The following is a 113,540-nucleotide window of genomic DNA, read 5'->3' as shown; positions in this document are numbered from 1 at the left end:
TACCCGTTCAGTGGTCACTCCGAAAGAGCTCACTGAGCCGATTTCATCCTGCCTCTGCGGGGTGAAATGGCAGGTCAGCAGGGTGTGCAACGAGACGAGGCTCCTGGTCGTTGCGGTGGTGTTCTCTACGCACCACGCATCGTCCGATTGGCGCCTTTCACGGCGAGCATCAACTACCCGTTGAGCCGAAGCACGATAGTTGTCACGTAGGCAGGCTTGTTGTCACCGGCACCCCTGGCCGGAGGTCAGCGGTTGAGTAGCGAGTCCGCGATCGCGACGGAGGACGGAGCGAGCCTGGTCTCACCGTCGTCGATATCCCAGAGCGAGTTCTGCAGCAGCCGTCCCAGGGTCCAGCCGGTCGCGCGTGCGCGGTCCAGGTCGAGGACATCGGTGAGCAGGTCGAAGCGCCGCTGCACGATGCGTAGGGTGTCGCCCTTCGCCACGACGTCGTCCCACCTGCTGTCCAGGGCGGGCCACAGATCGAATCCTGGGTCGCCGGCGAGTGGCTCGGGATCGATGGCGATCCACGGCTCGCGCTGTGCGGCGAGAACGTTGTCATAGTGCAGATCCCAGTGCAGCATCCGGTCCCCGGGCTCACCGGCCAGTTCGGCCACTGCCGATGCCCAGCTCCGCAGGAGCTGACGGTCGGCCGGGTCGACCAGCCTCATGATCGCCTGTGGGACCTGCTCCAGCATCTCGGAGGCGATGTCGCCGAGACTGCGCAGTCCCTGCGGCGCGGGGACTGCGACCAGCCGCGCGTGAAGCTCGGCCAGGGTGCTCATCGCCACGTCGTCATTGTTGATCGAGGCCAGCGTGCGGGATCCGTCCAGGCGCTCCAGGAGCATGCTGCTGCTCATAGGGTCGTGATCGAGCAGTCGCACCATCCCCTTGCCGTTCCAGGCACGCAGGCCAATCAGCGCGGCGGTGGTCTCCTGTCTGGGCATCTGGAGTCTGAGGACCGCGGGCGTACCGTCGCGGCGCAGCACCGGCAGCACCAGTGAGGCTTCCCCGGCTCTTGCAGCGCCGTCCCGTTCCAGACCCCAGCGTTCCAGCATGTTCGCCGCCAGAGTCGGCAGTCCGGCGATCCAGACTCTCCCCTCCTCACCGAAGCCCGTGGCGTACGACGCCGTCAGGTGACGCGGGACCTCGTCTGCTTCTAACGTGCTCACATCGGGCCTCCTTCGCAGGGAATCAGGTTCGCGCCGCAACCTACCGAAGGTCGACGGACAGCCTGCCATCGCGGCGCACCAGCCATCTCGAAGCCAGGGCGGACACCGGCCGTGGGGATGTGAAACCGCCGCAAGTAGCAGGACCCCGCTCTCTGCCACCGGTGACAGAAGGTCTGCTGAACGCGCAGGTGTGACAAGCCGCGTGCCTGAGTGGTGACAAGCAGGCTGCCTCGTTCGGCCCCATCGGCACGTCATCCGGCTCTGCCAGTGACAACTAGGGGGTGTTTTAGAACGTGCTGACCTGTCTGTTTGGCCGTCCGGGGAAGTCGCGGGCGGCCATCCAGATGGTGAGGTCGCAGGCGATGTCGTGGATGCTGGTCGCCGTGGTGACCTCGTGCTCGTTGCGGGTGGTGTCACGGCGGACGATCTCGTAGCCGCCTTCGTCCAGGACGGCCACGGAGGCGAACCAGACGGGGTCGTCCTCGTCGGGTTGGACGACGACGAAGGTGTTGTCGGAGTCGTTGAGGTCGCTGATCAGCATGAACAGCGCGTCCTCGGAGGGGTCGTCGATGCGGTCGCCGTTCTCGCTGTCGGCGCCGTAGTACTGAGCCCCCATCGTGGTCTCTCCCTCACCCTGTCGGCCCTGGTCGCGGTCAGCATGGCATGAGGAACGGACAGCCCAGGCCGGTCATAACCATTCGCCAATCGCGGCGATCAGGACGGTGGCCTCGAAGCGGACGGCGAGTTTGTCGAACCGGGTGGCGACCGCCCGGTTGCGCTTGAGCCGGTTGATCCCGCACTCGACCGCGTGCCGGGCCTTGTAGTCCTCGCTGTCGAAGACCGGAGGCCGTCCGCCGACCTTCCCGCGCCGCTTGCGGTGGGCGGCCTGGTCGGCAGGCTCCGGGATCGTCCAGCGGATCCCCCGCTTTCGCAGGTAGGCCCGGTTGGCCCGGGAGGAGTACGCCTTGTCGCCACGCACTCGGATGGGGCGGACACGGGGACGGCCAGGTCCGGTGCGGGGCACCCGGATGCCTTCCAGAACGGCGACGAACTGCGGGCTGTCACCACGCTGACCTGCGGTGACCAGCAAAGACAGCGGCCGCTGGCCCTGCTCGCAGGCCAGATGAATCTTGGTGGTGAAGCCTCCCCGGGACCGGCCCAGTCCATGGTCGTCAGGCTCGATAGAGGTTCCGCCCGGCGGTTCGTTCTGGGCCTGGCCGTCGCGGCGGGCACCCGCGGCGTGCTGATGGGCCCGGCAGATCGTGGAGTCGACGTTGACCTCCCACGTGATCAGTCCTGCGGCATCCGCCCGAGCCTGCAGCCGGGTCAGCAGTCCGGGCCAGGTGCCGTCGCGCTGCCAGCGGCGAAAGAGTCCGTAAACCGTCTGCCACGGCCCGTACTCCGACGGCAGATCCCGCCACGGAGCACCAGTCCGCACCCGCCACCGGATCCCGTCGATCAGCTTCCGCCGGCCTAACGACGGCCGCCCCAGCGCCGCGACCGGCAACAGTGGCTCCAGCACAGCCCACTGGTCGTCAGAAAGATCCCCTCGTCCCACACCGAGATCATCGCGATGCGGGACGAGGCACAGAGCCGATTTTCAAAACACGGCCTAACGGGCTTCGGCACATGTCCTGACCGGCTCGCCACCGCCGACTTCGAAGCCGCCGGCGAGCTCGCCGCGTTCCTCCCCCGCGCCATCACCCTAGGGAGCCGGGCATGAACCACGGCCCAGAGGTCGCCGCCCTCTGGGAGGAGCACAGCGACATCGGCCACCACTACGAGGAACTGCGCGCCGACGGGGACGTCGACGCCTGGACCGATCCGCCCTTCGGCGAACCGCTCTACCCCGGCCAAGGCGACCCCGACTACAACCCGATCTGCTACTGCCCCTGGCCATGGCCACACACCTTCTGCCTCGGCTGCGCCGACTGCCACAAGTGCGGGCAGTGCGACTGCTCCCCCCCCCCCCCCCCGCGTCTGCTGTGAGGTTCACACTGAGCGACGACAACACCTCACAACACCCTGGCGGCCTGCCTGTGAGCTGTGAGCCGAAATGCAGCTTTCTGCGCCGTTTACCTATGAGGTGGCGGACCGTTCTCCCTGGTGAACAGGTTTCGGATCAACCGTCCTGTGAGCTGTGAGGCCCCAGACACGAACCTCGCCGTTGTCCTCTGACAGATGATCTTGACCGATTGCCAGGTGAGTTTGACCGTCCAGCGGTCAGCGGCGGCAGATCCAGTGGCTGTTGCCAGCCGGGTGCCTGCGATGCTCGCCGGTCGGGCGAGTCACCACGACGGCGCCACCCTCGTACGAGACGCGGTCGCCCACCGTGACAAACATAGGCCGGTCCAGGACGACCTGGAAATCGGAGTTGAGCTGGAACTCGCTGAGGAGCAGCATCCGTGGCACCGGCGTGACGCCGTCGAAGTCGATACACATGGGGCCAAGCGTCCCGGAGACCCAGTGCGACCGCGATAGGTTTCCCGGCCTCCGAGCACACCGCATCCGCCAGCGGGCCCGTAGCGGACGGACCTCTGGCCAAGATCAAGTGGCAGGACCCCATCGGCAGTCAAGATTGGGTGGCAATCGGTCAAGATCACCTGTCAGAGGACAGCCGTTCGTCACCCTTGGTTGCATACGGGGTGCAACGCTGCCGTGCAACGCACTCGCGCAACACATTGCAACAGACCGCCTGTTGTGGGCCTGACCCGCGAAGATGCCTCCGCTGCATCGCGAGAAGGGGTGTTGCACCCCCGCGTTGCACCCCGCCACCGCGCCCGGATCCGGATTGCCACATGCCGCTGCCCGTCACTCCCGCCCAATCACGGACGTTGTGCGGGGCATGGACTGTACGCAGCTGCTCAAGGACCTCGCGGACGCGGTGGAGCTACGCAATCGCAGGGTGGCGAGCCTGCGCGCCGCCGGGTCCACCGTGGCCGAGCTGGCAGCGCAGGCCCTCGCAGCCGGCGCCCCGGACGCGCCCCTGCGCCGCATCCTGGCCACGATGGAACCGATGATCGAGCACGAGCGCCGACCGCAGCAGTCCACGACTGCGCCCGAGCCGCCTACGGCAGCTCCCAGGTACTCGCTGACGGAAGCGTGCGCGAAGAAGATCCTGCCCTGGACGGCTCCCACGGCTCGCAAGTACATGCGAGGGTATTCGCCGAGGCATGGCATCGCAGTGCCGACCGGAAGCCTGGAGGGAACGCGACCCGCTATACCGAGGATGAGCTCACCACCTGGCTGTCGGCCTGGCAGCAGCAGGTCGATGTCCGGTAACAAGAAACTTGGACCGATTGCCATCGAAGTTGGACCATCACACGGTTGGTCGAGCGGGTCTCCTAGTCTGGCTGAATGATCGACGACGACACTTCTGATGGTCTGGTCGTCCGGGTGGGGACCCCCGGGGTGCAGGCGGTGCAACTGCTGTTCTCCGAGCCCACGCGGCCCTACGGAGAGGAGCCGACCCTCGACTTCATCGTGCGGGTACGCAGCCGATGGGTGAGCATCGAGACTTCGGTTCGGACCTGGGACGGCGACGGCCTCCACTCTTTCCTCTCCTCACTGGCGGAGGACTTCCGCGGCTGGCAGGGAGTACGGACCTGGCACTCCCTCGAGTACGACCTGACCCTCTCGGCAGAGCACCGTTCTGGTGGCCATGTACATCTGACGTGGGGCATCCACAACCGGCCGCCCGCCGAGGAGTGGCACTTCGAAACGACCACGGTGCACGCTGCAGGCGAGGATATGCAGCATCTTGCCGCCGAGATCCATGCCCTTCTCATCAGCCCGGCCGAGTAGCCGGAGCGTCTGATACCTCGCGGACCGGTCCAACTTCGTTGGCAAACAGTGAGGACAGCGGCTGGTGTCACGCGCAGCCCCAGACCAGTGAGCCTGTGAGCCTCGCAACCATTTTCCCAGGTAGACGCGGTGAGCTGTGAGCCTATGAGACTGTGAGGGACTGCGTGACACGACGGGCGATACCGCGCTGTCCGACCCGGTCACCCCTGCCCGAAGACGTCGCGCCGCCACTCTTCCGGGTGAATCCCGTGCCCACGGCTCCGCGTTCCTACCTCGTGTGGGTGACACTGTGTCAGTGGAGTTTCCTACCGTCCGAACCCTCCCCTGCGCCCCCGCGGCGCCCGACGGTGATCACTCCTTGTCCCTGACTGACGGGCTGCGTAGCCCCCACTCCCCCCTGCGCCGGTTCCTGGACCGCGAACTGTCCGCTGGCCCCAGCACCGCACCGACCACGTTCCGCTCCCGCCGTCCGGCGTCGGCACCGAGGCCGGCACCGTCGGCACGGCGATCGACCGGCGGCTGCGCCTGGCCTTCACCGCGGCCGCGCCCGTCGACGACGCCGCCCTCAGCGGCATCGAGCGCACCGGACGGTTCGGGGGCCACGGCGAGGGGCTGCGGATGCGCGCGGTCGGCAACGAGCTTGCCGCCCGCCTGACCGAGACGGTCAGGGACCTCGACCTCGACAACCGTGACCTACCCCTCGACCGCGCCCAGGAAGAGGCCGAGCTGGAACTTGTCCGGTCGATCTCTCAGGCGGGTGTCCCACGCATCTGAATCTCGCTGTTGAGGGGCTTGCCGAGTAGAGTACAAAGGCGACATGGACACCGCAGAACTTCAGCAGACGCTGAACGAGACCATTGAACACCCTGTCGTGCATCACGGGTACACCTCCTACATGCGTGACTACGAGGTCGTCATCAACCTGTGGAACGGCCCCCAGAGTCCGCAGACCTACCTGCGATATCTCTTTCGCTATTGCGTCGAAGCGCGGTGCGAGACGTTCCAGTCTGCGGACGTTTGGCGGGCTTCCTTGGACGACAGTCTTCTCGACCGCGAAACCGCTGACCCAGACCTCGGCGGGTACGTCTGGGGCGCGAAGTATCACGAGATGTACGGAGCCGAGCTTCGCCCCCACTCGGAGGCTGCCCGTCGTTGGTCGAAGGCTGTGGGGATCGACTTCCATGAGGTTCACATAGAGACTAACGCGCACGACCTGACTTTGCTCTTCTCGGACCTTGAGGTGAGCGAGGTCCCGGTCGGATACGCACCCTTCGTCGCGGACTGATCACAAGGATCGTGTGATCTTGTGACTCGCGCGGATCGGAATCGTTCTGTCTGTCATGGGGCGGGGTGATCTGAGTAAGGGCTCACAGAAGAACAACATGCAGGTGACCAACTTGCTGACCTGCTATGTCAAGGCCCAAAACCCACAAGTTAATTCTCTGCAAGCCCTAAGAACTCTTAACGGAATGAGTTGTTGGGGGGTCAGTTCCTCGCCGCGGGGTGCTGTCGGGCAGCATGGGGCGATGGACTTCGATCAGCCGCTGCCTCGCGAGGTGAAAGTCATCGACTCGGCCTCGCTGTTCAAACTGGAGGAGCGGGCGTGTGACCTCAGCTTGAACTCGCGACTGGACCCGGCGTGGGTGCGGGCGAGTGTGGCGCCCGATGGAACCCATTACCTTTGGCCGGCCCTGTGGAACAGCCTGTCCCACCGGCCGGATGTTCCACGTCAGCTGCGGTGCGAGCTGTTGATCACTCTGCGCACGGGAGACCGTGTGGTGAGCTGGCTGGATGTGCTTCCCGAGGACTTCACCCCTCTACCGAGGGTGACCTCAGGCGAAGAAGGCATGCAGGTCAGCCAGCTCCTTGACCGTGCTCCTTCGGTCAGGGAACGGCTACTGCGGCAGGGGGAGGGCTCGGATCGGCTGTGACAGGCGCCGCCAGCAGATGAGTGCGCATCCCAGGGTGAGGAAGGCTTCGTGGATGTCGTCGCGGATCTCCCAGCGGATCCGCAGTCGGCGGAACCAGTGCAGGTGAGCGAATGCGCGCTCGACAACCCAGCGTTGGGTGCCGAGTCCGGAGCCGTGTTCGGTGCCGCGTCGCGCGATCAGTGGCTTCATGTCGAGCGCGCGGACCAGGCGGCGGTACATGTCGTGGTCGTAACCGCAGTCACCAAGCACGGCATCGGGCCGTCGCCGTGGCCGGCCGCGCTCGCCCCACACCGGCGGCACTGCCTGGAGCAGTGCGATGAGCTGGGTGACGTCGTTGCGGTTGCCCCCGGTCAGGGCGACGGCGAGCGGGATGCCGGTGGCATCGGTGATCAAGTGGTGCTTGCTGCCCGTCCTGCCCCGGTCGACAGGGCTTCGTCCCGTCTTGGGGCCCCTTTCAGCGCCCGGATGTGGGAGCCGTCGACCGCCGCCCGGGAAAGCCAGGGCGTCCGCGCTGCGGAGCTTGGCCAAGAGCGCTTGATTACGCGCCAAGAGTGCAAGCAACGCGAGGACTTACTTCACCCCCTTCACCTGCTGCGACGGCTCTGCCGATGAGCACCGGCCCGTCCCGTCGGCACATGGTTGCGCACTGTGTACGCACGTGCATACAGTGTGCGCGTCGGCGTAGCGGGCGCATTCTCCAACCTGTGCGTGAACGTCAGGTGCAGGGATGTCGGCTGCTTTTCGCTCAAGTCCCGGGCGGCTGCGTGCCGAAACCTCCGCCGTCCGGCCGCCGGCCGGGTCACGGTGGGGGCCGGATCTCACGCTGATCGGCGAAGCACCCGCCGTCCCGCTCACCCAGACCCCACTCACCCGGGCCCGCTTGCAGCCGCGCTCGACTCCTGCCACGCACGATCCACCGTTTCACGAAAGGCAACTCTGTGAACGCCATGAGCGATTCGCCTTCGTCGGCCGCGCGGCCTGTGGACCTCGAAGGGCTGCTGGTCACGGCGGAAGATCTGAGCGTCGCGGGGCTCGATGAATTCACCGAGCTGGAGTCCCCCTCGTCCGACGAGGACCCGCCGCCGATGACCGGTCCGACGCAAGAACTCACGACGCTGCTGAACAGGGCGTTCCAGGACAAGGCCGCGAGGGAGGTCAGGACCTCCTTCATGAACGCCGACTCCACGATTGTCGTCGACGAGGGAGTCTCGGAGCGGGCGGCTGGGGCTGCCCTGGCCTGGATGGCTGACATGCGAGCGGTGTACACCCATTGCTCGGCTTGGACGATGAGCGTCGGTGGTGAGGAAATCACCGTTGGGCTGCTGGACCCTGCCGATGATCCGAGCGAGCCACTGAAGGTGGAGCGGAAGTTCGGTGACGAAGCCCTGATGCGGACGATGCTCGCGGGCGCGGCCGGGCAGCAGGCCCGGATCACCACACTTCTGGTGCGCGACGGTGACCGGGCTTTGGAACTGACGTTTCGTAGCCTGGCTGGTGACCCCGATGGCCCCGAAGAGGCTCGCCTCGCCACTGTGATGTCGAAGTTCCTCGCGCTGGCTCCGGCGAGGTTCCTTGGTCTGCCTGTCGGGGAGGAAACGCACGGCTGAAGCGGTAGCGCATCAGGACGGCAGACCTCCGATCAGGGACACGATGTCCTTGACCGGAGGTCTCGTTCCTGGGTGGACTCCGACGGCTGCAACGACGTCCTGGGTCCGTCTCCCGGACTGGGATATGCGCCGCTGCATCCCCGGCTGCAAGGCCGCCGCTCTCACGCCCGCGCACAAGGCACTGGGCAGGGGCCGGAACGCGTACGACGTGATCACCAGTCCCGGTGACCTCAACGAGGATGGCTTCCCGACCTGGTCGCCCGGGACCCGGAGGCCGACCTCCTCTTCCGGTACGACACGGGCTCGGCCGCCGGGCTGCTGTCCGCGAGGACCTCCCTGGGTACCGGCTTCAAGGGGTACAAGAACTCGTCGGCTCGGATGACCTGACCGGTGGCGGCATCAGTGACCTGCTCCTTTCGGGACGATTCGAATGAGCTGTGGCGGATGGACGTCACAGGGGCACGTTCAAGGCCCGTGTGCTCGTCGCCGGACACCGGGTGGGACGCGTCGTACGACTCCCTGGTCGACATCAGCGAGCTGCCCGGCGACCGCCGCAACGACCTGTTCGCCTGGCCCGACATCGCGGCCGCGATGGCCCAGCTCGACGCCAAGGGCATCGACGTCACCCGCATCCTCACCGACGCGCACGCCGCCGGAACGGGCGTCGACCAGGCCGTTGCTGCCGTCACCACCGTGGCCCCTGCCTAAGCAACCGCCCCCACCCCCACGGCGACCAACCCCCACCCCCGCGCTGGCTGACCCCCGCGTCCCCGCACCCGCCACCGCACCGACTGCCACACCCGTGCCCATCCCCGAGGCGCCCACTCCCGCCGCTGCGCCGGTGCGGGAGGCTGCCGACCCGTGGGCGCCACCCGCGAGTACGGAAGCGAAGCGCTCCTAGGGCCCGCTGGCCGAGGGCCTCAACATCCCCTGGAATCTGGACCTCGGCGACCGGACGAAAGCGCTGGAACAGCTCGGCGATAACCGGCTCGCGCACGCCGCGATCGTCGGCGCCCTCAAGGACACCCTCCCCGAGACACAAGCCGACCTCCTCATCAGCTTCCGCCAGTGGCCCCTGCTCGCCGATCGCATGAACCAGATCCATGACCAAGGCGGCACCACCCTCTTCACCGCACACCTGGCCCGCCTCACCACCGACACCACCTGGCAGGACGGCCCGCCCTCCACCACCGCCGGACGCCTCGTCGACGCCACCCTCCACTCCCTCACGACACCACCCTCCCCCCCCGACCACGCCCACACCCCGAAGCCGCGTCGCACCGACAGCCGCCCCGCTCCCGCTCCACCCACCACACCCACGGGACAGCAAGCCCCGACACAAGCCGCCCTCCCCGCACAGCGGCAGCACACCGCACCGGCCAAGAGCGCAGGGCGCACACGCTGACGGCAGCCAACTCCCACCCGGAGGCCGCAGGCGCGGTGCCCGGGCGTGGAAGGGGTCCCGTACAGCCGGGGCCGGGCCGGCGGGCGCCCACCGGCACGCCTGCACGAGCCGTGCGCGGGGTGCGCGTACGGACGCGCGGCCCCTTACAGGCTGCCCCGAGGACCAGGCCGTCACCGTCGACCACACGGCCGTCGCATCGCGCTGGAACGTCCCGTCGCCGGACCGGTGAGGGCTCGCGTACGGCTTCCCCGCCAAGCCTTCGCTCACGTCCGCGCACGCCGCACACGGACAACTGCCGCTGAATGCCTGCAACCTTTCGATCTGTCGTGAGTCTGAACGGGTAAGGCGCACGGTGCGCTTGCGCTCCGGAAGGAATACGAACGTGGCTCACGTCCACTCGACCCGCCCACGGCCGGTCGTCGCCATTTCCACAGTCCTTGCCGTCACCCTCGGCGTGGGGGCGCTTGCCGTCCCGGCGTCCGCTGCCCCGGTGCGGCCGCCGACGGCCGTCGCGTCGGCCACGCCTGCGGCCCCGATCCCGTTCCCGAAGCAGCACAAGCTGGTCGACGCCGGGGTGAAGGGCTTCCTCACCCAGCCCGTGGGCAGCACTGCCACGAGTCGTTTCGCCTGGTACGCGAACGGGGCCGCGACCGGCTACAGCGGCCGGCCCTATCTGCGGTCCACGCGGACCGGCGATTTCCTGGTCTTCGCGGACCACTACAAGGTCACGCTCCGGGACATGACGACGATGGGCATCCGTGAGGTTGCCCTCGACCCTCTGGCGAACAAACCGGCGTTCGCCGGCTCGGCGGCGGACGCCGTGTTCACCACCGACGGCAGGGATCTGCGCAAGCACACCCTCGCGGTCGGCACCGGTCATGTGACGGGCCTGCCTGCCGGTGCCGCTTCGGTCTGGGTCCAGCCCGGCACGGCCGACGACGCCCTGGTCCAGTTCACCGTGGACAACGTGCGCAAGTGGGCTCTGCTCGACCTCGCCACCGACACGATCGGAAAGAGTTACGACGTTCCCGCGGGGGCCACCAACAGCGCCGTCTCCGACACACACGTCCTCTGGTCCAAGTACGACGGCCGGACCACCCCTGAGATCTTCATCCTGGACCGGGCCACGGACACCGTCCAGGAGGTCCCCGTCAGCGGGACGTTGCACGGCGACTTCCTGGTCCGCCTCGTCGGCGGCTGGGTCGTGTACGCCACCACGGGCGTCTTTGACAGCATCAACGTCTCCTCCCAGCTGGCCGACGTCACCGCGTACGACCCGGCCACGAAGACGAAGACGAAGCTGCTCGACCACATGACCTCGGCCGCCATGGCCGGCGACGGCAGCCTGTACGTGCGGGGCGGCAGCGTCACCCAGGGCGAGGGGATGTATAAGGTCACGGCGACAGGGAACGACACCCCGGCCGTAACCCTGGTGGCGAGCACCGGCGAGCCCACCGCACTGCAGGTCACGGGCCACGACGTACCCGCCAAGGTCGACCTCGACAAGAACTCCGGGTGGGCGAGGTTCACCTGGAACCTGTCCCGGCCGCCCTCCCACGCGGTGCTCGAGATACGGCACACCCGCACAGGGGTGGGCTACAGGGACTACGACCACTCAGACATCGCGCGGACATCGTTCGACTGGCAGGGCCAGTACAACGGCACCTACACGTGGGAGCTGACCGCCGTACCGTCCAACTTCATCGGTCCGGCCGTCACCGCGACCGGATCGTTCACCGTGATCCGCAAGGCCGCGCCGCACGACTTCGACGACAACGGCACCCCTGACGTCTTCCTCCGGGACGCGCCTGGGCAACTGTGGCGAGCCGACACCGCGTACACGCAGCTGGAGTCCGAGCACGTCATGCTCAAGGCCGACCCGCACCGGCTGATCGGCCCTGGGTGGCAGATCTACGACCAGATCGAGGTCACCGGCAATGTCGCGGGCTCGGAGGTCGCCGACCTTGTCGCACGCGACAGGACCGGTGTCCTCTGGCTGTACCAGGGCGACGGACGCGGCGGATTCTCCGCCCGCGTCCGCGTGGGCGGCGGCTGGCAGGCGTACCACCACATCGCGGGCGGCAGCGACCTGACCGGCGACGGCCGAGCCGACCTCGCAGCCGTCGACAAGGCCGGCGACCTCTGGCTGCACAAGAGCACGGGCAAAGCCGCGACCCCGTTCGCAGCCCGCAAGAAAATCGGCTCCGGCTGGGGTATCTACAACCAGCTGGTCGCCGTGGGCAACGTCGCGGGCGGCGCGGCCGGCGACCTCTTCGCCCGGGACCGGGCCGGCGTTTTGTGGCAGCACCTGGGCAAGAGCGACGGCACGCTCGCTCCCCGCACGAAGGTGGGCGGCGGCTGGAACACCTACCTGCACCTCGTCGGCCTCGGCGACGCCAACCGGGACGGCCGAGCCGACCTGCTCGGCGTCGGCACGCACGGCGCATACCTCTACCGCGGTACCGGCAACTGGAAGAACCCGCTGCTCGCCCCGCAGCCCGCAACTCTTTCCTCCGACGGCGGTGAGTACAACAGCATCTCCTGAACCCGAACAACACTGCACACGAGCGAAGGCGCACCCGGCAGACCGGGTGCGCCTGACACCAGGACAGGCCGCCGAAACCTCACACGCCCCGACCCGGCATCGACCCGAACTGCGCGATGCCTCGCCCCTACTCGACGAGCTCGTGCACGCCAAGACCTGCCCGGGCGATCTCTGAGCCGACGTGTGCCCCACGCACCGAATCTCGCTGTCGAAGGGCTTGTCAAGTGAGGTATTGATCAGAAACTCATGGGGTTCTCGTCCAGGGTGTAGCGGACGTGCGGTCCGCCGAAGTAGCCGCGGACGATGTGTGGCTGACGCTGGCGTCTGCGGAAGAAGCGGCGGGTCTCGGCGGCGAGTTCGGCCTGATCGCGGGCCCGGTGCTGCTTGGGCAGGCTGTGCTTGAGGTCCGCGTTGACCAGCTCGTCGGGGTTCAGCTCGGGCGAGTACGGCGGCAGGAAGTGCAGTTCGACATCGTCGGGGTGGGCGGCGAGCCAGTCGCGGACCTTCCTGGAGCGGTGGGCGGAGTGCCCGTCGACCACGAGATGGACCTTGTGGTCGAAGTGGCCGGCGAGCGGTCCAGGAAGCGGCACATCACCTCGGCGGTGAAGCTCTCGGTGAAGACCATGAAGTGCATCCGGCCCTTGGTACTGATTGCCGACATCGCGTTCACCGAGAACCGGTTGCCGCTCCGCCGTACCACGGGGGTCTTCCCCTTCTCGCCCCAGGTACGGCCGGTGGTGCGGGAGGCGAGGGCCTGGTCCGTTCGCGCGGCGGGGTCACCACCAGGTTCCACCAGTGTGCGGACGGCCGCTGCCGCCCGCTGTCTCTCATCGTCACCCCAGGTCAGCGGGCGGACTGTGCCCAGTTCAAACCGGTTCTGGAGGAGGTCCGTTTCGGGGTGGATTTCTCGGGTGAGCCTGCGGCTCGTCTGGTCGATCATGGCTTCGGGGCGGTGGAGTGGGCTTCGTATTCGCGGGCGGGGCGGCGGTGATGCGTGAGCCAGCCGAAGGTCCGCTCGACGACCGGGTGCCGCGAATCACCTTGAAGCCCTTCTGGGCAGGGTCGCGGTGGGGGACTTCGACGTTGATGCCGAGGCGGGCGCCGTGGTCGATGACCGTGGTGCGGTAGCCGCGGAGGGCGTAACCGCTCGCTGTGCATGGTGTTGCTAAAGGCGGGTGCTGAGTCCGTCGAGGAAGATGTCGAGTCCGGCGGTGAACTTTTGGTCGCGGACGGCGACGGGGTCCTGGACGAGTCGGTGGTGTTCCTCGGAGGTTTCGGGTGTGTGGAGGATTTGGGTGAGGAATTCGGTCTCGGTGAGTCCGGAGGCGGCCACGGTGGAGAGCCAGGCGGACTCGGTGGTGCTCATGCCGATGGCGTAGGAGAACACGGCGTCGATCGCACCAGGCACGTCGGACAGGCCGATGCTCTCGAAGAGACCTGTCAGTCCCGCGGAGAGCGCGGACAGGTTCGGCCCCTGGTAGACCAGGCCCGCCCTTCCGAGTTCGGCACACAGCCAGGGATGGCGGAGCGCCGTCGCCCGGAAGGACTGCGCGCACGCTGACACAGCCGCCCGCCAGTCAGCCCCCTCACCGCCCGCACCGTCCTGCGCCTCCGGGACGACCACTTCACCCAGCACCTCGTCCACGGCCAGTTCCAGCAGCTCGTCCTTGTTCGCCACGTGCCGGTAAGCCGACGTGGCACCCGCGTTCAAACGGGTTCCGAGCTTGCGCATCGTCAGCGCCTCGGTCCCCTCCGCGTCCAGCATCAGGACCGTCTCCCGGACGATCATCTCCCGGCTCAGGTTCATCTGGCGCGGCGCGGGCTGCGAACGCGCCCAGACGGACGGCACGGAACGGGACTTTGCTGCCACGGGTGGTTCCTCCAACGCCAGTGCTGCGCACGATGTACGCATCGAGAGTACAAGCACTGTGAGGACCGCCCTCACCTGCCGCAACAGCTTGCCGATGAGCCTCGGACCATCCCACCGAAACCTTGTTGCGCACTGCGTACACAGGTGCGTACATTGTGCGCATCGGCGTGCACGACACCTTCTCCGGCCTGTGCCGGAACGTCAGGTGCGGCGATGTCGGCCGCATGTGGTGGAGGTCCCGGCCTCCCGCGCGCCGACACCCCCGCCGTCCGGCCGCCGGCCAGGTGACTGTGGCACCAGGCCGCCGCGAACCGACGTCAGCGGCGCGGACCGTCGAGGGCTGCGGGGGCGAGCTGCACGCAACCCCCGCTGCCAGCACGCGACGGACTTCCCGGACCAGGGCATCCGTCGCGTGTCCGCTCAGGCCGTCCACGGGGGAGACGGCCTGAGCGCTGGGGGCCGGCAGTCGGCTGGAACATCTGGCGGAGTCAATCCGCGCACAACCGTCCGGGAGACCTGTGAGTCGAACCGGTGATCGATATAAGTCGTAGGGGAAGGGAACCTGCCTGATGGGCGTATACAGGGGAACGCGAGGCCGGCTGGCCGTCGCGGTGACCATCGTGGGCACACTGACCGGCGTCGGACTCGGAGTGCCACTGGCCTCCGCGGTCCCGGCCCTGCCCGCCTCAGCCGTACCCGCCGCCGCGGTGGCCCCGGGGCAGCTCCCGCCGTGGAACCAGGCGCGGCCCGTCAGCGACCGGATCGTCAGCTTCGTGGGGCGGCAGCAGATCGTCGTCGCCTCCGACGGCTCCGCGGTGGCCCTGTGGAAGGACGCGGAAGGCGGAATCCCCTGGACCTACAGCCTGTACATGGCCGTACGCGGCCCGAAGAGCAGTACCTGGAGCGCTCCGCAGAGGCTCTCCCACATGCCCACGGCCAGGGGCGAGATCCAGCTGGTCGCCGGATCCGGTGACGAGGTCATGGCCCTGTGGGCGGAGTCCCCGCACCACGACGCCAACAAGGGGAGTGGCCTGGAGGCCCGCGTCGTGGCGGCCACCGTGAACACCAGGACCCTGGCCTGGTCCGCGCCCGTCGAGCTGCTGCCCGTCTCGGCGGGCGTGAAGATCGGCAGGCTGCGCGGGGCTGCGGGCTCCGACGGTTCCTTCGCCGTCGCGTGGTCGGGCGGACCGGAGGGCCGCGCACCGGCCGAGATCTCCGCCGCTGTCCGCGGCGCGGACGGCACCTGGGGAGGGACGGCCGAGGTCGCTGCGGCCGTCTCGCCACAAGACGTCCTGAAGGACCCCGATGTGACCGTGGACGCCACCGGTTCCGTGGTGGTCGCCTACATCCGTGCGGCCGGCCCCGGCGAGACGGCCAATCGCCTGGAGACGGTCACCCGGTCCGTATCCGGCACCGCGTGGAGCGAGCCGGTTCCGCTGACGCCCTCCATCGAAGGCGTCAGCCAGCCCGAGCTGAGCACAGGCCCGGACGGCACCACGGCCATCGCCTGGCGGGTGGACCAGCCGGATGCGGACGGCAAGCGCAGTACTTCCGTGTACGCGAGCGTGCGCGCTCCGGGCTCCGCGGCATGGGGCCCGCAGCTCAAGGTTTTTACCAACGGACATGCCGGCTTCTACTGGCGCACCCCGAAGCCGCTGGTCTCTCCGGACGGAACCGTCACCCTGGTCTGGCTCCACCCGACGGCCGACGCCTCCAGGACCCCCCTTTATGCTTCCGCGCTGGGCCGCACGGACTCCAGCTGGTCCACACCGATCAACATCTCCACCAGCCTCGGCACCAAGTCGCCCTCCCGCTACGGCGCCGCCATCGGCACGGACGGCACCCTGCGCGCGACGTGGTCGCAGACCCTCCCCGGTTCCGGGAGCGCGGACCTCGTCCCCATGGAGACAGCCCGCAACCCGAGGACCGGAGCCTGGACCGCGCCCGTCCGGCTGAGCCAGAACCGCGATGTGACGGGGAACCGTTTCGCCGAGATCGCCGTCGGCGCGGACGGTGCGGGCGCGGCCCTGCTGGTCGGCGGCGAGATGGAGCGGGCCGACCAACTGCTCGCGGCCCGCACGAGCACCGAGCCCGCTGCCGCGCTGACCGGTTCAAACGTGCGCGCCACGGCCGTCGTCGGCGGTACGGGCCCTGCCTGGGACCCGTCGTGGACCGCGAACCAGGCGGTCAGATGGGCCCTGACGCTGAAGGACCCGGCGGGCCGCACCATCCGGACCCAATCCGGTACTGCCGCCGCCGGTGAGCCGGTCCGGCCGCGCTGGGACGGCCAGACCTCCGCCGCCCGCCCGGCCCCCAACGGCCCGCTCGGCTGGGAACTGGCATTCGCCGGTACCGAGTTGGCGTCAGATCCGGTGGTCCTGGCCCGAGGTACGGTCTCCGTGCGCGGCGGTGCTGCGGTCGACCGGGACTACGGCTCGGGTACCGCAACCCCGGACGGGACCGGGGACTTCTTCCAGACCACCGCCTCCGGCTCCCTCCGCATCGCGTACGGCAACCGGGCCACCGGCAACTTCAGCGGCAGCAGCACGTCCACGGGCTGGCCGGCGGGCTTCCGCCCCGTCCCCTTCGGCGACACCAGCGGCGACCGCTGCAACGACACCCTCGTGCGCCTGGCCACCGGCGAGATGCGCCTTTACACCCCGGCCTGCGGCGCCGCCCTCAAGCCCACCACCCAGCACAAGGTGCTGGGCAAGGGCTGGAACGCCTACGACGTCCTCACGGCGGTCGGCGACGTCAACAAGGACAGCCGCCCCGACCTGGTCGCCCGCGACCCCAAGACCGGCGGCCTGTACCTGTACACGACCACGAGCACGGGGATCCTGTCCCCGAGGGTGTCGCTGGGCACGGCGTTCAAGGGGTACAAGAAGATCGTCGGGGCCGGTGACCTCACCGGTGACGGGATCGGTGACCTCCTCCTGCAGGACGCCTCGAACGAGCTGTGGCGGATGAACGGCACTGGGACCGGCACGTTCGCGGCCCGAACCCTGGTGGCCGAGGACTTCAGCCCCTCCTACACCACCCTCGTCGTCCCCGGAGACCTCACCGGCGACGGCCGCGCCGACCTCCTGGCCCGCGACAGCGCGGGGACCATCTGGCGCTGGAACGGCACTGGCAAGGGCACCTTCGAGGCTCGCACCAAGCTCGCCACCGGCTGGCAGGTCTACAACAGCGTCCACTAATACCCGACCGATCAGGAAGTGGTGCGACCGACCGGCCCCCGGAATCGGTCGCACCAGGTCCATCTGCCCGGGCACGGTGACGGTCATCTCAAGGGGCACGAGGCGACCCTCACCATCAAGACCCAGGGGGCTGCTCGCCGGCGCGCCGCACGCCCAGCACTCCGCATCGGCGCCAAGGGCCCATGTCCGCCCGCGTCCGCGGCCACGAAGCACTACGGTCGGCTGACCATGAACACGACCGCCGGACTGCCGTTCTACGGCAAGATCGGCGCCTCCCTCACCACTACCGGCGACGACTACAACGGCGAACGGCAAGAACGACGACGTCCTCGATCCTGGCGACCCCGACGCCGCGCTGCCCTGCGAGGCCACCAGCCCGGCCCTGTGCGGACCACTGAGGACGGGGCCCCTGCCGGGAGGCGGTGGACGGAGGCGTGGGCGACACCCAGGACGGTGACACCGTGCCACTCACCGCCGCCGCAGGCGTGCCAAAGCGACCGCCCCGGAGAACTGATCCACCACTATCTCAGGAAGCTCGGGACGGCGGGGCGGATACCTTGGCGCTCCAGTTCGGACGGCGGCGGCCTTGGCGACGGCGGCGAGCGTTTGCACGCACCTCTTCTGACAGAGGGCGGCAAAGCCGGCTGCGCCGAGACTCTTGCGATGTTCAGGTCCCGATGCCGAGAACTGGAGGGCTCGACTTGAACAATGCCCAAGAGGCGCCTTGAACTTTGTACGAGACGCTCGTCCAGCCTTATCGTGAGAGCCATGCCACGTGACACGCTGACCCGCGAGCAGATCATCCGGACCGCCGTCGAGCTGCTCGACGCCGAGGGTCTGGAAGGCCTCAACATGCGCGCCCTGGGTAAGCGGCTCAACTCCGCCGCCACCGCCGTCTACTGGCACGTCAAGAACAAGGACGACCTGCTCGTGCTCGCCGGGGACCGGGTCTGGGACGAGATCCGCCTCCCCGACCTCGACGCGGTGGACTGGCGCACCGCGGCCACCACGATGGCCGGCGACCTGTACACGATGTTCACCCGCCACCCCTGGCTGGTACAGGCGTTCGCGACCCACCTCTTCCACGGCGCCGGAAAGGCCCGCCACGACGACCACAACCTCGCCGTGTACGAGAAGGCGGGCTTCGTCGGCCCGCAGGCCGACCTGGCGGCCGCCGCCGTCTTCACCTATGTACTCGGCAACGCCGCGCCGACCGCCGCCACCACCTCCCTCACCCGCCGGATCGAGCGCGAGGGCGGCGACCCCGCGGAGGTGTTCGGCGCGGTGATGAAGGAGGCGGTCGAGGCCGCAGCCGGGTTCCCCCGGCTGCGGGCCCGGATCGACTCCGCCGCCGACTCGTCCGCCGGTTACGCCGAAGCCCCGGACGAGAGCTTCGAGTTCGGGCTCGGGGCACTGCTGTCCGGCCTGGCGGCAGGACTGCCCGGCCAGGCGGGCTGACGGACTTCCGGTTCGGGGCCCGGGTCGGCGACCCGGGCCTTTCGCATGGGCGCCCGAGTGGGGCCGGGGGGAAGGCCGAGAACTACTTGCACAGCGTACAAGTCTCGCGTAGCGTTCCACTTGAACACAGTGCAAGTAGCTGGGGGTGACGCTGCCATTGGGTGTGGCGCGCGCCGAGTTCAAGAGGGGGAGATGTCATGTCGCAGAACTCGCTGGCCGCCTTCGTCGCGAAGACGGCGGAGGAGTACGGCCTGCCGGGCGCCGCCGTCGGCGTCTGGGCCGCCGGACAGGAGACGTACGCCTGCCACGGGGTGACCAGCGTGGACCACGCGCTGCCCGTCGACGAACGGACGCTGTTCCTGCTGGGCTCCGTCAGCAAGACCTACACGGCGACCGCGCTGATGCGCCTGGCGGCGAGCGGCCGGGTCGACCTGGACGCGCCGGTCCGCCGTTACGTCCCCGAGCTGACACTCCCCGACGAGCAGGCCGCCGCGGAGATCACCGTGTTCCAGCTGCTCAACCACACCGCCGGACTGGACTGGCGGATGGCGGTCGACACCGGGGAGGGGGACGACGCCCTGGCCGCCTACGTGGCCCACATGGCCGACTCGGAGCTGATCGCACAGCCCGGCACCCGCGCCTCCTACAGCCAGATCGGGTACAACCTGGCGGGGCGGATCATCGAGAAGGTCACCGGCCAGACCTACGAGCAGGCTATCGCCACGCTGCTGTTCGAGCCGCTCGGGCTGGAGCACACAGCCTTCTCGGTCGACGACGTCATGACCCGGCGCTTCGCCGTCGGCCACAACGTCGGCCACGACGGCGAGCCGGCCGTGGTCCGCCGGTGGAAGGACAGCCGTGCCAACAACCCCGGCGGGGGCGCCGCGGCCTCGGTGGCGGACCTGCTCCGCTGGGCCCGCTTCCACCTCGGCGACGGCCGGACCCAGGACGGCACCGCCCTCCTGCCGGCCGAGGCCGTACAGCGGATGCGACAGGAGAGCGTCGAGCTGCGCGGCTCCACACTCGGCGACGCCTTCGGCGTCTGCTGGTTCCTGCGCGAGGTGGAGGGCGTGCGGACGGCGGGCCACGGCGGCTCCGCCAACGGCCAGTTCGCCGAGCTGCTGATCGCACCCGCACACGACTTGGCGGTCGTCGTCCTGTCCAACGCGGGCCCCGACACCGGCCTCGCCTTCAACCAGGCCGCCCTCCGATGGGCCCTCGAACACCACCTGGGAGTCGTCGAACAGGCCCCGGAGCCACTCCCGTACGACCAGGCCCGCGCCCACGAGGTCGTCGGCGGCTACGAGAACGAGCTGATGAAGCTCACCATCGCCACCGACGGAACCAAACTGACGATCGCCTGCGACATCAAGCCGGAGATCCGCGCGGCCGCCGACACCGAGCTGCCCCCGGACCTCCCCCCGGCCGACCTCGGCCTGCTGCCCGGCGACGCCGACGAGTACCTCGTCACCAGCGGCGGCCTCGCCGGCCAGCGCGGCTTCTTCACCCGCGACGACGACGGCACGATCACCGGCGCCGACCTCGCAGGCCGCCTCTTCACCCGCACCCCGGCCGACCGGTAACCCGACCCCGGCGACTCCCGCACACCGACCGAACGGCGCGGTGAACCGACGAGCGTCCAGCCCGCCACGCCACGTCCAGGACCCACCACGGAGCCTGACTGGCGGGACGGGCGAACTCGCCCCCGCTTTCCTGTCACATACCCGAGCGCCCGTCCGTCAGTGGATTGAAGAGACACCGACAGACCCACCACGAAGGAGACACACCATGACGAACCCCTCGATCTCCCGGATGTCCAACCCCGCCGAGTTCGTGCCCGAGCTGAACGACATCAGCGCCGCCCTGTTCCGGGCCACGGGCAACCAGTCGGTGCCCCGCACCACGATCAACCTGATCCACCTCCGCGCCGGACAGCTCGTCAACAACACCTACCTGACCATCCTCAACACGGGTTTCCTCCGCAAGGCCGGGGAGACCGAGGAGCGCATCACGGCCGTGTCGTCCTGGCAGGACGCCCCCTACTTCACCGACGCTGAGCGCGCCGCCCTCGCCCTGGTGGAGGCCACCCTCCAGCCCGCCCCGCACGGCAGGGAGCGGGTCACGGACGAGCTGTACGCCAAGGCGGCCGAGCACTACGACAAGAAGGCGCTGGCCACCCTCACCATCGCGATCGGCCAGATCAACTTCTTCATCGCCCTCGCCGTCATCGGCAAGCCCCAGCCGGTCACGTCACTGGCCGACGAGCAGTGGGACTGACCCCGTACGTCGTCCGACAGGGTCCGGGCCTCAGGACCCTGTCAAGGGCGTGGGCGGCAAATACCCGCCACACGGGCAGCCACGCAACGCGCGCCAGCACTGGTGGTAGGGGCCGCCGGGACACGCGACCGCCTCGTCGATCGCGCACGCGCGATCCGTTACAGCGTGGAGCGCGCATGGCGGTCCCTTCTGGCGGAGGGTGCGCCGCTAGGGCGTGTATCGAAAGTGGATCTTGGCGATACGCTTGCCGTACTTCGCAGGTAATCGTCTCAGCGTGGCCGCACTTGCAAGATTGGTGATCTCTCCGCGTCGGACGACGCGGACCAGGACGGAAGGTCAGCCATGCCCATAGTCACACCTACGAACACACGTACTGTGGTTGAGGAGTTGCTGCGCAGAATCGGCGAGGGCGACCCCCAGCGCATCGCCGAGCTGTACGCCGAGCAGGGTGATTGGAAGCTTGACTGGCCGGAGGCCGAACACGGCCGTACTGCCACGCCCTGGATCCGTCACCGATCCACCCGGGCCGACGCGGCTGCCCACTATCGTGAGCTTGCCGAGTACCACGTGCCGGAATTGGTGGCGACTGAGATCGAGCGCATCCTTATCGATGGAAGCGACGCGGTCGTACTCGGCGAAATCCGTCAGACCGCCCGGCCCACCGGACGTGCGTATAAGGCGCGGTTCGCTCTGCATCTCACCGTCGAAGACGGCCTTGTCACCCGGCACCATGTCTACGAGGACAGCCTGGCCGTCGCTCAGGCATTCGAGGCGGAGAAGTAAAGGGCCACGGGCCAATCGCGAAGATGCTGCTCACAGCCATTCGTTGATGGCCGCGACGAGGACGGTCGCCTCGTAGCGGACCGCGAGCTTGGCGTATCGCGTAGCCACGGCGCGGTGTCTTTTGAGACGGCTGATGCCGCACTCGACCGCGTGCCGAGCATTGTAGTCCTGCGGGTCGAACTTCGGTGGCCGGCCACCGCGCGAGCCGTGTTTCTTGCGGTTGCGTGGCCGGTCGGCCTTGTCCGGGATGGAACAGGGGATCCCGCGCCGCCGCAGATAAGCACGGTTCTTCCGTGAGGCGTACGGCTTTGTCGGCACGCACGCGATCTGGCCGGGTGCGCGGCCTGCCTGGCCCAAGTCGCGGGACGCGGACCTTCCCGACGTCCCTGCCCTTGAGACCGGTGCTGCCCACGGCGTGCCTTCCTGCGCTGATCGGGATGCCGACGCCCGGCGGGACGACCGACGGCGACCCCGACACCCTCGTCGGCCCGCTGCGCCTCCTCTTCAACCTGCGGAGCAACGGCGCGGCCCACGCCCGGAACAAGAAGTGGCCCTCCTTCCTTACCCAGGCCGACCTCAACAAGCTTCAGCCGGACAAACAGTTCGGCCGGCTGATGACCAGCACTGTCGAAGCTCTCGATGCCCTCGCCAGCCATGCCGAAGCGCAGGTGCAGCCAACCTCTGGCGAGAGAGATGACGAGTAGCCAACCGACGAGAATCGGCCGGTCAGCTGTCCCAGGGGTCGGCGAGTTCAGAGCTGGGCGCGGCTGGGGAGGTCGCACGAGCAGACGCTGACGGACGCTCGACTACCCCGACGGCCACGACCTCTACCGCGCCCAGGAGGCCCGCGCCGACGCGGAGGACAAGCAGCGCCGCGCTGCCAGTTGCCGCAGGCCGGCGGCGGGCGCAGGCGGAGCTGGACCGCGAGTAGCCGTCTCAGTGAAGTTAGTCCGACCAGGTCAGTCGCCTGCCATCGACTGAGCTCGTTGAGAACGAACAGCATTCCCGCTCGGCAGTTGCACGACGGTGGGTACTGCTTCCCCCTTGCCATGGATAACAGGGACGCTTCACGTACGGCCCGGAGAACGTCACCGCAGGTGACGAACCAATTGGTTGGTAATGGCGGCTATTCGTGAGGGGCGAGTAGCCCCCTCCGTAGCACGCGTGAGACCGGCGTCCGTGCACGGCCGTCCCTCTCGTAGCCTGTCGACGTGACCCGCCATACACCGCCGCGACCAGTGGACGTTGAGCAGCTGTTTCCCGAGGTGGCCCCCTTCCGGAAAGAGACCGTGCGCCTTCACCCACGTGTGGGTGAGCCGACTTGCCGAGACAGCTCGGTCGGAGGCCCGCTGCTCTGGCCGGCCGAGGAGGCCTGGCCGTTGTGCCCCGAGCACGAGGGGACGCCGATGGTGCCGGTTGCGCAGATCTACCGCAACAGTGTTCCTGGCATCGTCCCGTTTCCCGAAGGGTGCGATCTACTCCAGGTTCTGTGGTGCCCACGGAAGCACAGCGGCCATCGTTGGGTCGTTCCGCACGTCAAATGGCGAAAGGCGGGCTCGGTCGGCAAGGTGCTGGAGACTCCTCCAACCCCGGCCGATCTGTGGGAGAACTATGTCCCCCGTCCCTGTGTGGTGCATCCAGAGCTGGTGACGGAGTACCCCTATTGGGACCTTCATGACGACATGTGGGACGAGTTGGAGTTCCGATTCCTGGACCTGGACCAGGAGACGGGATGGGACTACCAGAGCCACCTCTCCACCGCGCCTGGGACGAAACTGGTTGGATACCCCGGCTGGTGCCAGGACCCAGAGTGGCCGGATTGCGCCGAATGCGGGAATCGAATGGAACACCTGCTGACAGTGGAGAGCACGGAAGCCGACGCCGTGTCCCGGCGTGCCTGGACTCCTGTCGAAGAGGGGCACACTCCCTCCGCGGGTCCGGGCCTGATGTTGGGCGACCTGGGTGGTGTGTACCTTTTTGAGTGCCACGTCTGCCCCGGGCGTCCATTCACACACCGCTACGACTGCCCGTAGAGCACGACGCCCGGTCCTGTTTCCATCGAGTTCACGAGTCATCGGAGCCCGCTGGCCTGCGCAGGGTCGCATAAGCCGAGTAGTCCGTTCCGGCTCGTTCGGCGTTGCGCATCGCGGCCTTGGGACTGATGCCGAGAGCGTCGGCGAGGACGGACAGAGGGTCGCGCAGTCGATGAACCAGGTCACCCACGGGCATACCAGCTCGCCCTCGACATCGACCTCGACCGGAACCCGCTTGTGGTCCCCTTCCCACACGGCGTTGCGATGGGTCGCAGGCCGACGGGCGAAGACATCATGAGTGCGCCTCGCCTTCTCGCCGTTGCGGAGTCCTGCCCGCTCACCGGCTGTCCAGTCTCGTCGTATCGCCCGGTGCAGGGTGGCCAGGGACGGTACCGGCCCCCTGGGACGGATCGGTCCGGGCACGCTCGACGAGTTCGGCATGGACCTGTGAGGCGTTCCCGCTCCACAGTGCCAGCAGCGCGCGTACCTCCGCCGTCACGGTGAACCGCCTTGCAGGCACGCGGCTGTGCCGGCCTTCCCGCCCCGCGGCGAGCCACCGCCACACCGTCCGCTGCGAACGGCCCAGAGCCTGTGCCACAAGGCGGACGTGAGCCGATGTCAGCACACCGGCGGCCTCCAGACCGAGGAGACGTTCGACGGCAGCCTCACGCTGGGCTCCGGCAGGTGCTTTCGACACCTCCCCGTCTTCCCACACAGACCCATGCCACCGGGCGATCTTGGGCATACCCGCGACAGCTACAGGGGGCGTCTGCTAAGACGGAGCCTTTTCCAACCTGAGGTTGCAGGTCACAAGCCTCGCGTGGGACGGGGCGGGACGCTCGGGCTGGCCGGGTCCTTGATCGACAGCATGTGATGGTCCGCCAGCGGGACGGGTCGCGCCAACACCTGGATCGTGCTGCTCTTTCGCGTGTCCTACCAGTACGTGGCCGGTCCCGTGATGACCCAGCCAGCGTCGGTGGACCTGACCCAGAAGCCCAGTGCGACCTCGATTATCTGCGAGCGGTAGGTGATCTCAACGTAGACATGGCTGCCGGTGTGGCCCCAGTGGAAGTCCGCGAGATTCAGTTCGCCCAGCCAGGACAGATCCCGCTCCCACTCGTCGGCAGGAGGGCTTCCGCTCGCCTCGTCCCCATCGGCGCTTGCTTCGACGGACGAGGTCCACAGCGACTTGAGCACATGACGGACCGGGTTGTGATCGATGAGCCGTTCGGCCTCAGGGATCCTCCCGGCTCGGAGCAGGCTGAAGTAGCGGCCAACGACAGCTTCGACGTCCGCCTTGGCAGGGTGCTCCGTCCAGATCCTCACCGCGAGATCATACGAGCTCGGTAACTGCCTCAGTCTGAGCTAGCCAGTTGGAGGGTGAGGACGGCTTGGACGACGTTCGTGATCCGGGTCGTTGAACAGCGGAGTTTGCGCAGGAGCCGCCAGGACTTGATGGTGGCGATGGCTTGTTCGACCAGTGCCCGGATCTTGGCCTGAGACCAGTTGACGGCCTGCTGGGCGATGGACAACTTCTCCCACCGGCCTCGGAAAGGGTGACGCACCGTCCCGCCTGCGCCCTGGTAGCCCTTGTCCGCCCAGCAGGTGATGCCGGCCTGGGCGAGAGCGTCGATGATGCCGTGCTCGCGTGCAGCCCGTACATCGTGGACCGCTCCGGCCAGGGCCGGTGAAGCCCACAGCAGGCGGCCCCTCGGGTCGGCTATGACTTGCACGTTCATGCCGTGCTTCTTGTGTTTGCCCGAGTAGAAGGGCCGGTCGGCGGCGATCCGGTCGATCGGCAGAAGTGTCCCGTCCAGGAGCAGTACGCCTTCATCGACGCGGCCCGTACTGCTTCGGCGAGCGTGGGGGCGAGGGCGGCCAGGAGTTCGACGGCCTCGGTGATGTACCGGTAGACAGTGGTGGTGCCGATCCCGAAACCGGCTGCGAGCTGGGCGTAGGGCTGGCCATTGCGGAGGTGGGCGAGAGTGAGCAGGGCCTGTCGGCCCGCGCTCAGGCGCCGCCATCGGGTCCCGATAGCGCGTCGGCGTTCCTTCAGACGGGCGGCGAGGAAGCGCAGGGCAGAGCTGGACACGTCAACGCCGGACGGCATGCGAAGCCTCTGGTGGAGACGGTTCTCTTGGTCGAAAACCCATCTACCAGGGGCTTCATCCGTCTGTCAGGCCAAATACCCAGCCCGCGCGAGAGGTTGGAAAGGGTTCACGGACTCACCTTCGGCGCAACCAGGGACTGTTGAGAATCCGGAAGAGCCTAAAGATCCGTAGTTTCGAGACAAAAGAATCGGATCCCTGAACAGGAATTATTTTGTGAGAATTGAGAAATCGACAGAAAGCCGAAAAGCGAGCAGCCGGGACACCCTAGCCAGCCGCTTTTCTGGAAATCGCGGAGCGAATTCCAGCGGTTGGATCGCGGAGCGATCCAACCAGGCGTCACGGAGTGACGCCCCATCAACTGCACTGCGGAGCAGGGCAGTTGAACCGCCGCGTAGCGGCGGCGCGTCGCGTCTGCGGAGCAGACCGCGCGCATGCGCGCGGTCTGCTCCGCAGACGCGACGCGCCGCCGCTACGCGGCGGTTCAACTGCTCTGCTCCGCAGAGCAGTTGATGGGACGTCACTCCGTGACGTCCTGTCGGATCGCTCCGCGATTCGACAGGTTGGCCCGCTCCGCGGTCCAGCCCGCTGGAATTCGCTCCGCGAATTCCAGAAAGGCGGCTGGCTGCGGCATGGGGGTCGCTTGATTTTCGGCTTTCCCTCATCGCATCACCTGAATAAATTCATATTTCGCGAGGAAATGCAATTCCCTCGCAGGATATTCCCTATTGCCCGGTTGGAATTCTCAATAGCTTGCGTTTGACGGGATGTGAGTCTTTTTTAGCAGATGTGCCCTGCCGCTGTCACCGATACGTCTGAAGCAGCCGGCACCGCTTGGCTGTGTGCGCAGAGACGGCCCATGACTCTGCTGATGCGCGGCGCGGGGCTGCGGTCGGGCCTCTTCTGGGGCTGCAGGCCCTCTGGGGTGAGCTGACGTGAGCTCATGTCCGCCTCGTAGCCGAGGGTCTGGGCTGTCGGAGCGTGTCGGGCGTGGAGGCGGGTGCGGCGGATCCGTGTCTATCCCAGTCGGCTGAAGGCCCATCGCAGTACCTCTTGGTCGGCTCGGGGGCGTCCGGTTCGCGTGAGTGCTCGGTGGGTGTGCTTGGTGAGGCGGGCCCAGTTGCGGAAGTTGCCGTGGGCGGCGTGCTGGTCTGCGTAGGCGATGGTGTCGGGGTCGGCGTTGGTCCAGATGGGGTGGTAGAGCGGGATGACGTCGAGGACTTCTGCGGGGGTGAGGTGGGTGAAGTGCTGCCAGATGAAGATGCGGGAGGACAGCATGGGTTCTTTTCGCAGGGTGGCGTGGCAGCCTTCTCCGCCGACGAAAATGACGGCGAGTTGGGTGCGGGGATCATCCCAGAGGTAGCGGATGTATTCCAGCTGGTCGCTGGAGAGCCACTGCGCTTCGTCGAAGACAATCGTGAGTGGCCGAGTAGCGAGCGCGATTTTCAGGAGGTTGTCGAATTCGCCGGTGTAGCGCGGAGGTTGGCCGGGGAGTTCGAGTGCGGTGAACAGTTCGTGGCGTACGGCGCGGGTGGTGGGGCGGGCGTGGAAGGTGATGCGTCGGATGTCTTCCTCGGGTTCGAGTTCACGCAGACAGCTGGTGACCGCGACGGTTTTACCGAAGCCGGCGCCGCCGTGGACGCACATCATCGCGCGGGCCTCGATCGTGTCGGCGATGTTCTCCCGGGCGGTGAGCAGTGCGCGGGTGGTGACGAGGCGGGCTTCGGGGAGGTGGACGTACTGGTCGGTGGGTGGGGGTGGAAGGTGGCTGGTCACGGGGTGTCCTCGTGGGGTTCTCGTCCGGGTGGGTTGGCGGGCCGGGTGTGGGCTTTGAGGGCGTCGGAGGTCGCCCAGGCGGCTGGTGGTGGCATGGGCGGGATGAGGTCTGGCAGTGCCAGGGCGGCCAGATCGGTGTGGTGGTGCCGGCCGAGTTCGCGGGCGGCCTCGGCGGCGGTGATGGTGTCATGGCGGCGTGCTTCGGTCGCCTCGGTGGCAGGAGCGAACCTGGTGCGACGTAGTTGCTCGGCTGCTTTGGCCTCGGCACGCAGGCGGTGGGCGCGCTGGGCGCGGGTGCGGCGCAGTGCGTGGAGCTGCTCGGGTGTGGCGTGGTCGGCAAGGTGGGCGGTGCCGAGGTGGTGGCCGTGGGGTGTGCAGACTTCGATCTCGTGGTGGTGATGGGGCATGAAGCGCACAGTGATCTCGCGGCCGGCCTGGCCGGTCATCCAATCGGCGATGTAGTCGCGGTTGTTGAAACGGACACCGTGGCTGGTGATGGTGCGTGTGCGGCTGTCGGCTTCGAGCGTGAACGACCACACGTCGGAGGGTGGGATGTCTGTGAGCGGGGTCGGATCGGCCTGCCAGGTCTGGAGCGGGGTGTTGCCGTTCAGGGCTGTGGGGCGGTGTTCGGTGTTCCACCACGTCACCCACGCGAGGAGCTGCTCGGTGAACGCCTGGAACGACAGAGGCGGTGCGGGCAGGCGTCGGTCGGGGCCGCGGTGTGGCTGTGTGGGGGTGTAGCCGGGCAGAGCGGCGAACAGCATCCGTGTCGCGCAGCGGTTGAGGTTCTCAACGGTGCCTTTGAGGTGGGGGCTGTAGGGCGGCAGGGTGGTGACGGTGGTGCCCAGGGCGCCGAAGGCGGCGGTGACGGTGTGGGAGAGAAAGTCTTTGCCGCGGTCGATGCGTACCTGTTCGGGCCGGCCTCCGAAGGGTCCGTACGGTTCGGTGCGCAGGACGGCGGAGCGCAGGGCGGCCAGGATCGAGGCGCGGGTGGGGTAGCCGGGGGTGATGGCGAGGCCGGTGATGGCCTTGGTCGCGCAGTCGATGAACCATGTGACGTGGGGGCGGACCAGGACGCCGTCGGCTTCGACACGTAGCGGGGCTTGGACGTGGTCGGTCTCCCAGACGTGGTTGCGCCAGGTACGGGAACGTTTACCGAACACGTCCAGGGCTCGTGCGGCTTGTGGGCCCTTGCGGTAGCCGGCCCGCTCCCCTGCGGTGAGATCACGACGCACCGCGCGCAGGAACGTCGACAGCGACGGGAGTGGGTCCAGGAGCGGGACAGCCTTGTGGGGCGCGCCGCTGGGGAATGGGCTTACTGGATGGTGGCGGGGTGGAGGTGGGGGTGGTGCGTTCTGGATGTGTCGGCGGGGTGGTGGCTGCTCGGGCGCGGGCGGCGAGATCACGGTGGACCGCGGAGGCGTTGCCGTGCCAGTACGCCAGCAGCACCCGGATCTGGGGGGTGATCTCGAACCGGTCGGTAGGGCGTGCGCCTGGTCGTTGGGCGGTGGCGGGTGTGGTGGTGGCGTCCGCGAGCCATCGCCATACGGTGCGTTCCGACACGTCGAGGCACTGGGCCGCGGTGCGGACGTGAGCGCGGGTGAGGCGGCGCTCGGTGCGCAGCACGAGGAGACGGCGTACGGCCGGGGCGCGCAGAGCGGTCAGCGAGATGGTGTCGAGGACGGGAGCGGTCGGGGTGGTGTCAGGGAGGTCTGCGTCCATCTGGGTCCTTTACCACTCCCTCGGTGGGGGTGCGGTTGGTGGTCGCGGTCAGGGGTGGGGGCTGAGGCGGGAGCAGGCGGCGGTGAGCAGCTCTCGGTCCGCGGTGTGATGGGGGTGGCGGGCCAGGGCGGCGTATGTGTGGGAGGTGATCTTCGCCCAGGTGCGGAAGTTCCCTCGCGCGTGTGTCCCGTCGGTGTGGAGCAGATCGGTGTGGGTGGCGGAGTGCCACAGGGGGTGGAACAGGCGCAGTGTGGTGGGGATCTGGGTGGGTTCGAGGCGTGGGGTGTGGTGCCAGGTCAGTACCCGGGAGGCCAGCGCTGGGGCGCGGGCGAGGGTGCGTTCGGCGCCGGTCCCGCACAGCAGGAGGGATGTCTGAGTGGCGGGTGCGTCCATGAGGAGGCGTAGGTAGTCCAGCTCGGGTGCGGCGATCCGCTGGACGTCGTCGATCAGCAGTACGCCGGGGTCTTTGAGGGCATCTGTCAGGACTCGGTCGGCGAGGTCGGCCCGGTGTGCCAGTGACTGGGCGGGGAAGCCGAACGCGGTGAGGAGCGCGGCACGCAGCTGCGGCAGGGCGGGCTTGACCGCGACGAGCGCGCGGTGCACTGGAATACGGCGGGGTAGCAGGCGCAGGGCCTCGTCGACCGCGATTGTCTTGCCGTGCCCGGGATCCCGGTAGATGCAGATGATGCCGCGGGCGGCGATCGTGTGGGTGACGGCTTCGGTCACTCCGCCCAGCTGCCGGGTTGGCACCACATGCGCGCCTGGTGTGTACAGGCGTGCGCCGGCCATGGGCGCAGAGGGCGGTGTTGGGGTGGGCGTGGAGGATGGGCCGGCCACGTCGGCGGGTTCGGGGATGGCCGATGGACGGGCACGGCCGGTTACAGGGGTAGTGCCCGGCAACGCCAGTTCTGCCAGTGCTTGGTCGTAGCGCTCCGGGGTCTTCCGTGCGTGGGACGGGCTGAGTACCTGAAGGACTCGGCCCGCCCGGAGATCGGCGCGTACGGCGCGGTGCATCGTTGCCAGCGAGGGGAGCGTGGCGGGTCGGGTGACCATGGTGGTGTGGGTGGTTAGTTGACGGTGCAGTTCGGAGACGTTGCCGCCGAGTTCCTCGAGGCGGGTCCATAACGCCTCGTCCAGCGTGAAGGCATTGTGCCGGTGGGCCGGGGAGTCCCGGGCCTGGCGGGCGGTGGCCAGCCAGCGCCATACCGTTCGTACTGACACATCCACAGCTTCGGCAGCAATATGGATATGGACCGAGGCCAGGGTTCCCGCCTCGTCCAACGCGAGGAGGCGGTGGACCACGGCCCGACGGGCCAGGCGCCGCTCCTGCGACCGAGAGCCGAGTCCCCACATGTCGGCAGTGGGTGGTCGCGACATCGTAGTGCCTGCGTCCGGGTCGTTGGCCGGTGTAGCGGTCATAGATTCCAGGACACCGTGGCTGTTGGGCGAGGAACACCGGAATGGGCATCCTCATGTCAGCCGACTGTCTGGTGTGCTCCGTCCCTTGTGTGGGCCACGACAGCCATCTGGTCACCCCATGACAGCCAAGATCCCTGCGTCAGAATCACGAGGCAGGCAGCTCATGAGGCCTTCAAGGTAGCCGGGGGTCAGTGCCACCCAACCCGCTGACACCACACCACCCACTCACAGCTGGAATTCGCTCCGCGATTTCCAGAAAACCCACCTGCCGGTCAACAGCGGCGCCGAGGACATGGTGCGCCTGGTCGCACCGACCGACCCTGACGAACAGGAAGGAGTCCGGCTCCTGGACCTGCCGGCATGGCTGGAACAGCGCATCGCAACCCTGCCCGTCGGAGCCGGCTAAGCACTGCTGGCGCCCCGAGCAAACACAGGGCCACGCCCGGACAGCGCAAGCGGAGCCAATGTCAGCCGTGATGCCACCGGCCGGTCCAAGTGAACTGCGCCCGTTGACTCCCTACATCCTCGTCTGCGGCACGGTCGGGCGCCGCCGTTGACCCGTCGCGCGCCATGCGGACAGGGCGCCAAGCGCCTGAAGGTGCCCGCAGCCGCCTTCCGGCGGGCCCGGCACACCGGCTCCTGATCCCGGCCCCGGACGCGTCGTCCTGCCCGTGGTCCCGGGCCACCGTGGAGGCGCTGGACGCCGACGCCACCCGGGCCGTCGCAGCATTGGGGCGTGGTGATCCTGCTGCGCGGCTTGCCCCGCTGGATGTCGCAGGAGGCCAGGGATGTTGTCGGTGGCGGCCGGTACGTTGCGACCATGGGTGTCTATCTGGTGAGCGTCACCGCGCAGGACTGGTCACAGCCCGGGGAGGACGGGTACGGGGACGTCGCCGCCGCGTTGAACACCGAGCTGAAGCGGCGCGGGCTGCCCCCTTACGAGCTGCAGGCCGCAGGGGAGGCGCCGGGCTGGTTCGAGGAAAAGGTCAGCCCGTCCATGGACGGCTTCGTGGCGCTGTGCAGGACGCGGCTGACCGATGCGGAGCTGTCGGCACTCCTCGACTGGAGCGTGCTCATGCCCTTCGCACTGGAGGAGGAGATCGTCCTTCCTGTCGGCACCGCGTACTCCGGCGAAGAGACCGTGGTCGCCGGGGCCCCGCAGGTGCTCGCCCTGGCCGAGCGTCTCGCCCGCGTCGTCGAACTGCCCGTGGACGCGATACCGACGGACGAGAACCTCACACTCAGCATGTGGTTCCTGGAGGGCGGGGTGGAACGAACCGCCCGGGCGCGGCCGGGACCGTGGGCAGAGGACCGGGACGCGGCCTTCTACGTGGCTCTCTACCTGCGCGCCGCGCAGTACTCCATGCGATACGGCTGTCCCATGACCTACTCCTGAGCCATCACGTCGGCCGACGATCGAGGGTCGAGGGTCGTGCCCTAGACATCTGCTTTTTGCGGACCGGTCTGCTCAAGGTGGCCGACCCGAGGTTCTTCGCCCCCCGGGCCGACTCACCGGGCCTTCATACGCCCCCATCGTCCGATCTTCCAAGCACACACGGCGCACAGAGAACCCGCATCATCCGCTTGCCAGGTGCTGTGGTGCCGCCACGAGCCCCCGTGCAGCTCCGCGGGGGTCGCCGTACGAAGCCTCTTCCAAGACCGTCAGAAGGAGCTGGAATTCGGCGTCGCCCAGCGCGTGGGTCACCCTGCCGAGCTGCACGGGGCACCGGCTCACGAGAGACGCGGCGAACCGCAGCACGGCCGCCTTGGCTCCTGGAGGCCCCCTGGGACCACGTCGGGGTCTTCAGGAGGTGGCCGACGCCGTCCCAGTCGACCGCCGGATACCGGGCGGAGAAGTCGATCACCGGATGGTCGACCGCGGCCGCCAGTTCCTGGTCATGGATGAGACGCCGCAGCCAGTAACCGTCGCTGTGAGCCCCCAGTAACTTCGTCGCGGCCCGCATCGGCTCATTCACCACCCCCTCCAGCAAACTCTCAGCAAGCTCCTCCTCCGTCGCGCTGTCACTGACCACAGTCATCGGCATCTCCATTCGTCATGAACGCGAACACGCCGGACAATGCGAAGTCATGGACCGGTGGTACTAACCGCGTCTTTCCGGCCGTCGCCGAGTCGACGTCCTGCCGTGCCCATCACCACGACGCCGAGTCAAGTCCTCGCCGCTGCGATTGTCTCTCCCTCGACGGGTCAGCGGCGAGGGCCGAGGGCAAGCTAGAGAGGGAGTCCCGAGACGAGCGCGTTCGGGTGGTGTACATCCCGACCGTCATAGCGTCATCGGCACGACCATCTGTCCGCCGGTGCCGAGCAGAGCGACGCATGCGGTTGCCCACCAGGCTGCGACTGCCGCGGCTGAACCGAGTCCACCGAACGCGGCAGGCCCCGGCGAGCACCAGGCCGGATCCCGCTGCCGCCCGGGAGCTCCGGCACGAACCGGCCGAGGACCACTTCGGTGGCAATCGGCCCAAGTTCCCTGGCACCGAACAGACTGAACGACGCCTGCGGCAGGAGCCGTCCGCCGCAGACGGCACCACACCGGTGAAGACAGACGAGGCCTGGCAGTTAAAAGTCCGCGACGCCCGTCAGTCTGAGTTCAGGCCCCGCCTGTTTGCTGATCTGGTCGAGCGCTGCCGGGGTCGACTGTCGTGGTGGCGATCTGTGCGAGGGCGTCCTGGAGCCGGCGGACGGCATCTTCCGCCTCTATGTACTCCTCGGGAGTCACAAGGACCGTGCCGAAGGTGCCGCCCTGGTCAGCCGGCAGGGCGCGCCAGCGCGGAACCGGTTCGAGTGCGTGGAGGGCGCCGGAGAGGAACCAGGCCATGCGGCCGTGCGTGCGTGCGAGGGCGATGGCCAGGACGGCGAGGGTTTCCCGCAGGTGTGCGAGCCGGTCGATCCGCGGCAGCGCCTCTTGGGTGTCTGCCGGGCGGATGACGTCACGCAGGCCGGTCTCGGCCTCAAGGGCGAGTGCGCGGTCGCCCGGCTCGAGCTTCCACACCTGGTCCTGGATCTGCTGCTCAGCTTCCTCGGCCAGCACCGCGACGATCCTTCGCATGTCCATACGGACCACTCTATGGAACGGATCCCACCGCTCGATACCGCCGTTGTCCGAACGCCCCGGACTCGAGCGGACCGGGGAGCAGCGCGGGCGGGTACGGGGCGCCGGCCCCACGCCGGGCACCGCCCGGACGAGCGTCGACCAGGACCACGGGCACCACCAGGACGTGGCCGATGCACCGCCGGGCCGGGCCGTGGAGGGTCCCTCACAGACTCACAGCCTGCCCGCCCACCAGGCAGAACAGTCTGTGAGTCGTACAGGGGTGGCGTGTCGTGTCGGCCGGGGTTGGTCAGTCGGCCGGCTCGATGGGGGGTGGGGCCGGGTGTTTTCATACCGCCAGGTGATGGCGTGTTCGACCTGGGAGATGGTGAGCCCGGTCTTCTGCGCGAGTTGTTGGGTGCTCAGGCTCGAAGCACGATAGTTGTCACAGGGGCAGGTCTGTCGTCACCGGCGAAGCTGAGGGGCGTTGTCGTCTGCTGAGCCGAGACACGCTAGTTGGAACCTGGCCAAGATTCTTGGAACCGAAGGTCAAGGCGGAAGCCGCGCGGCTCGAACGACGAGGTCGACGCTTCGGGTCGGTCCCAGGTCGAGTACGCGCTGGTCACCGCTGCCGGGTGGTTCCAACTACCGCGTCCCGGCACACGTCTGCGACCGGTCGCTGAGTCGAGTGCCGGGGTGTGTCAGCGTGTGAGGCCGGCGTCGCGGGCCAGGAGTGCGGCTTGTACGCGGTTGGTGACGTTCAGGGCGGTCAGGATGCGGCTGACGTGTGCTTTGACGGTACTTTCGCGCATGCCGAGTGTGTGGGCGATGTCGGCGTTGGTGTCGCCCTCGGCGAGCAGGGCCAGGACGTCCTTCTCGCGGGGGGTGAGGGGCTCGACGCGCTTTCGTGCGGTGGTGGCCTGTGGGCGGTTGGTGTGGTGGTAGCGGTCGATGAGGCGGCGGGCGGCGCTGGGGTGGAGCATGGCGGAGCCGGTGGCGACGAGATGGACGGCGCGCAGGATTTCGGCAGGGTCGGTGTCCTTGAGCAGGAAGCCGTCGGCTCCTGCGGCGAGGGCGTTGTAGACGTATTCGTCGAGGTCGAAGGTGGTCAGCGTGATGACTTTCGGCGGGTGGGGCAGGGCGCGCAGGCGTGTGATGGCGGTGATGCCGTCCATGCGGGGCATGCGGACGTCGACCAGGGCGACGTCGATGTGGTGGGCGGTGGCCTGCTCGATGGCGCCCAGGCCGTCGGCGGCCTGGGCGACGACTTCGATGTCGTCGTCGCCCTCGAGGAGGTCGGTCAGACCGAGGCGTACGAGGGCGTCGTCGTCGACGACCATGGCGCGGATCATGTGCGGGAGCCGTTCTGTTCGGTGGTGGGGTGGGGGATGCGGGCGGCCAGTCGCCAGGTCCCGGCGCCGCCGGGGCCGGCGTTGAGGTGGCCGCCGAGTGCTTCGACGCGCTCGCGCAGGCCCACCAGGCCGAACCCGGAGGGCACCGGCGGAGCGCCGGGGGCGCCAGGAGGGTTGGTGACCTCGATCAGGGGACTGCGCGGACGTCCCCGCCGCAAGCCCCGGCGCCTGTACGCCGACCGTGGCTACGACTTCGACAAGTACCGCCGCCTGCTGTGGAAGCGCGGCATCAATCCGCTGATCGCCCGCTGCGGCGTCGCCCACGGCTCAGGACTGGCAAAGTGCGGTGGGTCGTCGAGCGAGCCTTCGCCTGGCTGCACCAGTTCAAGCGACTCCGCACCCGCTACGAACGCCGAGCTGACCTCCACCAGGGCCTGCTCGATCTGGCCTGCAGCCTCATTTGCCTGCGCCGGCTCCAGAGGGCGGTCAATCGCGCCAGTAGCGGAGACGGGCCTCAGACCCGTTGATACGCACGATGCAGTCCTTGAAGAGCTGAAACTGAGGCTGGCCGTCAACTGGAGCCAGCGTGAGCCCCAGATCCTGCAACGGCTTGGCCAGAGCGACGAACCTGAGCCCATCAGGGTCAGAGCCCTCGTAGGCCGCCCATGCCTCGAACAACGACCTCACGCTTTCCCAGCCCGGCCCCGGAGCGAAGCGCGCCAGGAAGAATGGCTGATCACAGCCGTACTCACTGAGCTCACCGACCAAGACGTCTCCATGCAAGAGCTGCCATCGCGTCATCTGGTGTCCCCCCCACCACCCAGTCGAGTCCGCATCATCGCAGCGCGCAACTTTCTGGCCAAGCGTTCCATTCTGAAACGATCAGTAAAAGAGCGTTTTATCCCGTCCAGGGTTTTTGGCGGTCTTCTGGGTAGCAGGCCGGGCTGGGACTGCCGAGGTCAGGGTCGCTATCCGTGACGTGAGGGGCGGCTGACGCCATTACCGGGCACGTTTCCGCCCTTTCGCTCCTGTCTGATCCCAAGACGCCCCCACTCACTCCCGTTTGCGCCCTGTGGCGGGATGTCGCTCGGCGGAACTATCGAAACATGTCTCGACAGCGCCCGTATCCGAGTGACCTGTCCAATGCCCGATGGGAACTGCTCGAGCCCATTGTGTCGGCCTGGCGGGCCGACCGGCGAGGGAAGGGCCTGGATATCGGGCGGCCGCCCGAGCACGACCTGCGCCGGATCATGGACGCGGTGTTGTATGTGGACCGGACCGGGATCCCCTGGCGCTACCTTCCCCACGACTTCGCTCCGTGGGAAACCGTCTATGGATACTTCGCCGCCTGGCAGAAGGACGGCGTGTTCGACCAGCTCAACGGCCTGCTCCGCCGACTTGTCCGGGAGGCTGCAGGCCGGGACGCCGAACCGAGCGCATGCGTCCTGGACGCCCAGAGCATCAAGACGTCCGCCAACGTCCCGGCCACTGGCCAGGGCATCGACGCGGGTAAGAAAATCGCGGGCCGCAAGCGCCATATCGGCGTCGAGACCCTCGGCCTCCTTATCGCGGTCTGGGTCACCGCGGCCAGCGTCTCCGACAACGCCGGCGGTATCCATCTGCTCTCGCACATCGCCAAGGCCCACCCCAGAATCACCAAGGCATGGGCCGACAGCGGTTATCGAACCAAGGCCATAGACCACGGCGCCACCCTCGGCATCGACGTCGAGGTCACCCGCCGCGACCCGGGCCAGAAGGGCTTCAAGGTCATCCCGCGGCGCTGGGTCGTCGAGCGGACGTTCGGCTGGCTTATGAATCACCGCCGCCTCGCCCGCGACTACGAATCCCACCCGCACCGCTCCGAAGCCATGATCCGCCTCGCGATGATCGACCTGATGAGCCGCAGGCTCACACGAGAGTCGACTCCGAACTGGAAGGACTCATAGCCGCCGGGCCACACTGACCCGCGCGTCCTCGCCCCTCATAGCCTGCGGCCAGCGGTCATCAATGACACCCGCCGCTTCCCGGCAAGCGCGACAGGCATTCCCCAGCTGCGGCAGCCATCCGTAATCAGACGGCGACATGCCGACTTGCTGGACTCCGCACAGCGTCCTGTCGAAGATGCCGAAGGCGTGGGAAACGTCGAGGGGAAGGCCGTCCGCGACCGCCCTTTCCCAGCGCATCTCCACGGGCAAATACGGCTGGAAGCCGATGGCCAGGCCCTCATCGGGCAGGTTCGGGGCGGTGCGGGGGCTCACGTCATCGGCTCCATACGGGTCGCTCGGGCAACAGGTGCCACCCCATCTACGCCCGCCCACAGCCGCCTCGGGCCCCCGGCCGCCGAGGACGCCGTGGGGCGGGAGGATGCGGCGCACAACCAGGCTGCGCCTCCCGCCCCACGGACTGGGCGGCCCCGGGCAGTGCCGCCACGCCGGGCACCGGCCGCCTCCCGGCCGATTCCGCCTGCGGGGAGGGCGGGGGCAAGTCGCGGAGCCAGAAGGTGGGACCGCGGCCACCTGCAGGCCCCGGCACTGCTGTTCCCGCTCTGCGGACCGGCACCCCAAGTTGCCGTTGCAGGCCGCGGGAGCCGGGCGGCCGAGCCGATCACCGGCCGCGACCAGATGCGCAGCTTCGACCCTGCCAGGCCACTTCCGCGCCACATTCCTCGAAAGGCTCCTCGATGATCCGTGCTACGCGCCGCGCCGGTGTGCGGTCCGCCGCCAGTGACACCCCGTGGACCGCGTGCGGTGGTCGGGGCGAGTACCGCTCGCCCCGCCGGTTACGCGCAGTTATGGCCCTCCGGGATGGCGAAGCAGCGGGGCTGCCAGCTGGTCCAGTAGCCGTTGGAGTGGCGCACACGGGCCCAGTCGTTGCCGTCCGAGCCGGTGGCGATGATGTAGAGGAGCGAAGTGCTGTTCTCCTGCTCAGGGGTCGCGTAGATGCGGCTCTGGACCCACCCGCCCATGGACATCCAGCCGTTCCAGGATCCGTCGGACCTGGTCCAGTTCGTCCACACCGCGTGATCGGCACCGACGACGAACTCCTCCTTCGTCCCGTTGGCGAATCTCATGGTCGAGACGCCGTACTCACAGATGTATGTCTGCCCCTTGGTCGAGCAGTAGGTCGCCGCCTGTGCCGGCGACGCCGCGACCCCCACCCCCGCGAAAGCGGCCAAAGCCGCGACTGTCGCGAGGGCACTCTTGAATCCGCGCATGTCCATATTCCTTTGCCGAGTGGCGTGGTCATGTCGGGGAGCGGGAAGAACCAACCCCCCTGCCACCCGACGTGGATATCCTCGCCCTCTCCTCTAACGTCCCACTGGCGCTTCGCTTACGTCCTCGAGATGGAGGGCGGCCTGCCGCAAGCCAGCAAACCGATTGTGCGATACAGAGCCGGCTACACCCTCGCCGTACTGGACCGCATCCTCAGCGAGGACCCATCACAGCCGGGACTCCTGAAGGCCCAAGACGACAAGGTCACAGACCCCACGGGCCGCATTCCGACGCCGCGGGGGCCCGTGGCGGTCGAGTCTCTTCGATCCCCCCGGCCATCAAAGGCTTCCCATCACTGATGACGAAATCGTCGACAGAGCTGTGGAAGCTCAGACATTGGCGGGCAGCCCAGTCACCCTGATCACCTGCGACACCGGACAGGCCATGCGAGGACGCGCAGCCGGCCTCAAGGTGTGCAAGCTCAGGCTCGAACTCGGGGAAGAGCCTCCCTCGAACCAGAAGTAGCCAACGCCTGTGGCACGCCGACAGCGTCCTCGTGAGCGGTCACTTTCTCCCCAGTCGGAATCGGTCAGCGATTCCTCCGAAGAGGGCTTCGGCAGCGTCGACGTGGGCGGCGTTGCGCTGGCCCCGCTCTGCCGGGTCGAGCCCAAAACCGTCCCAGGCCGAGCCGTACTGCTCATCCAGGCCCAGCATCACCGCAGGGGGCCGCTCCCGATAAGCGACGAACGATGGCACATTCCGCACCCCCTCAGACGTGTTGCAACTGGTGCACAGCAGGCCCCGCACGAGACCAGTCCGGTGACAGTGGTCGACCAGTAGCCGCTCAGGGTGCGCGCTGCACATCGCGCAGGCGCCAGCTTGCCAACGCCGGACCGCCTGCGTGGCAGAAAGGTGCACTGGCACCTCTTTGCCGGGGACCCTCCATGTGTGGCAAGACGGCACTCCCTGGCGATCGAAGGTCTCGGCTTCCGAGAAGGTCAGCCGGCCCCGCGTTACGCCTCCCAGCCACTCGCGCTCGACTGCTTCTCGACGGCGCATCTCCTTCATCGCCGACTCGTGGTCCTTGCTCATGAACGCTCCAGCTCGGCGCGCGATGCAGTGGTTAGCTGCTGTCGGCGTACTTGCCAAACACCCCAGACGGGATAAAACGCTCTTTAAGGCCACGCCCCTCCTCGTCCTCTTCTCTGCCTCTGCTGCCTCCCGCCCGGCACACTCGACCTCGCCTCCGGCACGGGTACGGCTCGACGCGAGGCAGGCTGACTCCCAGTCGCTGACGTGGGCTTCGCAGAGTAGAGGTGGCTACGCCTTCCGCGCGGACGTCCAGCCCTGGCGGCGGAGGTTCTCGAAGCCGTCCAGGAGGAGGTCTAGGGCGAATTCGAACTCGAACTGGTCGTCGCAGCCGCCACCGACCGCGGAGCCCCCGTCGTGTGCGGCCGTCGCGGACAGTTCCGCGATGTTCGGGTAGTGCGCCACCAGCCCGGGGTCCGGCGAGCCGGAGGGGCCCGAGGCGTCGAACAGTTCCTGGCTGAAGCCGAGGAGGCGGCTGCCCATCGCGTGCATGACGTGGTGCGTGAGGTCGGCGGAGAGGCCGCCTTCCCGGAAGCTCCCCGCCATCGAGTCCAGGTACGCAAGGACGGCCGGGGTGGGGCCGGTCCGCGACTCGATGACCCGGACCGCCCAGGGGTGGCGCAGCAGGACCCGCCGGGCCGAGAGGATCCGCCCGCGGACCACGTGCCGCCAGTCGGGGCCCGCGGCCGGCGGGTCGATCTCGCCGACGACGACGTCGGCCATGCCGTCGAGCAACTCCTCCTTGTTGGCCACGTGCTTGTAGAGGGCCATCGGGACGACGTCCAGCTCCTGCGCGAGCCTGCGCATGCTGAGCGCGTCGATGCCGGTGGCGTCGGCGAGCGCGACGGCGGCGTGCAGGACGCGTTCCCTGTTCAGGGGGATCCGTTGCGTGCGCGTGGCCTCCTGCCGGGTCATCCGGTAGTGCTCCTTCCCTCCTCGACGGCCTTCTCCTTGACGAGTGTACGCCGTACACCTATGGTCGCCGTCAGGTGTACGGCGTACACCACCATCGAGCGAGGGGTAGTGGAGACCATGAGTCCGGACCGGAGAACCGCGGTGGCCGCCGGGTCGCTGTTCCTGCTGACCGAGGCCGCCGCGATAGCCGGGGCGATCCTGTACCGCCCTCTGTTGGGCGCCGCGGACGGCCGTCTCGCGCAGGGCGCCGACACGCGGGCGCTGCTCGGCGTGCTCTGTGAGGTGGTGCTGGTGGTGGCGGTGGCCGGCACCGGGGCGGCGCTGTTCCCCGTCCTGCGGCGCCACGGCGAGGGCCTCGCGCTCGGGTACGCCTTCGGGCGACTCCTCGAGGCGGCCGTCATCGCCCTCGGGATCGTCGCGGTCCTGGCGCTCGTCACCCTGCGGCGGGACGCGGGGGCGGCGGACGGCGATGATGCCGCGCTGGTGGCCGTGCACAACTGGACGTTCCTGCTCGGGCCCAACATCACCCTCGGGCTGAACAGCGTCCTGCTCGCGTACCTGGCCTACCGCGCACGGCTCGTACCGCGCTTCATCGCCGTGCTCGGACTCGTCGGAGGACCGCTGATCTGCGCATCGGCGGTCGCCGTGATGTTCGGGGCCTACACGCAGCTCTCCGCGGCGGGGGCGGCCGCCGCGCTCCCGGTGTTCGCCTGGGAGCTGGGGCTGGCCGGGTGGCTGATCCTCAGGGGGTTCGGGCCCGGCTCAGGCGCCGCGTCCCGGACAGACGGAGAAGTGGCTGATCCGGCAGGTGTCCGTCGGTGAGACCGACCCGAGCTTCGTGCCGGTGTTCCTGGAGCCTGGCGAGGACCCGCAGGACATGGTCGCCAGCGCCTCGTTCCGCCCCCTTGTGGCGGTTCTCCAGGGTTTGCGTTCGCATGACGAACGTCTGGTCGAGCAGCTCGCTTCCCGGGCGCTCACGAGCGGGAAGCGCAAGGTCCATGTCCGGCGCGACGAGGACGGGCGGATCATTGGCGCCGGCGGCGCGGGCGACCGCGAGGACCAGGAGGACGACGACACGCAGGCCGCCGCCGAAGCGGCCCTGCTCCACTTCTCCAGCCCACGCGACGCCGCGACCATCGCGGCCTTCCTGCGCACCCGGGTCTACCGGCCGGAGTCGCTGGTGTGGCTGGAGGGCTACCAGGCGTTGCTGCGGTGGCGGGCGGAGAACGAGATCACCGGCCTCTACGCCGTGCCCTACGACGTTGAGGTCGAGGTGGGGGTCACGAAGGATTTCCCGCTTGGTCGATGGGTGCATCAGCAGCGGAAGGCGCTGCGGGCAGGTGAACTCCAGGAGCGGCGCAAGGTGCTGCTGGACGCGCCGGAGGCCGGGATGGTGTGGGAACCCGGCGAAGAAGCGTGGGAGAACAAGCTCGCCACGCTGCGATCCTACCGGCGGGCCATGGGACACCTCGCACCCCGACAAGAAGCCGTCTGGGGCGAAGGCGAGGGAGACGGCGAGCAGCTGGCCATCGGACAACTCCTCGCCAACCTCCGCCGCAAAAACGGCCTCGGCAAAGACCCGCAGCGCGCGGAGACCCGGGCCGCGCAGCTCGCGGAGATCGACCCCGACTGGAACTTCCCCTGGCCCCTCGACTGGCAACGCCACTACAAAGTGCTCGCCGACCTCGCCGCCGACGAGAACGGCGGGGTCCTACCCGACATCGCCCCTGGCGTACTGATGGACGGCGACGACATCGGACGATGGCTCCAGCAACAGCAGAAGCCGAGCACCTGGAAGGTGCTGTCCACCGAGCAGCAGCAACGGCTGACCAGGCTGGGCGTACAGCCCGACCAAACCCCGGCCCCCGCCCCGGCGACCGGGCGCGCGGCGAAGGGCCAGAGCAAGGCACAGCAGTCGTTCCAGCGCGGCCTGACCGCCCTCGCCCAGTACGTCAGCCGAGAGGGCGAGTCCACGGTGAAGCGAACCCACCGAGAGAAGATCGTCATCGACGGCCAGGAGCACGATCTGGCCCTGCGGATCTGGTACTCCAACCAGAAACAACGCCGCGACAAACTCAGCGGGGAGCAGCTGGGTGCCCTCCGAGGGCTGGGAGGCGAGTGGGCGTAGGGGCCTTGGTAAGCGGTGCTCTTCCGTTCTGCGGGTCGGCGCGAGGCCGGGTCGGGACCTGCGGGTTCCCAACCCGGCCTCGCGCTGGTTAAGCCTCGCGGTTGCCGAGGGCCAGGAGCAGCTCGGGGAGCTCCCGCAGATGCGGCAGCAGCGCGGTCACCTGCAGCGCCGCCTGCTGAGCGCGGGCCTCGGGCAGGGGCTGGTCGATGTGGGCTGCCCTTGCGTGTGCCCGCATCTGGGCGACGATGCCCGGCAGCAGCTTCACCCCTTCCTCCAGCGAGGTGAGAATCTCATTGAGCTCCCGGCGCAGGCGCTTGACCGCCTGGGTGTCGCTCTCCGGCGGCGCCGCGGTCGCGCCGGGGGTGTGCTGCCCGGTGCTAACGCGGGGGGGGCAGTGGCAGCGGTCTTGGGGAAGGCCCGGTTAAACCAGGCCCGGGTAGCGACCTGCTCGAGGCGGGTGCCGGACTCGTCGACCTGGAGCGGGTCGCGGTCGCCCTCGTCCATGGCCAGGGCTAGCTCCCGCAGCAGGGCCACGGCACGGACCGGGTCGTTGCGCATCGCCGCGATGGGGTTGTTAACGCCGCGGCGGATACGCAGCGACTCCTCGCCGTCGACTGTCTGGTCAGTCGCGCTGTCTCGCAGAGCGAGTCGCTCGTCCAATCGACGATCGTGCGGGCCCGCCAGCACTTTGCTGCCCGGTACCGGCCGGTCGGCGTCTCGTTATTGACGGGAGGGTCGCCCGCCCATGGTCGGTGGGGAGGTGATCGTCGGCCGCGCTGCACGGTGCGGTGTGCTGGCGACGGCGTGGTTGAAGGGGAGGTCTGTGCATGACGAGTGGTGAGACTTCGTTTGGTTCGTCCGAGTTGCGTGAGTCCTACGAGCTGTGCGAGGCGGTGACCAGGCAGTCCCATGCGCCGCTGTGGCGGGCGGGTGAACTGCTGCCTGCTCCGGTGCGCCCGCACATGCATGCTGTCAACGGCTTCGCTCTGTGGACTGACGCCATCGCGGACAGGGGCGGAACCGCGGCGGAGCGTGAGCGGCGGCTTGCCCGTTGGTATTCCGCCGTCCGCGAGGGGCTGCGGTCGGGGGGCAGCGGGCATCCGATGCTGCGGGCGTTCGTGGACACGGTGTGGCGGTGGGATCTTGACCGTGCGGTGATCGAGGAGCATCTGGGCGTCCTGGAGACCGATTGCGTCAGTCCTCCTGTCTTCGAGACGTTCCAGGACCAGCGGCGATATCTGAGGGGGGTGGCGGGTGCGCACTTCGAGCTGTGGTCCCCGCTGGTGGGTCTGAGGGGGCCGGAGGTGCTGGCGCTGATCTCTTTGCTGGGCGAGGCGGGCCAGGTGGTGGACCAGTTCGAGGATATGCCGGAGGACCTCGCTGCCGGCCGGTGTTACCTGCCGCGCGACGATCTGCGGGCACTGGGACTGGAGGTGAGTGACCTTGTGCGCGGTGAACGTCCCGGGGCGCTGGCGGAACTGGTGCGCATGCAACTGGGCCGCTGGAAAGTCCTGCTGGAGCAGGCGGCGCCGGTGACGGGAATGGTGGAGCGCGAGTATCAGCCGTTCCTGCACGTGCTGGTGCTGGGGGCCCATCTGCAGTTCGACGAGGTCGCCCTCCGCCAGGAGCGGGTGTTCACTCAAGGTCTCGAGCCGCTGGTGTCTGCCGACGGGGCCTCCCGCCGCCCTGTATGGGCGCACGCGGAGGTGGACACGGTGCCCGAGCATGTCGCGGTCATCATGGACGGCAACCGCCGATGGGCCTCGGAGCAGGGCCGGCCGGCCTCCTGGGGGCATCAGGCGGGTGGGTGGTCCGCGGTGCGCCTGGTCAACGCCGCACTGCGGCTGGGAGTGCGGCACCTGACCTTCTACGCGTTCTCCACCGAGAACTGGACCCGTTCTCAGGACGAACTGGACGCTTTGTTCGAGAGCATGGGCGATGCGATGGCCCGGGGGGGTGCGGAGTGGCTGCACGACCTGGGGGTGCGGGTGCGCTGGTGCGGGCGGCGTGACCGCATCGACCCGTCGCTGGCCTCCGCACTGACCCTGGTAGAGAGCATGACGTCGAACAACGAGACGCTGACGCTGACCGTCTGCGTCGACTACGGCGGCCGCGAAGAACTGGTCGAGGCCGCCCGCGCGCTGGCCGCCGAAGCAGCCACCGGAGCGATCCGGCCCAAGGACATCGGCCCCGCCGACCTGGACCGGCACATGTACGCACCCGGCCTTCCGGACGTTGATCTGCTGATCCGCACCTCCGGTGAGCAGCGGATCAGCAACTTCCTGCCCTGGCATCTGGCCTATGCCGAGATGGTCTTCGACCCCACTCCCTGGCCCAGCTTCGGCCTGGAACAGCTACGGGAAGCGGTCACCGTCTACGCCGGCCGCCAACGCCGCTTCGGCGGCACTCTCCCCGGACCCACCCGGCCAACAGAGCCAGTCCGCTCAGCAAAGCCGGCTTAAGCCCTCCTGAGCCAGGGCCCGGGCGTCCTGAGCCCGGGCCCAGGCTCACCTCACGGCTTCGGCGGCGTGTACGTGCCAGCTACGGTCACATACCCCAGCACCGTGTCTTCGCTGAACGTGGACGTGCCGAACGTCGCGGTGTACGCCTCGAGCATCTCAGGGGTGGCGTACAGCGGCACCTCACTGAGCCGAACCTTCAGCGGCTTGCCCACCGGAACCTTGTCGGTGGACAGTTTCCCCTTCTCCGCCCCGCACCGGAGGGCCGAGGTGTGTTCGACAGCGAGGCCGTTGACCTTGCACTTTCCCGACGCCAGTTCGTCCTTCAGAGCGCCCTCCAGGTCGGTGAGCAGAACGTTGCCCAGCGGTGTGCGCACCGAGACTCCGCCGTCGAGAGCACCGTCGCCCTTGGCCTTCGGCAGCTTCGTCAGCGAGGGGTCGCCTTTGCCGGAGCGCACGGGGAACCGCACCGCCGGACCACCGGAGGACTTGACCATCTCGGCAGGGGCCACGGCCTCGACCACCGCTCCCAGCCGGTCCAGCTCCGCCTGGACCGGCTGGGACCACCGGACCTCGACCCAGCCGTCGGAGACCGTGCCGTACTTCTCATCCGCCGCGGACGCCGTCCCGGCGAACTGCGCCAGCAAGGGCGCGGCCAGAGCGGCACCCAGAACGTTTCGTCGTGTCGCACTCATCGATGCGCACCATCCTTCCCCGGGCCGTAGGGCACGACCCGCAAGGAATCCTTCAGGCACCCTGCTGCCTGGTCTGCGGAGAGCCCGCAAACCACCCGAAAGGACGCAAGGAAACTCCGGCCGATGACGCGACACCTCAAACGCCAGGGGACGCCACCCTCGCCCAGGACGATCACCTCCCGTGACCTGAGCTTGCCAACTAACGTGCGCCACCCTTGCCAACTACTCAGCGTCACATCCGCCTGGCCAGTGCAGGTCTATACCGTTCCTTGCCAAAAAGACTGCGTCGTCACAAATCTGAAGGGGGGGAGAGTCTCCCCTGCCGGCGCCGGACTCTGTTCACAGGGCCGCGATCCGAGCATCGGTTCCGAGGCGCCGCGATCAGCGGGGCGGCCCGTACGTTGAGGAGCGGACATGCCCGACACCACGCCGCTCGCCGCGATGACCCCGCACGCGGCGATCAGCGCCTTCAACTACCTCCGGGCCGTCCAGGCCGACCGGTGCCGCCCGCGAGTTCGCCGCCACCGAACCGCGGATGCCCGAGCTGCTCGTCGACGTCGCCGAACGCATCGTCGTCCTGGTCACCGCGCTGCCCGGCCCGGAGGCCGGCGAGCCGTGCGAGGACACCTTCGCCCTGGAGGCCCTCGGGCGCGTCTTCGTGACCTCGCTGCGGATCTGGGCGCAGGCAGGGCCGGACACGGCGGAGGGCATCGCCCGCGCCGTCATCGACTTCGCGCAGCAGTTCCTCACCGACTACCACGAGGACGTCGCCGACACCCTGCGCCAGCTGGAGGCCGTCGGCGTGGGCCAGGCCCTCGCTGCGCACCCCGCACCGACCGGTGCGCACCCGGTGCGCCTCACTGCCGTGTACACCCCCATTGACCGCGACCTGATCGCAAGCCGAAACCGGCGATGTCAAGGAGAAACGTCGCGGTAGCAGAGCTGGACAAGGGGTGTAGCGGAGCCGGACAAGGGGGTCGCGCGCGTCCGGCCGCACCCGGACAAGGGGTCGGCCGGTGGCGGGCGCACCAATGCGGTGCGGGCACCGGGTGCAGTGGACCGGCGCGCGAGAGAATGCCGGGCATCGTCGGAAAGTGGTGCGGTGCCGGACGCGGTGGCGCACCATCGCGGTGCGCACCACGGTGGAGTCCATCGTCGTCCGGCGCACCGGAGTGGGGTCCACTCGGTGGAGCCCATCGGGTGGAACCCACTGATTGGAGTCCACTCGATGTTCTGCATCCGGTGGCAATGCGCGACATCGGGGACTCCACTCAGTGGACGGTGCCGGGCCTCGTCACCACAGCCAGGCGTTGGAGTGCCGCACCCGGGACAGGGCGCGGGCATCGCGGCGCGCGGCCGCGTTGCCGATCCGGTTCTGCCGGGAGCGGGGCCGGCGCGAGTTCCTCGCGGCGAGGCGGCGCTTGGCGGCGTCCTGGAGTCGCTTCCGCTGCTTGCGCAGCTCCTCCTTCTTCGCCGCCTTCGACTTCGGCTTCCGCGGGCGCTTCCAGATCGGCTGCCACCCCACGGGCTCATCAGCCTCGGGCTCCTGGTCCTCGTCGAGCGCGGCGGCCATCTGCTCGCGGGCGGCACGGGCGCGGGCGAGGGCTTCGTCGGGGTTGGGCTGGTATTCCGGGGTGTTCACGTGACTCCTCCTGTGGTTCGGCCCGGTGTGTGCTGGGTGCCGGGCTGCTGGGTGTGCTGCGGCGGGACCGCCGCCGGGGCGGGCTGTGGACGCAGGCCGTGGGCGGCTTCGCGCGCCCGCTGGCTGTCCTGGAGCGTGGCGGCCACCTTCGCCGCGGCGGCTTCGAGGGTCTGGCGGGTCTGCTCCACCGCGTCAACGCCGGTCTCCGGCTTCAGGAGGAGGCCGTCTTTCCGGCCGTCGCGGAACGGCCGCGAGTGCGACCTCGAGGCGGCGGGCACCGCGACGGTGTACGGGCGAGGGCGGGAGCCCAGGCGGTCCGCACGGCGCACCGCGTGGGCCCGGACGGCCAGGGCGTCGGCGGCAAGGCGGGCCCGCTCGTACGGGGCCGCCGTGCGGCTGCGGGTCAGCGGGCGCAGCACGGCCTGGTCCTCGGTGTCGCCCGGGTACAGGGCCCGCAGATCGGCGGTCATCCTCCGGCCGCGCCCGACAGGGCGGGTGTAGTCGTCGACGACCGCCTGCACGATCCGTTCGTCCAGGCCCGGCTCGTGGGGTCGGCCGCGCAGGACGTAGGAGAGGTGACGGCGCGCTTCGGCGAGCAGGTGGTGGCGCGCGAACGCGCCGCGCATCACGTACACCACGGCGACGACGTCGATGGCCGCCAGGGCGATGGCGACCACCGGTCGCACCCGCGCCCACACCGCCGCGGCCGCCGCCCGCGCCCGCTCTGCGATCCGGTAGAGGGTGCAGGCGCCGAACGCCCGGATCGCCGAGGTGCGCCAACGCGTCCGCAGCTCGGTCAGCGACAGCGGCTCGGTGCGCTTCGGCGGGCGAGTCTGGTCGGCGGCCTGGCAGGCCAGCGCGTAGGCGGCCCGCTCCCCCGGCGCGTGCCCTTGGCGTTCCTCGTACCTGGCGGTCAGGACGGGCAGCGCGTCCTCGATCTGCTGGCGGCGGGTCGACTGCCAGCCGATGAGCCGCCGGTCGATCCCGGCGATCTCCATCACGGGCCGGCGGCCCGGAGTCACCTCGCGCGGCTCCCACGCCCACCCGAGCCGAGCCGTCACCTCCTCCATGAACAGGAGGGTGTAGAGGGTGTCGGCTGCGACGATGTGGGCGACCATCGAGTCCGCGGAGAGGTTGCCCCATGTCCCGTCCGGCCGCCGGGCGCGGTTCGTGCCGCCCGTGTGGCGCCGGATGCGGGTGCCGTCGTCATTCTGGGGACGGTAGGTATCGGTGCCGGTCTCAGCGTTGGCGGTCGAGGCGTCGTCGCGCACGAGCTCGGTGGTCTTGCCGCCGAGTGACATCACCGCGTTGTGGGACACCCAGCACAGGTCACTGGTGTTGGCCGTGTTGTTGGGCGTTCCTGCGGTGAGGGTTTTGGTGTCGTCCTTGCAGGAGCGGTAGCGGCGTTCGATGTGGCCGGGGTCGTAGTCCCAGCCTTCGCCGATCCACGAGGCCTGGGGAGAGGAGACGGATGTCCTTCCGTCCACGGTCTGGGAGTTGTAGTTGAACGAGATGTTGGGGGCGGGGCCTGCCGGGGCCGGGGGGATGGCGAGGGGGTAGCTCCAGGTGAAGGCGCCGGAGGAGCCTCCCGCCGACCAGTTTCCGCTGGAGGCGAGCGGGGTCGCCTTGAAGGAGTCGGCGCTGCCCGCGCCGGAGTCGACGGCGCCGACGACCGCCTTGTCACCGCCTGTGGCTACGGGTGTGGCGGTGGTGTAGGAGGCCTGCATAATCGCGGGCCCGGAGTAGGGGGTGCTGCCGGGGGGCGGAGGCGGGTGTCGTGGTGCCGTCGGCGGCCGGGTCGACGGTCGCGGTGATGGAGTTGGTGGTGCTGCTGCTGACCGTTTCCAGTTCCGTGTAGGCCTGGCATGCCTCTGCGCGGGGGTTGGTGAGGTAGCACTCGGGGAATTGGACGAGGCGCAGGCGGGTGGACCAGTCGGCGCCGTAGAGGTTCTCGAACTTGCCGTAGTCGAGTTCGACCTTGATGGGGACGGATCCGGTGGCGGGGGCTTCGACGGTGACGAGGGTGCCGACGGTCAGGGCGCGGTCGATGCCGTCGTTGATTTCCTTGGTGCGGTCGATGACCGTGGCGGCCCAGGTTCCGGTGGGCATGGGCTGGCCTTCGGCCTGGCCGAGCTTGACGGGGACGTTGGGTACCGGCTTCGGGACGCTGGCCGCCGCGGCAGCGGCCTCGGTCCTCATTGCCGCGCTGAGGGCGGTTCCGAAGGAGACGGTTCCTGTGCTGGCCGGCGGTGGCGTCGTGGTCCCGGCGGGGGCCTGCTGCAGGTCTGTGGGGACTTCTACCTTGAGGGTGTCGAGGTCCTTCTCGAGTGTCTCGCCCTCGACGGCGTACACGTGAACGTGCAGGGCCGCGTACGGATGAACGTGCAGGGTTCCTGATGTGCTGAGGTTCAGGGTTCGGCACTCTGCTGGCTGTTGGTCGAGGTCGCAGAGATGGGATGGCCGTGGTCCTGGATCCTCAGCGCTGGCTGGAGCTACGGCGCTTTCGTGGCCTGGTCGAGTCCGGAGCGATGAGCCTGACCGAGGTCGCCAAGGAGACGGGCCTGAACTGGCGGACGGTCAGTAAGTACTCGGCAGCCGACGGACCCGCCGCGCCTCCGCGCCGCTCGCCGAACGGCCGGTCACGGGTCAGAGTGATCGACGAGTTCGCGCCGCTGGTCGACTCGATGCTGCGGGCGGAGATTTTGATGAAGGCCGCGGTGATCCACGAGCGGCTCGCGGCGGAGTACGGGTTCACCGGCAACTATCAGCGGACCAAGCTCTACGTCCAGGAAGCCCGGCCCCGGATCGCCGAGGAACTCGGCATCACGCCGAATGAGCTGGCGGGCATGCACCGCCGTTTCGAGGTGATCCCCGGAGCCCAGGCTCAGGTCGACTGGGGCGACGAGGGAAAGATCCTCGCCCACATGGGCATCCCGAAGGTCTACTCCTTCCACATGACGCTGTCGTACTCGCGCGACCCGTTCTGCTGCTTCACCACCAGCCAGGACCTGCAGACGTTCTTCGACTGCCACCGCCGCGCGTTCGCGCACTTCGGCGGGGTGCCGATGACGATCGTCTACGACCGCACGAAGACCGTCGTCCGCCGCCACGTTGCCCCAGGCGAGGCGGTCCCGCTGCACCCGGAAGCGGTCGGGTTCGCCGGCCATTACGACTCCGACATCGACGTCCTGGCCGCCTACCGGCCCACGGGAGAGGGACGTGTCGAGCGCCAGGTCTTGATCGTCCGCGACCACGTCCTGTCCGGCCGGTCGTTCTCCTCCGTCGAGGAGATGGACGCCGCCTTCATCACCTGGGTCCCGCAGCGACGGGCCCAGGCTCACCGGACCCACCAGCAGATCATCGGGGAACGGGCGGCACGTGATCACGTGGCTCTCCGGCCTCTTCCGCCGACTCCGTATCTGGTGGCCGAGCGGCATCTGCGTCCGGTCGGCAAGGACGGCCTGGTCGCCTTCGGCGGCAACCTCTACTCGGTGCCCGCCCGCAGGGTCCGCCCCCGGCGGCTGGTGGAGATCCGGGCCACAAAGTCGCAGATCATGCTGCATTCCACCATTGCCGACTCCAGCGGCGAGACACTGCTGGCCACCCATCCCCGGGCGATCGGCCGCGGGGTCCGCGTCGTCGAAGAGGCCCACTGGGACGGCCTGCCCACGGGCAAGGGACGCCGGACCACCACCGGCGATGTCCTGCCACAGCCCCGTCGTGAACGTCCTCGGGGCGAGGAGACAGGTCCTCTGCAGGCTCTGCTGAACCGGGCCGCGGCCACCCATATCGAGGTCGGCCGACGGCCGCTGTCGGTCTACGACGAGCTGACCGGAACCCGTCCCTTCACCATCCACCCGAGCACGAGGGAAACGTCTTGAGCGAGCTGGTCAGCATCCGCATTCGCAACACGGCCGGCAAGCTCGGCCTACCCCACCTCGCGGAAACCATCAGGGAATACACCCGACGGGCCGACGAGGGGAAGATGGGCTACCTCGACTTCCTCGACCTGGTTCTGTCCGAGGAACTGGCCGTCCGCGATGACCGCCGCTTCCGCCTGGGCCTGCGGCTCTCGAAGCTGCCGCACCACAAGACGCTCGACGAGTACGACTTCTCCGGTGCGACACGAAGTCGCTCCGATTGAGTAAGGGCGGTCACATGAAGGAGGGATAAGACGGTCGTCCTTCGGGCCAGTATTCGGGCCCGTCTCCGCGCTCACATGCGTCGCTGGTAACGGCGGGGTGTGAAGCTGAGCGCTCAAGCCCAAGGGCACCCTGGCCATCGGGGAGCCACAAGGCGAGGGGAAGGCTGGACGGGCGAACGCAAGTGAACCCCTGATGATGCCTCGTCATCGTAAAACCACTGGATGGCATGCAATCCATGGTCAAGGACCCGGTGCTGAGATGCGCCAAGCGCCCCCAGGGCAATGAGACCCCGGGTGGGAATACCGCTGGTCCCGGGGTAAAGGGGGCGCCCACCCCAGTCGATTCTCAACGGAGTGGAACGTGGAAACCCCGTCGAGGTCCAAGCCAAGGCTTGGTAGGCCGACCGCAAGGAGAGCTGAACTCCCCGGCGGGAGAAGGATGATCCAAGAAGCGAAGGCCGGCGGGCCGAAAGGCCAGAGGAAACCGGGAGACGGGACCTTCACTCGTTTCGCGCATAACTCGTCGGATACGGGCCCTGGTGGCTCGGCCCGAAAGGGCGCCCACGTGGATCAGGTGAGCCTTTGAAGCCACCACCGCAAGAGCGCTGGAACCGAGGGGCAAGTTAGATGCCGGAGGTGCACATGGGAGTCACGACTACCGTCGAGGCACTCGCGCCTGCGGTGAACGGACCCGAGGACGCGAACCTCGACTGGCACAGCATCGACTGGGCAACCTGTGAGGGAAACGTACGGCGGTTGAGGCAGCGGATCTTCAAGGCGACGCGGGATGGGGACCTGAAGAAGGTCCGCAACTTGCAGAAGCTCATGCTGCGGAGCCGAAGTAACACGCTGGTCAGCGTGAAGCGGGTGACGCAGCAGAGCAGTGGCCGCAAGACCGCTGGCATCGACGGGGAGCGAGCCCTCACCCCCATGGCGAGAGGCACGCTGGCGACCGAGATCCATCGGTCGTCCCACCCCTGGAAAGCCAGGCCGGTCAAGCGAGTATTCATCCCGAAGAGCAACGGGAAGCAGCGGCCCCTCGGGATCCCGGTCATTCGTGACCGGGTCCTCCAAGCGCGGGTAAAGAATGCGCTGGAGCCCGAGTGGGAAGCACGGTCCGAGCCGAGGTCTTACGGCTTCCGGCCCGGCACCGGACAGTCCACGGGAGTGGATCAACTGGTTCGCGGCCTCGAAGAAGATGCTCCACAAGCATCACTTCACCTACCGGCGAGACGGCGGCACGGACGAGCGGAACAACCTTCGCCTCGTGCACTCCGAATGCCACCGTCAGCATCACGCAGGCGATGGCAAGCGGGCCACACAACCCTGCTGACCTGCGAAGCCCTCGCGGCTTGCTTGAGCCGGATGCGCTGAAAGGCGCACGTCCGGTTCTGAGGGGGCCGGATCACGGCAACGTGATCCGGCTACCCGACTCCAGCCCGACCTCGACCCGCGCAAGGTCAAGGATCTTGCCACTCTCTCGTTCGTCGAGGGCAAGGCGAACGCCGCTCTGCTCGGGCCGCCCGGGGTCGGCAAGACGCACATCGCCGTCGCCCTGGCCGTCGCGGCCTGCCGGGCCGGCTACTTGATCTACTTCACCAGCCTCGACGACACGGTCCGCAACGTCAAGGCCGCCGAGACCGCCGGGCGTCTGACGAACAAGCTCGGAACGTACCTGCGGCCTGGCGTTCTCGTGGTCGACGAGGTCGGCTACCAGCCCCTCGAACGAGCCGAGGCGAACCTGGTCTTCCAGGTCATCTCCAAGCGCTACGAGAAGGGCTCGATCATCCTGACCTCGAACAAGACCTTCAGCGAATAGGGCCAGGTCTTCGGCGAGGTCCTCGCCACCGCCATCCTCGACCGGCTCCTCCACCACTGCGAAGTGATCTCCATCAACGGCCCCAGCTACCGGCTGAAGAACCGTCTCCAGGCCATCGAGGGAGAGAACGACGTGGCCTGACCGGCTGCGATCAGGACGCCGGATCCTCGCCCGGCGGGATGAAGGCGTCGGCACCATCAGCGTCCTCGACATGCCCCTGGGCATCGACCGTGATGGCCGTCGCCCGCCCCTGCGACGTGATGAGCCAGGCCAGCACCTGTTCCGTCAGCGGCGTTCCCCCTGGTCCCTCGTCCTTCCAGTGCACCCGCCACCCTCCACCTGGCACGGCGGCCACGACCTGGTCGGCTCGCTCCAGGTGGGAGAAGTCCTCATAGTCCGTCACCGCACGCAGGGCGCCGCGCTTGGGATCGACGACCAAGGCCGTCCCGGTCGCCTGGTCCCAGCCCTCCACACGCACCATGCGGCCGATCTCGGTGTCGGTGCCGTTGAAGATCGCGGTCCAGCCGGTCTGATTGAAATAGCGAAGAGACACCGCGCCATCATCTCGAACCACGACGCTCGCGCTTCACAGGGCTCCTTGCTCTGCACGTTCATCCGTACGCAGCTCTGCACATAGACGAGTACGCCGACACCGGGCTGGAAACATGCACACAACGGGTCTCACAAGCAGGTCCGCGCCCGCGTCGACCATGTCTTTGCCCGCATGGAGACCTGGAAGATCCTCCGCGACTGCCGCCTCAAAGGCGACGGAGTGCACCACGCCATGCTCGGCATCGCACGGATGCACAACCTCGCTCTCGCCGGATAGGCCACAGCCGAACAGCCGCCCACCATGCCCGAGACCACTCAGAGATCATTCACGGGACAGCCCTTAGGCCGTGTATCGAAGTTGGATCTTGAGCTGTGGATGATCGTGGTCCATGGCGCGGGGAGATCTCACGGACGAGCAGTGGGCGGCGCTGGCGCCGTTGTTGCCAACGGGCAGGAAGATGGGCCGGCCGCCGGTCTGGTCTCGGCGGCGGCTGATCGATGGCATACGGTTCCGGGTCCGGACCGGTGTTCCGTGGCGGGACTACGACCTGTTCCGCCGGTGGCAGCGGAACGGCACCTGGCACCGGGTCCTCACCCGGCTGCAGTCCCTGGCCGACGCGGAGGGCGGGATCGTGTGGGACCTGAGCGTCGACTCCACGGTGTGCCGTGCCCACCAGCATGCGGCCGGGGCCCGCAAGCGGGGCGACCTGCAGAAGGAACCACCCGGCGGTGTGCATGAAGAGCCCCGTGATCACGGGCTGGGGCGTTCGCGCGGTGGGTTCACCACCAAGCTGCACCTGGCCGTCGAGCAGGGACAGAAGCCCATGGCAATCGCGGCGACCGCGGGCAGCGCGGGGACTCGCCGCAGTTCGAGCCGGTGCTGGAGAAGATCCGTGTGCCTCGCATCGGGCCGGGTCGGCCACGCGTCCGTCCCGATCGCGTGCGGGCGGATAAGGCCTACGCCTCCCGAAAGAAGCGCGCCTACCTGCGCCGACACGGGATCCGCTGCACCATCCCGGACAAGGCCGACCAGGCGCGCAACCGCCAGAAGCTCGGTTCGCGCGGCGGCCGGCCTCCGCATTTCGACCCGGTTGACTACCGCGAGCGTCATGCGGTCGAGTGCGGGATCAATCGCCTCAAGAGGCACCGCGCTGTCGCCACCCGGTACGACAGACTTGCGGTCCGCTACGAGGCGACGTGCTGGTCGCGGCCATCAACGAATGGCTGTGATCACCACGTGGCCACGTCTCAAGCCCATACCGCTTTGACCACCGCGTGGCCTGCCGAAGCCGCCTGCCCGTAGAACTCTTGGAGGTCCCTGTGATGTTCGATGTGTTCCTGTTTGGTCCAGCCGAGGGCACTGAACCTTGCCTCGACGACGCTCCACAGCTCGTCGAAAGAGACAGCCGTAAGGAACTGCGCCGCCTGTGACACCTCGGGCGGCTCCAGAAGCATCAGCGGGGGATCGGAGGGGTCGGCGTCAGCGCTGTGGGGTACCGGGCGGCCGCCGTAGATCGGCAGATTCCAGGGCTCGTCGGCGTCTGTAGAGAGGGCATTGGCTGCGGTGTAGAGGTCGTGGACAGCGTCCCAGCTCTTGTTGATCGAGTGGGCGATGCCCAGACCGGCGGCGGTGAGTATCGCGGGGACGAAACGGGCAAATACGTCGCGCAAAGTGCGCTCGCCCGGAGCCTTGAACCGGTCGGTAAAGGGGTCGAAGGGGCAGCCCAGCCGGGCCAGGACATCCTGGTCGCAGCGGCGTACCCACTCGGCAATGGCGGTCAGGAGTTGTGTCCGGCGCTGGTGAGTGCACATACGCCGACCGCGAGCAGCGTTGCCAGCCGAAACCGCACCCCACGCGGATTCCTCGGATCTGGCACCTGGGCCAGTGCGTCGAGCAGACCGGAAGGCACCACCACCTCGGGCCGTGACACTCCAAACGCGGCCTGTGGCAAGTGCAGAGCGGACGGATCAGATGATGGTGCAACGAGCACGGCGACCTTACCGGAACCGGGTTGGTTCACCGGTCGGCGCCGTGAGTTCCTTGGTCATGAAGACGCGGCTGGCGCCTGGCGGATCGCAGGGCACCTCTCCGAGCCGCTTCCAACCGTGGTTCTGGTAGAAGCCGGGGGCCTGGAAGGTGATCGTGTAGAGCACGGCCATGCGGCAGCCACGGGCACGGGCCTCGTCCTCGGCCTGCCGGAGTAGTTCTGTTCCCAGCCCGCTACCACGCAGCCGGGGCGGCAGGTAGAAGAGGTCGAGGAAGAACAGCCCGAGCGAGGTACGCCCGGTCAGTCCGCCGACCACCTGGCGCGTTTCGGGATCACGGACCAGGACGGCCAGAGGTCTGCGGTCGGCGATTCCCGTATGTTCGATGTTGAAGCGGTCCAGCGCGTCGGAGATTGCCGCGACGTCCTCCGATAGGGGGGAGTCGGTGAGCACCCACTCCGTCTGGGGTTTGGGCTGGTGGGAGGCGGTGACGGCAGTGTCGGACGCAGGCATGGTTGCTCCAGTACGTGAGCGGATGTGGGTGCAGGGCCGGTGAGCCCGGCGCACGAGCCGACGCTAGGACCCGGACGCTTCGACGGACGCCGAAGGGACGTCGGCGACAATGGGCGCCGTGGACATTCAGCGCGCAGACCAGGATGTGGGTGTGGACCTGGCGGGCGTGGCCAAACTGGTGGCCGACAACACCCGGGCCGCCTTCTGCCTCGCAATGCTCGACGGCCGGGCGTGGACGGCGAACGAGCTCGCGCGCTACGCCGGAGTCGCACCGTCCACCGCGACCTCGCACCTGAACCTGCTCGTAAACGGCGGACTCCTCGTCGAGGAGCGGCACGGACGCCACCGCTACGTACGGGTGGCCGACCGCAGAGTGGTCGAACTGATCGAGAGCCTTGCCGCGCTGGCCCCTAAGCGCAGCCCCCGGCCACGCTCGCTGGCGGCCTCCGGCCGGCAGCAGGCACTGGCCCGCGCCCGGCTGTGCTACGACCACCTGGCCGGAACCACCGCGCTGGCTATCACCGACGCGATGATCGAACACGGACTCCTGGAGTGGGGGCCCGAGCAGGGCCTGACCGGCAAAGGCTCCCTCTGGCTTGCCGAGGTCGGCATCACGGTGCCCGTCGGCTCACGCCGGCCACCGGTGCGCGCCTGCCTCGACTGGACCGAGCGCCGTCCCCACCTGGCCGGCGCGGTGGGCGCCGCCCTGTCCGCCCACGCACTTGCCACCGGGTGGATGACGCGCATCGGAACCAGCCGCGCCCTCCTCGTGACACCCGTCGGCCGCCGGGCGCTGCACGACCACCTGGGCCTGCCACCAGCTGAACTCTGATCCTGAACCGGACCTGACCCTGCCACACCGACGCGTGATCAAGCCGGGCGAACAGGACTCTCCCCGAGGCCCTGGGGGGTGCCGGCTGCCGGAATACGGGTCCTTCCGACATCCGGTCTCGATTCCGGGGCCCTGTGTCCGCGTTCAGGCGTTCGGTGGGGGCAGGTCAGGAGGCGGCGAGGCTGATCTGGTCCTTGAAGATCACCCAGCGCTGGCCCGGGTCCTTGGTGTCGCACGGCTTGGTCGACACGTTCGGGGTGTTCCAGGCGTTGGTGAAGCAGTAGGCCGGCGCGTAGGCGAGGGTGATCTGCTGGCCCGAGACGTTCCAGTACTGTCCCTGGTCCTTCGGGTTGCACGGCTTCACCGAGACGTCCGAGGCGTTCCAGGTGTTGGCGAGGCAGTAGGCCGGGGCGTTGGTCAGGGAGATCTGGTGGCCCGAGAGGGTCCAGTGCTGGCCCTGGTCCTTGGTGTCGCAGGGCTTGGTGGAGATGTTGGGGGTGTTCCAGGCGTTGGCGAGGCAGTAGAGGCCGGGAGCCTTCAGCGTCGGGGCTGCGGCACTGGTGGCCTGTGCCCCGGTGGCCGGCAGGAAGGAAGCGGTCAGCGCCAGTGCGGTGAGGGCGAGCGTCTTGCGGAGGGTGATTGCCATGAGGACGAAATCCGTTCCTGCCGGAGAAGTGGGATTCACGCCCGGGGGCGGGATGGATTTCCATCCCGTTTCGAACGCAGGGTAATTGGTAGCAGCAGCCGAGAGTTGGCCAACGGTTTCTGCGCGGTATTTTCATTCCAATGAGCCGCGATATGTGATGACCCGACAGACGCTTGAGAGGGCAGTCGGGCCACGTGTGTCTGCGAGGCCCGCGGGCGGGTCACTCGCAGGCGATGCCGTCGCCGTCACGGTCGAGATGGGATCCGAACCCGGGATCGCCCCGCCGGATCGGAGCCGCGTTCGCGGCACGGACCGCGGTGCAGTTCCGGTACGAGACGCTCCCACCGCTGCCCGAGCTCCCGGAGCCCGTGCTGCGGTTCGCGCCTGATGACGCGCGGGCTGCCGGGGCGCGCACGGGGTTCCTGGGCTTGGCGTCATCAGCCGCCGAAGCAGCCGGCTCCTGTGGCCGCTGCGCGGGAGCGGGCGGCGCCGGGATGTTGCCTGACATGGATGCGGGCGCCGGCACGGGCGGTACGGGGCCGGTTGAAGCCTGCGGCGCGGACGGTGATGCCGTCCCCGGAACCGGCACGGTGGAAGCCGCGGCTGGGCGGGCGGGGGGCGCGGCGGTGACCGTGACCGTCACGGCCGGGGATGGCGGCCTGGCGTCGTCGTGCACGGCTGGAGGCCGCGGCCCTCGAGGACGAGGACCGCGAACCAGATCGACGCCAGGACCACGGTCACCAAACTCGATCCAGCCGGTCAGCTGCTGCCGCAGGGTGTCCTTTTCCGCAGCGACGTACAGAGCGTGCTTCTGGCCCGCTGCGCGGTCGAGGCGGAACCAGTCGGGCATCTCCAGAACGAAGGCGTCCGCGACCGGCCAGGCCGGCGGGACGTGGACTTCGTGGAGGGTGTCGATCAGATCGGGGAAGCGGCCCTCCCTGCGGGCCTGGGCCAGCTGCGAGGACAGCCGCCGGTACATCGGCGGTGTGTGCGGCAGCACGCCCTCGGCTGCGAGCCGGTACATGACCTGCCTCAAGGTCACCTTGAGCGGCGCGTACCCGTCCACGATCTCCCGAGCGCGGTCCACGACGAGGGGCCACCGGATTCGTTCACGAGCCATACCGGTACGTGTACCCCTCCGTGCGGCCGCCGGCCCCCCGGGATACGGATAGACCTCTCCCCTCGGCTATCGCGAGGTAAGAGGTGTCGTGCTGTGAAGGGGGCTTGCCCACAGTCTCTGACCTGCACGAATGGAAGATCACCAGTTTCGGGGGGTCTCACCTCCGGTCACGCCTGCGATCCCCCGCCTAGTGCACCCCTCCAGACACCTCTGCAGCCCCCTTCCGGTGCAACCCTCTCCGGGGCGAGCGCGGCCTCACCGGCTCGCCGCCACCGTTTCCGGGCCGGCTTCCTCACGCTGGGGCAGGCGCGGTGGGGACCAGACAGGGTTCCAGCGCCAGGACGCCCACCGGTCGGCGTCCGCGAACGGCCCGGTGCGTTCCTCGAGCATCACGAGGACCTGGGCGCGGGCGTACTCCACCGCCTGGTGCTCGGTGTCGGTGACAATGCCCAGGCGCCGCACGTGGGCGTACTCGTCTTCGTCCTTCCACGTCCACGTGCTCAGGTCGGGGTCGATGACGAGGTCGACGGTCAGGTCGAAGGTGTCGAACCCGGTCTCGGTGCGGCGGGTGGGGTGCTCGAAGTTGACGTGCCAGCCTCAGCCCGGCCGCGGTGAAGAAGGCGTTGATGCTGAACCACGCCGTCGGCGGCTTCCGCAGCAGCAGTTCGGTCTGCTGCCACACCCCGGGTGCGAGCTCCCACTGTCCCGTCGCCATCGCGTCGAACGCCTCTGTGCGTACGGACCGGTCGCCGCCGGCGCGGGCCTTGGCGTACAGGGCCGGCCACAGCGCCTGCGCTCCGGGCGCGCAGGCGGTCACCAGCGCCTCGCTGGTGTCGGCGAGGACGCGTAGTGCTTGCGCGCTCCACACGTGCCCGGAGCGGTGCACGTCGCGCCGAACGGCCGTCTCCCCCGTCGTGAAGGTCTTCACCGGTGCCTCCCTCGCGATCCCGGCCGGGACGTCCATCCGGGCGGGCACCACCTCAGCGCGCCGGGGGCGGGGTGGGCAAGCCGCCGTTCGGGGCGGCTCGCCCAGGCTCCCCTTGGGCTTTCCCAGCCGCTCAGGCTTGCCCGGCCGCCGGCTCCCACAGCGGGCGAGCACACCCGGTCCCGTCGTAGTGGAAGCACCGGCCTCCCCCAGGCGTGCTGCGGGCGCCGAAGGTGCCGGCGGCGTGGCGGAACAGCCGGGTGAGACCGGTGGCGTGCGCCGCGTGGATCGGGAGCTCCTGCCGTCTGCCGAGCGTGACCGCCAGCGCGACGCCGGGGCCGGTGAAGTGGGCGTGGGGAGGTTGCCGGTCATCGCGCGGAGCGTCTCGTTCACTTGGTGCATCGTCTCCGCGCCGGTCAGCTGAACGCGGGCCGCGAGGATGGTGTCGGCGGCCGCGGTGAAGGACAGGAGTCCGGCCGGGCGGACGAGCGGCCCGACGCTGCCCACAGGGTCGGGATGGGTGTGCTGGAGCTGGACCAGCGCGTGCCACACGCTGCCCGGCAGATCCTGGGGCGCGGCCTCTTCTCGGGTGCGTCTCATGAGCCCTGTCTATGGCCTGGGACTGGTGCGCGGCCGGGCTCGGTCCTTGCCGTCCCGTACGGCGACGTGCCGACCTCACAGGCCGTCCCGCCGGGCGGGCGGGGCGAGGCCGGGGGCGGGCAAGCCACCCATCGGGGCGGCTTGCCCGGGCTCACCTCGGGCTTGCCCGGGTCAGGTCCGCCGGCGGAACCAGCCGCGGCCCCGATCCGGCTCCGGCACGTCCTCGGGCTCCGGCGCGACGGCCTGGAGGCGGGCGGCTGCGGCGGCGGCTTCCAGGCGGGCGACGTCGTCGGCGTGGCAGGTGCCGCACAGGGACGCGTCCCCGGCCGTCCAGGGGCCACCGCGCGCGGTGGTCTCCTCCCAGCGCTGGTCGGTGAACTTCGCCCCGCACCGCTTGCACACGGGTCGCTGCGCCTCCCGCTCAGCAGCACGGCGCCGCTCCTCCGCCGCGTCTGCGCGGGCCTCCTGGTCGCGGAAGAGGGCGTCGCCGTCGGGGTTGTCGAGCGCGGCCGTCAGCTTCTGCTCGCCCTTCCGTCCCAGTCGCCGCCACACCGCCGCGTCCGCGCCGTGCTCCGTCAGCTGCTCCAGGGTGGTGACGACGACGGGCACCGCCTGGCCGTAGTCCCGGGCCGTGATCCCCCGGTGGTAGGTGTCGTACCGGCGCGGCGCCCAGTAGCGGCGACCGGCTTCCTCCAGCACGGCGACCGTGTTGGCGACTTTCGCCTCGGTGGTGTCCGCGAACACGAACGCGAGGGGCACCAGGCCCTCCCGGCCGGTCGGTGGGTAGACCCGGCGCCACAGCCGCTTCTCGTGGTCGACGTGCTCGATCGCGTCCGGCCGCGAACGGACCCGGTCCACGATGCTCTTGTCCGCGTCCTTCGGCAACAGCCGCCCCACTCCCAGTACCGGCGCAGCTTGGCGACCAGGTCGTGCGCGTCCTCGGTGCGGCGGTCGATCTCCAGCAGCAGCGCCGGCACCCCCGCCTCCGGCGCCCGCACCACCAGGTCCGCCCGCTGCACGTACCCGTCCGCGAGCCGGTGCCCGATCTCCGTCTGGAATCCGAGCCGGTGACCGATCCCGGAACGGTGGAGGTCGGCGGCCGTCGAGGTGACCGCCGCGGCGTGGTCGTCATAGCCGGTGCCGAGCAGCTCCCCGGTGTCCGGGGCGTACTCCTGCTTGCGCAGCACCGAGACCCGTATGCCCTTCGGCTCCAGCAGCTGCTGCGCGTCAGCATGTCCGCGCCGGGTCAGCACCCACACCTGCCGCTGGTCCTCCTGCACCGACTCGGTCCTCACCAGGTGGTGGTCCTCCAGATCCAGGAGGTTGTCCCGCGTGAGCCGGTCGTGCCGGTTGTCCGGACGGGTCAGCTTCCACAGCTGATCGGGCGTAGCCCTCTGGAAGATCCCCAGCGCTCGCAGTAGTTCCCGACGTCGAGGCTCGGTCGAAGTCCTCCTGTGCTTAGGCCTCCTTCGTACATGAGGGGTGTCGGCGCTGCGACGACCCCCCTTACGCCCTGCCTGGCCTGCGGAAACGCCCGACCCCGGGCGTGGAGGCGCGGAGGGGGTGACGGAGGGGTCCACGGAGGGGGTCTCTCCGGCCTGTACAAGGGGCTGCTCAGGCTCGTCGGCGGTGATCGCCACAGGGTGCTCCTGGAGGTGGGGCGGGCCTGTCCCGCCATTCACCTTCTACAGGTGTGGTTTTCGGCTCCCGTGTGACGCCGGCCTTGGAAAACCTCCCCGCGGTGACCGCATCGTGATGCACCGCGATGACCTGTCGCAGTCAAGGCTGGTCGTTTCTCACGGAAGTTGAGCGTGTTCGAGCATGGGGCCGGAATCACCGGTTTTTGAGTACGCATTCCAGAGGCGTTGGGCTAGGCGTTGCGCCATCGTCGAGGCAGACCCGCACGACCGGAGCGCCGCCGGCAACGTCTGCCGGCACATCGAAGCTGAATTTCTGGCTGTCACCGTTGCACACCGCGAAGGGGCTAATCCTTTTGTCCAGTTGATTGCCCGCCGAGTCGAGGGTGTAGGCCGTAGTCCCCCGGCAGCTCGCGACCGCCTTGTGCTCCCCGGCCACGCGGACCGACCTGTTGTACCAGGTGATGGTTCCCTTCGTGTACGTGTTCCCCACGACGACCTCAAACGACTTGACCGGATAGGCAGAGGTGCTGGCGCTGGCCAACGGCGCGCTCACGAGCATGCTCGTCGTCAGTGCAACGGTGCCAAGAGCGGCAGCAAGATGGTGGCGCATGCGGTCCCCCTGAAGGTGAGCCTGTCGCAGCTGTCGATGAAGAACCATCAGTCTCTGGGCGCCGCATCGACAACGTCCATGCCATATCGGGCCAACCACCCAGCGGCTGAAAGTGTGGGGCGAACCACGCCCGATCCGCTCATCAAGACGGAACGGCTTCTGTCCCGTCTCATTAGATCTTGCAGAGATAGAGCCGCTGACTTGCGGGCTGACAGGTGGAGTCGAGACTCAGGGCAGGTGGAACGGGTCGTCTCGGGAGAGCCGTGGACGGAGTCGAGTGCTCGTCTCACCGATCATGGCGAGGGAGGGGAGCCCTGAGTAGGACTCTGTCAGGATGGTGAGATTTCTGGTCCCATGATTCGCAGTGAAGGTGGCAGTTTCGGACCAGGCCGATGACCAACTTCGGCACTGGAAGCTGGCAGTACCCATTCCGTCGAAACCGGTCAGGAAGGCGACGACTCGGGTTCGTCACAGTTCCAGCCGGTTTCGGGGAACTGTTCGAGCAGGGCGGAGAGCGACTTCGCCTGCTGGATGGCGGATGGCCAGTCCTGAGCGGAGACGTCGCGCAGGACCAGCGGCGGGGGTGTCTGCCGGAAGTCGTAGGTAAGCATTTCGCGGCTTCCGTCCCCGCCGATGACGACGCTCCCGGGGAAGCGCTTCCGGAACTCGCCAGCCTCATTGACTTCGATGAGCTCCGCGGCGGCATTGATCATCAGGAAGTCGTCCCCCAGACCCGTCTCCACCGCCGCACACTCTCGTCACTGACCCCCAGCATCCGCGCGATATCAGCACCCGAACGTCCCTGGTCGAACAACTCAGCCGCCCGCACACGCCGGGCCTCGGCCAACTGCGGCCGCGTCAAAGGAGGAACAACAGGCGAAGGCTTGAAAGACACAGCATCAGGATCCCACCAACGACTCCACCACACCCACAGAACTAACGAAAAGATCAGTAGTCAGTCAAAGGGCTGCCTGCGTCAGCATCACAGCGGACCGCCACGCCCAGCAGCACTGTCCCCCGCCAGCCCCGCCGACCTGCAGGAGCCCCTCTCAACCGTGGTCGGGATCTCGTACGAGCGGCTACTGCCCACGCTGGTCGTGGAGCGGATGCTCCGTCCGCGCCGCGGGACGGGGTAGATGCTTCAGCAGATCGGCCGGCGCGGGCGGAAGCCCCGAACGGCTCCGCCCGCCCGGGCGGTTCGGCGCGCGCCGCGTGGGTTCCACCGTCCATACCCGGGCTGCGGTCACCGTCTGTCTTTCGGCTTGCTCCGTGTGGCCGCGGCTTCAGCGTCTTCCAGAGCCCTGCAGAAGGGGCACAGCAGGCGTTCGTGGCTGTCCCAGTCGGCGGCATCCGTCCAGTACGCGCCCAGAAGCTCGGCGCGCACTCCGGATACACACTCGTCATGCTTGCGTGAATGCTTCGTCATGACCGGGGCAACGTCCGCGTCCGTGGCCGAGGTGCGGACCGTTACGACTGCCAGCACAACGGAGACATCCACACACGCGAGGGCCGAGGTCGTCACGATCTGATCACACAGGGTGTCCGTCGTGGCCGTGGCGGTTGGATACTCCCCGTCGCCCCGTCCGGCCTGGATGACCAGGGCGACGAGGACGAGGAGGACTGCGGCGAGTTTGATGACGTCCGCCGCGGACCATCCTTCGTTGAACGCGTAGACGAGAACGGCGGTGACGGCGTACGGCCAGGTCTTGCGCCTGGGAGAGTTGAGTGCGGGCTCAGGCCCCGTCAAGGGCGCAGACGACCGGCACCGGTCCCATCCCCGACATACTCTGGGCGTCGGGAGGCTTGACGCCGGCCGCCTCACGCAGTGCCATGAGCACGGACGGAGGGTGCGGAATGAGCGACGAGGACAGCGACACCGAGAGCCAGGGCGACGTTCCCCCACGACGCCCGAGCCTCACAGATCTCCCAGGCACTGTCTGGACCGTGCTGCTGGTTCTGCTCGTGCTGGGGCTGTTCCTGTGGGGCCTCACCCGGGGCGAGAGCGGCGGAGGGCACCCCGACGGGTACACCGGTTGGCACTGAGCGGATGAACGCGGGCTGCATCTAGCTAGTTCCGGGAAATCCTCGACCGTGGTGCGCACCTCGTCCCTGGTGAGGAGGCTGGGCATGATCTTGGCGAGCGAGCCTTTCCCGCGGTGCAGTACCGGGTGGCCCTCGACCGCGCGGGACGGCACCTCCTTCCACGACATCTCGCGGCGGGCGACGTCCCGGCGCCGCTTGTCCTCCTCCTGCTGTGTTTCGAGCTCTCGGATGGTGTGCTCCGCCTGGACGAGCTGCCACGGCCGGCGTCCTTCTCCAGCGACGCCCAGTACGGATGCGTTGACACGGCGACGGACAGCCTGGGGAGGGATCCCGGCCGCCCGTGCCCTCTCCCGTGTGCGGGTGAACGGCGCCGGGCCAGCCCGGCAGCGGCACCACCGACCGAGGCGGCGCCCAGCACGGGGCCGGGGCGGGGATTCCCCGTTGTAGGTGAATGCCACCAGTTCTGGCCCGTCCGTGGATACAATCTCGCTTCCGTGCTCATGACATGTGGTCGCCGAAAGGAACCTGAGGTGGGGGAGCCGCGGAGCGGTGCGGACATCCAGCCTTTGGAGGACGATGATCCGGCCCGGCTCGGCCGATTCCCGTTGATCGGCCGCCTGGCAGCCGGTGGCATGGGGCGGGTTTACCTGGGCCGCTCACTCACTGACGGCATGCTGGTGGCCATCAAGTCTCCCCTGGCACAGGCTGAAGTCAGTGCTGTCGACCGCAGGCGCTTCGCCCGTGAAGTGAAGGTGGCCCGGCGGGCGGAAGGCTTACACACCGCACGTGTGCTGGGAGCGGATGCCGAAGCTGAACGGCCGTGGCTGGCCACCGAATACATTCCGGCGCCCTCGTTGGCGGAACTGGTTTCAGAAGCCGGAACGCTGGCCGGCACAGCGGCCCGGTGGGTGACGCGCGGAGCTGTGGAAGCGATCGCGGAGCTCCATCGACAGGGAATCGTGCACAGGGACGTGAAGCCGCAGAATCTGCTGCTGCCTCTGAGCGGACCACGGCTGATCGACTTCGGGATCTCCCACGCGGCTGACCTGACACGTACGCAGCTGACCTTGGGGACGGTGGCGTTCACCTCTCCAGAGCAGGCACGTGGCGAGCCTTCGACAGTCGCGTCGGACATCTACTCCCTGGGTGCGACCCTCTTCCACCTCGTCGTCGGCCGCGCCCCGTACCCGGCCGGTATGGAGATGCTGGCACTGCTCACGTACGTGGCGGAGGCGGACCTCGACCTGGCGGGTCTGCCCGGTGAACTCGCCCCGGTGGTGCGCAAGTGCCTCGCCCTGAGGCCCGGGGACCGGCCGACAGCCGAGGACCTGCTGGACAGCCTCACCACCGAACTGGCCGAGATGCCCACGCTGGCGCGTCCGGAAGGCTGGCTGCCCCGTCCCTGGACCGCGCTCATCGAGGTCTACGCACGCCAGGGCCGCGAGCTCGCCGCCGATCCGCGCGCCGTCGGCACCGCGCCCGAGCAGTCCGCGACATCGCTGGGAAACGCGCTGCCCCCAGGCCGCCCAGCGGCCCACCCCGCAGAGACCGCCGTCGAACGCACGGCACACCTGCCCGCCTCCCCCGAGGACGACACGCGGCAGCCTGGCGACCGCCCCACAGGATCGCGGAGCCGTCGTGAGAGTGTCTTCGTGCGGTCCGTACAAGGGGTGATGGCGTCCGCACTCTTGTTGCTGGGCGGCGGACTGGCCTACGGCTACTACCAGCACCGGCAGGCCGAACAGCCCGGGCCGGTCGACCGTGCCTTCGCCGACATCAGGACCGGCGACTGCGTCCGGACCGGCCTCGATCCCGCGGGACGCTGGCTCGCCCCTTCACCCGAACCCACGCACTGCGCCGCACCCGGCGCTCACTGGCGCGTCGTCGCATCCACCAGCAAGGTGGTGCCGGACCGCTGCGGAGCGCCCTACGCCGCGGTGGCTTGGACCCGGTCCAGCCGCGCGGCCACCGTCGGCCTCTGCCTCGAACGGCTCTTCCACCCGGGCGAGTGCGTGATAGGCGCCCAGCCCAACCCCGCAGTCCTCACCGAGGTCATGCCGCTCAGGGACGGGACCGTCTTCGCCACGACCGTCCAGTGCTCGGATACGGCCCCGGACACCCTCGCAGTCCTGCGCGTGCTGCAGTACGGACTGTCCGATACGACCTGCCCGCCACGGACACAGGTCCGCTACAGGTTCCCCGACCGGGGGCGGATACTGTGCCTGACGACCACCTGATCCTGCGTCCGCTGCACCGGGCAGACCCCACCTCGCTGGGCCCGTACCAGCTTCTCGGACGCATCGGTGCGGGCGGCATGGGCCGCGTCTACCTCGCGAACCGGAACGGGACCGAAGGCCTCTATGCCGTCAAAACCCTTCTGGCCGACGGCCTGACGACCGATGCGGACCGGGCCCGATTCGCCCGCGAGGTCAAGATGGCCAGACGCGCGGCCGGACCCCGAACAGCTCGCGTGTTCGATGCGGACCCGCACGCCCCGCTGCCCTGGCTCGCGACGGAGTACGTCGCGGCACCTTCCCTGGGCGACCTCGTGGCGCGCTGCGGAACGGCTCATCCCGCCGCCGCTGCCCGCATCGTCGCCGACTGCGCCACCGCCCTGGAAGCACTGCACTCCACCGGCGTGATCCACCGCGATCTGAAGCCGCACAACATCCTGCTGACCTCCCAGGGCATACGACTCATCGACTTCGGTATCTCACATGCCACCGACCTGACCCGCACCCGTGTCACCCTCGGCACCGTCGCCTACATCGCTCCCGAACAAGCACGCGGAGAACCCGCCACGGCCGCCTGCGACATCTGGGCCCTGGGCGCCACACTCAGCGCGCTGGTGGCCGGTCGTCCCCCCTACCCCGACACCGGCGACCCGATACGCCTCCTTGCACTCGTATCCCGCGCGACGGTCGATCTCAGCGACCTTCCCGCCGCGCTCCGTCCGCTCGCGGAAGCGTGCCTGTCCCCCGAGGCGGCCGACCGGCCCACCTCGGCAGAACTGCGCGTCCTGGCCGAGGAATGTGAAGCCGCACACCGGCCGTTCCGAACCGGAGCGGCCGAGCCGCCCGAGAGCTGGATCGCCCTGATATCCGACTACGAGACCGAAGGGGAACAACTCAGGGACCAGCACGCCCCCGATCTGCCGGCACCTGGCCACGAACGAACTCAACGGATCGCAGGACTGACGCCACAGGGCTGGAAAGCCGCCATCAGTTTTGTCTCCAACCTCACCGCTCTGATCATCCTCGGGGCCGGAGGCCTGCTCACACTCATCATCACTGTCGCGGTCATCGTGGTCGCCCTCTCGCCGTAGTCATTCCGGATGCCTACGGGGCCGAGACGGATGAGTTCCGCGACACCAGGAGCGGTTCGCCTGGTTCGTCGACCGCGGCCCGCCTGGGAAGCATGATTCGCAAGTTTCACCGCGGAGCTGCGCCATGAGGCGCTGACGGGGTTCCAGCTTCGATCTCCCGCAGCAGTTCCCCGTCATCGTCATGGAGCTCAAGACTGAACCGCAGACCGAACCGGGTCAGCAGCACAGCCAGATCCTCGAACCGTTGAGGATCAACAACTCCGTTCAGGAGCGTGTCCCGTCGGTCGGGTCGACCTCGATGCGGCACCAGCCGGTCTCGACCTCATACGACTCCCACGACGCCGATCTGGAACTCCAGCCAGCCCCGATGAACCGCTCGGCCACCCACGATGCACTCGGGGCTCCTGCCAGGCCGCCACACACGTTGTTGTTGATCTCATGCCAGACGGGATCGAGCGGCTGTCCCTCATCGGATATGTCCACAGCTGGATTATGAAGCAGACCCCGCAACCCGTGATCGCACAAGCCAAGCGGCCAGGGCACCGCGCGGCGACGACGACGCTTCGATGTCGCAGGCCTTCGGCGACATCGCGGACGCGATCCTGCACCTGCGCGCCACCGGCCAGGTCCCGCCCTCCCTCACGACGGAGGCACTGTGAACCACGCCGGCGGCCTGCGTCCCGCGCCGGTCGCCGAGAGCGACATCGAGCTGGCCCGCAAGCTGAGCCTGACGGACACCGGATTCACCGACCTCCTCTACGGCAGACGCGGACAGGGCGCGGGCCATTCCGTGAGCGCCCGCGACCACGGAATGGCCACGTCGGCATGTTCCTGACCTGGGCGCGGCCGGGCCGGTACCTGGAGGGGGACGAGATCGGTCTCCTGATGGTCATTCGCGCGACCGGCCGCGCCCACCGCCGCGACCTCACCAGTGATCTCATGCCCGCCGGCGTCATCATGCTCGGCGTCGAGATCGCCGCCCGCTACCTCCACGAGGACTCAACCACGAGCACGACCCCCGGGGCTCGAACCGCTCGCCGCCGCCATCAGCACCCTGTGGCCCCTGCCCGACGAAGAGCCCCCGCACGTGGACGGGCACCTCTCCATGGCTCTCGTGCGCCTCGTCAACGGCCCGCTGAGAAGGTCGTTCACCCCGGCCGACGTTCAGCCCCTGCGGTCCCTCGCCCGCGCCCTGCCCGCCTCAGGCAGAGATCAAGAGATGCAGCTGAGGTACGCGGCCCGGATCTGCACCAGCGTCTCCCGCCGCGCATTCCGCAGTGCCAGCATGCCCGCCGTCCGCGAATCCGTTCTCACCATCCGCACGCCCCGGCACATCTAGGAGCTCCGACGCGACGACGCCGCCGCCCCGTCGGCCCAGGAGTAGCCGCCGCAACACCTCAGCAGCTGGACACACGCCCCGCCTGGTTCCACCGATGCTGTTGGCGAAGCCGGGACTGCGCTCTGTTCCACTGGCCATCGCGTGGAACAGAGCGCAGGCAGAACCAAGAGGGGCTACAGGGGGCGGATCATTTCCGCCTGCGGACCCTTCTGCCCCTGGGTGACCTCGAACTCCACCCGCTGATTCTCTTCCAGGCTCCTGTATCCGTTGGTCTGGATGGCTGCGAAGTGCACGAACACATCTGCGCCGCCATCGTCCTGGCTGATGAAGCCGTACCCCTTGTCGGCGTTGAACCACTTCACAGTGCCTGTTGCCATCGGTCCCGCTCCTCCATCCGGTGCTACGGAGCGATCTTGACGCCCCGGCCGCAGCTCAGTCGTAGCAGACTCCGGCACTTGATCATGGCCTCCCGCCGCGGGTGAAATCCTCCGTCATTCCTGCACCTCACCCATGGGGATGAACCCCTGGCCGCGCGGTCCTCCCTGAGGGCTGCTGCGCACCGACCTGCCGAGCCGGGGTACAGAATTCTACCGACCCCTTGTTGTCTGCGACTGTGCGTCAACTTCTTTTTCTAGATTACTTCTGATGCTGGCTCAGTGGCCGTCTGTCACGGTGCGAGAGGGAGCCGCTGATGATCCGTAGCCGCAGGCGGCATGTCCGGAGTTCAGCGCGTACGGCACGGTGCGTAGTTGCCAGGGAGGGGAGCGTGGCGGGCCGGATGGCCTCGCCGGTGTGGGTGGTGAGTTGGCGGTGCAGTTCTGACAGGTATCGGCCGAGTTCCTCAAGGTGGGACCACAACGCCTCGTCCAGGGTCGAAGCGTCGTGCCGGTAGACCGGGGAATGTCGGCCCCGGCAGGCGATGGCCAGCCAGCGCCATACGGCGCGTACCGAAACGTCCACAGTTTGGGCACCGATCCGGATGTGTACCAAGGTGAGGGGTCCCGCTTCATTCATGGATTCCGGGACACCGTGGCTGTCGAGTGAAGAGCATTGGAATGGGCATCTGCGTGTCAGCCGACTGTCTGGTGTGCTACGTCCCTCGTTCGGGCCACGACAGCAATCTCGTCACCCCCATGGCAGCCAGACCCCCTGCCCTGTGTCATGTGAGAGAGAGCAGGTCGGCAAGGGCTTCAATGTGGCGGGGGTCAGTGCCACCCGACCCGACCCACAGGGCATGAAAAAAGGCCGACGCAGTCGCGTGCCTGCAAGTCGGTTCGTCATGACGGCCGTGATCCGGCAGCTCTTGGCGCTACGGGGCGCAAACGCCTCGCGGGTTTTCACGCCGAGCTCCCCGACGACGTCCGGACAGACCGATCAAGAGCCCTTCAAAGCTTGGCCGATCTCATTCGCACTGGTCAGGGGCATGACTGGTATCCGAATAGCCAGACTCGTGCTGGTGGGAGTGCGTGGGCGGCGGTCACTTTCGGTGCAGGTCGTAGGACTGCTGGCCTCCGTCGGTGACGTTGCCGGCCGGGTAGGCGCCGTGGCGGTTCGGCCGAGGGCCAGCGTCCTGCCCGCACCGTGCAGGAGGGGCCGTCGTCGCGTCCAGGGGGTTACGCGTCCGGAGCGGTCGGCGGGACGGCGCCGGCGGTGACCGCGGGGCGTCGGAAGAACGGGGCCTGCCGTTTCGAAGCAATCGGGGCCAAAAAACGGGGGGCACAGCCAGGAGTATGAGGAATGAGGCATGCCCAAGGACACCATCTGCGCCCCAGAGCATTTGACGGCCGGGGGCGTGAGCGGAGATTCGCCGGGTACGCGGGGTCACACACGACGAAGCGTCACCGCATCACCGAGGAAGTGGGGTCCAACCATGATGATCGCCGGAATCATCGCTGTCTGCGTGGTACTCGCCGTTCTGGCGTTCTTCCTGCCACGCCTCTCCAAGCACCCTGAGCGCGGCACCCAGAAGACTCTCGGCCTGGGTTCCCGCGCGGGCGGCAAGGCTCCCGGCCCGCTGGGCCGCCTCTTCAGCAAGCCGTTCCGCAGCAGCTCGAAGGCGGTCGGCAAGAGCGGCTCCGCCGGCCGCCGCATTCGGGGTCACATGCCCTTCTGACTCCGCGCGCCTCTCGGCCCGGCCCCCGACTCCCGTCGGGGGCCGGGCCGCGGTGTGTCTGCGGTGGGCCGGACTTCTGGTGCGGAGATCCGTCAGGAGCCGGCGATCTCACGCGGCGGGGATCTCGTTCGAGAACGCTCCGACCGAGCGGCTGATGCCGACGCCGGTCGTGGGGCGGTGCTCGGTCCGCGTCACCGGTCGGGGTGGATGCTTCAGCGGGTGACCGGCGGGGGCGGCGGCCCCGAACGGCTGCGCCCGCGCGGGCTGCTGGGCGGACGCCGCGTGGGTTTCCGCGGCCCGTAACCCGGGCCGCAGTCACCGCCTGTCCTTCGGCTTCCTGCGTGCGGCCTCGGCTTCTGCGTCTTCCAGAGCCTTGCAGAAGGGGCACGTCAGGCTCTCGTGACAGTCCCGGTCGGGGGCATCCGTCCGGTACGCGCCCAGAAGCTCGGCGCGCACTCCGGAGACATACTCGTCGTGCTTGCGTGAATGCTTCGTCATGACCGAGGCAACGGCAGATTCCGTGGGCGAGGTGCGGACCGTGGCGAATGCCAGCAGGACAAAGACATCCGCACACGCGTGGGCCAAAGTCGTCACGATCTGATCACAGAGGGTGTCCGTCGTGGCTCGCCCCGGTCTCCGCTCAGAGCCGCGGTCTGTCTCCGGCGTGCCCGCGGGCACGCCCTCCCGGGCTGGCGCGCGTCGTCCACCGGATCCAGTCGAGCCGTATCCGCCCCCGCGCTTCTCGGAGAGCGCCCCCGACGACTTACCGAGGCCTTGCCTGCTCTTCACCTCCCGGTCTCAGCCGACGGATACAGCTCTCCCCGGGCCGCACGAGCCAGCTGATGGCACCGAGAACGAGACACGATCCCTGGACCGCTCACGGAGCGGCCGTGGACGGGCGAAGTGGACGTCAGCTGCTGCGACGACCGACCGCCAGTGTCAGTTCAAGGACCCGGTGTGGCGATGCGAGATCCGGAAACAGCTCCCGCAGTTGCGACATCCGGTACCGGACCGTCTGGGGATGGACGAACAACGCCGCCGCCACCTCGTCCCGCCTGCCCTGGTGCAGCAGCCACGCTCGCAGCGTCTCCTCCAGCCGCCGTGCCGTCGCGACAGGCAGGGTCCTCAACGGTGCGAGGGCTCGGGCACGCAGGTCAGCGAACGCGTCCGCGTCGGCGCTGAGCACCAGCTCGGGCAGGTGGTCCTCGGTGTCGCGAATATCGGAGGAGAGGGAGCGCGCGCGGACGGCTCGTGCGTACGAGGCGGATGCGCGAGTCCATGGCCGGGCCGGGCCGACCACGGCGGTGCGGTCGGTCAGCTGCCGCAAGAGGTGTGATCGGTCGGCATCGGGGACGAGCAGCACACCGGTGGCGTCCGGCAGATCGTCGAGGACGAGGGTGCTGGGGTCGAGCGCGCGGTAGGCAGGCCGGGCCTGGGCGGCGGGCAGCAGGACCGCGGTCAGCGACACCGGAGGCTGCCACCCGGCCCGTTGAACCGAGGCCAGCAGCGCGTCCGGGCTCGCGCCGGCGAGGAGCTCGCGGGCCAGCTGTTCCAGGTGGCGTTCGTGGGCCATGCCCCGCGCGGCCAGTTCGTCGGCGTGGCCCGCGGCGCTCGCGGCGGAGAGCTCGTCGATGTAGGCGAAGGTCAGCTCGGCGAACTTGGCGACCTCGGCGGCGGGCAGACCTACGGGTACGGCACCCGCTGCCAGGCATCGCCAGGCCACGCGGGCGCCGACGCGGTATGCGCTGAGCAGGGCGTCCATCGAACGACCGGAGCGCACCTCGCCGCGACCCAGCTCGTAGGCCGCGTCACCGGCGTCGCCGCCTGTGGCGTTCCCGCTCGCGAGGTCCAGGTAGTGCCCCAGAGCGGTGCGGACGGCTCGGCGGATGGTGCCGCCCATGCGGCCCGAGAGGGCATTGGCGTAGGGAGGGACCTCGTCGATGATCGCCTGGACGACCTCGTCGGCGGTGGTCTTCAGCGCGGCCCGAAGTGCGGTGACCGTCGTCTCATCGAGGGCCAGTTCGCTGGCCCTCCGGATTGCGTGGCTCACGTTTTGTTCCCTGCGAACAATTCAACCGATTAGATCTGCGTCCTGCGGTCAGGACTTTACGCCTTGAGGAGTAGCAGGCTGGAGTCATGACGAGTGCAACCCTCCGCAGCAGGGCGTGGAAACTGCTGGAGATGGTCACGACGCCGCTGCTGCCGTCGGACTACCTCGACCTGGTCAGCCCGCTGCGTGCGGGCGCTGACCTGCGGGGACGTATCGAGGCCGTGCACCCCGAGACGGGTGACGCCGCGACGATCGTGCTCAGGCCGGGGCGGGGCTGGCGCGGCCACACCGCCGGTCAGTACGTGCGGATCGGGGTCGACGTCGACGGGGTGCGCCTGTGGCGTGCCTACTCCATCACCTCGCCGACAAGCCGCCGGGACGGCCGCGTCACGATCACGGTGAAGGCGATCCCGGACGGGAAGGTCAGCAACCACCTGGTCCGCAGGGCGAAACCGGGCACGCTGGTCCAGCTCGACCAGCCGACCGGTGACTTCGTGCTGCCGCAGGCCCAGCCCGCCAAGGTGCTCTACCTGACGGCCGGCAGTGGCATCACGCCCGCGATGGGCATGCTGCGGGACATCGAGTTCGACGACGTCGTCATGGTCCACTGCGCGCCACGGCCGCAGGACGTGATCTTCCGCGACGAGCTGCACGACCTGGTCGCGGACGGGAAGCTGCGTCTCACCGAGGTGCACACCGACACGGACGGCATGCTCGACATCGCCCGTCTCGACGAACTCGTGCCCGACTGGGCCGAGCGCGAGACCTGGGCCTGCGGGCCCGCGGGTCTGCTCGACGCCGCCGAAGAGCACTGGACCGAGCACGGCGTGCGAGAGCGCCTGCACACCGAACGCTTCCGCCCCCGCATCGTCGTCGCCGGCGACGGCGGCGAGGTTACGTTCAGCGTCACGGGCAAGACGGTCGAAGCGGACGGCGCCACGCCGTTGCTGGACATCGGAGAGGAGGCCGGCGTGCTCATGCCCTCCGGGTGCCGCATGGGCATCTGCTTCGGCTGCGTCACGCCGCTCCACGCGGGTGCCGTCCGCGACCTGCGCACCGGCGAGATCACCCGGGCCGAGCCAGGCGTCCTCATCCAGACCTGCGTGTCCGCCGCTGCGGGCCCCTGCGACATCGAACGGTAGGAGCACCTTGACCGCCATTGACCCCACCGCCCACCTGACCGCGGAGCAGATCGAGGAGCTCGGCCGCGAGCTGGACGCGATCCGCGACGAGGTGATCGCCAGCCGCGGCGAGAAGGACGCCGCCTATATCCGCAAGGTCATCTCGGCGCAGCGCAAGCTCGAGCTGGTCAGCAGGGGTGTGCTGCTGTTCTCCCTGTTCCCGCCCGCGTGGCTGCTGGGGACCGCCGGACTGTCCGTGGCGAAGATCATGGACAACATGGAAATCGGCCACAACGTCCTGCACGGCCAGTGGGACTGGATGCGAGACCCGAAGATCCACTCGACCACGTGGGAGTGGGATCACGTCTCGCCGTCCGAGCAGTGGAGGCACTCGCACAACGAGCTGCACCACACGTACACCAACGTGATCGGCAAGGACAACGATCTGGGCTACGGCATCATGCGCGTCGACGAGGACCAGAAGTGGCACCCGCTCCACCTCGGCCAGCCGCTGTGGAACTTCATCAACGCCTGCTTCTTCGAGTACGGCATCGCAGCGTACGACCTGGAGCTCGGCAGGAACCTGCACAAGCGCCGCCGCAAGAATCCGGAGTTCCGCGCGCGGGCCAAGGCCGTGGGCCGCAAGATCCGCAAGCAGGTGCTCAAGGACTACGTGATCCACCCGCTGCTGTCGGGCCCGTCGTTCCTCACCACGCTCGCCGCCACGTTCACCGCGAACCTGGTCCGCAACGTCTGGTCCCACTCGGTGATCATGTGTGGGCACTTCCCCGAGGGCGTGCAGGTCTTCGAGCGCCGGTCGATCAGGGGCGAGACTCGCGGCCAGTGGTACCTGCGCCAGATGATGGGCTCGGCCAACATCAGCGGCAGCAGGGTCATGCACTTCATGACCGGCAACCTGTCGCACCAGATCGAGCACCACCTGTTCCCGGACCTCCCGAGCAACCGGTACGCCGAGGTCGCGGTGAAGGTGCGCGCGCTGTTCGAGAAGTACGAGCTGGAGTACGTCACCGGGCCGCTGCCCAAGCAGGTGTTCTCCGCGTGGCACAAGGTTTTCCGGCTCTCGCTGCCGAACAAGAAGCCCCAGGTCAAAGCGCCGGACCGCGAGCAGGAGCTCGTCGCGGCCTGAGTGCCGGTACCGCCCGCTCACTCCGGCGCCCCTCCCGGGGACGCGCCACGACTGCCGCCGAGGACGCCTGGTTCCAGCACGGCGTGCTGATGTGGACCGGATGGCGGACGCCGGGAACGAATAGGCGGATGCCTCATGCGCATCAGCTGTAACGATCCGGCAGCCTCCACGTCGTGATCTCGGTGCCTGCAGGCGGGGGCGGGGAGGAAACGACTCGGCCCACCGGGGCGCGGGGCCCGCCGGAGTCCGGCGGGCGTGGGTGCGGTCTCAGGCCGCGGCCGCCTGGTTCGCCGAACCGGCGGCGCGGCGGTACTCGGCGTTGATGCGTCGGGCCTCTTCGAGCTGGTCTTCCAGGATGACGATGCGGCAGGCCGCCTCGATCGGGGTGCCCTGGTCGACGAGTGCTCGGGCGCGGGCCGCGATGCGCAGCTGGTAGCGGGAGTAGCGGCGGTGGCCGCCCGAGGAGCGGAGCGGGGTAATGAGTCGGGCTTCACCGATGGCGCGGAGGAAGCCCTGGGTGGTGCCGAGCATGTCGGCGGCCCGGCCCATGGTGTAGGCGGGGTAGTCGTCGTCGAGACGGCCAAGCATGTCGTCTGCGGTCATTTCACCTCTCTGCGGAACGCGTGGAGGGGCCCGGGTGCCTGCCGGCACCCGGGCCCCGAAGGAACTGCTACACCATCTGCCGACCTCGGTCCCGCGTCGGCCTTCTGTTTCCGCCGACCCGACCTGAGCTTCGTCGGGGGTGCGGGGATCGCGGATGCGTGACCGGAGACCACCTCACTGACGATGTCCTGCGGTACCCGGACTCGCGTGGCGTCCGGGCGATCCTGATGGCGCCTCAACTCCTCCGTTCTTCCCTCTGGGGATCAACTGCTACCTGCGGGTACTGCTGTACTGCGGGAACTACTGCTACTGCTCCACTTGGTACTGCTGGTGATGCGAACTGCTCAGTGGCCTGAAGTAGCGCCACTCTTCGGCAGCCAGCCCCGTCGCCCATCCTGCGTCTGCTCTGGCTTAGAACCCCACTGCCGAACTTCCCGGTGCGCGCGCTCGCAGCTGACGCCTTCACCGAGGTACCGCTCACTTACTGCACTACTGGGTACCGCTGGGTACTGCGAACTGCGCTTACTACGGGTACTTCCACTGCGTTGACTGCGGTACTTCTCTTGGCGGCCCCTGATGACCGCGAGCCACCCGGTCCGGTCGTCAGCCCCGTCGCCGTCCTGCAACAACCCTGGCTTCGGAACTCCACCACCGCACCGTCCTGCGTACTGCAACCGCCAGAACTGCAGGTATTGCCGCTCGGCAGTTGATCTCTGCCGGGCCCCTTGGTCTCTCTGCGGTACGAGAGAAACCATAGCCACATCACCGATGGATGTCTACTTCGGCCGTCATAGATTTTCGCGTAGCCGGCGAGCAGGTAATCGTCCCGTCCGAGAGGGGCCTGCCGACACAGCCTCGACCGGGTGGCGGGCGTGCATGCGTGCGGCGTCGGTCACCTCCACGGCGTCGAACCTCAGCTCCACCATGGGCGTGCGCCGGGCCGCGCGGACCGCGGCCTTGAGAGCCGCCGCGCACGCCGAGTCGACCGCTCCGTCTCCGCCCGGGCTCCCGCCCGTCACCGCGTCCGCGAACCGCTGACCGGCGGGGAGGACCACGCGAGCCGGCCAGGCGGCAGGAAGGACCCTGCCGGCCCCGTGGTGCAATGGACCCAGTCCGGTGCCCCGAGGCACGGGGCGTTCGCTTATCCGGGGCGCATATCCCGGGCGGCATCGAGCAGCAAGGGGTCGCTGTGAGCGCAGGAGAACCGGACGGCGGACGGGCCTCTCGTCCTGAGGCAGGCGGAAGCAGTCATCGCAGGGCGATGACCTTGGCGGGAGTGCTGGAGGCTGCGGAGGCCGCGGCGCCCGTGGAGTCGCTCGACGTGGTCGCGCGCATGCTCAGGGACCACCTCGAGGCCGTCTCGGTGTCGTTCCTGATCACTGACTTCACGGCCAGCTCGGTCGTACGCCTGGGGGCCGCGGACAGCGTCGAGACCGATGAGCCGGCCCGGCGGATCCCGCTGCGCGGCACCCTGTACGAGGACGTGATCCGCAGCCAGCAGCCGCAGGTCGAGCACCGGGGCGACAGCCAGCACGTGCGCGTCGTCGCCCCCGTGACCAACCGCGGAGACGCCATCGGCCTCCTCGAACTGTTCCTGCCCTCGGCCCCGGACGCGGAAGTCATGCGGGAGATCGGCGAGACCGCGCACGCGCTCGCGTACATCGTCATCGCCAACCGGTCCCACACCGACGTCTACCAGTGGGGGCGGCGCACCAAGCCGCTGAACCTGGCAGCCGAGATCCAGCACCGCCTGCTCCCCGCGTCACTGGCGTGCGAGGCTGCGCAGTTCGCGGTCGCCGGCGCCCTGGAACCCGCGGAGCACGTCGGGGGCGACACCTTCGACTACGTCATCGACCGAGACACCGTCCAGCTGTCGGTGACCGACGCCATGGGCCACGACGTCGACGCCGCGCTGCTCGCCACCCTGGTGGTGGGCGCGCTGCGACGGGCCAGACGCGAGGGCGCCGACCTCGCCGAGCAGGCCCGCCAAGCCGACCGGGCCATGCGTGACCACGGCCGCAGCGGCTTCGTCAGCGGGCAGCTGCTGCGCATCAGCCTGCTCGACGGCCGGACGGAATTCGTCAACGCCGGACACCCCTGGCCGCTGCGGATGCGAGACGGAAGGGTCCAGGAGATCGTTCCGGAAGTCGACCGGCCCTTCGGCCTCAGTGTCCATCCGTCCGAGGCCAACACCTACCGGGTGCAGACACTGGACCTGCGGCCCGGGGACCGGCTCGTCATGCTGACCGACGGCATGCTGGAACGCGACGCCGAGAACCTCGACCTGCACGACCTGATCATCCGCACCCGCGCGCTGCATCCCCGCGAAGCAGCCCGCACCCTCATCAAGGCGATCGTCGACATAGGCCACGGCCACCTCGACGACGACGCCACCGTCATGTGCCTGGACTGGCACGGCATCCACTACTCCGAACGGGACGCCGCCACCGGCGCCGACCTCACCGACGCCTCTCCGCCCAGCGACAGCGGGACCACCCTCCCCCGGCGATGACTGCGGGGCTCCCCGCCCCGAGGCCTTGAACCAGCCCCGTGGTGGCCCACGCGTGGTGATCGCCGGAGAACGCCGACGCCGTCGGCTGTCGGCTGTCGGCTGTCGGCCGGGGCGGCGGCCCCGAAGAGACCGGACATGTCACGCGCGGGCCTTCGGTCATCGGGTCATGACCTCCTGCGCAGGGGCGGCCGTGGCTTTCCGAGGGGGGCGACGACGTGTGCCGGCAGCACGCGCTCCGCGCACAGCAGGATCGCGGCGCCGGTCAGGACCACGAGCGCCAGGACCGTCCACAGGTGCCATGGACCGGAGTCGAGCAGGAATCCCAGCAGCATGGGCGCGATGGTGCGGCCCACCGACCAGGACAGCTGATACGTCGACAGGTACCGTCCCCGCAGGTGATCGGGGGCGGCCTGGATCGACAGGCTCTGCGACGGTGCGGAGTGGACGAGGAGGCGGTACCCGCTTGTCCCCGTCGAGGCGGTCGTCGTCGGGGGTCACCTACCAGCAGCGGCCTCATCGCGTCGAAGGCGGCATTCAACCGGGCGGCGCGGACATCCCGCCCCCACCCGACCCCGGAGCTCCACCACCACGTCGGAGTCCGACTCGATCACCACAGCCGCGCTGTCGAACCCCGAGTGCGTGCGCGGCACCAGGTGCCGGCCGCCGAGGACGACAACGCCCTGTCCTGCTCCCGGTGTACTGGCCGATCAACGGCGGCGACCCGGCACGCGGGTGAATCAGTCACACCCTCGACGCCAACCTCCAGAGGACCGCCGTACCACTACCGTCTGGCTGCCCAACGGGTCCAAGGCCGCCGGTGACAGCCCGAGCGGCTCCTTTGCCTACAAGCTCAGCCAGACCACACCGTTGCGCCCCTCGGTGGCGCAGCTCAAGGCGGACGGGTCGGCTACCGCACCAGCTACACCCTCTACGACTCGTTGCCCCGCAAGATCCAGACCCAGACCCCCGGAGTCAACGGCGGCTGGGCGCAGTACTGCGATCACCCCTCCGTGAATCGCCCCCCGTTGGCTGGGGTCATGCCGGTCATTGTCTCCGGCCGTTCGGGGGACACTCGGGCCGCATCCGGCGCCTTCCTCCGCCGCGCCGGGCATCCCTTGGTGGAACGAAAGGGAGACCTCATGCCGCTCTATCTATCGAGGTTCAGCTACACACCGGAGACGTGGGCGAGGCTGACTGCCCACCCCGAGGACCGCGCGAGGGCCGCTCAGGCGTACATCGAATCCGTCGGTGGAAAGCTCCACGGATTCTGGTACGCCTTCGGCACGCACGATGGCTACAACCTGTGGGAGGCCCCCGACAACGTGTCCATGGCCGCGGTTGCGCTGGCGATCAGCGGAGGCGGCGCGCTCAGCTCCTTCGAGACGACGGTTCTCCTGACCGTCGAGGAAACCATGGACGCCCTGCGCAAAGCCGAACAAGTCCAGTACCGGGCGCCGGGCAGCTAGCGGTCCAGGCCGGTTCATTCTCGGGTGGCAAGATGCGTGGCTGGCGCCCCCGCCGGCTGATCGCTCGGGCGCCTCAGCCTTGTATGAAGGCTGGTATCAGGGCCGCAACGACCGTTCAGCGGTGGCCAGCGTTACCTCGGTCTCGTCGCTCCATGAGCAGACCTCCAACCACGAGAGGTAGCCGCCCTGCGCGAAGAGCAGGACCTCGCCGGGGCACTCTCCGTCCTCCGTGAGGATCGGGGCCTCGGCGGCCACCACAGTGCCTGGGCCGGATGGCGCCGGCCGCACCGCGTTTGTGTCGAGATCGAAGTACGCGGTGCCACAGCCACACGTGCAGCGGCCTCGCACGCGGATGTACGGCACTTGCAGGCGAAGTGCACGGTGGACTGGATCGTCTTCGCCGGTAACCGCCTCCAGCACGAGGGCCACATCGGCGGACAGTGTCCCCTTCACCTAGTCACCGTAACCCCTGCCAGATGGCGTCCCTGCGCGGCCCCACGACTGGTAGCGCCGGGCCGGTCGAGGTTCGACGAGACGCACCGACGGTCAATCACGACGCAGTGAGGATCTGGCACTCCGGATGCGGCCGACTGAGCTCCGCCAGCTGCATACTCCCCCGCTTTCCTCCTCTACGGCTCTGCGGACTCGGCGGCTCCTACGATTCAAGATCACGATGGGTGGCCAATAGATGACCCCTTGTCAGCGGCGCGTCCTACATTGGTCGGTCGCGCGGGAAGCGCGTGATCGACCAAGCGAGGGGGACTTCGGTCTTGCCGTTCATCAAGGGGTACACCAAGCAGGACGGAACACCGGTCCAGGCGCACTGGAGGGCGCCGGCCGGGACGAGACAGCAGACCGCGTTGGCCGTCGGGATCGTGGCGGCCGTATTCGTCTTCGGTGGGTCCAGCTCGTCGACGCGCAGCGGAACGGGCACGGAGGGGTTGCCGGCGCCGCGGTCCTCGTCGGCTGTGACCTACCCGATCACGTGGCCGGACTGGGAGAGGAAGACGCCCCGCCCGGCCCCGGCCGTCTCGTATCCGGTGCGCTGGCCGGAGCAGACGCAGACCGCACCGCGCCCGGTGCCGACCGTGTCGTACCCGATCAAGTGGGACCGGAACGGAGACGCACGGTGAGTCGGCGGCGCCCGGCTAGACGACGGTCACGGAAGGCTGACGGCACCGAACAGCTTCTCCTCGTCCTCGGCGGCTTGGTCATCGCGGGGGCGGTGGTGGTGGCGGTCGTGGACTTCCTGCGCGCGCATCCATGGGTCCCGGTCGTCCTGATGCTGCTCGTTGGCGGTGCTACAGCGGCCTGGGTGGTCAGACGGCGACGAGCCGCTCAGTGGGAGCGGGTACGTGTGAAGGGGCTGCGGTACGCCCTGACGCAGCTGGACGCTCTGCACCACCGACAGTTCGAGCATGCGGTGCGGGACCTGATGCAGCGCGACGGGTGCGTGGACGCGGTGCAGGTCGGCGGCGCCGGGGACAACGGCGCTGACGTGAAGGCCACCGACCCGTAGGGGCGGCGGTGGGTGATCCAGTGCAAGCACCGGCAGGCGGGTCTGTCCGGAGCTGCGGTGGGCAGCCCGGATCTGCAGGTCCTCAACGGCACCGGTCGGCCGGTGCACAGGGGCGACGTCGTCGTGCTGGTGACCAATGGACGGTTCTCGAAACCGGCGGTCGACTTCGCCCGCTCTCAACGACTGCACCTGGTCGACCGGACCATGCTGGGTGACTGGGCAAGCGGCTCACGGCCTTTGTGGGAGCTGCTGCGGGCCGTACCGCCGCCGCGTCGGCCCCCGTCTGGCTGACTGGATCCCGCACGCGGAAGCTCCGGGAGTCATGACTCCCGGAGCTTCCTCGTGTCCGGCCGGGATGGTCGGTCATGCGATGCCGAAGCGGCCTCGGGCAGTGGCAGGGCGGGCTCACCGGCCGCGCGCGATGCGGCTTCCCTGCTTTCGAACCTCCCCTCAGGGCCTTCCTTACCGTTTGAGCCGGCCCATTCTTCGCACTCGCGTACGTCAACCTAGCCACCTTCAGTTCAGCCTTTCGTGTGGCGCATGGGTGCCAGGCAGCGGTGTCATCAGGTCAGCACGGGAGGTACGCGCGCGGGCTGTGCTCCAGGGGTGGCCGGCGGGGTCTTGTAGGGAGCCCGGCAGAGGGTGGCAGCGCGGTGGCACACCGTGTCGACAGCGGTAAACCCACCGGGCGGCACTGGCCAAGACCTCTCCACCCCGGCTGTACCCGGCACTGCGGAGGCGGTGAGCTACGGAGCGTTCCGGATCCGTCCTCCCGCCCTGTCCGTAACCCGCGTCCGGGAGGAACGGGGCCGCCGCGCACCATCGACCGATTGGAGACGTCAGCATGAGTACACCTCCTTCCGTCCCGCTCCGGGTCGCCCTCGTCAACGGAAGCTTCGAGCAGCCCTCCGTCACCGACATGGCCTTCCTTCCGGACGCGTCCCAGACCCAGGCTCCACGGCACGTCCCGGGCTGGCTCACCACCGCCACCGACCACATGGTCGAGTTGTGGCACTCCGGGTTCAACGGTGTGCCCTCCGCCGAGGGCGAGCAGTTCGCCGAGCTCAACGCCAACCAGGTCTCCACCCTGTTCCAGGATCTGCCAACCACCCCCGGCACCAAGCTGTACTGGCGGCTCTACCACCGCGGCCGGCAGGGGCAGGACACCATGGCCCTGGACATCGGCGCCCCGGGTAACGCGGTCGAGCAGCGCACCTTCACCGACGGCAACACGGCGTGGGGGTACTACACCGGTACGTACACCGTCCCGGCCGGGCAGACGACCACCCGTTTCGCCTTCCGGTCCGTCTCGGCCGCCGGCGGCAACCGCGGTCTCGGCAACTTCCTCGATGGTGTGTTCTTCGGTACCGCACCGTACGTGGTACTCACCAAGGCCGCCGTGCCGGCGGGCCCGTTGGACGTGGGTGATGTCGTCACGTACCGGATCACCGCCAGGAACGAGGGGGGCGGTGCCGCCGAGCGGTTCACCCTCACCGACGTGCTGCCCGCGGGGACCACGTACGTGCCCGGGTCACTGCGGATCATCGACGGTCCGAACGCGGGAGTGAAGACCGATCAAGCGGGTGACGACCAGGCCACCCATGACGCGGCGGCCGGCACGGTCGTCTTCCGGCTCGGCACCGGTGCCTCCGCCTCCCAGGGCGGCAGCCTGGCCAACACCGCGGCTCTGCCGGAAGGCACCACGGTCGAGTACCGGGTGACGCTCGGTCTGGAGACGGCGGGCACCCGTGTCACCAACACCGCCACCGCCACGTACGAGAACCGTCTCGGTTCCACCCCGGAGCCACTGACATCCACGTCCGACGAGGCCGTGACCGAGGTCAGGCCGGCCGCGGACCTGAACGTGACGAAGGCAGCCGACGCGACCACCGTGACCGTCGGGCAGACCGTGACGTACCGTCTGACCGTCCACAACGCCGGCCCCAGCCCGGCGACCGGCGTCACGGTCACCGACCGGCTCCCGAACGGGCTCGCCTTCCTGTCCGCCGACGCCGACCTCGGTTCCTACTCCCCCGAGACCGGGCTGTGGTCGGTCGGCTCGTTGGCCGTCGGCACCCGCTCGACCCTCACCTTGCGGGCGAAGGCCACCAGGCCCGTCCGCGTCACCAACACCGCCACCGTCACCGCCGTCGAGAAGGACCCCGATCCGGCCGACAACACGGACTCCGTCACCGTGTGCGTCGAGCCCGCCCCGGCCTGCTGCGCCCCTTGCGTGCCCCGAACCTGAGCCGGCGTGGGCTTTGAAACCCACGTCCTGAAACGCGGACACCCCCATCCCCACCCCTTCGCGGTCGGCTGACAACCGCGACGTGGCTCGGGCCCTCGCTCTTGCGCGGGGGCCCGAGGCACGTCGGGGATTCGCCTGCTGCGATGCCGCGCCCGTTGTCCGTTCGTGGCCTCCTACACCGGGTCGCGTCCGAGGACGTGGCGGCGGCGCTGTGCTCCCGTCCCGACGGCGGCCTCGACCGACGCGAGTGGCGGGAGAGAATCCCCGAGGCTCGATACCGCCGGACCTGCGCGCAGACGGCGTATCCCGGCGTGCGCAGCGGGCCCGTCGGCCCTGGTCCGCGCTCGGGCGTGCCATCACCTGTCCGCGACCCGCCATGACATCGCCTGGTCCGCTCCCACCCGTACAGCCGTCGTCGAGACTTTCACCGCGCGGGCAGGGCCGACTGCTCACCGTGTCCAAGCGCAGTCCGGCGTACGTGACGGATTCCTTCTCGCGCGGGCGAGCCGACTCGTCTTCTCGAAGCGCGGGGAGCGGCCGAGGCAGGGGCGGCGCCGATGATGGCGATGCCTCGGTCCGCCCGGCACCCCGCTCGCCCCGGTCTCGGCCGGCGCGCGCGGTTCCGGGACGACGTGGCTCACGTGCTCGCACTGATTGTCGGTGGACTCACTCCTTCCGGTCATCGGGACCCCCTCACCGTCACGCCTCCGGCCCGGCACGGTTATGCACAAGCACTCATTGGGTCGGGTCCGGGATCGACGGGCCTGCGGAAGACAGGTGACGGAAATGCGAACTGAGGCCGCCAAGCGGGTCGAGCTGGTCTTCTCCCTCTTCGACGCCAACGGGAACGGGGTCATCGAATCCGACGACTTCGACCTCATGACGGACCGTGTCCTGGAGGCGGCGGTGGCGTCGGACGAGGGCGCGCGGGCCGCCGTCCGCGCCGCGTTCCGCCGCTACTGGACGACGCTGGCCACCGAGCTGGACACCGATGGCGACGGTGTCATCACCGTCGACGAGTTCCGTCCGTTCGTGCTCGACCCGGAGCGCTTCGGACCCACGATCGCCGAGTTCGCCGAGGCGCTCGCCGCACTCGGCGACCCCGACAAGGACGGCCGGATCGAGCGCCCCCTCTTCGTCTCGCTGATGACGGCGATCGGGTTCGAGGAGGCGAACGTCCACGCGCTCTTCGACGCCTTCGGCCCGGACGCCGAGGACCGCATCCTCGTGGCTACGTGGGCGGCCGGCATCGAGGACTACTACGCGCCGGAGATGGCCGGGATCCCGGGCGACCAGCTGGTGGGCGTCGGAGCCGTCTGACACCGGCCGTCAGCGGGCGCCCCCGGAAGCTGTCGCGCGTACCCCGTCGATCGACGCTCACCGTCCCGGGACGGGCGGGCGGCGGCTGCGGTGACGTACCCGAGCGGCCGCGGCTGCCTGCAGGCGTCCTGACGTGCGGCCTCGCGATGGGGCCCGCCCCGCCCTCCGTCTACCCCACTGCCCGTCGATCGGCCGTCGCCTGTCCCGGCGCCGTACCTGCCCGGGATCCGCGGTGCCGGGACCCCGGGCGGGGCGTCAGGGCCGGGGTTTGTGGGCGAACACCCAGCGGTTCCCCTCCAGTGCGTCGTTCGGCTCGGGGAGCGGACCGCGTCCGTGGCGGAGGGTGAAGTCGAAGGGCGTGTGCATCGAGGTGGACCAGCCCCTGGCCGTCAGGTCGCCGGCGGAATCAGGTCGTGGGCCCAGGTCGAAGAGGTCGAGCAGGTCGATGCCGATCTGCTCGCGCGTCGCCGTGTAGATCGCGCTGCCGCGGTACGCCAGGAGGTCCTTCTCCAGTTTGGCCTCGAAGGCCAGAGCGCTGCCTCCGGTGGTCAGTGTGTCCACCGTGTCGATGAGGTACGTCTCGGCGGAGCTCGGGAGATAGAAGAGGAGTCCTTCGGCCAGCCAGACACTCGGCGCGGACGGGTCGAAGCCGGCGGTGGTCAGCGGGGTGACCCAGTCCGCGCGCAGGTCGACCGGCACGGGGACACGCTTCACTCTCGGGGCAGCCGACAGGTCCGTGAGCACCTGCCGCTTGAAGGCCAGCACCCCTGACCTGTCGATCTCGAAGACCGTCAGGTCCGACGGCCAGTCCAGCCGGAAGGCCCGCGTGTCCAACCCCGCTCCGAGCAGGACAACTTGGCGGGTGTTCGTGCGCACCGACCGGAGGAGGAAGTCGTCGAGGACCCTGGTCCGCAGACCGAAGTAGCGGGCGAACCGTCCCCACAGCGGGTTGTCCTCCCCGTCCGGGGCCTGCTCGATGCGTACCGGCCAGTCCGCGCAGACCGGGGCCGCGCGCACGAAGTGTTCCGCGTAGACGTCCTGGACGAGGCTGTCGTCGTGGTGGGTCTCGATCGCCCGTGCCGCGGCGACCAGGAGGGCGGTCAGGCCCACTCCTCCGTCCACGCCTTCCATCTCGGTCCGCTGCGGTGTCGCGCTAGCCATGGTTCCTCCGTGGGCGGGAGTGGGGAGTGACAGGTGTCTGCTCGTCGGACGAGGGAGTCCGTCTGTCGGATGGGTGGTTCCGCTGTGCCGGGTTTCCCGCTCATCGGCTCGTTCGCTCCGGGAGCAGGACGGGTTTGATCACGCGGCCCGCGTCGCAGTCGCGTTCGGCCTCGTTGACTTCGGACAGCGGGTAGCTGCGGATCAGCTGGTCGAAGGGGAAGCGTCCGGCCCGCCACAGTGCGGTCAGCCGGGGTATCAGCAGTCCGGGTACCGCGTCCCCTTCGCAGATGTGGCGGATGCTGCGGCCTCGATCGAGGGTGCCGGGGTCGAGTGACAGGGCGGTGTGGAGGCGTGCCACCAGACCGAGGGTCCCGGTGGGGCGCAGTGCGTGGAGCGCGTCGTTGATGAGGGAGGCGGAGGCCGTGGTGTCCAGGGCGTACTGTGCGCCGCCGTCTGTCAGCCGTCTGATCTGTTCGGGCAGTGCGGCTGTTCGCGCGGGCACGGGTACCGCGCCGAACCGTTCGGCGAGGGCGAGTCGTTGGGGGTGGCGATCGACGGCCACGGTCCGTACACCGGCGGCGGTGGCCGCCATCACCGCGGCCAGTCCCACAGCTCCGGCGCCGAGGACGGCCAGGGTGTCGCCAGGGCCCGCACGGAAGGTGTTCAGCACGGCGCCGGCGCCGGTGAGGAAGCCGCAGCCGAGGGGGCCGAGCAGTTCGAGCGGCAGGGTGGGGTCGACCCGGACGGCGTTGCGGGCCGGGACGAGCGCGTATTCGGCGAACGAGGACTGTCCGAACCATCGGGGTGCCAGCGCTCTCCCGGTCGCGTCGGTGAGCCTCGGCGGCTCCTCCTCGCGTCCTCCGAAGAGGTTGAGGGACGCGAAGGAGTCGCAGTAGGCGGGGGCTGCTCCGCGGCAGCTCCGGCAGTGTCCGCAGGAGTCGAAGCTCAGCACGACGTGGTCGCCCACGTCGATCGCGGTGTCGGGGCCGCCGGCCGATCGCACCACGACCCCGGCGCCCTCGTGGCCGAGGACGGCCGGCAGCGGGCTGCGGCCCGCGGATCTCCGGACCGCGAGATCGGTCCGGCACATTCCGGCGCCTGCGATCTCGACCAGGAGTTCGCCGACGGCCGGTTCCGTCCGCAGGTTCACCTCCTCGACCGTGAAGGGGTCCCCGTACGCGCGCAGTACGGCGGCCTGGAACCTCATCGTCACGTCTCCCTCGGGCGGTGGACGACGAAGGGCCGGAGGTTGCCGTAGAACCCCCACGGTCCGCCTGCGACGCCTACCCCGCTGTCCTTGACACCTGCGAAGGGCTGGGCGAGGGACAGTTCGGCGTGGTGGTTGATCCAGGCCGTGCCGCAGTCGAGCCGGTCGGCCACTGTCTCGGCCCGGTCGAGGTCGGTGCCCCAGACGGAGCCGCCCAGGCCGAAGCCGGTGCCGTTGGCCGCGTCGACGGCTTCGTCGAGGCTCCGGTACGGCAGTACCGGCAGGACGGGGCCGAACTGTTCCTCGGTCACCACCGGGCTGTCGGGCGGTACGTCGGTGAGGATCGTGGGAGCGAAGAAGTGTCCCGGCCCGTCCAGGCGGTGGCCGCCGGACGCTGCCCGGGCGCCGTTCGCCAGGGCTTGCTCCGTGATCTGTTCGACCCGGGTCAGTTGTGGGATGTGGTGTACGGGTCCGAGCCGGGTTTCGGGGTCGAGTCCGGGCCCTACGGCGACGGACTTCGCGCGCTGAGCGAGGGCCTCGACGACCTCGGAGTGGAGTCGGGCGGGTACGTAGACGCGTTTGACCGCCATGCAGACCTGCCCGCAGTTACGGAACGCCGCCCAGAACAGCCGGTCCGCGAGCCCGTCCACGTCGACATCGTCCAGCAGGATGGCCGCGTCGTTGCCGCCCAGCTCCAGGGTGACCCGGGCGAGCGAGGCGACCGCCGCCGTGGCGACGGCACGCCCGGTGGGCACCGAGCCGGTGAAGGTGACGTGCCGGATGCCCGGGTGGGACGCGAGGCGGGCGCCGAGGGGTTCGCGTCCTGTGACGACGGTCAGGACGTCCTCGGGCAGGACGGCGGCGAGGACGGCGCCGAGCAGCCGGGTGGCGAGCGGGGTGGATGGTGCCGGTTTGAGGACCACCGTGTTGCCCGCCGCGAGAGCGGGCGCGAATTTCGCCGCCGCGAGCTGGAGGGGAAAGTTCCACGGCACGATCGCGGCGACGGGTCCCAGGGGGCGCCAGCGGACCTCGCTGTGTACGGGCCGGCCGTCGTCGATCCGGCGGGTCCGGGGGGCCAGGTGGGCGAAGTGACGGAGCCGGGCCGCGACGCGGGCGACCTCGGCGTACGACTCGGCCAGGGGCTTGCCCTGCTCTCGGGTGAGCAAGCGGGCCAGGTCGTCGGCGGCCGCCTCCACGGCGTCGGCCGAGCCGCGCAGCGCTGCGGTACGGGCGGCGGGGTCGGAGCGCCAGCGGTGCCAGGCTCGCTCGGCGCGGGCGACGATGTCGTCCAGCTCGTCCGGCTGCTGGTCGGGGGCCTCGTCGAAGGTCTCCCCGGTGGCCGGGTCGACGACGGGTAAGCGTGCGGCCCGGCGTCCGGGGACGCGGTCGGCCTCAGGTGTCGGCATTGCGGGCGGTCAGCCCACGGCGGGGACGCCGGTGGCGTGGTCCCGGGCCTGGCGGTCCATCTCCGCCCGGAAGGCGGCCACGAGGTGCGGCTGGATCCGGCCCGCGTTGCGGTCGCCACCTTCGCAGACCGCTCCCCGCACGCCCACGATGTCCGTGCCCATGCGGGTCAGCTGACCGAGATCCGCCTGCCTGACACTGCCCGCGAGGGCCGCGAGCAGACCGGATGCGTGGGACAGCCGTACGAACTCGGCGCAGACCTCAGGAGGTACGTGGTCGAACAGCCGCGTCCCGTCCTTGACGGCGGTGTCGAGCATGGCCGCGTCGGCACCGGAGCGGAAGGCGATGTCGGGCACGGCGAGCGGGTTGACGCAGCCGATGCGGTGGGCGTCGGCGTAGCCGGAGGCGACGACGAGCGCGTCCGGGCGGTGATCCTTGACCGCCCGGACGACCGCGCGCATGACCTCGATGCCCTGATCGGGCGTCGTGCATCCGTAGAGACCGACCTTGATGTAGCTGGCACCGGAGACGACCGCGCCGAGCGCGGCCTGCGCGACCGTGCCGGGCTTGTACGGGACGTCACCCACGGTGGCGGACACCGGCTTGTCCGCCGGTACCGCGTCGCGGATCTCTCGGATGACCCAGGGGAAGTTGGCGCCGAGCGAGCCCTCGTCGGGCTTCTTGACGTCGACGATGTCGAGGTGCTCCGCGGCCTTCGCGCAGTCGAGGGCTTCCTCGACACCGTCCGGGGAGATGAGAAGCAACATCATGAGCTCCTTCCGCCGCATGTCCACCTGCCCGAGGACAGGGGTGCGGGTCGCCTGGTTCATGTGCGGTGCGCTCATCATTTCCGCACCTCGGGGACGCCGGTAGAGCGTGCGGAGTTCTCCAGGGGGCGCGCGTGGCTCCGCGGGGCACGCCGTGCATAGCGGGGTGAAACGGACTCCACCGGTGACGGGGCGGCGTCGTCCTGGCTTTGGAGCCCGCACCAGGCCCGTCAGGCAGAGGCCTCCGGGGCCCGGGAGCCCCGCTTCTGGCCGGTTGATGTCCGAGCGGCAGCCGGACCTGCCGTGCAGACGTGGGTCCCGGGGCGAGTCAGAGCCGCGTAGGGGCCCGGCGGCCGCTGACGGAGGCTGAGACCCGTGAGGCCGCGCTCCGACCCGTACGGCAGCGCCGCGAGGGCTCCTGGAGGGTGCCGGTTGCCTTGGCGAGCACGGCCGTCGCGTGATGGGTAGCGTTCACGTCAGGGGCTGCACCGTGGCAGGAAAGAACACCGCCCCCTCCCCCGCGAGGAAGTCCGCCAGATCGGAAGGCGGGCCGCGGGCCGGCATGCGCGATCTGCCGCCGGACTCCGAACTCGGCCTCGTCGACGGCACGGACGCCGCGTGGGACCGCTCACACCTCACGGTGCGAGATCGTCCTGTTCGGGCTCGTCGAAGTGGACCACGCCGTCCTCGTCGAGGCGCGGGTGGAGAGCGGCCGGGGCGTGGGCGCTGACGTCGGACGGGCGCGGGCCTTCCGGCCCGTCGGGGCCCCAGCGCAGCAGGCGCCGGGAGCGGGCGATCCGGTAAACGGTGCCGTGGGCCTCTACCTCGTCGCACCGGCCCGCGCGTAGCCGGTCCGCTGCCTTCGCGAACTCCGCCAGTTCCGCGACCGCCGGGCCGTCGGCGGTGGCCGGCGTGCGGGCGTCGACAGCGCGGTCGGCTTCGTAGGGAATCAGACCACGTGTGCGCGGCTCCATCCAGGTCAGTGCGAAGTCAAGGGTCCGGCGTGCGTCGTGGGCCGTGGGTTGCAGCCCACTGCCCGGTGTCCATGGCCCGTCGCCCGACCTCTCCACGATCAGGAACGCCGCCGGCATGAGCAGGACGTCGGGGTGTGTTTCGACGGCCCGCGCCGAATCCTCCAGCACAGGGGTGGGAAACCTGGTGCCGGTGTAGGCCAGGGAGCGCAGCGACAGTCGCTCAGCTGCCTGGAGGGGGGTGACAGGTTCCTCCGGGTCCAGGACGAGGCCGTCGTCGACTCTCGGGCCTGCTACGGCAGCGCCGGGGCTCCAGTCAGGGGTGAGGGGCTCGGGGTCGGTGGGGCGTGGCGTTTCGATGTCGCCGTGCTCGTCGGTGCCGGCGTACTCCTCGGCCCGCACCACGCGGTAGCGGGTGCCGAGCACCGTGAGTTCGTCGACGCACTCGCTCTCCAGCCGGGCGACCGCCGCCAGCAAGGCACGCCGCTCCTCCCGGCTCGTCGCCTCGTCCTTCGCCCGGAACCACAGCAGGGAGTTCAGCGCGTCGCGGGCGTCCTGCGGGCAGCCGTGGGTCACCTCTACGACCACCCGCCACCGCCGGCCGCCTGCCTCGCTCGGCGTGGCGACACCGAACAGCGGCCCTCTGACGGCGAGGGTGCTGTTGCGGACCGCCGCGTCGAGGGCGTCGGCCTCCATCGCGGCCTCTACCGGCTCCACCGGAACCCTCACCACTACCGGCCATCCGCCGGCCCCCGCGCTCTCTCCGCTCATGACACCACTGTGGCGGCAACGGTGCCTCCGCATCACGGTTTCACCGGATCGTTCACCCCGGCCGGACACACCCCTGTGTCTCCTCCCCCTGCGGTGTCGGGCCTCCCTGGTCCAGGTCCCGGCAGATGCGGAAGAGGTGCCGGGTGCCGGTCCCACCAGGACGGTTCGGACCGGCCGGGCGCGAGGCCGACGAGGATGAGCCGCCCACCGCGGTGCCGGGTGTCGCGAAGCTCCCGTACGGAAGAGGAGTCTGCGAACTCCACGCGGGCCACGTCGAGCAGAATTCGCTCAGGATTCGCTCCGTCTTCGGGGTCCACGCGCTCTCGAACGCCCCTCGTCGCGCACCGGTGCCGCCCCGTCTCCCGAGTGCCGTGACAGTGTGCCCTCTCTCGATGTCCTTGCTCCCGGTGTCCTCACGGGCATCGGGAGCGGAACAGGCCGCGACGGATCAGGGCGACGACGGTCATCGAGACGAGTCCGGCGGGCACCCCGCCGCCTTGCCTGGGGAAGGGAGGAAGCCCACGGGCGACGGCGGAGGCAAAGGCCGACGGGCTCTCCAGCGGTCTTCGGACCTGCACGGGCGCGAGTACACGGCCTTGGAGTCGGGGTCGGTCGGCTGGCAGCCGGAGCGGCCGCACGGCTTCGACGCGCTCCCCTACCTCTGGCTGCTGCACCGGGGGCCGACGCGCGACTGGCCGGCCTTCCGCTGGGACGGTCACCACACGGCGACGTCCTGGGACCACCTGGAGTCCTCGCTCGAACTGCTCCTGGACTCGTGGATGGAGCAGCTGCCGTTACACCTGCCGGGCGACTGGGCGTCGTTCGTCGTGGGGTGCGCGCGGGACCGGCCGCGGCATCTGCGGGTCGGGTACAGCCAGGACCGCGGGCAGCTGTCACTGATGGTGGATCACCGGACCACGGCCGAGGAGCCGGGCCTGGAGGAGACCATGCAGGAGCGGGGCTGGCAGGTGCGCGACCGCGGCTGGTGGCGGGCGGTGTTCGCGGAGGAGGACCCCGCAGCCGCGCGGTCGGCCGCCCGGCTGTTGGTCGCCGACGTCCGCGCCCGTCGCTCTTCCTGCCCGGACGAGCTGGTGGCCTGGGAGCTGACGGTCAACGACCACGGTCGGCTGTGGCTGCCGGGCATCGGCATGCCGGTGAACTGAACCCGGCCCGCGCCCCGGCCGGCAGTCCGGCCGATCCTGCGGCTCACCGGCCCCCGTGGGCTCTGGTGGGCTGGTGCGGCGCGGACCGAGCGGCAGGTTCGCCCCTGGCGGGGAGGCGCGGTCTCGCCGTCGGCCCGGCAGCCCGCAACCGGACCGGGCGTCTCCTCGGCCTGGTCCGCTGCGAACTGCGCATGCGGCGGAACGGGTTCCCCGAGTCGTGGCCGTGTCGGCATGGTCGTGTGGCGGCTTCAGGAGTCCGGACCAGTGGTGCGGTTGCTTGTCTCCTGTACGTGGGCGAGGTCGCGTCGTAGAGCCAGGACCGTGGGATGGTCCACATCGATGACGCGCACCGCGTGCTCCAGAAGGTGGGTGAGGGCGGTGTCCGCGCCGGCCACGTCCCCGGCTTCCCACCGGGCCCAGGCGAAGTGGTGCCGAATGGTGAGGGTGTCGCGGTGGTCCGGCCCCAGGACCCTCAGAGCGTGCTCGAGCAACTCGCCGTATGCGATGACCGACCCGGCCCAGTCCCCTGCCCTTCCTTGGCAGTAGGCGAGTTCGCAGCGGATCGTCAGCGCACTGGGGTGATCCGGCCCCAGTACCCGCTGTACGCGTTCCAGCAGCTCGGTGTACGTGGTGACCGCGCCGGCCACGTCACCCGCCTGGCCTTGCCACCAGGCGAGGCTCTTCCGCGTGGTCAGGGTGGAGAGCGCGTCTGCGCCCAGCACCCGCTCCCGGTCGGCCAGCACCTCGGCGTAGCCGGTGGCCGCTGCGGCCGCGTCCCCGGCCTCGCCCTTCGCGAAGGCAAGCCCAGCCCTGGCGGTATGGACCGCGAGGTGATCCGGGCCGAGGATGAGTCGCATGCGTGCGATGAGCTCGGCGTAGGCGGTGGCCGCGCCGGCCACGTCCCCCGCCTCCATCCGCCAGTGAGCGAGGTTGGATCTGGCGATCAGGGTGTCGGAATGATCCGGTCCGAGGTGCCGACGGGTGGCGTCCACGAGACGCTCGAAATACGCGACGGCGGCGGTGACCTGTCCACTGTTCCCCAGACTGTCACCGGCGGTCTGAAGTACCCGGTGACCGTCGGGCCGCCAGAGGGCGGCATCGCGTGAGTGGTGTACGAGGGCGTCCGTGTTGGCCCGCAACGCCTGGGCGAGAACCGTGTCCCGCTCGACCTCGGGCCAGGAAGCGAGCAGGGCATCGGCGGCGACGAGAGCGGTCAGCTCGTGGCGGGCAAGGGTGAGGCTGTCCCGGGTGGCCCGCTGGATGAGTTGATGGACGCGGACAGCCTGGTGGGGGACGTCCGGAGCATGGTCGACAAGTCCGAGCCGGTGCAGGGCTCGCAGTGCGAGCACGGCGTCCTCCGCCGAGACCGGAGCCGGTTGAGAAGGGTCGTCCGTGCCGCTGAGGGTGCGGTGCCCGGCGAGGTGCGTGAGAGCGGGCCGACTGGTCAGAACCGTGGCGGGGATGCCGCCGGGGTCGAGCAGAGCGGCCAGCTGGAGCATCGGGCGGGCAAGGCCGACCGGGCGGATCTGGTCGGCGCGTTCGAGGGACAGGGACCAGGTGGCGGCCGCGGTGGCGGTCTGGTCGTCGGGCAGAGCTCCGGACTCGGGCAGCAGATCGCTCAGCTTTCTGATCCGGTCGCCCAGCAGCGCTCTGTACGAGGCGCACGTCAGGCCCGTGTCGATGATGTAGGCGGTGGCCTGGGCCAAGGCGAGTGGCAGGTGCCCCAGGTCGGCGGCGAGGCCGTCGATGTCCTCGGTCGACGCTTCGTCGTACGGGGCGAGCACGGCGGTCAGGTAGGCGGCGGCCTCCCGCGGGGTGAACAGGCCCACCGTCACCAGGCGTCGGCCTTGTCCGGTGAGGGCGGCCTCGCGCCGGCGAGTGGTGACCAGGACACGCCCGTGGCGCCCGGCCGGCGGCCACCAGCCGTGCATGTCGGCGGGATCCGCGACGTCGTCCAGTACGACCAGCCACCGGCAGGGCCGCTGGCCCGCCTTCGGTTCCAGCCAGGCCAGGAACGCCCGTGCGGCCTCCTCCGGGTGGCCCGGCTCCGCGGCGAGGATCTCCACGGCGGCCTGCGCGTACCCAGCCGTGATCGCTGAACGGCTGCTCGCACTGATCCACAGCAGGATGTCGACCTCATCGCCCTCCCAGGCTCTGCGAGCGTAGTCGGCGGCCAGCTGGGTCTTGCCGACCCCGCCCGTTCCGGTCAGCACCTGGCCGGGCACCGCTGGACCCCCACCGTCGGCCGCCGTCCGCAGCAGGTCGGCCTCGGCCCTGTGCTGGAAGGAGAGGGCGCGGGGCGGGATCACGCCGACTTGGCGTGGCCAGGCCGCTGGAGTGCGGGGCGGAGCGTGGTGGTGGACTTGCTCGGCGTGGCCGACGGCGAAACCGCCGTGGTCGGCGAGGATGCCACCACCATGGTGAGGCGGAGCGGCCGAGCCTGATCCGGATGCGCTCAGTCCTGCTGCGAACCCGGCTGAGAAGGGTTTCCCAGGGTCACGTTCCCCATGGTCAGGGCGGCTGCGGACCCATGGTCCGCCTGGATTTTGACGTCTCCCCCGACAGCCAGCCCCCCGTGGCCGACCGACGCATGGCTGTGGGACGGCTGCTCGGTCAAGAGAGTGCGCAGGCCTTCCGCGATCCGGCCCTGTTCGTTTTCCCCGAGACTTTCGAGCAGAGCCTCGATACGGGCCTGCCACGCCGCCTCCTGACGGATGCGCACCCGCTCCGCCTGGGGCGGCGCCGCGGCCTCGAGCTCGGCGGCGGCCTGGTCGAGGCGCTCCAGCTCGGCGTGCTCGCGCTGCGGATTCCCCTGGCCGAACCAACGGGCCATCTGTCCGCGTAGCCCTGCCCACGCGTCGGTGCCCGCAGCCTGCACCACCGCTGTGCCTCCCGCCGCGGCCAGCGCGGTCATCGCCTCCGACAGCATTCTTGCCCTTCCGCTGAGAGTCCGGTCCCGTCCGGATTGGGGCTGGCACCGTGGCGGTGCCTGGTCCGGACCGGGGCAGGCACCGCCACGGCGCCTCCACCACGTCACTCCATCAGACAGCCGACGCCGGTGTCCCCGGTTCCGCCGAGAGAGCGGTCGTGACAACCGACACGGTCCGCCGCGGTCGGAGTGGTCGGAGCCGCCAGGACGCTGTGGTTGTGGGCACCGGGATCCCCCACGGAGGCGAGCCGGCCGGTCGGTTCGCGTCCTGGAGCAGCTTCCCGGCGCCCGGTGCGCACGGTGGCCGCGTCAGGGGTGGAGCGTCCGAGCGCCGGGGCTCGCTGGGTGACCGAGCGGGCCGACTGCCGGATCGCGACAATGGTCGGCTCCGCGCGGCGCTTCGTCAGCCACATAAAGGCGCATGCCGACGGCGACAGGTCGAGGACGTCCAGGTAGCGGATGCCGGGGCGGGGGAAGGACCTCAGGACGGTCGCGGGACTCGCCCTGGCCGACCGTGTGCAGCAATGACTCCATGTCGGTCACGACGGGCCCGTACGTCACGCGTCTGCAGTCGGGACGCGGATGGACCGCCCAGAAGTTCCACCACGTCCGCGGTACCTGGGGGGGTACGTCGACCACCGCCCTGTCCCTCAGGTGAGCCAGGGTGAGGTGAGGGAACGCTGCCACAGGGTCGGCGGCGGCGGCGAGGCACACCACCCGTGGCTCGGTGCCCAGGTACTGCAGCTCGATGCCGTCCGGTACGGCAGGACGGAGGAAGACGGCATCGATGTCCTGCCTGACGAGCTCGCCCATGTGGTCGGCGATGTTCAGACCGGGCAGCTGCACCGTCATCTGCGGGTGCCGGTTCCGCAGTTCCTGCAGCACTTGCGCGGGTGGGTGGCGTGGGCGGCCTCAGCGTCGACGGTGCCCGCCACGAGCCGCTCGGCGGCGCGTCCGAGGTGCAGTTCGTCGGCGAGGGTCAGGAACAGGCGCGCCACTCCGCTTCCCACCACGCGGGCCGTCGTCAACGCCGGGCCGGCCACTCCGCGAAACGGGTCCACCGTCATCGAACAGCGCGGACGGATCCCCCTCTTCGTAGGTGGCGGTCCACTGAGGCAGGAGACCTGTGCTGCTCCCGTCACCTGCGGCACGGCCGGTGACGGTGTCGTCGTGGTCCACGGCGGCAGCTGGCCCTCGAAGGTCCAGGGTTTTCCGGCGCGCCGCTTCCACACCAGGACGGCACGCTCATCCAGGGCTCGCTGGGCTCCACTCCGGTGGCCGGCATCGTGGGCGGAGACAGGGTGAACTTCAGCAGGCCGCGAGAGGTAATCGATTCGGGCTTCGGCACGGGCTGGGCCTCGAAGGTGCGGGCTGTTCCGAGCCGGACGTTCAGTGCCCTGACGACACGCATCGTGGACGGGACGCGGTTGGCCAAGAGCGGAGCTTCCTCGGAAGCCGCGGTCATCGGGGGGCGGCCCGGCGTCGGTGGGTCGCGGGGCTGCGACATCGGCTGCCGGCCCTCCGGGAACGCGCCGGTTCCTACCAACAGGCACCCCGTGGCGTCCGTGGCCCGACGGCTGCTCGGGCCCGTGGATGAACGCTGTATGTCGCGTTCCGCTGGCCGCTGGTTCGGGGGGCACGGCTGTGCTTTCGTGAGCGTGTGACCGCTTCCGCGTCTTTCCTGCTCACCTTCCGCGCGTGTGCTCTCGCGTCTGCCGCCCCCGCGTGGTGTCCCGCCGCGCGCTGAGCCGCCCCCGGCCGACACTTCGGCCCGGTCCTTCGAGACCACCTGTTCGCTGCCCCGCCCCGCGCACGGCGCGAAGCCGTGCGCGCACCCGCACAAGGAGCATCGTCATGAGCCAGCCCATCGACGCCGTCGCCGCCGGTCACACTCCCGAGGACGAGGCTGCCGGGCCCGACACCTCGGCATGGTCCTTCGAGACCAAGCAGATCCATGCTGGTGCGACGCCCGACCCGGTGACCGGGGCGCGGGCGACGCCGATCTACCAGACGACGTCCTTCGTGTTCCGGGACACGCAGCACGCCGCCGACCTCTTCTCGCTGGCCGAGCCCGGCAACATCTACACCCGCATCCACAACCCCACCCAGGACGTCTTCGAGCAGCGGATCGCCGCGCTGGAGGGCGGTGTCGCGGCGGTCGCGCTGTCCTCCGGGCAGGCGGCCGAGACGCTGGCGATCCTCACGCTGGCGGGTTCCGGAGACCACCTCGTGGCCAGTACGTCGCTGTACGGGGGCACGTACAACCTGTTCCGGCACACGCTGCCCAGGTTCGGTGTCGAGGTCTCCTTCGTGGACGACCCCGACGATGCCGAGGCGTGGCGGGCGGCGATCCGGCCGAACACCAAGGCGCTGTTCGCCGAGACGCTGGGCAATCCGCGCGGGAACGTACTAGACGTGCGGGCGGTCGCCGACGTGGCCCACGCGGCGGGGGTCCCGCTGATCGTGGACAACACCGTCCCCACGCCCTATCTGCTCCGCCCCCTGGAGCACGGCGCCGACATCGTCGTCCACTCGGCGACGAAGTTCCTCGGCGGACACGGCACGGTGGTCGCGGGCGTCGTGGTGGACGGCGGCACCTTCGACTTCGGGGCGCACTCCGAGCGCTTCCCCGACTTCAGCGAACCCGACCCCAGCTACCACGGCCTCCGGTACTGGCCGGCGCTCGGCCCGGGCGCCTTCGCGATCAAGCTGCGTGTACAGCTGTTGCGGGACCTCGGCCCCGCGCTCTCTCCGCACTCCGCCTTCCTGCTGCTGCAGGGCGTGGAGACGCTGAGTCTGCGCATCGAGCGGCACTCGGCGAACGCGCAGGCCCTCGCCGAGTGGCTGGAGCAGCGCGACGAGGTCTCGGCCGTGCACTATCCGGGGCTGCCGTCCAACCGTTGGTACGAGGCGGGACACCGCTACCTGCCGCGCGGCGCGGGAGCGGTGCTCTCCTTCGAGCTGCGGGACGGCGTCGAGGCGGGCAAGCGGTTCGTGGACGCTGTCGAGCTGTTCAGCCATCTGGCGAACATCGGGGACGTCCGCAGTCTGATCATTCACCCGGCCTCCACCACCCACAGCCAGCTGGACGAGGCGCAGTCGGCGGCGACCGGCGCCTCGCCCGGTCTGGTGCGGCTGTCGGTGGGCCTGGAGAACCTCGCCGACCTCAAGGCGGATCTTGAGGCGGGCTTCCGGGCTGCCAAGGGCTCGTCCGAGGGCTCGTCCGAGGGCGCGTCCTGAGCACCGTCACGCCGCCGTCCGAGGTTCCTCTGCCGCCGGTCTCCGGGGCCTGGCGGGAGGGGGACCCGGCCGGGTGGCGCCGGTGGTACACCCGCGAGACGCCGCTGGGACTGGAGGCCGGGGGCGAACTGCCCGCTGTGCGCCTGGCGTTCGAGACCTGGGGGACGCTCGCGCCGGACCGTGCCAACGCGGTGCTCGTGCTGCACGCCCTCACCGGTGACAGTCACGCCGCCGGTCCGGCCGGCCCCGGCCACCCCACTCCCGGTTGGTGGGAGGGGCTCATCGGGCCGGGGCTCGCACTGGACACGGACCGCCAGTTCGTCGTGGCGCCCAACGTGCTGGGCGGCTGTCAGGGCAGTACCGGGCCGTCCTCCCGCCGGGCGGACGGTCGCCGTTGGGGCGGTGACTTCCCCTACCTGACACCGCGCGACCAGGTCGCGGCCGAGGTGGGCCTCGCCGACGCGCTCGGCGTGGCTCGCTGGGCGCTGGTGATCGGCGGATCGATGGGCGGGATGCGGGCGCTGGAGTGGGCCGTGACCCATCCGGAGCGCACCGACGCGCTGCTATTGCTCGCCACGACGGCCGCGGCGAGTGCCGAGCAGATCGCCTGGGCATCGGTCCAGCTGCAGGCGATCCGCGCCGACCCCGACTGGCGGGGCGGTCACTATCACGACACAGGCCGGGGCCCGCACGGCGGACTGAGTCTCGCCCGTCGCGTGGCCCACGTCACCTACCGCAGCGAGTACGAACTGGCCGCCCGCTTCGGCCGTGCCGCCCAGGGCACGGAGGATCCCTGGCTCGGCGGCCGCTACCAGGTCGAGTCCTATCTCGACCACCACGCGGCCAAGTTGGCCCGACGCTTCGATGCGGGCAGTTACGTCGTGCTGACCGAGGCCATGAACGGTCACGATGTCGGCCGGGGCCGGGGTGGCGTCCGGGCGGCGCTGCGCCGGGTGACCGCACGGACTCTTGTGGCCGGGATCGACTCCGACCGTCTCTACCCGCCGGCTCAGCAGGCGGAGCTGGCGGCCGGCATCCCTGGCGCGGACCGGCCGCGTGTCCTGGGGTCGCCGTACGGCCACGACGGGTTTCTCATCGAGGTGGAGCAGGTGGGCGAGTTGGTGGCCGAGCTCCTCCGCTGAGGGTTGCGATCGTCGGATCGGTCCGCTGAGGATTGCGACGTCGGATGGGTGGGCCACGTGTCCACGTCACACCGTCCCAGCAGCAGGTCTGAACGTGGCGGTAGTGCATCGTCCCGAGCGTACGGATGTCCTGCTCGGTCAGGCGGCTGCGTATGCCGCCCCACGGGCACGGGTCCGCGCCGATCCGGAACACGCGAGGGTTGCCCGAGCCGTCCTCGTCCGATCGCACAGTGCGCATCCCTCTCGGCACGGAGACGTGCCGAGACCAGGTCGGGGTCGACCGGCTAGCTGTGCGCGAGCATGTCGAACCAGCGCACGATCTGCGGTCCCGCCAGCTTGAAGGAACCGTTGTGGTCGGCCTTCCCGTGGTCGACGACGCGGGCCTGCACACCGTTACGGGCCAGATCGGCGGCGCAGTTGACGGAATTGGCGATCGGCACGTCGGTGTCGCCGGACGCGGTGTGCAGCCGTACGGGAACACCGGGCTTCCAGTCGCACGTCCCGTCCTGCGCCTTGAGCGCGGCCAGCAGGCCTCCGTCCGGGTGGCGCAACCGCTCGTAGAAGCCGTCGGTCAGCAGCTCCTTCACCGAGCCCGGCAGCTTCGTGACGATGTCCTCCTCGGTGTGCCGGGTATCGAAGAGCTGCTCCACGTACGCCGCGTACGGCTGCCTGAACGCATCGGCAGGATCGGCGTAGACGGGGTGGAGCCGGTTCTGCGCCGTCAGGAAGTACGACATGTAGAAGACGCCACTGATGTCGTTGACACGACCGTCGAGGAGGGCGGGGACCTCGGCGCCCCGCAGGTCGTAGGGTCCGGCGACCGGCGCGAGCGCCCGCAGCCGGAAGTGCCGGTCCGCGCCCCGAGCCAGCTCGCGGCCCAGCGCCATGGCGACCTGGCCGCCCTGAGAGAACCCGGTGCCGTACACGTCTCCGGTGAGTGGTCTGCCGAGCGCGCGCGAGGCGGTGCGGGAGGCCCGCAGCATGTCGAGCGAGGCGGAGACGGCCGAGGTCGTGTCCATGTACGGATGGAGGCCAGGGCCCTTGCCCAGTCCGAGGTAGTCCGGGGCGGCGACGGCGCGGCCCGCGGCGGCGTGCAGATAGGGCGCGAAGAGGCCGAAGTCCGTCGCGACGGACGGCGCGTAGTCGCGGTGGACCATCGTGCCGTGGGTGTCTGCCACCAGGTCGAGCCGGCGCTCGCCGCCCCTGGGGAGCACCAGCAGGCCGGTGGCGGTGGTCGGTTCGCCTCCGGGCGTCAGGGTCCGGTAGGTCAGCCGGTAGGCGCGCACCCCGTGGCGCACGGTCGCCGGGTCGATGTCGGCGCCCTTGAGGAACGCGGCCACCTCGCTCCGGCTCAGGTCGGCGACGGGAGTGACACCAAGGAGGGCTCCGCGCCCGGCGCTCTGCTGGACCGGGTGGGGTCCGGGGGCGGCGACCGCCGGAGCGACGGTCAGGGAGGCGAGGACGACGGCGGTCGCGGCGGCCAGGCAGCGGCGTACTCTCCTGCGCTGCGCGGACGGCCGGAGGCGGGTGCTGGTCGTGGTGTGGGTCATGACGAAGACGCTACGGAGATGCTGATCACCGGGACATCCGACGGCCCCCCGGCCCAGGGTGTGGTCACCCCCACCCCGGAACCGGGGAATCCCCTCGGGCCATGAGGGGGAGACGAGCTCGCGGTGACGGGTGATCAAAGCGGTCGGTCGGCCTCGCTGCCACCGCGCCACGGTTCCGCGCAGCGGACCGGCACCCGTCGCACATCGACGCCACGGATCTGTGTGGGCGCGCCGTGGCAGCGACCCCGGCTCCGGTACGTACAAGTCCGGTCGACGTCGCACACGTCGATGTTCACGAACCACGGGGGTGCGACACGTATCAAGAACCTGGCAGCGGTACCCCAGACTCCCGCCGAGACCTCCGACGGGAGGGTAGAGGGAGTACGGAATGGCCGCCCCCCGATTCCCAGTTCCGCCCCCCCCCGATTCCCAGGCCTATGCAGCCGAAGTACGGTCCGTCGTCAAATGTGGTGCGAAGGGCTGTGGCGCGGGCTCGTCGTCGGCGGCGAGATCTGGTGGAACTCGAACGCAACAAGGCTTCGCGGGCGTGGCCTGCTTGACCGGCCGGGTCGTCGGCTGCAGAGTCGGGGTGCGGTCGCGCGGCAACGTCCGACGCTCTTACCGGCCGGTTTCTTGTCCACGAGAGGTGGACAGCCCCGAGACTCAGGAGTGGCTGATCCGGTGCTTCTCGACCTGGTCGTGATCGGTTTGGCCATCACCTTGGGGCCATTGCACAACAGCGCCTTCATCCTGCTGCTTTCTTCGCGGCGCGGTGTTCGTCAGGGGTTGGCGTTCCTGTTGTCGTGGCTGGCCAACCTGATGGTGGTGATCGCTCTCGTGGTACTGCTGACGGGTGGTCAGCCTCTCGCTCGTCACAGCGCTCCCTCGACCGCCGCGATCGCCGTGAAGCTCGCCTTCGGTGTGGCGCTGGTGCTGTACGGCACGTACCGGCATCGTCGCCCGCCCCGTCCGCACGGCCCGCCCCGATGGACCGCACGGATCGACAACGCGTCCCCCGTCACTGCAGCCGGTCTCGCGTGGGTCCTGCAGCCCTGGGGACTGGTCGGAGCCGGGGCCGCGACCGCCATCGACGCGGACCTGTCCACCCTCTCCGACTGGCTCGCACTGGTCGGCTACTGCCTGCTGGCCACGCTCAGCCTCATCGTGATGGAAATGTACGTCGTCCGGTCGCCCACGGTCGCGCACGCCCGTTTGAACGCTCTGCGGGACTGGCTGGGTCGGCATCAGGAACAGCTGATCGTCACACTCTCCCTGCTGGTCGGCCTGTGGCTGACGGCCCGGAGCATCTACGAGCTGGTCGCCTGACGCTCTTGGGACGATCCGGCGGCGGCCTGGCCCGCCGGGGCGCGGACGGGTACGGCGCCCGGCGCGACAGGCCGAAGAGTGGCCCTGGCCCGAAGGGCGGCCTGCCTCCTGTTCGCCTTGATGTGGCCGGGGTGGAGAAGCTGGTGACGGCACCCAGACGTGAGCGTCCATACGCGATGGGGAGCCGCTATCAGGTCCTGGTTTCCAGCGCCCTGAAGCCGGGGTTTCGGAGGCGGCGATGCCCTGCTCGTACGGCTCGCAGCGCCATGCCTCTGTGCGCACCTAGCAGGCCAGACATTCGGCGCGCCCCTGCGCATCGGCACCGGGCACGATTCGCATCAGCCCCGATCGCGAGGCGCTACAGGCTTGTTCTCCACCCCGCCACGACGGCGCCCATGGCACGTTCGAGCGGGAGCGTCGGGAGGACGAGCCCGGCATCGGCAACGAGACCGACCCTGCTTGATACCGGTCGCATGCCGTCGGCGAACCGCTTCCATACCTCGCGGTTCTAGCGTCTCGCACAGCCGTTGTGGCCGCCCGTTACCACCTGCGAGGAGATTCCGTGCTCGAAGGATTCGGCGAAGCGCTCGCGGACCGGGAGTACTACCTGCCGCTCCCCAGCGTGGCCGACCCCGGACCGCGCTTCGCTCCCCACGACGTGCCGCCGGGCATACGCGGCACCGCCCAGGGCATCTGGACGGCCTGGGGCGGTCCGGGGACCAAGCTCGCCGAGCAGGGCTGGAAGATCCACGTGTCGGCGCGGCCGGACCGGGCGCAGCACGTGCTCGACACGGTCGCCGGGATCTGCTTCTCCGAAGGCGTGCCGTTCAAGCATCTGAGCGCCCGGTTCTTCTTCCTGTTTCTCCATCACAAACACGCCGGGCGGGCCCAGGCGGGCAAGTTCTGCGCCGTCTACCCGCCGGACACGGAGACCGCCCGCCGGCTGCTGGAGCGCCTGCGGGACGCGCTCGACGGGGAGGACGGACCGTACATCCTCACCGACCGGCGCTTCCGCGACTCGCGGACGGTCCACTACCGCTACGGCTCCTTCGGTGCCCTCAGCCGGTTGCGCGCCGACGGCACCCGGGAAGGGCTGGTCCGCGACGGTTTCGGCCGCGAGGTCCTGGACCTGCGGCTACCCGTCTGGCACCTGCCCGCAGGGATCGCGGACCCCTTCGTCGAGCGGGAGGAGGAGCCGCACGTGGGCCCGATCCTGATCCGCGACTACGAGGTGACCCGTGCGGTACGCCTGAGCAACGCCGGCGGCACCTACCAGGCCCGGGACCGACGGACCGGCCGCACCGTCTTCCTCAAGGAGGCTCGCGCCCACAACGGTCTGGTCTTCGACGGGACCGACGCGCAGCAGCGGTTGCGGCACGAGTACGGCGTGCTGCGCGAGCTGCACGCGGCCGACCCCGGGGTGGGCCCAGAGCCGCTGGACCACTTCACGGAGTGGGAGCACGACTTCCTCGTCACCGAGTACGTCGCCGGGCAGCCTCTGGTGGGGTGGCTGAGCCGGTCTTCCCCACTGGCCCGCGCCGACCGCACGGCCGAGTCCGTCGCCGCGTACTACGAGGCGTGCCGGCACCTGCTGGGCGGCCTGGACGCCTCGTTGGAGCGGCTGCACGTCGTCGGCTACCGGTTCGGTGACCTCAGCCTGGACAATGTCATGGTCACGGCTTCGGGCGGGGTCCGGCTGGTGGACTTCGAGGCGGCCTCGGCCCTGTCCGCGGCACCCTCCGGGATGGGCACCCCGGGGTTCACGCCGCCGCCCGGCCTGCTCCGGGCCGACTCCGATCCCCTGCTGCGGGACCGTTACGGCGTGTCGGCGGTCGCGCTCGCCTTCCTGGCGCCGTTCAACGAGATCGCCGAACACGCGCCCGCCAACCTCGCACTGCTGCGCCGCGACCTGGCGGACATGGCTCCGCCGCAGGACCTGTGGCAGCGAGCCACCGCCTTCCACCTGACGGCGGACTCGACGGAGGACTTGACTGAAGACTTGGCGGAGGACCGGGCGCAGGACCGGGGCGGTCCCGACCGCCTGCCCTCCCTCGCCGAGCTGGACACCGATCCGCGCGGCTGCCTCACCCGGCTGGCCGACGAGGTGGCCGCCGGGCTGCTGGAGATGGCGCACGCCGACCGGCCGGAGTGGGCCTTCCCGCCCTCGCCCGAGGCGCTCCGGACCAACAACGTGTGCCTGGCGTACGGCACGGCCGGGGTGGTGCACGCCCTGCACCGCGCCGGGGCTGAAGTGCCGGAGGAGATCCGCGAACGGCTGCGCCGCGACACGCTGGCGCAGCGCGACGCGCTGCCCCCCGGACTACTCGTCGGCTCGGCCGGCATCGCCCAGGTACTGGCCGGCCTCGGCCTGCTGGACGAGGCCGTTGACCTGCTCCGGGACGCCGACGACCACCCGCTCACCACCTCCTGCGGCACGCTGGCCGGCGGGCGGGCCGGAGTCGGCCTGGCCTGGCTCGCCCTCCACCGGCTGACCGGCGAGAGCCACTGCCTGGAGCGGGCCGCCGCCGCAGGGGACCGCCTGCTGCGCACCCCCGATCTGCCGGACACCCTCGGCGAGCACGACGCCCGCGGCCTGCTGCACGGCCGCTCGGGGCCCGCCCTCTTTCTCCACCGCCTGGCCCGCGACACCGGCGAGGGCCGATACCTGGATGCGGGCCGCGTACTGGTCCACCAGGAGCTGGACCGGACCTTTCCGCTGGACGACGGTGCCCTGTCCATCTCCGACGACACGCGGCTCGCCCGTGCCATGCCGTACCTGGCCACGGGCGCGGCGGGCGTCGCGGCAGTGCTCACCCGCTACGTGGCCACCGCGCCGGACGAACGCTGCGCGGCGGCCCTGCCGAGGCTGGTGGCCGGCATCCGGGTCTCCTGCGCACCAAAGGAGGCCGGCCTGTACCGGGGGCTGGCCGGACTGACCTGGTTCCTGACCGAACACGCCGAGCTCACCGGCGCGGACACCGCCCGCGGGGACGCCGTGCGCGCCGCGACCGGCTTGCTGAAGTACGCCGTCCCGTACCGGCGCGGTGTCCGTTTCCTCGGAGCGGGTTCGCAGCGGTTCACCGCCGACCTGTCCAGCGGCGGAGCCGGTGTCCTGCTGGCCCTCCACCGCCTTTTGACCGGGCCGCTCCTGACGGAGTCCCACCACGCACGTCCCCGGATCCCCGCAGCCCACTGACGGCATCGAGCGGGCCCATGAACGCCTGGGCACGGCGGCAGGCAACTCCGTGCCGAGGCAGGCAGTGACCAACCGACAAGACCCCGAGAACAAGGTGGTGAGCACCCATGAGCCAGATCCTCGCGCTCCAGGCCCTGGACCCCGAGCCGGAGTCCTATTCCCTTCCCCCCTGCTTCAGCGTCGCCTGGAGCATCAGCGACATCTTCCCCGAGCCGATGTAGCCGGCCGGCATCCGGGGAGGGCCGGTACCGGTGGCCCAGCCACCGGTACCGGCCCGGGTCGAGCGTCGGCCTTGGTCGTTCACCGGCCCGGTTCGTGCGTCGGCCAGGGTCGATCGCCGCCCGGCGTCCGGCGTCCGGCGTCCGGCGTCCGGCGTCCGGCGTCCGGCGTCCGGCGGACAACGACCTTGGTGAACTCCCGGCAAGCCGTCGCCCCTCGAACCGATCCGCGCCCGTGCCCGTGCCCGTAGGCTCGTCACCGACGACGACAGGAGACGTGCATGTGGAAGCGGGCCCTCGACCGGGCCGGGCTCAGGGGACCACGGCTACGGCAGGACTACACGGAACAACGGCGGGCGGTACGGCTGTTCGCACCGGCCGAGTACGCCGCCGCGCGCCTGCTGCTTCCCGCCGCGCTGCTGCCCCACGTCATGGCCGCCGTCGCGTTCATGCACGACACCGACGACCGAATCGACCGTGGGACCCCGGAGGAACGCACGACCGCCCTGGCGCAGTGGGACGGGCTCGTGCAGAAGGCCTTCGCCGAAGGTGACTCCGCTCTGCCCGGGCTGCGTTGCCTGGTGCGCACCGCCGAGCTGCACCCGGACGTTCGCGTTCACGTGGACGCGTTCCTGCGAGGCTGCGAGCGCGAGGTCGCGTGGCGGACCATCGCCGACGACGAGGAACTGGAGCAGTACGTACGCGCGTACTCCCTCCCCGCCCTGATGCTCACCGCCTGCCTCCTCGCGCCTGCGGACGCGTCGGCGCGTGTGGTGTTCACGGACGGCTGCCACCGGCTCATCCGCGCGATGCAGCGTCTCGACTTCCTGGAGGACCTGCCCGAGGACGTGCGCGCGGGCCGGACGGGCGTACCGGCCGACGCGGTGGCCCGCCACGGTGCGGATCTCACCCGGCCCGGCGCGGGGCTGGGCCGGCTCGTCGCGGAGCAGGCGGACCGGGCCGCCACCGACCTGGCTGCGGCCGCGTCCCTCCCGAGCGTGGTGAACCCGTCGTACCGACCCTTCCTGCGGGCCCTCATCGGCGTCCAGCGCCTCCGCCTCGACGCGGTCCGCCGCGCGGGCGCGTCCCTGGCCACCCGGACCTCCGGTCCCCCAGCGCCAGCAGCCGCCCTCCTGCTGCTGCGCGAGACGGGCGCCCGGGCCCGGCAGGGTCTGCGGAGCAGCGAAAAACCAGGGGACTAGGAGCTGTGCCGATCCTGGGGCACGGGCGTGGTCGGCGGTCGCCGGCATACCCGGCCTCCTGTCAGACAGCGCTGTTACGTTGACGTGAGGATCTTGCTTCGACCTCTGGATAGGGCGCATGTACGACGAACGGCTCGCAGAGTTCTCCCGCGAACGGCTGGACGGCCGTCCGATACCCGACGATCTGCGCGTTCTGCTGGTGGCGCAGTGGGAGGGCCGCACCGACTTCTCCCGCCTTCTCGTCCTCGACTTCTTCGAGGCGGGAGAGGTCCACCCGCTCCTGAACACCAGCTATCTGAGCGAAACGGAACTCGCGGACCCTGAGATGCAGGCCGTCAACGCCGCAGCGGCCGAGATGGCCAAGTACGTCAAGCTCGTGGCGAAGGGCGGCAAGGGGTGGATCGGCTACTGGCTGCACCCCGACGAACCCACGGACCGTGCCTGGCATCTCACGGAGCTGGACACCGAGTTCAGCTTCTGGCGTCCGATCGGCCTCACCCTGGCCGAGGGGGCCGCCGCCGAGCGGGCGAGCTACCAGCATGAGCCCGACGAACGGATCGCGTTCACACAACTGGCTTCTGAACTAGTCAAGATGGGGCTACCGCTCAGTACCCAGGACTACGACGCTCTTCATGACACCGAGTACAGAGTGGCCCCGGAGGAACTCATGGAGGAGCTGATCGAAGCCGAACGCGAGAAGCGCGGTCTCCGATGAGCGGGAGACGCCAACGCCACGGGGCCCCCGCTCCGAGCGGCCTTCCTCATCGGGCTGACCGCCTGGTCCGCCAAGAGCACTCCATGCCCGGCGCACTCGCCTGGTCGGCCGATTTCCTCTGCGGTGCTACGAACCAGCCGCTGACGTCACCGTCACCTTCACCTTCACCTTCACCTTCACCGGGACGGTTGCCGTCACATATGCGGGAAGTCCCGCCGGATACCTGAGGCTTCCCTGCACCTCGCCCCCCTTGTCCTACCGGGCGGGCCAAGCCAGCGTGTCCTCGTTCTACGGCAGGGAGGCAAGGAGGCAGGGAGGCAGGGAGGCAAGGAATTCTGGCCCCGTCGGCGTTCAGCCGGTCGGCTGGGAATTGTCCGGTGGGTCGGATCGGAGCTGTTCGGCAACTCCCCGGGCGTGCAACCCGGACGCCCGCAGCAGCCGGAACGCCGCGACCCGCTGGTGGCGCGGCCGGTCTTCGGCCAGGAGTCCACGCAGCAGCTCCGGCGGTATGTGGTCAGCCCATGGCAGCAGCGCAGCAGTCGCCTGGCGGACCACCGCCGCCGACTGGTCGATCAGGAGCGGTCGCATGTCATCTGCGCGTACGGCGTCCAGCGCCCGCAGCCCTGCCACCGCGCAGGCACGCACGCCGGGTACCGGGTGGGTGAGGAGGGTCCGGATCAGGTCGACGTCCTCACGCACACCGCACTCTCCGAGGCCCACTGCAGCGGCCGGCCGAGCTGCGGGGGCGGCACACAGCGCGCGATACAGCGGCGCCGGGTCGGTGCCGCCCTGCCGCAGTACCCACCGGGCGCACGCCCGGACCACGGCGGACCGGTCGGTGAGGTACGGCTCGGCGTCGGCGTGCCGCCCGGCACGGCGCAGCGCGGTCACTCCCGCCGACCTGACCCGGGGCTGCGTGGAGCCGAGGAGCGGCACCACTACCTCGGTGAACCCGTCGCAGCCGCCCTCGCCGAGGCCGGCCACGGCCGCTTCGGCGCACACGTCCTGTACGACGACGTCACGGTGGCGGGCGGCGGTCTGAGCGAGCCGCGCCGTGGAGAGCAGTCTCCGTTCGACGACGATGCGGTGCGCCAGGCGGGCCGTGGCCCGGTCGTCGCTGCCGAGCAGCGCCTCGACCTGTGTGGCAGGGCCCGTGCGCAGCGCCGCGGTCAGCAACTCCTGGGCGAAGCCGCCCCGGGAACGGCGGCCGACCCGCAGGGTCAGCGCGGTGTGCGCGGCCAGGTGGTGCGGGGGCGAGTCGGCCAGGAGCCGGCGGGCACGTTCACGTACCGGCCCCACCCAGTCCGCGCAGCGGATGACGACCAGCGCGAGCAGCGCGGGGCGCCTCTCGGCATGGTCCAGCGCCGCCTCACGAATCCGGCCGTCCGCGTGACAGAGGGCGAGGGCGAGTTCGGCGTCATCGGGCTTCTGGGGCCCAGTGACGTTCGACGGTGACGCATCCTGCTCCCAGCTCAGCCGCCGCCCGAATCTCGACGCATTCGAGCGGAACAGCTCCGGCCGCTGCCAGGCCAGTTCACGTGCCCCGAAGTCGAGGCCGATCCAGGACTCCGGGTCCGTCACATCGAACGCCTGGTCCAGAGCGACTCCGGCAGCCAGTCGTCTCACGGCCTCGTGTGCCTCGTGTGCCTCGTTCGACTCGTCTTCGCTGGTCAGCATGGGTGCAGCCTAGTCACCGCCCTGAAGGCCCTCGCGTGTGGCCCTGGGCCCCTCGGTCGTCGGCCGGGAGTGGGTCCGGTATGGCCCCGGGGGCGGGGGCCCTGGCAGGTCCTCCGGTGCGACCTTCCCAACCCAAGAGGGGCTGACGAGCCGAGGAGCGGCAGGGCGACCAGGCAGGCGGTCACGGCGTTTGGGCGGGGCGGTCGGCAGTACTCCAGCTTCAGAGCGCGTCTGGATGCCGGGGCCTCGCCACGCACGCCTCGGAGGGTGGATCAGGCAGGGAGCCCGGAGCGCCTCGCGGCCGGCGGGCACTCAGGCCGGGGCGATCCCGCCGATCGTCAGCTCCACCTCGTCTCCCCTGCGGACGAACTCCCGGACCAGCCAGACACGGCCATCGATCGGCGTACCCGCCCCGGTCGTGTAGGCCGGGACGGCCAGCACCGCGTCGGCCGCGCCGTCGGTGCGAACCTCCGCGTCGGTGGTGACCGCGTCCGAGAAACGCAGGATCACCTCGACCGGCTGCGGCCGGGCGGCGAACGCTTGGGGGTCGGGCAGCCCCTGGAGGCGGCAGCGGGCGCCGGGAAAGAGGTGGGTGTGGCTGCACACGGCCAGGAAGGTCTCGGGCTCTGTGGGTCCGAGGCCGGAGGGCTGGGGCATGAGAGGGCTCCGGTGTACGCGATGGTGGTCGGCCCTTCGCAGTCTGACTGCGGCACCGCACGCGCCGCAGCGCGTCCCGGCCTAGCTGCCCCCGCCGTCACCCGGTCGGGGGTGGGCGTCACGCGGGCGCCGCAGGCCCCCCGGACAGCCTCCTTCTCGGCACCTCGGTCGGACGGGGGCCTCGTACGCGGGAGGGACCGACCAGTCCCCCATAGCATCGCCGCGTGGACCCGGAGGGCCACTTCGACCATCTGTCCCGGGTCCCGGGAGGTAACCCGGCCCCTGGCCGTCTCGGCCGCCCTTGACCGGGGTCTACCGTCTGCTGACCGGTCTCGGTAGGGACGCCCCGGCTCCGCACGTCTGTCCACGTCCGGGCCTGCCGATGCTCATGTCCGCCACGACCTCCGCGTCTGCGTTGGGGGCAAGGGGGCATCGCCTGGACGCACGCCTCTCTTCGTACACCGGCTCCTGGCCTGGGGCAGTCAGTCCGCAGAGGGCCTCGCGTATCCGTCAGGCGTACCGGGACAGCAGCTCTGGGATCGGTACGGCAGGTACGCGGATCGCCGTTAGAGGGCTCGGGGGAAGGGCCAAGAGGAAGGCAAGGGTGGGGAGGTCGTCCCGCCGGATGGCGTCGAGCCACTCCGGGAGTCGTTCACCCTGGCGCCGAGCGAGCATCCAGGCGAAGGAGGTGACGTGTCATCGCAGGCGCGGCCGAACACCATCACGGCCGATGACGTGTATGCGGGTGAGGGCCGGTTGCGCTTGGACCGAGTGCCTTGCCCCGCCGCGAGGGGGCGGGGATCATGACGGCGTGCAACACCGAGTGGAACTCCACGAGCTGCTCCCCCATGCCGGACTCACGGTCGTCGAGGACATGTGCCCGGGCAACCTGCTGCCGCCGGAGGCCGGCTGGCGGATCGCGCGGGGGATCGCGGCGCCGGACGGCGCGGTCCGCGGAGAGCTCGGCGGCGCGTGGTGGCGCCGCCTCGCGGATGCGGACGGCGAGTTCCTCGTGGCCGTCCTCGGTCATCGGATCGGGGGTAACGACTCCTGGTGGACCCGGGTTCGCCATACCGGCAGCGGTGTACCAGGGCTGACCGGCACACCGCTGCCGGGGCTGACCGGCGATCCCGGGTTCGTGGCGCTCTCCCTCGACGGCCAGGTGCTGCTGGCGGAGGTGCCCGGCACGGACGGCCCTCGGGTGACAGCCCTCGACCGACTGCAGGAGCGGCTGCAGGAGGCTGCCTCGGCCGCAGGACGCGAGACGGGGGCCGAGCGTGCCGAGGTGTGGGCGGCGGTTCCCGGCCGGCCGGCATGGCCTTCGCACTGGGCGGAGGGAATCGGGTTCAATCCGGCCGCGCCGGACGAGCTGCTGATCCGGTTGCTGGATGTGGAGGTGGGCTTCCTGCACGGCTGCGACCGGCCCGCCGTGCTCGACGCCGCCGTGACACATCCCGATCCGAAGGTGCGCTCGCGGCCCGCCGACACCTTCCGGCCCAAGCTCACGTCCGATCAGTGGGTACGCCTGGTCCACGCCGAACCGTCGCCGAGCCGACGCGTGCTCTGGGCCGAGCACGCCTGTGTCTGGGGCGTCGAACTCCCCGAGGACCTGTACGACGGCTTCCTCGCCGGCCCGTCCCGCGCTCAGGCCGCAGAACTCCCGGGACTCCCCGCACACCACCTCCCCAGCCTCGCGGCCGACGCCGATCCCAGGGTGCGGGCGACTGCCTGCGCCCGGTGGGAGGACCTCGCCGCGCCGCTTCGGGCGCGGCTGCTGGCCGACACCGACGAAGCGGTGCGTACGGCGGCACTCCTCGCCCACCACACCACCGTCCCCATGCCTCGCGAGGCCTTCGCATCGCTGCCCGCGCCACGGCGCGCGCTCGAGCAGTGCCGTCTCTCGCCCGAGCTGGAGACGGAGCTGGTCCGGGACGGGGACCCGGAGGTACGCCGAGCGCTGGCCGTCAACCCGCGGCTCAGTGCGCACAGCGTCGCCGTCCTGGCGGAGGACGCCTGCGGCGACGTCCGCTCTCTGGTGGCGCTGCGGCCCGATCTCGACGAGGAGCAGCGTGCCGCGGTGCGCTACGACTTCGACCCGACGTCGATGTCGCGCACTCTGCCCTGGGTCGAGGGCCTCCACGGTGACGCCGACGCGATGCGCCGCCTCGCGGTGTCGTCTCATCCGCTCGTCCGCCGAAGCGTGGCCCGCGCCCGGCGTCTTCCACCGGACGTCGTGGAGCGTCTGGCGGGGGACGAGGACCGGACGGTCCGCCTGTTTCTCGCCGAATCCTGCGATGACGCGCCGGCCGAGATGCTGCTGGAGGTCTGGCGCTGGTGGGACGGCAGCCTCTCTCACCCCGACCGCCCTCGCAGTCACCCCCGCTTCCCTCGTACGGGCCTGC

Annotated in this window: 97 protein-coding genes and 15 pseudogenes (1 of these 112 cut by a window edge); 51 read left to right on the top strand and 61 right to left on the bottom strand. The window is 69.5% G+C overall.

What is annotated here, in order from left to right; all coding sequences use genetic code 11:
* Positions 1-245 precede the first annotated feature (245 nt).
* The 3 genes and pseudogenes from ACRRSS_RS18605 to ACRRSS_RS18595 all read right to left on the bottom strand — a co-directional run bounded on the left by ACRRSS_RS18605 (position 246) and on the right by ACRRSS_RS18595 (position 2,727).
* A complete protein-coding gene (locus ACRRSS_RS18605; protein WP_435972240.1) occupies positions 246-1,169 on the bottom strand; it encodes an aminoglycoside phosphotransferase family protein in 924 nt (307 codons plus the stop codon).
* Positions 1,170-1,455: 286 nt separating this feature from the next.
* Positions 1,456-1,829: pseudogene (locus ACRRSS_RS18600) on the bottom strand (hypothetical protein).
* A 28-nt stretch (positions 1,830-1,857) separates the two neighbouring features.
* Positions 1,858-2,727: an IS5 family transposase gene (locus ACRRSS_RS18595; RefSeq protein WP_435972239.1), complete on the bottom strand. Its 870-nt coding sequence runs from the start codon at positions 2,725-2,727 to the stop codon at positions 1,858-1,860.
* 161 nt (positions 2,728-2,888) lie between these two features.
* Between ACRRSS_RS18595 and ACRRSS_RS18590 the strand changes: the two genes are divergently transcribed.
* A complete protein-coding gene (locus ACRRSS_RS18590; RefSeq protein ID WP_435972238.1) occupies positions 2,889-3,158 on the top strand; it encodes a hypothetical protein in 270 nt (89 codons plus the stop codon).
* A 234-nt stretch (positions 3,159-3,392) separates the two neighbouring features.
* Here the strand turns inward: ACRRSS_RS18590 and ACRRSS_RS18585 are convergent, their stop codons facing one another.
* The gene (locus ACRRSS_RS18585) at positions 3,393-3,611 is read right to left on the bottom strand and encodes a hypothetical protein (protein WP_435972237.1); all 219 of its coding nucleotides are present in this window, start codon (positions 3,609-3,611) and stop codon (positions 3,393-3,395) included.
* Positions 3,612-4,526: 915 nt separating this feature from the next.
* Between ACRRSS_RS18585 and ACRRSS_RS18580 the strand changes: the two genes are divergently transcribed.
* The 4 genes from ACRRSS_RS18580 to ACRRSS_RS18565 all read left to right on the top strand — a co-directional run bounded on the left by ACRRSS_RS18580 (position 4,527) and on the right by ACRRSS_RS18565 (position 6,904).
* Positions 4,527-4,973: a DUF6228 family protein gene (locus ACRRSS_RS18580; RefSeq protein ID WP_435972236.1), complete on the top strand. Its 447-nt coding sequence runs from the start codon at positions 4,527-4,529 to the stop codon at positions 4,971-4,973.
* A gap of 618 nt (positions 4,974-5,591) precedes the next feature.
* Positions 5,592-5,747, top strand: coding sequence for a hypothetical protein (locus ACRRSS_RS18575; protein WP_435972235.1), 156 nt, complete (start codon positions 5,592-5,594; stop codon positions 5,745-5,747).
* A gap of 43 nt (positions 5,748-5,790) precedes the next feature.
* Entirely contained in the window at positions 5,791-6,258 is a 468-nt protein-coding gene (locus ACRRSS_RS18570; RefSeq protein WP_435972234.1) for a YxiG-like protein, read from the top strand.
* 241 nt (positions 6,259-6,499) lie between these two features.
* Positions 6,500-6,904: a hypothetical protein gene (locus tag ACRRSS_RS18565; protein ID WP_435972233.1), complete on the top strand. Its 405-nt coding sequence runs from the start codon at positions 6,500-6,502 to the stop codon at positions 6,902-6,904.
* Here ACRRSS_RS18565 and ACRRSS_RS18560 read toward each other — a convergent pair.
* Positions 6,869-7,450, bottom strand: a pseudogene (locus ACRRSS_RS18560) (IS5 family transposase); the annotation flags it as partial. The gene ACRRSS_RS18565 and the pseudogene ACRRSS_RS18560 sit on opposite strands and share 36 nt — an antisense overlap.
* A gap of 392 nt (positions 7,451-7,842) precedes the next feature.
* On the opposite strand from ACRRSS_RS18560, the gene ACRRSS_RS18555 reads away from it, so the two are divergent.
* From ACRRSS_RS18555 to ACRRSS_RS18540, 4 genes are all read left to right on the top strand, one after another.
* Positions 7,843-8,511: a hypothetical protein gene (locus ACRRSS_RS18555; RefSeq protein ID WP_435972232.1), complete on the top strand. Its 669-nt coding sequence runs from the start codon at positions 7,843-7,845 to the stop codon at positions 8,509-8,511.
* A gap of 474 nt (positions 8,512-8,985) precedes the next feature.
* Positions 8,986-9,219, top strand: a complete 234-nt coding sequence (locus ACRRSS_RS18550) for a hypothetical protein (protein ID WP_435972231.1) — start codon at positions 8,986-8,988, stop codon at positions 9,217-9,219.
* Positions 9,220-9,601: 382 nt separating this feature from the next.
* Positions 9,602-9,916, top strand: a complete 315-nt coding sequence (locus tag ACRRSS_RS18545; protein WP_435972230.1) for a hypothetical protein — start codon at positions 9,602-9,604, stop codon at positions 9,914-9,916.
* A 382-nt stretch (positions 9,917-10,298) separates the two neighbouring features.
* On the top strand, positions 10,299-12,461 hold the full coding sequence (locus tag ACRRSS_RS18540; protein ID WP_435972229.1) for a hypothetical protein: 2,163 nt from the start codon (positions 10,299-10,301) through the stop codon (positions 12,459-12,461).
* Positions 12,462-12,697: 236 nt separating this feature from the next.
* On the opposite strand, the gene ACRRSS_RS18535 is transcribed toward ACRRSS_RS18540, so the two are convergent.
* The 4 genes and pseudogenes from ACRRSS_RS18535 to ACRRSS_RS18520 all read right to left on the bottom strand — a co-directional run bounded on the left by ACRRSS_RS18535 (position 12,698) and on the right by ACRRSS_RS18520 (position 14,331).
* Positions 12,698-13,051 carry a transposase gene (locus ACRRSS_RS18535; RefSeq protein ID WP_435972228.1) on the bottom strand — a complete coding sequence of 118 codons (354 nt, stop codon included), beginning with the start codon at positions 13,049-13,051 and terminating at the stop codon, positions 12,698-12,700.
* A 38-nt stretch (positions 13,052-13,089) separates the two neighbouring features.
* A pseudogene (locus ACRRSS_RS18530) lies at positions 13,090-13,161 on the bottom strand (hypothetical protein); the annotation flags it as partial.
* Positions 13,162-13,356: 195 nt separating this feature from the next.
* Positions 13,357-13,600 (bottom strand): annotated as a pseudogene (locus ACRRSS_RS18525) (IS5 family transposase); the annotation flags it as partial.
* 26 nt (positions 13,601-13,626) lie between these two features.
* Positions 13,627-14,331: a TetR/AcrR family transcriptional regulator gene (locus ACRRSS_RS18520; protein ID WP_435972227.1), complete on the bottom strand. Its 705-nt coding sequence runs from the start codon at positions 14,329-14,331 to the stop codon at positions 13,627-13,629.
* Between the two features lie 620 nt (positions 14,332-14,951).
* Here ACRRSS_RS18520 and ACRRSS_RS18515 point away from each other — a divergent pair.
* The 5 genes from ACRRSS_RS18515 to ACRRSS_RS18495 all read left to right on the top strand — a co-directional run bounded on the left by ACRRSS_RS18515 (position 14,952) and on the right by ACRRSS_RS18495 (position 22,049).
* Entirely contained in the window at positions 14,952-17,531 is a 2,580-nt protein-coding gene (locus tag ACRRSS_RS18515; RefSeq protein ID WP_435972226.1) for an FG-GAP repeat domain-containing protein, read from the top strand.
* Between the two features lie 768 nt (positions 17,532-18,299).
* Positions 18,300-18,989 carry a TetR/AcrR family transcriptional regulator gene (locus tag ACRRSS_RS18510; protein ID WP_435972225.1) on the top strand — a complete coding sequence of 230 codons (690 nt, stop codon included), beginning with the start codon at positions 18,300-18,302 and terminating at the stop codon, positions 18,987-18,989.
* 197 nt (positions 18,990-19,186) lie between these two features.
* The gene (locus ACRRSS_RS18505) at positions 19,187-20,572 is read left to right on the top strand and encodes a serine hydrolase domain-containing protein (RefSeq protein ID WP_435972224.1); all 1,386 of its coding nucleotides are present in this window, start codon (positions 19,187-19,189) and stop codon (positions 20,570-20,572) included.
* 205 nt (positions 20,573-20,777) lie between these two features.
* Positions 20,778-21,266: a carboxymuconolactone decarboxylase family protein gene (locus ACRRSS_RS18500; RefSeq protein WP_435972223.1), complete on the top strand. Its 489-nt coding sequence runs from the start codon at positions 20,778-20,780 to the stop codon at positions 21,264-21,266.
* A gap of 342 nt (positions 21,267-21,608) precedes the next feature.
* Positions 21,609-22,049: a nuclear transport factor 2 family protein gene (locus ACRRSS_RS18495; protein ID WP_435972222.1), complete on the top strand. Its 441-nt coding sequence runs from the start codon at positions 21,609-21,611 to the stop codon at positions 22,047-22,049.
* 30 nt (positions 22,050-22,079) lie between these two features.
* Here ACRRSS_RS18495 and ACRRSS_RS18490 read toward each other — a convergent pair.
* Positions 22,080-22,425: pseudogene (locus ACRRSS_RS18490) on the bottom strand (transposase); the annotation flags it as partial.
* A gap of 61 nt (positions 22,426-22,486) precedes the next feature.
* Here ACRRSS_RS18490 and ACRRSS_RS18485 point away from each other — a divergent pair.
* Entirely contained in the window at positions 22,487-22,753 is a 267-nt protein-coding gene (locus ACRRSS_RS18485) for a hypothetical protein (protein ID WP_435972221.1), read from the top strand.
* A gap of 2,262 nt (positions 22,754-25,015) precedes the next feature.
* Here the strand turns inward: ACRRSS_RS18485 and ACRRSS_RS18480 are convergent.
* The 6 genes and pseudogenes from ACRRSS_RS18480 to ACRRSS_RS18455 all read right to left on the bottom strand — a co-directional run bounded on the left by ACRRSS_RS18480 (position 25,016) and on the right by ACRRSS_RS18455 (position 30,438).
* Entirely contained in the window at positions 25,016-25,408 is a 393-nt protein-coding gene (locus ACRRSS_RS18480) for a hypothetical protein (protein ID WP_435972220.1), read from the bottom strand.
* A gap of 29 nt (positions 25,409-25,437) precedes the next feature.
* A pseudogene (locus ACRRSS_RS18475) lies at positions 25,438-26,192 on the bottom strand (IS5 family transposase).
* Positions 26,193-27,207: 1,015 nt separating this feature from the next.
* Complete coding sequence (locus tag ACRRSS_RS18470; RefSeq protein WP_435972219.1) at positions 27,208-27,966, bottom strand: AAA family ATPase; 759 nt, start codon at positions 27,964-27,966, stop codon at positions 27,208-27,210.
* Positions 27,963-29,201, bottom strand: coding sequence for a Mu transposase C-terminal domain-containing protein (locus ACRRSS_RS18465; protein WP_435972218.1), 1,239 nt, complete (start codon positions 29,199-29,201; stop codon positions 27,963-27,965). The genes ACRRSS_RS18470 and ACRRSS_RS18465 overlap by 4 nt, the downstream gene beginning before the upstream one ends.
* Positions 29,191-29,688, bottom strand: a complete 498-nt coding sequence (locus ACRRSS_RS18460) for a hypothetical protein (RefSeq protein ID WP_435972217.1) — start codon at positions 29,686-29,688, stop codon at positions 29,191-29,193. The genes ACRRSS_RS18465 and ACRRSS_RS18460 overlap by 11 nt, the downstream gene beginning before the upstream one ends.
* Positions 29,689-29,736: 48 nt before the next feature.
* The gene (locus ACRRSS_RS18455; RefSeq protein ID WP_435972216.1) at positions 29,737-30,438 is read right to left on the bottom strand and encodes an AAA family ATPase; all 702 of its coding nucleotides are present in this window, start codon (positions 30,436-30,438) and stop codon (positions 29,737-29,739) included.
* A gap of 1,489 nt (positions 30,439-31,927) precedes the next feature.
* Here ACRRSS_RS18455 and ACRRSS_RS18450 point away from each other — a divergent pair.
* On the top strand, positions 31,928-32,503 hold the full coding sequence (locus ACRRSS_RS18450) for a hypothetical protein (protein WP_435972215.1): 576 nt from the start codon (positions 31,928-31,930) through the stop codon (positions 32,501-32,503).
* A 1,213-nt stretch (positions 32,504-33,716) separates the two neighbouring features.
* Here ACRRSS_RS18450 and ACRRSS_RS18445 read toward each other — a convergent pair.
* The 3 genes and pseudogenes from ACRRSS_RS18445 to ACRRSS_RS18435 all read right to left on the bottom strand — a co-directional run.
* Positions 33,717-34,181: a hypothetical protein gene (locus ACRRSS_RS18445; RefSeq protein ID WP_435972214.1), complete on the bottom strand. Its 465-nt coding sequence runs from the start codon at positions 34,179-34,181 to the stop codon at positions 33,717-33,719.
* A 677-nt stretch (positions 34,182-34,858) separates the two neighbouring features.
* Positions 34,859-35,509 (bottom strand): response regulator, encoded by a 651-nt coding sequence (locus ACRRSS_RS18440; protein WP_435972213.1) that lies wholly within the window; start codon positions 35,507-35,509, stop codon positions 34,859-34,861.
* Positions 35,506-35,709: pseudogene (locus ACRRSS_RS18435) on the bottom strand (two-component sensor histidine kinase); the annotation flags it as partial. The pseudogene ACRRSS_RS18435 and the gene ACRRSS_RS18440, both read right to left, overlap by 4 nt.
* On the opposite strand from ACRRSS_RS18435, the pseudogene ACRRSS_RS18430 reads away from it, so the two are divergent.
* Positions 35,687-36,036, top strand: a pseudogene (locus tag ACRRSS_RS18430) (transposase); the annotation flags it as partial. The pseudogenes ACRRSS_RS18435 and ACRRSS_RS18430 overlap by 23 nt on opposite strands.
* Here ACRRSS_RS18430 and ACRRSS_RS18425 read toward each other — a convergent pair.
* Positions 35,996-36,277, bottom strand: a complete 282-nt coding sequence (locus tag ACRRSS_RS18425) for a hypothetical protein (RefSeq protein ID WP_435972212.1) — start codon at positions 36,275-36,277, stop codon at positions 35,996-35,998. The pseudogene ACRRSS_RS18430 and the gene ACRRSS_RS18425 sit on opposite strands and share 41 nt — an antisense overlap.
* 338 nt (positions 36,278-36,615) lie before the next feature.
* Between ACRRSS_RS18425 and ACRRSS_RS18420 the strand changes: the two genes are divergently transcribed.
* Positions 36,616-37,455, top strand: coding sequence for an IS5 family transposase (locus ACRRSS_RS18420; RefSeq protein ID WP_435972211.1), 840 nt, complete (start codon positions 36,616-36,618; stop codon positions 37,453-37,455).
* Here the strand turns inward: ACRRSS_RS18420 and ACRRSS_RS18415 are convergent.
* The 4 genes from ACRRSS_RS18415 to ACRRSS_RS18400 form a co-directional block, all read right to left on the bottom strand.
* A complete protein-coding gene (locus ACRRSS_RS18415; RefSeq protein ID WP_240660044.1) occupies positions 37,450-37,767 on the bottom strand; it encodes a hypothetical protein in 318 nt (105 codons plus the stop codon). The two genes, ACRRSS_RS18420 and ACRRSS_RS18415, sit on opposite strands and share 6 nt — an antisense overlap.
* Before the next feature lie 521 nt (positions 37,768-38,288).
* The gene (locus ACRRSS_RS18410) at positions 38,289-38,579 is read right to left on the bottom strand and encodes a hypothetical protein (protein ID WP_329286870.1); all 291 of its coding nucleotides are present in this window, start codon (positions 38,577-38,579) and stop codon (positions 38,289-38,291) included.
* Positions 38,580-39,285: 706 nt separating this feature from the next.
* The gene (locus ACRRSS_RS18405; RefSeq protein WP_402079176.1) at positions 39,286-39,813 is read right to left on the bottom strand and encodes an endonuclease domain-containing protein; all 528 of its coding nucleotides are present in this window, start codon (positions 39,811-39,813) and stop codon (positions 39,286-39,288) included.
* Positions 39,814-40,041: 228 nt separating this feature from the next.
* A complete protein-coding gene (locus ACRRSS_RS18400) occupies positions 40,042-40,725 on the bottom strand; it encodes a TetR family transcriptional regulator (protein ID WP_435972210.1) in 684 nt (227 codons plus the stop codon).
* 117 nt (positions 40,726-40,842) lie between these two features.
* Here ACRRSS_RS18400 and ACRRSS_RS18395 point away from each other — a divergent pair, with 117 nt between their 5' ends.
* Both ACRRSS_RS18395 and ACRRSS_RS18390 read left to right on the top strand, forming a co-directional pair.
* Complete coding sequence (locus ACRRSS_RS18395; RefSeq protein WP_435972209.1) at positions 40,843-41,547, top strand: DUF4386 domain-containing protein; 705 nt, start codon at positions 40,843-40,845, stop codon at positions 41,545-41,547.
* 16 nt (positions 41,548-41,563) lie between these two features.
* Positions 41,564-42,853 (top strand): annotated as a pseudogene (locus ACRRSS_RS18390) (helicase associated domain-containing protein); the annotation flags it as partial.
* 88 nt (positions 42,854-42,941) lie between these two features.
* Here ACRRSS_RS18390 and ACRRSS_RS18385 read toward each other — a convergent pair.
* Positions 42,942-43,118: a hypothetical protein gene (locus tag ACRRSS_RS18385; protein ID WP_435972208.1), complete on the bottom strand. Its 177-nt coding sequence runs from the start codon at positions 43,116-43,118 to the stop codon at positions 42,942-42,944.
* 562 nt (positions 43,119-43,680) lie between these two features.
* On the opposite strand from ACRRSS_RS18385, the gene uppS reads away from it, so the two are divergent.
* A complete protein-coding gene (uppS, locus tag ACRRSS_RS18380; RefSeq protein ID WP_435972207.1) occupies positions 43,681-45,315 on the top strand; it encodes a polyprenyl diphosphate synthase in 1,635 nt (544 codons plus the stop codon).
* Positions 45,316-45,365: 50 nt separating this feature from the next.
* Here uppS and ACRRSS_RS18375 read toward each other — a convergent pair whose 3' ends face one another.
* Positions 45,366-46,007 (bottom strand): hypothetical protein, encoded by a 642-nt coding sequence (locus ACRRSS_RS18375; RefSeq protein WP_435972206.1) that lies wholly within the window; start codon positions 46,005-46,007, stop codon positions 45,366-45,368.
* Between the two features lie 535 nt (positions 46,008-46,542).
* Between ACRRSS_RS18375 and ACRRSS_RS18370 the strand changes: the two genes are divergently transcribed.
* Positions 46,543-46,944 (top strand): hypothetical protein, encoded by a 402-nt coding sequence (locus tag ACRRSS_RS18370; protein ID WP_435972205.1) that lies wholly within the window; start codon positions 46,543-46,545, stop codon positions 46,942-46,944.
* A gap of 357 nt (positions 46,945-47,301) precedes the next feature.
* On the opposite strand, the gene ACRRSS_RS18365 is transcribed toward ACRRSS_RS18370, so the two are convergent.
* From ACRRSS_RS18365 to ACRRSS_RS18355, 3 genes are read right to left on the bottom strand one after another with little or no spacing between them, the layout of a single operon-like run.
* Complete coding sequence (locus ACRRSS_RS18365; protein ID WP_435972204.1) at positions 47,302-47,649, bottom strand: hypothetical protein; 348 nt, start codon at positions 47,647-47,649, stop codon at positions 47,302-47,304.
* A complete protein-coding gene (locus ACRRSS_RS18360; protein ID WP_435972203.1) occupies positions 47,646-49,376 on the bottom strand; it encodes a relaxase domain-containing protein in 1,731 nt (576 codons plus the stop codon). Before ACRRSS_RS18360 ends, ACRRSS_RS18365 begins: the two co-directional genes overlap by 4 nt.
* Positions 49,330-50,001: a hypothetical protein gene (locus tag ACRRSS_RS18355; protein WP_435972202.1), complete on the bottom strand. Its 672-nt coding sequence runs from the start codon at positions 49,999-50,001 to the stop codon at positions 49,330-49,332. Before ACRRSS_RS18355 ends, ACRRSS_RS18360 begins: the two co-directional genes overlap by 47 nt.
* A gap of 176 nt (positions 50,002-50,177) precedes the next feature.
* On the opposite strand from ACRRSS_RS18355, the gene istA reads away from it, so the two are divergent.
* The 5 genes and pseudogenes from istA to ACRRSS_RS18330 form a co-directional block, all read left to right on the top strand.
* A complete protein-coding gene (gene istA, locus ACRRSS_RS18350) occupies positions 50,178-51,530 on the top strand; it encodes an IS21 family transposase (RefSeq protein ID WP_435972201.1) in 1,353 nt (450 codons plus the stop codon).
* Positions 51,527-51,766, top strand: a pseudogene (locus ACRRSS_RS18345) (ATP-binding protein); the annotation flags it as partial. The gene istA and the pseudogene ACRRSS_RS18345, both read left to right, overlap by 4 nt.
* Positions 51,767-52,435: 669 nt before the next feature.
* A pseudogene (locus ACRRSS_RS18340) lies at positions 52,436-52,948 on the top strand (reverse transcriptase N-terminal domain-containing protein); the annotation flags it as partial.
* Entirely contained in the window at positions 52,881-53,126 is a 246-nt protein-coding gene (locus tag ACRRSS_RS18335; RefSeq protein ID WP_435975370.1) for an HNH endonuclease, read from the top strand. The pseudogene ACRRSS_RS18340 and the gene ACRRSS_RS18335, both read left to right, overlap by 68 nt.
* A gap of 102 nt (positions 53,127-53,228) precedes the next feature.
* Positions 53,229-53,753: pseudogene (locus tag ACRRSS_RS18330) on the top strand (ATP-binding protein); the annotation flags it as partial.
* A gap of 10 nt (positions 53,754-53,763) precedes the next feature.
* On the opposite strand, the gene ACRRSS_RS18325 reads toward ACRRSS_RS18330, so the two are convergent.
* The gene (locus tag ACRRSS_RS18325; RefSeq protein WP_435972200.1) at positions 53,764-54,165 is read right to left on the bottom strand and encodes a hypothetical protein; all 402 of its coding nucleotides are present in this window, start codon (positions 54,163-54,165) and stop codon (positions 53,764-53,766) included.
* Between the two features lie 90 nt (positions 54,166-54,255).
* Between ACRRSS_RS18325 and ACRRSS_RS18320 the strand changes: the two are divergent.
* Together ACRRSS_RS18320 and ACRRSS_RS18315 are read left to right on the top strand one after the other, a co-directional pair.
* Positions 54,256-54,441: pseudogene (locus ACRRSS_RS18320) on the top strand (IS5/IS1182 family transposase); the annotation flags it as partial.
* Positions 54,442-54,553: 112 nt separating this feature from the next.
* Positions 54,554-55,467, top strand: a protein-coding gene (locus ACRRSS_RS18315; protein ID WP_435972199.1) for an IS5 family transposase whose coding sequence is annotated in 2 segments (ribosomal slippage) — positions 54,554-55,007 and positions 55,007-55,467 — 915 coding nt in all. Because the reading frame shifts where the segments join, the coding sequence is not laid out codon by codon here.
* Here the strand turns inward: ACRRSS_RS18315 and ACRRSS_RS18310 are convergent.
* Positions 55,413-55,976, bottom strand: a complete 564-nt coding sequence (locus tag ACRRSS_RS18310) for a DUF1877 family protein (RefSeq protein ID WP_435972198.1) — start codon at positions 55,974-55,976, stop codon at positions 55,413-55,415. The two genes, ACRRSS_RS18315 and ACRRSS_RS18310, sit on opposite strands and share 55 nt — an antisense overlap.
* A 186-nt stretch (positions 55,977-56,162) precedes the next feature.
* Positions 56,163-56,663, bottom strand: a complete 501-nt coding sequence (locus ACRRSS_RS18305) for a GNAT family N-acetyltransferase (RefSeq protein WP_435972197.1) — start codon at positions 56,661-56,663, stop codon at positions 56,163-56,165.
* A gap of 109 nt (positions 56,664-56,772) precedes the next feature.
* On the opposite strand from ACRRSS_RS18305, the gene ACRRSS_RS18300 reads away from it, so the two are divergent.
* On the top strand, positions 56,773-57,495 hold the full coding sequence (locus tag ACRRSS_RS18300; RefSeq protein WP_435972196.1) for an ArsR/SmtB family transcription factor: 723 nt from the start codon (positions 56,773-56,775) through the stop codon (positions 57,493-57,495).
* Positions 57,496-57,661: 166 nt separating this feature from the next.
* Here the strand turns inward: ACRRSS_RS18300 and ACRRSS_RS18295 are convergent, their stop codons facing one another.
* From ACRRSS_RS18295 to ACRRSS_RS18255, 9 genes and pseudogenes are all read right to left on the bottom strand, one after another.
* Positions 57,662-58,141, bottom strand: coding sequence for a ricin-type beta-trefoil lectin domain protein (locus ACRRSS_RS18295; RefSeq protein WP_435972195.1), 480 nt, complete (start codon positions 58,139-58,141; stop codon positions 57,662-57,664).
* Between the two features lie 220 nt (positions 58,142-58,361).
* Entirely contained in the window at positions 58,362-59,261 is a 900-nt protein-coding gene (locus ACRRSS_RS18290) for an excalibur calcium-binding domain-containing protein (RefSeq protein ID WP_435972194.1), read from the bottom strand.
* Between the two features lie 255 nt (positions 59,262-59,516).
* Entirely contained in the window at positions 59,517-59,723 is a 207-nt protein-coding gene (locus tag ACRRSS_RS18285) for a hypothetical protein (protein ID WP_435972193.1), read from the bottom strand.
* Between the two features lie 1,234 nt (positions 59,724-60,957).
* Entirely contained in the window at positions 60,958-61,671 is a 714-nt protein-coding gene (locus ACRRSS_RS18280) for a hypothetical protein (RefSeq protein WP_435975527.1), read from the bottom strand.
* Between the two features lie 71 nt (positions 61,672-61,742).
* Positions 61,743-62,366: pseudogene (locus ACRRSS_RS18275) on the bottom strand (hypothetical protein); the annotation flags it as partial.
* A gap of 253 nt (positions 62,367-62,619) precedes the next feature.
* The gene (locus ACRRSS_RS18270; protein ID WP_435972192.1) at positions 62,620-63,036 is read right to left on the bottom strand and encodes a hypothetical protein; all 417 of its coding nucleotides are present in this window, start codon (positions 63,034-63,036) and stop codon (positions 62,620-62,622) included.
* Between the two features lie 443 nt (positions 63,037-63,479).
* On the bottom strand, positions 63,480-63,779 hold the full coding sequence (locus ACRRSS_RS18265) for a hypothetical protein (RefSeq protein ID WP_435972191.1): 300 nt from the start codon (positions 63,777-63,779) through the stop codon (positions 63,480-63,482).
* Positions 63,749-63,865 carry a helix-turn-helix domain-containing protein gene (locus tag ACRRSS_RS18260; protein WP_435975369.1) on the bottom strand — a complete coding sequence of 39 codons (117 nt, stop codon included), beginning with the start codon at positions 63,863-63,865 and terminating at the stop codon, positions 63,749-63,751. The genes ACRRSS_RS18265 and ACRRSS_RS18260 overlap by 31 nt, the downstream gene beginning before the upstream one ends.
* A 414-nt stretch (positions 63,866-64,279) precedes the next feature.
* A complete protein-coding gene (locus tag ACRRSS_RS18255) occupies positions 64,280-64,783 on the bottom strand; it encodes a hypothetical protein (RefSeq protein WP_435972190.1) in 504 nt (167 codons plus the stop codon).
* 107 nt (positions 64,784-64,890) lie between these two features.
* On the opposite strand from ACRRSS_RS18255, the gene ACRRSS_RS18250 reads away from it, so the two are divergent.
* From ACRRSS_RS18250 to ACRRSS_RS18240, 3 genes are all read left to right on the top strand, one after another.
* The gene (locus ACRRSS_RS18250) at positions 64,891-65,079 is read left to right on the top strand and encodes a hypothetical protein (protein ID WP_435972189.1); all 189 of its coding nucleotides are present in this window, start codon (positions 64,891-64,893) and stop codon (positions 65,077-65,079) included.
* A 500-nt stretch (positions 65,080-65,579) separates the two neighbouring features.
* Entirely contained in the window at positions 65,580-67,316 is a 1,737-nt protein-coding gene (locus ACRRSS_RS18245) for a serine/threonine-protein kinase (protein WP_435975368.1), read from the top strand.
* Entirely contained in the window at positions 67,298-68,404 is a 1,107-nt protein-coding gene (locus ACRRSS_RS18240) for a serine/threonine-protein kinase (protein WP_435972188.1), read from the top strand. Before ACRRSS_RS18245 ends, ACRRSS_RS18240 begins: the two co-directional genes overlap by 19 nt.
* A 264-nt stretch (positions 68,405-68,668) precedes the next feature.
* Here the strand turns inward: ACRRSS_RS18240 and ACRRSS_RS18235 are convergent, their stop codons facing one another.
* Complete coding sequence (locus tag ACRRSS_RS18235) at positions 68,669-68,887, bottom strand: hypothetical protein (protein WP_435972187.1); 219 nt, start codon at positions 68,885-68,887, stop codon at positions 68,669-68,671.
* 172 nt (positions 68,888-69,059) lie between these two features.
* Here ACRRSS_RS18235 and ACRRSS_RS18230 point away from each other — a divergent pair, with 172 nt between their 5' ends.
* Together ACRRSS_RS18230 and ACRRSS_RS18225 are read left to right on the top strand one after the other, a co-directional pair.
* Complete coding sequence (locus ACRRSS_RS18230; RefSeq protein ID WP_435972186.1) at positions 69,060-69,239, top strand: hypothetical protein; 180 nt, start codon at positions 69,060-69,062, stop codon at positions 69,237-69,239.
* Between the two features lie 270 nt (positions 69,240-69,509).
* A complete protein-coding gene (locus ACRRSS_RS18225; protein ID WP_435972185.1) occupies positions 69,510-69,743 on the top strand; it encodes a hypothetical protein in 234 nt (77 codons plus the stop codon).
* Between the two features lie 173 nt (positions 69,744-69,916).
* Here the strand turns inward: ACRRSS_RS18225 and ACRRSS_RS18220 are convergent, their stop codons facing one another.
* Entirely contained in the window at positions 69,917-70,120 is a 204-nt protein-coding gene (locus ACRRSS_RS18220) for a cold-shock protein (RefSeq protein WP_435972184.1), read from the bottom strand.
* A gap of 1,493 nt (positions 70,121-71,613) precedes the next feature.
* On the opposite strand from ACRRSS_RS18220, the gene ACRRSS_RS18215 reads away from it, so the two are divergent.
* Positions 71,614-71,856: a DUF6411 family protein gene (locus ACRRSS_RS18215; protein ID WP_073814571.1), complete on the top strand. Its 243-nt coding sequence runs from the start codon at positions 71,614-71,616 to the stop codon at positions 71,854-71,856.
* Positions 71,857-72,171: 315 nt separating this feature from the next.
* On the opposite strand, the gene ACRRSS_RS18210 is transcribed toward ACRRSS_RS18215, so the two are convergent.
* Both ACRRSS_RS18210 and ACRRSS_RS18205 read right to left on the bottom strand, forming a co-directional pair.
* Positions 72,172-72,450, bottom strand: coding sequence for a hypothetical protein (locus ACRRSS_RS18210; RefSeq protein ID WP_435972183.1), 279 nt, complete (start codon positions 72,448-72,450; stop codon positions 72,172-72,174).
* A gap of 316 nt (positions 72,451-72,766) precedes the next feature.
* A complete protein-coding gene (locus ACRRSS_RS18205) occupies positions 72,767-73,906 on the bottom strand; it encodes a PucR family transcriptional regulator (RefSeq protein ID WP_435972182.1) in 1,140 nt (379 codons plus the stop codon).
* Positions 73,907-73,992: 86 nt separating this feature from the next.
* Here ACRRSS_RS18205 and ACRRSS_RS18200 point away from each other — a divergent pair, with 86 nt between their 5' ends.
* Positions 73,993-75,048, top strand: coding sequence for a ferredoxin reductase (locus ACRRSS_RS18200; protein ID WP_435972181.1), 1,056 nt, complete (start codon positions 73,993-73,995; stop codon positions 75,046-75,048).
* 7 nt (positions 75,049-75,055) lie between these two features.
* Positions 75,056-76,174 carry a fatty acid desaturase family protein gene (locus ACRRSS_RS18195; RefSeq protein ID WP_435972180.1) on the top strand — a complete coding sequence of 373 codons (1,119 nt, stop codon included), beginning with the start codon at positions 75,056-75,058 and terminating at the stop codon, positions 76,172-76,174.
* 267 nt (positions 76,175-76,441) lie between these two features.
* On the opposite strand, the gene ACRRSS_RS18190 is transcribed toward ACRRSS_RS18195, so the two are convergent.
* The gene (locus tag ACRRSS_RS18190) at positions 76,442-76,777 is read right to left on the bottom strand and encodes a MerR family transcriptional regulator (protein WP_435972179.1); all 336 of its coding nucleotides are present in this window, start codon (positions 76,775-76,777) and stop codon (positions 76,442-76,444) included.
* Between the two features lie 1,261 nt (positions 76,778-78,038).
* On the opposite strand from ACRRSS_RS18190, the gene ACRRSS_RS18185 reads away from it, so the two are divergent.
* Positions 78,039-79,289 carry a PP2C family protein-serine/threonine phosphatase gene (locus tag ACRRSS_RS18185; RefSeq protein ID WP_435972178.1) on the top strand — a complete coding sequence of 417 codons (1,251 nt, stop codon included), beginning with the start codon at positions 78,039-78,041 and terminating at the stop codon, positions 79,287-79,289.
* A gap of 164 nt (positions 79,290-79,453) precedes the next feature.
* On the opposite strand, the gene ACRRSS_RS18180 is transcribed toward ACRRSS_RS18185, so the two are convergent.
* Positions 79,454-79,669 carry a hypothetical protein gene (locus ACRRSS_RS18180; protein ID WP_435975367.1) on the bottom strand — a complete coding sequence of 72 codons (216 nt, stop codon included), beginning with the start codon at positions 79,667-79,669 and terminating at the stop codon, positions 79,454-79,456.
* 759 nt (positions 79,670-80,428) lie between these two features.
* Here ACRRSS_RS18180 and ACRRSS_RS18175 point away from each other — a divergent pair.
* A complete protein-coding gene (locus tag ACRRSS_RS18175) occupies positions 80,429-80,755 on the top strand; it encodes a GYD domain-containing protein (protein WP_435972177.1) in 327 nt (108 codons plus the stop codon).
* Positions 80,756-80,851: 96 nt separating this feature from the next.
* On the opposite strand, the gene ACRRSS_RS18170 is transcribed toward ACRRSS_RS18175, so the two are convergent.
* Both ACRRSS_RS18170 and ACRRSS_RS18165 read right to left on the bottom strand, forming a co-directional pair.
* A complete protein-coding gene (locus tag ACRRSS_RS18170) occupies positions 80,852-81,208 on the bottom strand; it encodes a hypothetical protein (RefSeq protein WP_435972176.1) in 357 nt (118 codons plus the stop codon).
* 520 nt (positions 81,209-81,728) lie between these two features.
* Positions 81,729-81,860: a hypothetical protein gene (locus ACRRSS_RS18165; protein WP_435972175.1), complete on the bottom strand. Its 132-nt coding sequence runs from the start codon at positions 81,858-81,860 to the stop codon at positions 81,729-81,731.
* Between ACRRSS_RS18165 and ACRRSS_RS18160 the strand changes: the two are divergent.
* The 3 genes and pseudogenes from ACRRSS_RS18160 to ACRRSS_RS18150 all read left to right on the top strand — a co-directional run bounded on the left by ACRRSS_RS18160 (position 81,861) and on the right by ACRRSS_RS18150 (position 85,842).
* Positions 81,861-82,565, top strand: a pseudogene (locus tag ACRRSS_RS18160) (restriction endonuclease).
* A 553-nt stretch (positions 82,566-83,118) separates the two neighbouring features.
* A complete protein-coding gene (locus ACRRSS_RS18155; protein ID WP_435972174.1) occupies positions 83,119-84,522 on the top strand; it encodes a DUF7507 domain-containing protein in 1,404 nt (467 codons plus the stop codon).
* 786 nt (positions 84,523-85,308) lie between these two features.
* The gene (locus ACRRSS_RS18150; protein ID WP_435972173.1) at positions 85,309-85,842 is read left to right on the top strand and encodes an EF-hand domain-containing protein; all 534 of its coding nucleotides are present in this window, start codon (positions 85,309-85,311) and stop codon (positions 85,840-85,842) included.
* 255 nt (positions 85,843-86,097) lie between these two features.
* Here the strand turns inward: ACRRSS_RS18150 and ACRRSS_RS18145 are convergent, their stop codons facing one another.
* The 5 genes from ACRRSS_RS18145 to ACRRSS_RS18125 form a co-directional block, all read right to left on the bottom strand.
* The gene (locus tag ACRRSS_RS18145; RefSeq protein ID WP_435972172.1) at positions 86,098-87,003 is read right to left on the bottom strand and encodes a class I SAM-dependent methyltransferase; all 906 of its coding nucleotides are present in this window, start codon (positions 87,001-87,003) and stop codon (positions 86,098-86,100) included.
* 100 nt (positions 87,004-87,103) lie between these two features.
* Positions 87,104-88,210, bottom strand: coding sequence for an NAD(P)-dependent alcohol dehydrogenase (locus tag ACRRSS_RS18140; protein ID WP_435975366.1), 1,107 nt, complete (start codon positions 88,208-88,210; stop codon positions 87,104-87,106).
* A 2-nt stretch (positions 88,211-88,212) separates the two neighbouring features.
* Positions 88,213-89,616 carry an aldehyde dehydrogenase family protein gene (locus tag ACRRSS_RS18135; RefSeq protein WP_435972171.1) on the bottom strand — a complete coding sequence of 468 codons (1,404 nt, stop codon included), beginning with the start codon at positions 89,614-89,616 and terminating at the stop codon, positions 88,213-88,215.
* Between the two features lie 9 nt (positions 89,617-89,625).
* A complete protein-coding gene (locus ACRRSS_RS18130; protein ID WP_435975365.1) occupies positions 89,626-90,381 on the bottom strand; it encodes a (5-formylfuran-3-yl)methyl phosphate synthase in 756 nt (251 codons plus the stop codon).
* Between the two features lie 635 nt (positions 90,382-91,016).
* Positions 91,017-92,123 carry a DUF5954 family protein gene (locus ACRRSS_RS18125; protein WP_435972170.1) on the bottom strand — a complete coding sequence of 369 codons (1,107 nt, stop codon included), beginning with the start codon at positions 92,121-92,123 and terminating at the stop codon, positions 91,017-91,019.
* A 596-nt stretch (positions 92,124-92,719) separates the two neighbouring features.
* Here ACRRSS_RS18125 and ACRRSS_RS18120 point away from each other — a divergent pair.
* On the top strand, positions 92,720-93,286 hold the full coding sequence (locus ACRRSS_RS18120; protein WP_435972169.1) for a hypothetical protein: 567 nt from the start codon (positions 92,720-92,722) through the stop codon (positions 93,284-93,286).
* A gap of 248 nt (positions 93,287-93,534) precedes the next feature.
* Here ACRRSS_RS18120 and ACRRSS_RS18115 read toward each other — a convergent pair whose 3' ends face one another.
* The 4 genes from ACRRSS_RS18115 to ACRRSS_RS18100 all read right to left on the bottom strand — a co-directional run bounded on the left by ACRRSS_RS18115 (position 93,535) and on the right by ACRRSS_RS18100 (position 97,213).
* Entirely contained in the window at positions 93,535-95,595 is a 2,061-nt protein-coding gene (locus ACRRSS_RS18115) for a tetratricopeptide repeat protein (RefSeq protein WP_435972168.1), read from the bottom strand.
* 146 nt (positions 95,596-95,741) lie between these two features.
* Positions 95,742-96,215, bottom strand: a complete 474-nt coding sequence (locus ACRRSS_RS18110; protein WP_435972167.1) for a hypothetical protein — start codon at positions 96,213-96,215, stop codon at positions 95,742-95,744.
* A 309-nt stretch (positions 96,216-96,524) separates the two neighbouring features.
* Positions 96,525-97,067: a hypothetical protein gene (locus tag ACRRSS_RS18105; protein WP_435972166.1), complete on the bottom strand. Its 543-nt coding sequence runs from the start codon at positions 97,065-97,067 to the stop codon at positions 96,525-96,527.
* A complete protein-coding gene (locus tag ACRRSS_RS18100; RefSeq protein ID WP_435972165.1) occupies positions 97,064-97,213 on the bottom strand; it encodes a hypothetical protein in 150 nt (49 codons plus the stop codon). The genes ACRRSS_RS18105 and ACRRSS_RS18100 overlap by 4 nt, the downstream gene beginning before the upstream one ends.
* 856 nt (positions 97,214-98,069) lie before the next feature.
* Between ACRRSS_RS18100 and ACRRSS_RS18095 the strand changes: the two genes are divergently transcribed.
* Both ACRRSS_RS18095 and metX read left to right on the top strand, forming a co-directional pair.
* Positions 98,070-99,455, top strand: a complete 1,386-nt coding sequence (locus ACRRSS_RS18095; RefSeq protein WP_435972164.1) for a bifunctional o-acetylhomoserine/o-acetylserine sulfhydrylase — start codon at positions 98,070-98,072, stop codon at positions 99,453-99,455.
* Positions 99,452-100,597, top strand: a complete 1,146-nt coding sequence (metX, locus tag ACRRSS_RS18090) for a homoserine O-acetyltransferase MetX (protein WP_435975364.1) — start codon at positions 99,452-99,454, stop codon at positions 100,595-100,597. The genes ACRRSS_RS18095 and metX overlap by 4 nt, the downstream gene beginning before the upstream one ends.
* A 284-nt stretch (positions 100,598-100,881) precedes the next feature.
* On the opposite strand, the gene ACRRSS_RS18085 is transcribed toward metX, so the two are convergent.
* Positions 100,882-102,147, bottom strand: a complete 1,266-nt coding sequence (locus ACRRSS_RS18085; protein ID WP_435972163.1) for an alpha/beta hydrolase — start codon at positions 102,145-102,147, stop codon at positions 100,882-100,884.
* A gap of 681 nt (positions 102,148-102,828) precedes the next feature.
* Here ACRRSS_RS18085 and ACRRSS_RS18080 point away from each other — a divergent pair.
* The 4 genes from ACRRSS_RS18080 (at position 102,829) to ACRRSS_RS18065 (ending at position 108,804) form a co-directional block, all read left to right on the top strand.
* Positions 102,829-103,473: a GAP family protein gene (locus ACRRSS_RS18080; protein ID WP_435972162.1), complete on the top strand. Its 645-nt coding sequence runs from the start codon at positions 102,829-102,831 to the stop codon at positions 103,471-103,473.
* Positions 103,474-104,035: 562 nt separating this feature from the next.
* Positions 104,036-106,669, top strand: coding sequence for a class III lanthionine synthetase LanKC (gene lanKC / locus ACRRSS_RS18075; protein ID WP_435972161.1), 2,634 nt, complete (start codon positions 104,036-104,038; stop codon positions 106,667-106,669).
* A 499-nt stretch (positions 106,670-107,168) separates the two neighbouring features.
* Positions 107,169-108,089, top strand: coding sequence for a squalene/phytoene synthase family protein (locus tag ACRRSS_RS18070; protein WP_435972160.1), 921 nt, complete (start codon positions 107,169-107,171; stop codon positions 108,087-108,089).
* A gap of 118 nt (positions 108,090-108,207) precedes the next feature.
* A complete protein-coding gene (locus ACRRSS_RS18065) occupies positions 108,208-108,804 on the top strand; it encodes a hypothetical protein (RefSeq protein WP_435972159.1) in 597 nt (198 codons plus the stop codon).
* A 351-nt stretch (positions 108,805-109,155) separates the two neighbouring features.
* Here ACRRSS_RS18065 and ACRRSS_RS18060 read toward each other — a convergent pair whose 3' ends face one another.
* Complete coding sequence (locus tag ACRRSS_RS18060) at positions 109,156-110,481, bottom strand: HEAT repeat domain-containing protein (protein ID WP_435972158.1); 1,326 nt, start codon at positions 110,479-110,481, stop codon at positions 109,156-109,158.
* Positions 110,482-110,793: 312 nt separating this feature from the next.
* Positions 110,794-111,138 (bottom strand): hypothetical protein, encoded by a 345-nt coding sequence (locus ACRRSS_RS18055; protein ID WP_435972157.1) that lies wholly within the window; start codon positions 111,136-111,138, stop codon positions 110,794-110,796.
* An 811-nt stretch (positions 111,139-111,949) separates the two neighbouring features.
* Here ACRRSS_RS18055 and ACRRSS_RS18050 point away from each other — a divergent pair.
* Positions 111,950-113,540: the 5' portion of a hypothetical protein gene (locus ACRRSS_RS18050; RefSeq protein WP_435972156.1), read on the top strand. It continues 353 nt past the right edge of the window; 1,591 of the gene's 1,944 nt are visible here — the first part of the coding sequence; its start codon is at positions 111,950-111,952; its stop codon lies beyond the right edge, outside the window.

The sequence above is a fragment of the Streptomyces sp. Qhu_M48 genome (genome assembly GCF_051305195.1).
In the GTDB taxonomy this organism is placed as follows: domain Bacteria; phylum Actinomycetota; class Actinomycetes; order Streptomycetales; family Streptomycetaceae; genus Streptomyces.
Note: the sequence above shows the minus strand (reverse complement) of the source record. Positions and strands in the feature narration are given on the sequence as shown.

Coding starts and splice junctions, on each gene's coding strand:
- ACRRSS_RS18590 (WP_435972238.1), top strand. CDS start 2,889: ATGAACCACGGCCCAGAGGTCGCCGCCCTCTGGGAGGAGCACAGCGAC.
- ACRRSS_RS18585 (WP_435972237.1), bottom strand. CDS start 3,611: ATGTGTATCGACTTCGACGGCGTCACGCCGGTGCCACGGATGCTGCTC.
- ACRRSS_RS18580 (WP_435972236.1), top strand. CDS start 4,527: ATGATCGACGACGACACTTCTGATGGTCTGGTCGTCCGGGTGGGGACC.
- ACRRSS_RS18575 (WP_435972235.1), top strand. CDS start 5,592: ATGCGCGCGGTCGGCAACGAGCTTGCCGCCCGCCTGACCGAGACGGTC.
- ACRRSS_RS18570 (WP_435972234.1), top strand. CDS start 5,791: ATGGACACCGCAGAACTTCAGCAGACGCTGAACGAGACCATTGAACAC.
- ACRRSS_RS18565 (WP_435972233.1), top strand. CDS start 6,500: ATGGACTTCGATCAGCCGCTGCCTCGCGAGGTGAAAGTCATCGACTCG.
- ACRRSS_RS18545 (WP_435972230.1), top strand. CDS start 9,602: ATGAACCAGATCCATGACCAAGGCGGCACCACCCTCTTCACCGCACAC.
- ACRRSS_RS18510 (WP_435972225.1), top strand. CDS start 18,300: ATGCCACGTGACACGCTGACCCGCGAGCAGATCATCCGGACCGCCGTC.
- ACRRSS_RS18505 (WP_435972224.1), top strand. CDS start 19,187: ATGTCGCAGAACTCGCTGGCCGCCTTCGTCGCGAAGACGGCGGAGGAG.
- ACRRSS_RS18500 (WP_435972223.1), top strand. CDS start 20,778: ATGACGAACCCCTCGATCTCCCGGATGTCCAACCCCGCCGAGTTCGTG.
- ACRRSS_RS18495 (WP_435972222.1), top strand. CDS start 21,609: ATGCCCATAGTCACACCTACGAACACACGTACTGTGGTTGAGGAGTTG.
- ACRRSS_RS18485 (WP_435972221.1), top strand. CDS start 22,487: ATGCCGACGCCCGGCGGGACGACCGACGGCGACCCCGACACCCTCGTC.
- ACRRSS_RS18460 (WP_435972217.1), bottom strand. CDS start 29,688: ATGGACGCAGACCTCCCTGACACCACCCCGACCGCTCCCGTCCTCGAC.
- ACRRSS_RS18450 (WP_435972215.1), top strand. CDS start 31,928: ATGGGTGTCTATCTGGTGAGCGTCACCGCGCAGGACTGGTCACAGCCC.
- ACRRSS_RS18445 (WP_435972214.1), bottom strand. CDS start 34,181: ATGGACATGCGAAGGATCGTCGCGGTGCTGGCCGAGGAAGCTGAGCAG.
- ACRRSS_RS18440 (WP_435972213.1), bottom strand. CDS start 35,509: ATGATCCGCGCCATGGTCGTCGACGACGACGCCCTCGTACGCCTCGGT.
- ACRRSS_RS18420 (WP_435972211.1), top strand. CDS start 36,616: ATGTCTCGACAGCGCCCGTATCCGAGTGACCTGTCCAATGCCCGATGG.
- ACRRSS_RS18410 (WP_329286870.1), bottom strand. CDS start 38,579: ATGAGATTCGCCAACGGGACGAAGGAGGAGTTCGTCGTCGGTGCCGAT.
- ACRRSS_RS18405 (WP_402079176.1), bottom strand. CDS start 39,813: ATGAGCAAGGACCACGAGTCGGCGATGAAGGAGATGCGCCGTCGAGAA.
- ACRRSS_RS18400 (WP_435972210.1), bottom strand. CDS start 40,725: ATGACCCGGCAGGAGGCCACGCGCACGCAACGGATCCCCCTGAACAGG.
- ACRRSS_RS18395 (WP_435972209.1), top strand. CDS start 40,843: ATGAGTCCGGACCGGAGAACCGCGGTGGCCGCCGGGTCGCTGTTCCTG.
- uppS (WP_435972207.1), top strand. CDS start 43,681: ATGACGAGTGGTGAGACTTCGTTTGGTTCGTCCGAGTTGCGTGAGTCC.
- ACRRSS_RS18375 (WP_435972206.1), bottom strand. CDS start 46,007: ATGAGTGCGACACGACGAAACGTTCTGGGTGCCGCTCTGGCCGCGCCC.
- ACRRSS_RS18370 (WP_435972205.1), top strand. CDS start 46,543: ATGCCCGAGCTGCTCGTCGACGTCGCCGAACGCATCGTCGTCCTGGTC.
- ACRRSS_RS18360 (WP_435972203.1), bottom strand. CDS start 49,376: ATGCAGGCCTCCTACACCACCGCCACACCCGTAGCCACAGGCGGTGAC.
- istA (WP_435972201.1), top strand. CDS start 50,178: ATGAGCCTGACCGAGGTCGCCAAGGAGACGGGCCTGAACTGGCGGACG.
- ACRRSS_RS18335 (WP_435975370.1), top strand. CDS start 52,881: ATGCGCTGGAGCCCGAGTGGGAAGCACGGTCCGAGCCGAGGTCTTACG.
- ACRRSS_RS18310 (WP_435972198.1), bottom strand. CDS start 55,976: ATGTGCACTCACCAGCGCCGGACACAACTCCTGACCGCCATTGCCGAG.
- ACRRSS_RS18305 (WP_435972197.1), bottom strand. CDS start 56,663: ATGCCTGCGTCCGACACTGCCGTCACCGCCTCCCACCAGCCCAAACCC.
- ACRRSS_RS18300 (WP_435972196.1), top strand. CDS start 56,773: ATGGGCGCCGTGGACATTCAGCGCGCAGACCAGGATGTGGGTGTGGAC.
- ACRRSS_RS18295 (WP_435972195.1), bottom strand. CDS start 58,141: ATGGCAATCACCCTCCGCAAGACGCTCGCCCTCACCGCACTGGCGCTG.
- ACRRSS_RS18290 (WP_435972194.1), bottom strand. CDS start 59,261: ATGGCTCGTGAACGAATCCGGTGGCCCCTCGTCGTGGACCGCGCTCGG.
- ACRRSS_RS18270 (WP_435972192.1), bottom strand. CDS start 63,036: ATGCGCCACCATCTTGCTGCCGCTCTTGGCACCGTTGCACTGACGACG.
- ACRRSS_RS18250 (WP_435972189.1), top strand. CDS start 64,891: ATGAGCGACGAGGACAGCGACACCGAGAGCCAGGGCGACGTTCCCCCA.
- ACRRSS_RS18245 (WP_435975368.1), top strand. CDS start 65,580: ATGACATGTGGTCGCCGAAAGGAACCTGAGGTGGGGGAGCCGCGGAGC.
- ACRRSS_RS18225 (WP_435972185.1), top strand. CDS start 69,510: ATGGCTCTCGTGCGCCTCGTCAACGGCCCGCTGAGAAGGTCGTTCACC.
- ACRRSS_RS18220 (WP_435972184.1), bottom strand. CDS start 70,120: ATGGCAACAGGCACTGTGAAGTGGTTCAACGCCGACAAGGGGTACGGC.
- ACRRSS_RS18215 (WP_073814571.1), top strand. CDS start 71,614: ATGATGATCGCCGGAATCATCGCTGTCTGCGTGGTACTCGCCGTTCTG.
- ACRRSS_RS18200 (WP_435972181.1), top strand. CDS start 73,993: ATGACGAGTGCAACCCTCCGCAGCAGGGCGTGGAAACTGCTGGAGATG.
- ACRRSS_RS18190 (WP_435972179.1), bottom strand. CDS start 76,777: ATGACCGCAGACGACATGCTTGGCCGTCTCGACGACGACTACCCCGCC.
- ACRRSS_RS18185 (WP_435972178.1), top strand. CDS start 78,039: ATGACCTTGGCGGGAGTGCTGGAGGCTGCGGAGGCCGCGGCGCCCGTG.
- ACRRSS_RS18175 (WP_435972177.1), top strand. CDS start 80,429: ATGCCGCTCTATCTATCGAGGTTCAGCTACACACCGGAGACGTGGGCG.
- ACRRSS_RS18155 (WP_435972174.1), top strand. CDS start 83,119: ATGAGTACACCTCCTTCCGTCCCGCTCCGGGTCGCCCTCGTCAACGGA.
- ACRRSS_RS18150 (WP_435972173.1), top strand. CDS start 85,309: ATGCGAACTGAGGCCGCCAAGCGGGTCGAGCTGGTCTTCTCCCTCTTC.
- ACRRSS_RS18145 (WP_435972172.1), bottom strand. CDS start 87,003: ATGGCTAGCGCGACACCGCAGCGGACCGAGATGGAAGGCGTGGACGGA.
- ACRRSS_RS18140 (WP_435975366.1), bottom strand. CDS start 88,210: ATGAGGTTCCAGGCCGCCGTACTGCGCGCGTACGGGGACCCCTTCACG.
- ACRRSS_RS18135 (WP_435972171.1), bottom strand. CDS start 89,616: ATGCCGACACCTGAGGCCGACCGCGTCCCCGGACGCCGGGCCGCACGC.
- ACRRSS_RS18130 (WP_435975365.1), bottom strand. CDS start 90,381: ATGTTGCTTCTCATCTCCCCGGACGGTGTCGAGGAAGCCCTCGACTGC.
- ACRRSS_RS18125 (WP_435972170.1), bottom strand. CDS start 92,123: ATGAGCGGAGAGAGCGCGGGGGCCGGCGGATGGCCGGTAGTGGTGAGG.
- ACRRSS_RS18110 (WP_435972167.1), bottom strand. CDS start 96,215: ATGCTGTCGGAGGCGATGACCGCGCTGGCCGCGGCGGGAGGCACAGCG.
- ACRRSS_RS18105 (WP_435972166.1), bottom strand. CDS start 97,067: ATGACGGTGCAGCTGCCCGGTCTGAACATCGCCGACCACATGGGCGAG.
- ACRRSS_RS18095 (WP_435972164.1), top strand. CDS start 98,070: ATGAGCCAGCCCATCGACGCCGTCGCCGCCGGTCACACTCCCGAGGAC.
- ACRRSS_RS18085 (WP_435972163.1), bottom strand. CDS start 102,147: ATGACCCACACCACGACCAGCACCCGCCTCCGGCCGTCCGCGCAGCGC.
- ACRRSS_RS18070 (WP_435972160.1), top strand. CDS start 107,169: ATGTGGAAGCGGGCCCTCGACCGGGCCGGGCTCAGGGGACCACGGCTA.
- ACRRSS_RS18065 (WP_435972159.1), top strand. CDS start 108,208: ATGTACGACGAACGGCTCGCAGAGTTCTCCCGCGAACGGCTGGACGGC.
- ACRRSS_RS18060 (WP_435972158.1), bottom strand. CDS start 110,481: ATGCTGACCAGCGAAGACGAGTCGAACGAGGCACACGAGGCACACGAG.
- ACRRSS_RS18055 (WP_435972157.1), bottom strand. CDS start 111,138: ATGCCCCAGCCCTCCGGCCTCGGACCCACAGAGCCCGAGACCTTCCTG.